Origin of the sequence: Blastococcus litoris (assembly GCF_003075095.1) — a bacterium.
Classification (GTDB): Bacteria; Actinomycetota; Actinomycetes; order Mycobacteriales; family Geodermatophilaceae; genus Blastococcus_B; species Blastococcus_B litoris.
In genome coordinates, this window is sequence record NZ_QCZF01000001.1 from 788,398 (window position 1) to 894,736 (window position 106,339).

Here is a 106,339-nt window from a genome sequence, read left to right on the forward strand (position 1 = left end):
CAGGGGTCCATCCCGCTGCCGGAGTCGTGCAGGGCGACGTTCGGCAGGGACGCGCGGGTGGTCCTGACCGTCCGCGGCCGGGCGGGGTTCCAGCGCCAGCGCCCGCCGGCGCAGGGTGACGTGGAGCTGACCGGAGGACCCCGCTGACCCGGAGGGATGCCATGGGGGACGACCTGGCGGCGCGTTCGACGCAGGCGGTCTACGAGGACCACCTGCGGCTGGCCGACGAGGGCGACATCGAGGGCGACCTGGCCCGCAACGTGGCCGAGGACGTCGTCGTCCTCACCGGACGCGGGATCTTCCGCGGGCACGAGGGCGTGCGGGAACTCGCGCGGCAGCTCATGTCGGAGATCCCGAGCGGGCGGTGGACCTACGTCACCGAGCTGTTCGAGGGCCCGATGGCCTTCCTCGAGTGGACCGTCGACGAGGGGCCGTTCCGCATCCGGGACGGCGCGGACTCCTACCTGGTGGAGCGCGGCAAGATCCGCATGCAGACCATCCACTACACCGTCGAGGACGACCGCGGCCGCGTGCTGATCCGGCCGGACGGGACGCGGACGACGCCTTCCTGAGTCGAGCGCCGTCCGCCCCGCTCAGTGCTTCTTGCCGTGGGTCAGGTTCTCCATCTGCGAACCGGAGTCGGCCTTGGCGGCCTTCTTGTCGTTCCGCTTCTCCTTGATGGACTTGCCGCTGGCCTTCTTCGTCATCGACTGTCGCGGGGACTTGTCACCCATGGTGTGCTCCCTCATCGGGAGCCTGGACGGCTCCGTGAGGCGACGCTACGCGTGGGCGGCCGTTTCCCGGCGTGTCCGGCGATCGAGGCGATCCGTGGTCAGCCCCGCTGCTTGCGCTCCGCGGTCAGCCGGGCCATCTGCGACTCGGTCATCTGCTCCTTCGCCTTGCGCTCCGCCCGCTTCTCCTTGATCGACTTCGCCGACTTCTGGGAGTGGTGCGAGTCGTGCGGTGACTTGTCGCCCATGGCGACCTCCGTCGAGGAGAGGACCGGCTCGATGGCAGCACCGTACGCCCGGCCGGGCGCCCGGCGAACCCGTTCGGGGGTGCACCCCGGACGGGGCTCGGGATCGGGGACGAAGGTCCCTACGATCCACGCGTGGTCGCCTCCCCGCCGACGTTCGCCGTGCTGCTGCGCTCGCTCCGCGAGCAGGCCGGGCTCACCCAGGAGGAGCTGGCCGAGCGCGCCGGGCTCACCCCGCACGCGATCAGCGCCCTCGAGCGCGGCGCGCGCACCCGCCCCTACCCGCACACGGTGCGCGCCCTGGCCGACGGGCTCGGCCTCGACGACGCCGCGCGGGCCCGGCTGCGCGCCGCTGTGCCCAGCCGGCAGGCCCCCGCCACCGACGAGCCGCAGGCACCGGTGCAGGCGGGCCTCCGGCCGACCCCGCTGCCGGTGCCGCCGACGGCGCTGCTGGGACGGGACGCCGAGGCGGCCGCGCTGGCCGGGCAGCTCACCGGGGACGGCGTCCGGCTGGTGACGCTCACCGGCGTCGGAGGTGTCGGGAAATCGCGTCTGGCGATCGAGGTGGCCGGCCGTGCCGCACCCTCCTTCCCGGACGGCGTCGCCTGGGTGCCGCTCGCGGCCGTCGCCGACCCCGCTCTCGTGGTACCGGCGATCGGCCGCGCGGTCGGCCTGTCCGGTGTCGAGGGCCTCGACGCCGCCGTCGTCGTGGCCGGGGCGCTCCGGGACGCGCGGATGCTGCTGGTGGTCGACAACCTCGAGCACGTGCTCGACGCGGTGGCCGGGCTCGGCGAGCTGCTCGAGCAGTGCCCCGGCCTGGTGCTGCTGGCCACGAGCCGGGCGGCGCTGCGCCTCCGGGCCGAGCACGAGCACCCGGTGCACCCGCTCGGGCTGCCGGAGCGCTCCGCGGGGGCCGAGGCGGTGGCGGCCTCGCCGGCCGGAGCCCTGTTCCTGGCACGGGCCCGGGCGGTGGCGCCAGGTTTCGAGGTGGACGACGGGAACGCCGGCGACGTCGCGAGGCTGTGCGCCCGGCTGGCCGGCATCCCGCTGGCGCTCGAGCTGGCGGCGGCGAAGGTGCGCGTGCTCACCCCCGAGCTCCTGATGACGCGGCTGGTCGCCGCGATGGCCAGCGGCGGCTCGCGGGACCTGCCCTCCCGGCAGCGCACGATCACCGCCACCCTCGACTGGAGCTACGACCTGCTGCCGCCCGGGGAGCAGGAGCTCTACCGCCGCCTCGGGGTGTTCACCGGCGGCTTCTCGCTGGACGCCGCGGAGGCGGTGGCCTCCGGGGGTGACGTCCTCGCCGGCCTGGAGAACCTGGTCGCCCAGTCGCTGGTGCAGGTGCACGCCGACGGCCGGTACGGCCAGCTCGAGCCGGTGCTCCACCACGCCAGGACCAGGCTCGGCGAGGGGGAGGAGGCGCACGCGGCCCGGCTGGCCCACGCGCGGTACTTCCTCGAGCTCGCCGAGCGGAACGTCCCCGCCTACCGGCGGGCCGAGGCCGTCGACGCCCTGGCGCAGACCGCCCAGGAGGCCGGCAACTTCGAGGCGGCGCTCGAGTCGGCGCTCGCGCTCGGCGAGGGTGAGCTGACCGGGCGGCTGTGCTGGGCGCTGTGGCTGGACTGGTGGCTGCACGGGCACCTGCGCACCGGACGTCGCTTCGCCGAGGCGGCGCTGCGCACCGAGCTGAGCCCGCACACGCGGGTGCGCGCGTTGCTCACGTTCTCCGCGATGGCCTTCGCGCAGGGGGACCTCGCGGCCAGCGCACCCACCTGGACCGAGGCGCTGCGGCTGGCGGAGAGCATCGGGGACGTCAACGGGCAGGCGCACGCGGCGTCGGGGGAGGGCCTCAACGCCCTCGCCACCGGGGACCACGACGGGGCCGAGCGGGCGTTCCGCGCGGGCATCGAGCTGTCGGCCGGCGGCATCGGCGACGACAGCTGGCTCTGGACGCTCTGCCACGTCTGGCTGGGCGCCGTGGCCGTGCTCCGCGGCTCGCCCGAGGAGGCGTTGTCGCTGGTCGGCACCGGTCTGGCGGCGGCGCGCGAGCGGGGGGACCGGCTGGCGATCTACATCGCGCTCTTCACCGCGGCGCAGGCGGCGATCGCGATGGGCGACATCGACCGCGCGCGCAGCCAGCTCGAGGAGGGCGTCCGCCTGTCCCAGGAGACCGGCGACCTGGCCAACCTCGCGTACGTCCTCGACGCGCTGGCCGTCGTCGAGTCGGGTGCGGGCAACGCCCGGAGGGTGGCACTGCTGCTCGGTGCGGCGCAGGCGCTCCGCCACGCGGTCGGCTCCACGGTGTACGGCTACTACCAGCCCGACGAGTCGCTGCGCGACGCCGCCGCGGCGACCGCCCGGGCCGTGCTCGGGCAGAGCGGCTACGACGAGGCGCTGGAGGCGGGGCGCCGGCTCGACCCGGACGAGGCTGCGGAGCTGGCCCTGTCGCCCGACGGCCCCCGGCTGCGCCTGGCCACCTGACGACGACGCGACGCGGCCCCCGGCACCTGTGGTGCCGGGGGCCGCGCCGCCGGTCCTGCTACCGGACGTCCACCACCGCGACCCCGCTCAGCGAGCGGCAACCGGACTGGCGGGCGTGGAGCAGCGTGTCCGCCGTCGCCTTGTAGGTGAACGTCGCCCGCCCGTCGGACCCGGCCTTCCCGGTGGCGACGACCTTCCACGGCCGGGCGTCGTCGGCCTTGCCGGTGAGCACCGCCCGCAGCCAGTCGACGACGCTGGGCGCGTTGAGCGCCCGCAGCTCCAGCGATGCGCCGGCCGGGGCCGTGACGGTCACCGTCACGGTGGTCCCCTTGGCGACCTGGCCGCCGGGGGAGACCGCGACCTTCACCGTGCCGCAGCTCGGCTCGCCGCCGGGACGGGTGGGAGCGGTCACGGTGCGGACCGCGTCGGCGCCCAGCGGGACCCCGCCGTGGTCGACCACGCCGCCCGGCACCGTGACCGTGAGCACCTGGCCGGAGCCGAAGGGTGCCGTCGGGACGAACCGGAAGGTGCGGGCCAGGGCGACGTCCGCCGGCGAGCGCTGCTCACCGACCGCGGTGACGGTGCCGGGCACCGGCTGGCTGCCGGCGCGCACGCCGAGGGCCGCGCGGACCGAGTCACTGCTCATCCACTGGTCGAACACCACCTCCACCGCACCGTCCGCGGTCGCGGTGACCCCGGTGAGGGCGGGGGCCGCCAGGCGGTGCAGGTCGACGTCGACGCCGTAGTGCTCGGGCAGCACCTGCAGCGGCTGGCTCTCCGCCGTCCGGTAGCCCTCCTTCTCGTACCGCACCTTCCACCAGCCCTGCGGGACGTCCCAGCCGTAGGTCCCCTCGACCGAGGTGGACTGCGGGTTGGTCTGCCCGAACGCCTCGGCGTCCCAGACGGTCCACGGGCCGTCGGGCGACGGGCCGCTGAGCACGGTGGCCGTCACGCCCTCGAGCCGCTGCGTGCCCAGGGCCTCGTACACGTAGCCGCTCGGGTCGAAGATCCACGTCGGCGAGCCCATCGGACGGGCGTCCCAGTCGTGGTCGCGCGGGATGTACTTCACCCGGGGGTCGCAGCTCTTCAGCCCCTGAGCCTCGACCCGCTCCACGGCGCGCTCCACGAAGTCGTCGCCGAGGGCGTTCACCCCGGTGGCGATGATCTTCTTGACCGTCGAGTTGATGAAGGACGCGGTCCGCGGGTTGGTCTCACCCATCGCGGCCGCCCAGCTGCCGCCTGCCACCGACATCCAGTCGAAGGCGTTGAGGGCGAGCTTGTGCATGACCAGCGTGCCCTTGGCGTCGTCGATGTAGGCGGTCAGCTCGTCGGCGATCTCCGGCTGGCAGGCGCGGATGTTGAGGTCCACGTGCTCCTGGAGGCCGTCGAGGATCTTGTTGTCGGCGCCGTTCTGTGCGATCTCGTACAGGTCGTAGAACGCCAGCCCGACCTTGACCGCCTTCTCCACCGGCTTCCACTTGGGCTCGTCCGCCGCGGCTGCGACACCCGCCGCGCCGCCGTCGAGCCAGCTGGCCGAGACGTCGGCGGAGATCACCAGCTCGGTGTCCTCGCCCTCGCCCCGCTTGGTCACCTCGACGTTGCGGACCGGCGCACCGACCCGCTCGGCGAACGCGAGCTCCGCGTCGGTCATCGGCGCCAGGTCGCGGGCCGCCCCGACCGTCGAGCGGGCCTGGAAGACCTGGCCCTGCACCGTCCAGCGGCCGGCGAACTCGTCGGGACCGCTGACCTGGAAGTCCGCGTCCTCCGGCGCGTTGAAGGGGTGCGCGACCGTGGACACGAGCTCCTCGAGCGTCGGCACCGGCGCCGAGCCGTTGGCGGTCGGCAGCGCGTCGACCGTGTAGCCGACGGCGATGTCACCGACGTCGGTGGGCCCGGCCGGCGGGAACGTCGCCGTGCACTCGGTGGCCGTGCACGTGCCGTCCACCGCCAGCGAGCCGATGTACCCGGTGAAACCGCGCACCCGGGAGGCGTCCTCGAAGCGGGCCGTGAGCACGATCGGGGCGCGCAGCACGTAGACCAGGGTCGGGGAGGCGTTGCCGGTCCGCGGGTCCCAGGTCACCGCCCGCCCCCGGGCGTCGGCCAGCGAGTTGTCGATGGTCAGGGACACCGGCTCGACGCCGGAGGTGGTGAAGCGGACCGCGAGCGGCTCGGAGAGCAGCTCGACCGTCCCGTCCGGGGTCGGTGCCGTCGTGACGGCGACCAGGCGGTAGGTCGTGCCCTCCAGGGGGGAGGGCAGGTCCACGCGGGCCGACCAGCGGCCCCCGGCGCCGGCGGTCGCCTCGGCGAGCACCGTGCCCGCCTCGTCCCGCACCGCCACCGGCGTGCCGGCGGGGGCGCGTCCGCGGACGGTGAAGGGGCCGGCCGTCTCGGTCGGGCCCTCCAGGCTGACCCGGCGGACCTGGGCCGCGAGCGGCGGCAGGTCCAGCACCGCGCCGTCGGCCATGCGCAGGGTCACCGGCGCCGACAGCTGCCCGTCGAGCACGTCGGTCCCCACCGTCAGGGGCACGCGCACCGTCGTCGCGCCCCGGCCGGTCATCGGGACGACGACGGTGCCGTCTCCCACGGTCGACGCGGTCCGGGAGCCGTCGATGGTCGCGGTCCCGTTCTCCGCCGAGGCGCCGTCGGGCAGCCGCACCCGCAGCTGGGACCGGGCGGTGTCGGAGGCCGGCAGGGCCACCCGCACGACGAGCAGACCGCCGGGCATGACCGGGTCGGGCAGCGCCTGCACGCTCGCGTCGGCCGGAGCCGCCGCAGCGGCGGAGAGGACGACCGTCCCGAGGTCCGTCGTCCCGCCGGCGTCGACCACGACGTCGCTGGTCGCCCGTCGCCCGGTGCCGTCGCTCCAGGTGATGGTGTGCAGGCCCTCGGCGCCGAAGCCGAGCACCGGGGACGAGCCCTGTCCGGTCCGCGTGCCGACGAACTGGGCGCGGCCACCGGTGACCGAGCGGTAGATCGTCGCCGACCAGTTCCCGACCGGGTTGCCGCTCTCGTCGACGAGGTCGGCGGTGGCGGCCCCGGCCTGCTCGAGCACGACGGTCACGTCGACGTCGCGGTCGTCGCCGAGCACCACGTCGGCGCAGCCCCTCGGCAGGTGCGCCTCGCGGCCGTCGACGCAGAGCTCGACGCGGTGACCGGGGGCGCCGGCGTACGCGACGTCCTGCGACATCGTGAGGCCGGTCGTCGTGGAACCGGTCCCGGCCCGCAGCGAGGCGCCGAAGTGCACCGCGGTGCGCCAGTCCAGCGGCTGCTCGACCCGGTTGCCGTCCGTGCCCACGACGATCAGGTGCGGGCGGATCCGGTAGGTGGGCGTGCGCGGCAGGTCGAGCGTGAAGGCGCCGCGCCGGTCGGCGGTCAGCTCGACGGGCTTGGCGGCGGCGACGTGGAAGTCGGCGGTCGCCGACAGCGTCCCCGGGCCGGCGAGGGCGGTGAGGACGGCGGCGCCGTCCGGACCCGTCGTGGCCGTCGTGGTGAAGGTGCGCCCGTCGGCGACCTGCACCAGCTTCACCGCCGCCGAGCCGACCGGCCGGCCGGCGCCGGTCACGGCGACGTCGCTGGTCGCGGCCGCGAGCGGCTCCAGGGCGAGGGCGACCGCGGTGCGGCCGGCTCCGGTGGCGACCTCCGTGCGCGGCTGCACGACCCGCGCGGTCTGGTCGTCGAACCGGTAGTCCAGCGCGAGCCGGCTGTGGCCGGGCAGCTGCTGGATGTTCGCCGTCGGCGCCGCCGGGCCCATCCGGCGGGTCGCCAGCACCTCGCCCTGCGCGTTCCGCACGGTGAGCGTGCCCGGGAGCAGGGAGCTGCCCGTCGGGGCGGTCAGCGAGACGTCGAGCTGGGCCGCCCGGACGGGCGTCAGCTCGAGCGGCACCACCGTGGCGGCGGCGACGGACAGCAGGGACCGGCGGGCCACGATCTCGCCGTCGGCGGCGACCAGCTGGACGCTCCAGGTGCCGGGCGTGAGCGGCACGGACACGGTGCCCGGGGCCGTCACCGCCTGCTCCTGGGTGCCGCGGGAACCGACCAGCCGGAGCGTGAGGGCACCGAGGTCGTCGGGGGACGCGGCGATCGCGAGGTCCAGGCGACCGCTGACCGGGGCGACCGTCACCGCGCGGGTGAGCCTGCGGGTGCCGTCGGTCAGGACCACCTCGGCGCGGCCGACGGCGGCCAGCGACCCGTCGAGGCGGTAGGGCTCGATCGCGTAGGTGCCGGCCGGCCCCTCGGTCATCGGGACGACGACCTGCGGCTCACCGCTGGGGGAGGAGGAGGTCCAGAGCCGGAGCTCGGCGTCGAGGCCGGGCTCGCCGGTGGCCGTCGCGGTGAGGTCGCTGCCGAGGACGAGTGCGCCGCCGTCGGCGGTCCGCGGTGCTTGGACGTCGAGCATCGTGACGCCCTCGCTGGCCGTGGTGGTCGTCGGCTCCGTGGTCGCCGGTCGCTCGGCCCAGCCGTGGCGGAGGACCGCGACGGCGCGGACGGCGTACGTGGTGCGCGGAGCCAGCCCGGTGACGGTGGTCAGCCGCTCCTCCGACGGGTCGACGGTGTCGACCTGGGTCCAGCCCGCCTGCGGGACCGGCGAGGTCTGGCGGTACTCCACCCGGTAGTGGTCCAGGGGGGTCGACGCCGGCAGGGCCGGCCAGGCCACCCGCACGGACGTCGCGCGCACGTCGTCCACGGTCGGCGCGGACGGCGCGGGCAGGTCGGTGAGCCCGCTGGTGCGCGTGGCCCAGGGGCGGGTGGAGCCGTCGTCCAGCACCAGGTCGACTCGGTAGTCGAACCACGTCAGGGCGGGCAGGTCGTCGTCGAGCAGCTCGGTGGTCCCGGCCGGTACGTCGGCGAGGTGGACCCATCCGGAGGTGCTGCCGAGCGAGCCGCCGGCCTGCTGCCCGCCGGCCGCGCGCAGGACGCGGTACCCGGTGAGACCGGCGTCGGCGGAGGCCTCCCAGGTCACCTGCAGGGCGTCGTGCCGGGGGCGGACGACCTCGATCCCGGCGCTGTTGCGCGCCCGGGCGGTGAGCGCCGGTGTGGCGTTGCCGCTGGTGTCGACGGCGCGTACGCCGTACTCGACGACGTAGGCGGCGGTGTCGTCGGCGTGCAGCGCGACGTCGTGGGTGAGGCGGTCGGCGGGCACGGTGGTCAGGACGACGCCGTCGGCGCTGATCTCGTAGCCGCGGATCTGGCGGTCGTCGGTGGCCGCCGGCCAGCTGAGCCGGACGTGCGTGCGGTCGAGCGGCTCCGCGGTGAGCCGGGCGTCGGCCGGCCAGACCGGGGCGATGGTGTCGGGGGCGTCACCGGTGGCGACGGCGGCCACGATCTTCGTGTCGAGCCAGGTGGCCACGACGGTCCCGTCGTGCGACGGGACCGGGTGGTAGGCCGTCTCGCCCAGCACGGAGGTCGGCTCCTCGCCGTCGTCGCCCTCGCTGCCGTCGCCTTCGCTGTCGTCGCCCTCGCCGTCGGAGGAGCCCTCCGACCGGCCCGCGACGAGGGCCGCGGTGCCGGTGGCGAGGTCGACCGACCACGCGGCGCTGGGCAGGGAGCCCTCGTCGTACATGCGCTCGTCGTAGACGACGGTGCTGCCGTCGCCGGACAGCCGCGGACGGTGCACCTCGCCCGAGCCGGCGGTCGGGACGGTCCGGCGGGGGGCGTCCTGGGCGGTCAGGTCGGCGACCAGCAGCGCACCCTCGGGTCCGACGTAGGCGACCTGCGAGCCCGAGGCGTCCAGCGACGGGGCGTCGGCCACGTGGTCGGCCAGCGAGGCGACGGGCTTCAGCGTCCCGGCGTCGGCGACGACCAGGACGCTGTCCCAGGTCGGGTTCTCCCACTCGTCGAGCGGGCCCTCGACGTCGTGCACCCATGCGACCGTCGACCCGTCGTCGCTGAGCTCGATCTCCTGGTGGGGAGCGGTGACCTCCCGGGCCGCGGTGACCGTGCCGGCGGACAGGTCGACGATCTCGACGCGGCCGGGCTCGGAGGACCACGGGTCGCCGATGAGGACCGCTGCCCGTCGCCCGTCGGCCGAGACGTCGACCGCGGTCGCCTCGGCGATGCCGGCCTCGGCCGATCGCGGGACGCGCGTCGTCGTGCCGGTTGCCAGGTCGGTGCGGAACGCCTCGCCGCTGACGTCGCTCGGCTCGGCCAGCACGTCGTCCCGCGTCGTCCAGACCACCGTCGAGCCGTCCGCGGAGAGCGCGGCCGCGTCGACGCCCGACCACGCGCCCGGTGTGCCGGGCTGCCCGGGGGCGGAGTCGACCACCTGGTTGGCGCCGGTGCCCCGGTCGTGGACCAGCAGCACCGGCTGGAAGTAGCGCTCGGGGGTGTTGACGTAGGTCTTGTAGAGCACCAGCTGCCCGTCGGCGCTGAGGTCCAGGACCTTCCCCTCGACGTAGCCGTCCTCGCCCGGGAACGTCCCGCTCACGGGGGACAGTGCGAAGGCAGGGGGCGTGGCGGCCGGGGGCGGCGGCGCGGCGGTGGCCACCGGCGGCGCGGCGAGGCTGATCAGGGCGGCGGTCAGGCTGAGGGCCGAGAGGGGCACCAGGCGGTTCACGCGGGTCTCCGGAGTCGGTCGGTGGGGACCGCGACTCCGTCGCGAGGCCCCGGCAGCGCACGGTCGTGCGGTGCCGCCGTCGAGGCTCGCGGGGGCGGTGCGCCCGGACCACGCGCACCGCCCGCACACTGCCCGCACAGTTGGCCGATCGTGCGGGTCGGGCGCCGGTGTCTCCAGCACGGGGCGCCGGTCCTCTGCCGGGTGACGACGGTCCGGCACCACGTCGGACCGCTCCCGTCTGGAGGGGGCTGTCATGGCCGACGACCGCGCGACCACCTACCAGCAGCTGCTCGACGAGGCGTGGGAGCTGGGCCGGCTCGACGGCCGGTTCGCCGCCGCCTTCGAGCGCGCCGGGGCGACGCCCTCCGGCCGCTGCCTCGGGCGGACACCGCAGGCGTTCGCCCGCCTCCTCTGGGAGGGGCGGCCCGGCAACCCGCCGAGCGGCCTCGAGGCGAACGCGCCGCTCTGGTACGCGACCGGCTTCCGCGAGGGCCTCGCCGCCGGCCCGGCGTCGACCCGGCGCGGCGTGCGCGGGCTGAGCCACCGCCGCGTGCTCGTCTAACGCCCGGCGCTCACGGCTCGGCGAGCTGCCGGCGGTAGAGGAGGTGGTCGCCGTCCTCGCCGTCGGGGGTGAAGCCGGCCGACTCGTAGAGGTGACGTGCGGGGTTCTCCCGGTGCACACCCAGGGCCAGCTCGCGATGACCCGCTCGGCGGACGTCGTCGGTCAGCAGATCGAGCAGCGCGCGGCCCAGCCCGTGCCGCCGGTGCGTGGGTCGCACGTGGAGCGTGACCACCGTGGCGGTGCCGTCGACCACCGCCCACATGGCGTAACCGGCCGCAGCCCCGTCCAGCTCGACGACGGTGGTCCGCGCGAGGTTGTCCGACCACAGCGCCCGGTTGCGGTCGACGGCCCGCAGCCAGGCCGCCTCCTGCTCCGGTTCGCGCTCCCGGATGTAGTCGAGCTCGGCGTCGTGGACGAGGGCGAGGTCGTCGCTGGTCGCCCCCCGGACACGCCGTCCGGGGCGGCTCAGCGGGCGACCGTCCCCGGCACGGGGCGGCGGTTCCACTGCAGCCCCACGACCCCGACGACCGCGACGACGGCGCCCACGACCGGCGGGATGAACCACTCGGCCTCGTTGCTCCACCACGCGGCGACGGCCGCCACCGCGTAGGCGGCCAGGTTGCGCCACTCGACGGCGGGCAGGGCGGAGGTGTCGGGCATGCCCCAGCGCCAGCGGGCCAGGAAGTCGCCGATGACGACGCCGCCCAGCGGCGGGATGAGGATGCCGAGCCAGACCAGGTACTCGATGAGGTTGTCGTAGATCCCGGTGATCGCCAGCAGGGTGCCGATGACGACCCCGCCGATGACGAAGGGCTTCTTCGACCGCGAATCGGCGATCTCGGCTCCGGCGACGCCGAAGTTGTAGGCGGTGTTGTCGTTGGTCGTCCACAGGTTGGCGACCAGGAAGACCAGGCCCCAGCCGACCAGCCCGAGCTGGTAGAGCACGAGCACGAAGTCGCCCTCGCCGAATGCCAGGGCACCGATGGCGCCGAAGCCGAGCATCAGCAGCTCGCCGACCATGAACGCCACGATGCAGGCCCAGAAGCCGGTCGAGGGGGTGCGGGCGAAGCGGGTCCAGTTGGGGGCCTGCGTCCCGCCTGACGCGAACGTGCCGACGATGATCGTCACGGCCGCGGCGAGGGGCAGGGTCTCGCTCGGCTCGATGGCGGTGAGCCCGCTCCAGCCGCCGACCTCGTCGAGCGAGCGCCAGGTGACCCAGCCCGCCAGCACGAGCAGCAGGGGGACGGAGACCACCGACAGGGCGTACATGCCCTTGTAGCCGTAGTAGGCGGTGACGCCCATGACCGCGCCGCCGGCGATCATCAGGGCGATCTCGGTGCCGCGGCCGGTCCAGTCCAGGGCGCTGGCGGTCAGCCCGGCGAGGGTGGCCACGGTGACGCCGTACCAGCCGACCTGCGTGCCCCCGAGCAGCAGCGAGGCGAACTTCGCGCCGACGCGGCCCAAGGTGTAGCGGCACATCATGACCGTGGTGAGGCGCGTGCGGGCGCCGATGCCCCCGATGACGCCCACGTAGACGCCGAGGACGGCGCTGCCGAGGAGCAGCACCCAGATCAGCGAGGTGACGTCGAAGGCGGCGCCGATCTGGGCACCGGCGAGCATCGTCGGCGTGAAGAAGGTGAACCCGAGCAGCACGATCGCCACCGAGAACAGCGACTTGCTGGCGTGCTGGGGGACCGGGTCGATGGGGTAGTCGGGGTCGACCTCGGCCGGTGCGACCGTCGCGTCGCCCCTGCTGCTCAGGCTGCTGCTCATCGGGTGACCTCCGCGTGCGCCGGGTCGGCGTCGTCCTCGCCGATGTCCTCGTTCCACAGCTGCGGGTGCTCGCGGATGAACTGCTCCATCATCGCGACGCACCCGGGGTCGTCGAGCACGAGCACCTCGACGCCGTTCTCGGCCAGCCAGTGGTGACCGCCGGAGAACGTCTGCGCCTCGCCGACGACCAGCCGCGAGATGCCGAACTGGCGCACCAGCCCGCTGCAGTACCAGCAGGGGGAGAGGGTGGTCACCATCGTCGTCCCGCGGTACGTGCGCTGCCGGCCGGCGTTGCGGAAGGCGTCGGTCTCGCCGTGCACGGAGGGGTCGTCGTCCTGGACGCGGCGGTTGTGCCCGCGGCCCAGCACACGGCCGTCGGGCCCGATGAGCGCGCCGCCGATGGGGATGCCGCCCTCCGCGAGCCCGGCGCGGGCCTCCTCGATCGCGACCGCCAGCCACGACCTCGCCGTCGCCTCGTCCAGTGGCACCGTCATCCGCCATACCTCCCGTGGGAGCTCGCACCGGCCGGTGCGCAGACCCTGGCAGACATCGTGGCGCGGCGTCGATGCCGGACGGGTCTCCGTCCGGTTACGAATGCCCGGAGGCGCGGGGTGACATCAGCCCGGCCCGCCAGGCCATCGCCACCAGCTGGGCGCGGTCGCGGGCACCCAGCTTGACCAGGATGCGGCCGACGTGGGTGCGCGCGGTCGCGGGGCTCATGTGCAGGTCCACCGCGACCTCGTCGTTGGACAGGCCGTCGCCGACGGCGGTGAGCACCTCCCGCTCCCGGTCGGTGAGCAGCCGCAGGAGTTCCGGGTCGGTCGGCTGCGGCGCCTCGAGGGCGGCGGCCAGCACGCTGCGGGTGACGGCCGGGTCGAGCACCGCCTCCCCGGCGGCCGCGGCCCGCACCGCGCGGCGCAGCGCATCCGGTTCGGCGTCCTTGAGCAGGAAGCCGCTGGCCCCCGCGCGCAGGGCGGCGAACACCAGCTCGTCGTCGTCAAAGGTGGTCAGCGCGAGCACCGCGACGGCCTCCAGGGCCGGGTCGGCCACGATGCGGCGGGTGGCCTCGATGCCGTCGAGCACGGGCATCCGCAGGTCCATGAGGACGACGTCGGCCGGTACCGACCGCAACCGCTCCACCGCGGCCCGCCCGTCGCCGACCTCCCCGGTGACGTCCAGCCCCTCCTCGCGCTCCAGCAGGGCGCGGATCCCGGCCCGGACCAGCGGCTGGTCGTCGACGACGAGGACACGGATCACGCCGGCACCCGCACGCGGTCGGCGGCCACGGGCAGGACAGCGCACACGCCGAACCCGCCGCCGGGACGGTTGCCGGCGAGCAGCCGGCCACCGAGCAGCCCGACCCGTTCCCGCATGCCGGACAGGCCGTGCCCGGTCCCGTCGGGAGCCGTGCTGCCGCGGCCGTCGTCCACGACGCTGATCGTCAGGTGGTCGGTGCCGTGGTCGACGGTGACGGTCACCTGCGTCGCCGTCGCGTGCCGGAGCACGTTGGTCAGCGCCTCCTGCACGACCCGGTGCGCGGTGGCCTCCACCGCGGCCGGCCACGGTCGCGGTATGCCCTCGACGACCAGCCGGGCGTCCAGTCCGGCGGTCGTGGTGGCCTCGACCAGGTCGGGCAGCTCGGCCAGCCCGTGCCGGCGTCGCGGGAGGTCGCCCGCCGGTTCGCGGAGCAGGCCGACGGTGTCGCGCAGGTCGCCGAGCACGTCGCGGCTGACCGAGCGGATCGTCTCGAGCGCCCGGCGGGCGGCCGCCGGGTCGTCGTCGTCGAGCGCCTCGGCGCCGACGGCGGCGTGCAGGGTGACGACGGCGACGGCGTGACCGAGGGAGTCGTGGACGTCGCGGGCGATGCGCAGCCGCTCCTCCTCGACGCGGCGGTGGGCGTCGGCCTCCCGCTCCTCGTCGGCCAGGCGGAGGCGGTGCGCGAGCTCGGCCGACCAGCCGCGCCGGGCGTGCACCGCGTCACCGAGCGCGAGCACCGCGCAGAGCAGCGCGAACTGGGTGGCGCCGTCGTAGCCGATGACCGTGCCGATGGGCTCGGCCTCGGTCGCGCTGACCACCCGGAACACGATCGACAGCGCCAGGAAGCCGCCTCCTAGCACGCCGGCGAAGCGCAGGTGGCCGGCCCGCGCGGCCACGAAGAGCGCCGGCGCCAGCGGCAGGATGAGGCCGATCGCGGGGAGCCCCAACGCGTAGTAGGCGTAGACGAGGACGCAGTTGGCCAGCAGCGCCCCGACCGGGTGCCGCTGCGCGACCAGGACCGGCACGGCGACGGCGGCCGCGCCGACGAGGGACAGGGCGGTCGCGGCCTGCTGGTCCGGCTCGAGGTGCGCGACCAGCGCTCCCCACGCCGCGGCCACCGCGACGAGGAACAGGACGAGGTCGACGCGTCCGGGACGCCAGGTCATGCCGGGAGGCTAGGACCTGGGACGCGTGCCCGTCGTCCCCTTCCCGACGTAGTCCTCCGTGCGGACGTACGTCGAGGTGAGTACCGGGTTCGGTCCGCGCAGCGGACGCGCCCCGGGGCCGCGGCGTCCCAGGCTGTGCGGCGTCCGTCCCATCCCCCTTCCTGGGAGGAAGCCGTGCTCGCCTCGCTCGCCCGCTCCGCCGTCCGGGCCCGGTGGCTCGTCACCGGTGCCTGGGTCGCCGCCGTCGTCGTCCTCTCGGTGCTCTCCGGTGCCTTCGCCGGCCCGACCAGCGACGACTTCGCGCTGCCCGGGTCGGAGAGCCAGCGCGCCTCCGACCTGCTCGCCGACGCCGGCTTCACCGCGAGCGCCGGGACGCAGGCGCAGGTGGTGCTGCACTCCGTCGACGGCGTGGACACCGCAGCGGTGCGCGCCGCGGTCGAGGACCTCTCGGCCCGCATCCAGGACGAGCTGCCCGGCGCCGAGGTCACCAGCCCCTTCGCCCCCGGCGGCGAGCGGCGGATCGCGCCCGGCGGGGAGATCGCCTACCTCCAGGTCGACCTACCCCAGCGGGACCCGACCGAGCTCGCCGAGGCCGCCGACCGGCTCGATGCCCTCCGGGGTGAGGTTGACGTGCCCGGCCTGCAGGTCGAGGTGGGCCTGCCGATGGACGAGGAGGCCGAGGGCGGGGTGCCGGCGGAGGTGATCGGCATCGCCGCCGCCGCGGTGATCCTGCTGATCGCGTTCGGCTCGGTCGTCGCGATGCTGCTGCCCCTGGTGATCGGGGTGCTGGGCGCCCTCTGCGGCGTCGCGGCGATCGGGCTGGCCGCCCACGTCATCGACGTCCCGAGCTTCGCGGGCGCGGCCGCGGGGATGATCGCCATCGGCGTCGGCATCGACTACGCGCTGCTGGTCGTGACCCGGTTCCGCGAGGCGCTGCGCAGCGGCCTCCCGGTGCCGGAGGCGGTCGCGCTGGCGCAGCACACCGCGGGCCGGTCGGTGCTGTTCGCGGGCACCACCGTGGTCATCGCCTCGCTGGGCCTGGTCTTCATGGGCATGGAGCTGATCACCGGTGTCGCGATCGGGATCGCCGCGTCGGTGCTGGTGACGATGCTCGCCGCGGTCACGCTCCTGCCGGCGCTCCTCGGCATCGTCGGCCCGCGCCTGCAGCGCGCCCAGGAGCGGCCCCGCCGTCGCCGTCGGGGGGACCGGACCGGGGTGGCCGCTGAGCGGTGGTCGCGCTCGGTGCAGCGCCGACCCGTCGTCTGGCTGACCGCCGCGCTCGGCGCGCTCCTCGTGTTGGCCGTCCCGGTGCTTGACCTGCGGCTGGGCTTCAGCGACGCCGGCACGCTGTCGGAGGACAGCAGTGCCCGCACGGCCTACGACCTGGTCGCCGAGGGGTTCGGTCCGGGCGTCAACGGGCCGTTCGTCGTCGCCGTCGACGGGCCCGCGGGCGACCTGCAGCCGGTGGCCGAGGAGCTCGCCGGCGCGTTCGCCGACGACTCCGGAGTCGCCGCCGTCAGCCCGCCGGTGCTCGCCGAGGACGGCGGGACGGCCCTGCTGCAGGTGACCCCGGCGTCGGCGCCGCGCGACGAGGCGACCGACGACCTCGTGCACCGGCTGCGCGACGACGTCGCCCCCGCGGTCGTCGACGGCACGGGCGTCGAGGTGGCGATCGGGGGAGCGCAGCCGGCCGCCGTCGACTTCGCCGACTACACCGCGCAGCGGCTGCCGCTGTTCCTGGCCGTCGTCCTGGGCCTGTCGTTCCTGCTGCTGACCGTCGTGTTCCGCGGTCTGCTGGTGGCGCTCAAGGCCGTCGTGGTCAACCTGCTGTCCATCGGGGCGGCGTTCGGCGCGCTGGTCGCCGTCTTCCAGTGGGGCTGGCTGACCGGCCCCCTGGGCATCGAGGGCGTGGGACCGATCGAGGCGTGGGTGCCGATGATGCTCATCGCCATCGTGTTCGGGCTGTCGATGGACTACGAGGTCTTCCTGCTCTCCCGCATCCGCGAGGAGTACGACCGGACCGGCGACAACGCCTCCGCGGTGGCGACCGGCCTCGCCCGCACCGCGTGGGTGATCACGGCCGCCGCGGCGATCATGGTGTGCGTCTTCGGCAGCTTCGTCCTGGGCTCGGCGCGCGAGCTGCAGCTGTTCGGCTTCGGGCTGGCCGTGGCCGTGCTCATCGACGCGACGCTGGTCCGGCTGGTGCTGGTGCCGGCCACGATGGAGCTGCTCGGCACGGCGAACTGGTGGCTGCCGCGGTGGCTGGACCGGCGACTGCCGCACCTGACGGTCGAGGGCGCGGTGACGGTGCCCCGGGAGCCGGCGCCGGTGCCGGCCGCGGTCCGGTGACGGGGGTGCGGTGACGGGTCAGGGTCACCCCGCGATGCGGGCGCACTCCCCGCAGCGGCCGGCGCCGGCCCCGGCGGTCCAGTCCTGCTCCGCCCGGACGCTGACCAGCAGCCCGCAGACCGACTGGTCGAGGCCGTCGACGACCGGTCGTGCGACGGCATGGGTGAGGTTCCCGGCACCCGGGAGGTGGGCCGCCGAGGCGGCGTAGGTGCTCGTCGCGTGCAGGGTGGCGGTCATGGGCAGAGCGTGGCGGAGCCGTATGACGATCCGACTACGGCGATGCGCCGATCCCGCGATGATCCGTCCCGCCTACGAGCCCGGGAGCGCTCCGGTCGCCCGGGCCAGCGCGGTCCCGCGCGCGAGCAGCCCGTCGACGTCGCCCAGGTGCAGGGCCTGGCGGCGCAGCACCCACACCGCGAAGACGCCGTCGCGCACCGCGTAGCGCATGGGATCGCTCGGCGAGGTGATCGGGATCCCTCCGGGCGGCGTCGGCGCAGCGTCCCCGGCGGGCAGCAGCAGCGCCGTCCGGCCGGTGATGCTGCGCGCCAGCGGGGCCTCGCTGTGCAGCGCGAGCCGGGCGGTCCCCGGCAGCCCCGGCAGCCCTCCGCGCAGCACCGCCCACGGCGTGCCCGGCACCGGGTTGGTGGGGAACGCCGCCGCGTAGGCCTGTGGGTCCTCCAGTACCAGCCCGTACGAGCGGGCCAGGCCGTGCACCGTCTCGAGGAGCGAGGACGGGGCCCGAGCACGTTCACCTGACCGGGTGGACCTGCGTGCCCGCGGCGTCGCTTTGTCCACAGAACGGCTGATCGGAGCCCCGCGGACTGGTCCGTTTCCTTACAGTCCGGCTGTTTCGTCATGATCGACAAGGCTCGACGGGGGTGCCGTGCCGACCGCTCTGGATGTCGTGGACGGCGAGGTCCGGGAGCTGATCCGGCGTCGCGGCCTCGACCCGTTCACCGACCCCGGTCCCGTGCGGGTGCTGGTGCGCGACGTCGTCGCCGACTACTCCGAGCGCTCGCTCACCTCGGCGCTGCCGCCGATCGTCGACGCCGAGTCGGTGGTGCGCGACGTCCTCGACCGGGTGGCCGGGTTCGGCCCGCTGCAGCGCTACCTCGACGACCCGGAGGTCGAGGAGATCTGGGTCAACGAGCCGGGCCGGGTGTTCGTGGCCCGCCACGGGCGCAGCGAGCTGACGACGACGATCCTGGCGCCCGGCGAGCTGGCCGACCTCGTCGAGCGGATGCTGCGCACCTCCGGCCGGCGCATCGACATGTCGACCCCGTTCGTCGACGCCACGATGCCCGACGGCTCGCGGCTGCACGTCGTCATCCCCGACATCACCCGCCGCCACATGGCGGTCAACATCCGGAAGTTCGTCCTGCAGGCGCACAGCCTCGACGAGCTGATCGCGCTCGGGACGATCACGCCGCAGGCCGCCCGGTTCCTCGAGGCCGCGGTCGCCTCCGGGCTCAACGTCCTCGTCTCCGGCGGCACCCAGGCGGGCAAGACGACGCTGCTCAACTGCCTCTGCGCGGCCATCCCGGCGCGCGAGCGGGTCATCACCTGCGAGGAGGTCTTCGAGCTGCGCGTGCCGCTGCCCGACGTGGTGTCCATGCAGACGCGGCAGGCGAACCTCGAGGGCGCCGGGGAGATCCCGCTGCGCCGGCTGGTCAAGGAGGCGCTGCGCATGCGGCCCTCGCGGATCGTGGTCGGCGAGGTGCGGCAGGAGGAGTGCCTCGATCTCCTCATCGCGCTGAACTCCGGCCTGCCGGGCATGTGCACGCTGCACGCGAACAGCGCCCGCGAGGCCGTGGTGAAGATGTGCACCCTGCCGCTGCTGGCCGGCGAGAACATCGGCACGGCGTTCGTCGTCCCGACCGTGGCGGCCAGCGTCGACCTCGTCGTGCACGTCGGCACGGACGCCTCCGGTCACCGCCGGGTGCGGGAGATCGTGGCGCTGCCCGGACGGGCGGAGAACGGCGTCATCGAGACCGCCGACGTCTTCACCACCCGCGACGGTCGGCTGGTGCGGGCCGACGGCTACCCGCCGCACGCCGACCGGTTCGCCGCCGCCGGCTTCGACCTCCCCGCGCTGCTCGGGGACCGGGCATGACGGAGTCCGGCGCGCTGCTGGGGCTCCTGCTCGGCGTCGGGCTGCTGCTGATCTGGCGCAGCGGACCGCGTGCGCCCCAGCCGAGGACCGGGCCCCGGCGTCCCGGCCGGCGGCAGCTCCTCCTGGCCGAGGCCGGCCTGACCGGCATCAACGCCGCGCAGCTGCTGGCCCTGCAGGTGGGGCTGGGCCTGCTCGTCCTCGTCGTCGTCCTGCTGACCACGAGCACCGTCACGGTCAGCCTGGTGTTCGGGCTGTTCGGCTTCGCCCTGCCCTACGCCCAGGTGCGCCGGCTGGCTGCCCGCCGCAAGTCCGATCTGCGCGAGGTGTGGCCCGAGGTCGTCGACAACCTGGCCTCCGCGGTGCGTGCGGGGATGTCGCTGCCCGAGGCGCTGGCGGCGCTCTCCAGCCGCGGGCCGGAGGTGCTGCGACCGCCCTTCGCCCGGTTCGCCGCCGAGTACCGGTCCACCGGCCGGTTCAGCGCCTGCCTCGACCGGCTCAAGGACGACCTCGCCGACCCGGTCGGCGACCGGATCGTCGAGACGCTCCGGGTGGCGCGCGAGGTCGGTGGCACCGACCTCGGCCGGGTCCTGCGCACCCTGGCCACGTTCCTGCGCGAGGACGCCCGGGCCCGCGCGGAACTGGAGACGCGGCAGGGGTGGGTGGTCTCCGCGGCCCGGCTCGCGGTGGCCGCCCCGTGGGTGGTCCTCCTCCTGCTGGCCACGCAGTCGACGACGCTGGCCGCCTACGACTCGACGCTCGGGACGGCGATCCTGCTGATCGGCGGGAGCGTCTGCGTCGTCGCCTACCGGTTGATGCTGCGGATCGGGCGACTGCCCGAGGACGTGCGGGTGCTCCAGTGAACGCCGGGCTGACGGGCTTGCTGCTCGGGCTGTCGGCGGCGGTCGGGCTGGTGCTCGTGGTGAGCTTCGCGCCGCCGTTCCGCTCCGTCCGGCTGGTGGACCGGCTGGCTCCCTACGTGCACGACACCCCGCCGCCGTCGCGGCTGCTGGGCACCGCGACCGAGCCCGGGCTGCTCACCGCCGTCCGGCGGGTGTTCGGCCCGGTCGTGGGCGACGGCGCGCGCCTGGTGGACCGGCTGCTCGGCGGTCGTGCGGCGGTCCGCCGTCGGCTGGACGCGCTGGCCGGCGAGACGACGGTCGAGGACTTCCGCGTCGAGCAGGTCGTCTGGGGTGGGCTGGGTCTGCTGGGCGCGGCGGTCGCCGCCGCGGTCGGTTCGGTCGCCGCCGGTGGGCTCAACGTGCTGTCCGCCGGCCTGCTCTGCGTGGCCGGCCTGCTGTGCGGGGTGCTCGGCCGGGACTGGTGGCTGACCCAGCAGGTGCAGCGGCGCGAGGAGCTGCTGCTGGCCGAGTTCCCGGTGGTCGCGGAGCTGCTGGCGCTGGCGGTGACGGCGGGGGAGAGCCCCACCGCAGCCATCGCCCGCGTCACCCGCCTCTCGGGTGGGGAGCTGGCACGGGAGCTCGGCGCGGCGCTGGGGCGGGCCCGCTCCGGCGTGCCGCTGGTCGACGCGCTGCAGGAGGTCGCCGACCGCACCTCGCTCGACCCGCTCGCCCGTTTCATCGACGGGCTGCTCGTCGCGATCGAGCGCGGCACCCCGCTGGCCGAGGTGCTGCGCGCCCAGGCGGCGGACGTCCGCGAGGCCGGCAAGCGCCGCCTGCTCGAGGCCGGCGGCCGGAAGGAGATCGCCATGATGGTGCCGGTCGTCTTCCTGGTGCTGCCGGTCACCGTTCTCTTCGCCCTGTTCCCGGGGCTGATCAGCATCGTCTCGCTGGCGCGGTGAGCCCGTGGGACACGAGGAAAGGACGACCATGCGCGTTCTCGCGTACCTGACCGCCGCGACGGCGGCCTTCGCCGCGCGCGTGCGCGGCGACGATCCCGAGCGGGGCGACGTCCCGGGCTGGGTGATGATCACCGTGATGACGGCGGCCCTCGTGCTGGCCATCCTCATCCCGTTCCGCGAGGCGATCGTGGACGCGGTCACCAACGCCCTCACCTCCGTCACGAGCGGATGAAGGACCGCCCTTCCCCCCACGCCTCGCAGGCTCGGCGCGGGACCCCGGAGGGCGGCCGTTCCAGCACGTCACCCAGGGAACGCGGGAGCGCCGTCGTCGACTTCGTGATGGTCTCGATGCTGATCGTCGCCCTGCTGCTGGCGGTGCTGCAGGTCGCCGTCTACGTGCACGTGCGCAACGTCGTGACCGCCAGCGCGCAGGCCGGCGCCCGCTACGCCGCGAACGCCGACGTGGACTCCGCCGCGGGCGCTCCGCGCACCGTCGAGGTGGTCGCCCGGGCGACCTCCGAGCAGACCGCGCAAGGGCTGGACTGCACCTCGAATGAGGAGACCGACCCCACCGGCCTGACGCTGGTGGTCGTCCGCTGCACCGGCGCGGTGCCCTCGCTGCTCTCGACCCTGGGGAACCTGCTTCCCCTGGAGGTCACCGGGCGCGCGGTCAAGGAGGCCGCGTGACGTGGCTGCGCAGTCGGGTGGCCGGCGAGGAGGGCTCGGCGCTGGTCGAGTTCGTCTTCATCGCGCTCGTGGTCTTCGTGCCGCTCATCTACGTCGTCGCCGGGTTCTCCGCGGTGCAGCGCGGTGTCTTCGCCTCCACGGCGGCGGCGCGCGAAGCCGGGCGGGCGATCGCCACGTCCCCGGACCCGGTCAGCGGGCAGGAGCGGGCGCTGCGGGCGGCCCAGCTCGCCGTGGAGGACCAGTCGGTGGACGCGACCGACGTGCGCCTGGCTTTCGCGCCGGCCGGCGCGGATTGCGCGGCGGCGGGGAGCTACGCGCCGACGCTCGCGCCGGGGGAGGAGTTCTCCGTCTGCGTCACCGTGACCGTGCGGATCCCGTTGCTGCCGGAGTTCGTCGACGCCAACACGGCCACCGGCCAGTTCGTCGTCGAGCGCGACCGCTACGTCGACGGCTGAGCCGACGTCCGGCTGCGAGAATGCGGCGATGGGCAGGTGGAGCTCGAGCCGCCGCACCGGCGGGGTGCTGCTCGGCCTGCTCGTGGTCGCCGTCCTCGCCGTCGCGCTCGTCGTGGCGCAGCCGTCCGGCGGGGCGTCGGACCGGCGGTCCGAGGCGGCCGACGTCGCCACCCGGGACGACAGCGGTGCCCTGCCCGGCCTCCCGCAGATCGGATCCCCCTCGGCCACCGAGCCCCCGCCCGAGGTAGCTGCCGCATCGCCGTACGCGGGCGTCGGTACCTGGCTCTCCCGCTACCGGATCACCCGTGAGTTCGCCGGGGGCGCCCCACCCGTGACGCCCGCGGACGTCGACGCGATGGCCGACGCCGGGGTCGAGACGATCTACCTCCAGCCGGCCGCCGACGACCCCCGCCACCCGGGCCTGCTCAGCGAGGACCTGCTGGCCGAGTGGCTCGCGCGGGCGCACGCGCGGGACATGCAGGTGGTCGCCTGGTACCTGCCGCGTTTCGGCGACATCGAGGGCGACCTGCGCCGGCTCCAGCAGATCTCCGACTTCCGGGCCGGCGACCGGGGCTTCGACGCCGTCGCGATCGACATCGAGTTCACCGATGCGGTCGAGCTGGCTCCCCGGAACGCTGCGTTGGTCGAGCTCTCGCAGCGGCTGCGATCTGCGCTGCCCGACGTCGAGCTCGGGGCGGTCGTCCTGCCACCCGTCGTCACCGACGTGCTGAACAAGGCCTACTGGCCCGACTTCCCGTGGGCGGAGCTGGCCGGCCTCTACGACGTGTGGCTGCCGATGGCCTACTGGTCGAACCGCTCGGAGGAGGGGTTCACCGACCCGTACCAGTACGTCGGCCAGAACATCGAGCGGGTGCGCGACCACCTCGGCGACCCGTGCGCCGTCGTCTCGGTCGCGGGTGGCTACGACGCGCAGGAGACGGCCGAGGACTACGCGGCGATGGTGCGCGCGGCGACCGAGCAGCGCGCGATCGGCGTCTCCGTCTGGGACTGGCCGACCACCCCGCGGGAGGTCTGGCCGGCGATGCAGGGGTACGACGTCGAGGGCTGCTGAACCGGCACCGTCCCCGCTACCTTCGCCTCCTCACCACCGGCACGAAGGAGGCCCCGTGTCCTCTCGTCTCAACCCCTACCTCGCCTTCTCCGGCAACGCCCGGCAGGCCATGGAGTTCTACCGCGAGGTGTTCGGCGGCGAGCTGGCCGTCGACACCTACGGGGCGAGCGGTATGGCCGCGCCCGGCGACGAGGACAAGGTCATGCACGCCCAGCTCGAGACCCCCGCCGGCTACACGCTGATGGCATCGGACGCCCCGGCCGGGATGGAGGCGCGTGGCGGCAGCGACATCTCCATCAGCCTCAGCGGCGACGACGCCGACCTGCGCGGCCACTTCGAGAAGCTCGCGTCGGGCGGCGAGGTCACCATGCCGCTGGACAGGCAGCCGTGGGGTGACGAGTTCGGCATGCTCGTCGACCGGTTCGGCGTCCAGTGGATGGTCGACATCAGCACCCGCTGATGAACCCGGACGTCGCCGCGCTGGTCGCCGCCGGCGAGCCGGGGCCGGAGAACCCGGTTACCGTCGCGGCGGTCTTCTGGACGGCGGTGACCGAGCCGGGCGGACCGGACCTCGACATCCTCGGCCTCGTCGTCACGCCGGAGAGCTGGCGCTGGTGGGGCGGCTTCGACCGCGCAGCCGCGCTCCTGCCCGCCTGCGGCATGGCCGGCGAGGCGCTTCCGGCGCTCGACGATCCCGAGGTCGCCTACCTCGGCTTCCGCTCCGAGTCGGACGACGTCGTCGCGACGCTGGTTCGCCGTCCGCGGCTCGGCGGCTGGCGGGTGCACGCCCTGGGGGCGCCCGTCCGACCGGCGCACGTCCCGCACGACAGCTGATCCGCTGCGAGGTCCGGGTTCACCCGAACGTGGTTGAACAAGCGGATTGTGCACAACCAGGTAACGCTCCACGTGGTTGGGCGAACCGTCAGGGGGACGGCGGACGAACACCCGACGTGCAGGACTCCGACGGCGCTCACACCTGGTGACGCCGCGGGGACATCCCACGGGAGACACCTTGAGAAGCATCACGCGCACCGTCGTCGCTGCGCCGGTCCTCGGATTCGCCGCCCTGATGGCCTTCGCCGGCCCCGCCTCGGCGGCAGAGGGGACCGTGATGGCTGAGCTCTCGCCGGTCCCCGTCAACCCGGTGGACGCCACCGGGCAGGCCATGGCCACGATCAACGGCACCACGATGTCCTTCGAGCTGGCGGCACAGGGGCTGCTCGCCGGCGCACCCCACGCGGCGCACATCCACTTCGGGGCAGAGGCCCGGCAGATGTGCCCGGCGGCCTCGGACAACAACGCCGCACCGCTGTCCGGTGAGATGCACCCCGAGGAGCACCTCACCACCACCGAGGGCGCCCCGGCCTACGGGGAGATCGTCGTGTCGCTGACGACCAGCGGCGACGCCACGCCCAGCTCCGGGCTGGCCGTGGACCGCTTCGCCACCGGCGAGGACATCGAGTACTCCCGCGGTGACGTGCAGGTCAGCGAGGAGGTCGCCCGCGCCGTCCTCGCCGGCGAGGGCGTCGTCGTCGTCCACGGCGTCGACTACGACGGGGACGGCACCTACGGCCCCGGCGACCGCGGCGTCTCCGACCTCGACCCGGCCCTGCCGGGCGAGGCCACCGACCCGGCCATCTGCGGCGTCCTGAACGCCTCGCAGATGGGCGGCGTCCCGGCGGGCGGCGTCGAGACCGGCGCCGGCTCCACCACGGGAACCGAGAACCTCGGCCTGATCGGTGCGGGTGTCGGCGCCGTCGCCGCCGCGGGTGGCGTCGCGCTGTACGCGCGCCGTCGCTCCTCGACCGACAGCTGATGACCGGCGACGCCGGGTCCGGGGAGATCGCTCCCCGGACCCGGCGTCCTGGGCGCGCGGTCCTCATCGCCGTCGCGGTCCTGCTGCTCCTCGGCGGCGGGACGGCGGTGGCGGTGGGGATCGCCGACCAGGACGCCGACCCGCCCACCCCCGCCGTCGCGGCGACGAGCGAGCCCGGCGCGGCGACGACACCGGGCCCGGAAGCGGAGGCCACCGGCGGTGTCCGCCCGGAGGCCGCCCCGCCCGCGGCGACGCCGTCCGGCTCGCCCTCCCCGACGCCCGTCGCGCCGCCGGTGTCGATCAGCATCCCGGCCATCGGTGTGGCGTCCGAGCTGATCACCCTCGGTCTGAACCCGGACGGGACCCTCGCGGTGCCGCAGCCGGGCCCCGACTACGACAAGGCGGCGTGGTTCGACGGCTCGCCGCGACCCGGGGCCGTCGGCCCCGCCGTCATCGAGGGGCACGTGGACAGCGCGGCGAACGGGCCGTCGGTCTTCTACTCGCTCGGTGAGCTGGTCGCCGGCGACCGCGTGGAGGTCGCCCGCGCCGACGGCACCGTGGTGGCCTTCGTCGTCGACGAGGTCCGCGTCGTGCCCAAGGACGACTTCCCCACCCTGGACGTCTACGGCAACACCGAGGGCGCGGAGCTCCGGCTGATCACGTGCGGCGGGCCGTTCGACAGCTCCGTCCGCAGCTACGTGGACAACGTGGTCGTCTTCGCATCCGCGGTGGCCTGACCCCCGTGCCCGGGTGACCGGGACGGGCACAACCATCGGCCGCGGCACTCGTTGAGGGTGCAACGGCGCGCGAGGAGACGTGCCCGGTCGCGAGGAGTGCCGCGTGCGCAGTGCCCGGACCCCGATGGTGACGGTGGCGACCGCCCTGGCGGTGGTGGCCGACCGCGGGAACCACCCGAACCAGGAACGCACGGGTCAGTAACGGGCAGTCATGGTCACGAGCTCTCGTTCGCCCGGTCGGGTGACCGGCGTTGGGGCCCACCTCACAGCCCCTTACCGTCCGCTCATGCTCCCTGGCCGGCTCCGCGTCGTGGGCCTGCTGGTGGTCATGACGGGCGCCCTCGCGGGTTGCACCGGCTTCGCCGAGGCCGGGTCGGAGGCGCAGCCCGCCGACGTCGCGGTGCCCTCGTACGAGCAGGCGGACGGCGCTCCCGGCTTCTGCGACTCCCTGGCCGGGAGCAGGCACCTCACCGCGGTCGCGCCGGCGATGGGCGTCCTGGCCGCCGAGCGGGGCAACGTGGAGGCCGAGCTGGAACTGGCGACGGCGATCGACGAGCTCCGCGACGTCCTCGAGCAGGTCGAGGACGAGGGCGGGTCGGCGCGTCTGGAGGCGGCGATCGGCGACCTGGTGGACGCCCTGGCCGCGGCCCGCGACGACGGCGTCACGACCGCCGTGCGCGACGACGTCGCCGCCGCCCTCGACGACGTCGGACGGCTCGTCCAGCCGGTCTGCAGGTTCCCGACGTGAGGCGGCCGGCCCTGCTCCTCTGCGCGCTGCTCGCGCTCGGGACCGTCCAGTCGGCCGCACCGGCCACCGCCGGACCTGCAGCGGAGCTGTGCGCCTACGACGCCACCCGCGGTGGGGTGCCGACCGGTTTCGTGCTCGACGCCTGCACCGACGAGACCGGAGTGACCCTGCGCAACGGGCTGGACTTCCCGGTCGTCGTGACGGCCACCGGCGACCTCGGGGCGCCGGGCACGGTGCGGGCCGACGGGTCGTCGATCGCCGCCGTCCTCCGGCTGACGGCCGGCACCGGCATGCTGCTCATGCCGGGGGACGTGTACCGCTGGCCGCTCGGTCCGGGGACCGCGCAGCTGGTCGTTGACGTGCTGCCCGGCGGCGCGGAGCCGGCCATCACCAGCTCGCTCCGTCGGTTCCTCCCCGAGCCGGGCGACGAGGGCGCCGCCCGGTCCTACGCGTCGTTCGCCGAGGTGATCGGCACGATCGCCCGGGGCGTCGGCGACCGGGCCGAGTGCGTCCGGGGGCGGAACTTCCTGCGGGTCGCGGCGTGCGACGTCCTCGTCTCGACGACCATCGGCCGCGCCGTCTCGCGGCACCTGCCGCGGAGCACCGCGCGCGACGTCCGTCCCCTCCTCGACGACGCCGACCGCTGGGTGGACTGGTACGCCGTCTCGTCCGCCGACGCCCAGCTCCTGGAAGGCCGGGAGCTGCGCCTGACGCAGACCGCGGTCGCCGAGCTGCCGCCGGTCCCCGGATCCGACCCACGGACGGCGGCCGCGTCCTCGACGGGGGCGGGCTCCGCGTCCACGCGCGCAGCGGCGGGTACGGCGGGTGCCTCGTCGTCGGCGGCCCCGGCGCACCCGGCCGGCACCGCGGCCGCCCCCTCGGTGCCTGCCGCGCCGGGCTCGACGGCCAGGCCCCCGAACACCCCCGCCCAGCCGGCCACGGGGAAGCCGACGCCGACCCCGGCGAAGCCGACGCCGACCCCCGCGAAGCCGACGCCGACCCCGGCGAAGCCGACGCCGACCCCGGCGAAGCCGACGCCGGCGAAGCCGACGCCGACCCCGGCGAAGCCGACGCCGACCCCGGCGAAGCCGACGCCGACCCCGGCGAAGCCGACGCCGACCCCGGCCAAGCCCACGCCGACCCCGGCCAAGCCCACGCCGACCCCGGCCAAGCCCACCCCGGCCAAGCCGACACCGCCGCGGGACGACGACCGCGGGAACGGGCACGGGAACGGCGCCAACGGGCACGGGAACGGCAACGGGCAGGGGAACGGCAACGGGAACGGCAACGGGAACGGCAACGGCGGGCGCGGTCACCGCTAGGCGCGTCAGCGCGCCAGCTGCTGCCACTCCCGCGGCGAGATGCCGTAGGCGGCCCGGAACCGCCGTGCGAAGTGGCTCGGGTCGGCGAACCCGCACGCGTGCGCGGTGGTCGCGATCGGCCGGCGCCGCCCGGCGGCCGAGGCCAGCTCCGCGCGGGCCAGCTCCAGGCGCTCCGAGATCAGCCACTGCTCGAGGCTGATGCCGGCCTCGGCGCAGGCCTTGTACAGCTGCCGGACCGACACGGCGTGCACCGCGGCGATGCGCTCGGGTCCCAGGTCGGTCTCGGCGAGGTGCTCGCGAGCCCAGGCGAGCGCGCGGGTCAGGAGCGTCTCCGCGCGCACCTCGGCGGTCAGCCGTGCGTCGTCGGCGGCCGAGACGAACAGGGCGCGGACGAGCTCGATCGTCGCCCCACCCAGCGCGGTCGCGCCGGGGTCGGCCGCCAGGCGGTCGGCGTCCCCGGCCAGCCGCACCAGGTGGTCGCGGACCAGGTCGTGCAGCGGGCTGGTGCGCAGCCGCGGGGCGGCTCTCCGGACGACGTCCCGGGGGAGCGCCAGCCGCCCGTACGGGATCTGGAAGGCGCGGGAGCCGCCGCTGTCGACCCAGGAGAACTCGTACGGCGCGGTCAGGTCGTTGGCCATGAGCGTCCCCGCGGGGACCAGCCTCTCCGAGTCGAACTGGCGGAAGCGGCCCACCCCCCTGGACTGGACCGCCAGCGCCACCACCTCGGGGGCCTCGATCCGCAGGTGGCGGGGGGTCCGCACCAGGCGGAAGCCGGAGGCGTCGGTGGTGAAGAGGTTCGCCTGGCCGAAGTGCCACAGGTGCATGCGCGAGTGCACCCGGTCGTCGGGCCCCAGGTGCTCGATGCGGCAGGGGACCGAGGCCTGGTCGAAGGCGGCGCGGAAGGCGTCGACGCGGTGCTCGGGCGCGACGCTCGCGGTGTCGAGCAGTTGCATCGGCATCTCCCGCGGGGAGGCGGACGTGAGGCGACCGCCTTACCGGCCGGCGCGCGGCACAGCGTCGCAGAACGGCCTGGCGCTGGGGAACCGCCCGCCGCGCGACCAGGTCGTGCACCGAGGGGCCGGAGGTGTGCGCGCACAGCCGATGCGGGCGCACCGCGCGGTGCCAGGGTCGGCGAATCGGTTGGCCCGGCAACTAATCCACCAGGGGGAGCGCATGGCCACGGTCACCACCACCGACGGCACCGAGATCTTCTACAAGGACTGGGGCGCCGGTCAGCCGGTCGTCTTCAGCCACGGCTGGCCGCTCAGCGGCGACGCATGGGCCGGCCAGATGGTCTTCATGGCGAGCAACGGATTCCGCGCCATCGCGCACGACCGACGAGGCCACGGCCGGTCGAGCCAGCCCTCGGAGGGCAACGACATGGACACCTACGCCGACGACCTGGCGCAGGTGATCGAGCACCTCGACCTGCACGACGTGATCCTCGTCGGGCACTCCACCGGCGGCGGCGAGGTGACCCGGTACATGGGCCGCCACGGGACCGGGCGGGTCGCCAAGGCGGTGCTGCTGGGTGCCATCCCGCCGCTGATGCTCAAGACCGACGCCAACCCCGAGGGGCTGCCCATCGAGGTGTTCGACGGGCTGCGGGCCGATCTGCTCCGGGGGCCGTCGGAGTTCTACCGGCAGCTGGCCGAGCCCTTCTACGGCGCCAACCGGCCCGGCAGCGAGGTGTCCCAGGGCCAGAAGGACGACTTCTGGCGGATGAGCATGATGGCCGGCCTCAAGGGCGCCTACGAGTGCATCGCCCAGTTCAGCGAGACCGACTTCACCCAGGACCTGCACCAGATCGAGGTGCCCGTCCTGGTCGCGCACGGCGACGACGACCAGATCGTCCCGTTCGCCGACGCGGCTCCCAAGACCGCCGACCTGCTGAAGAACGCCGACCTCAAGGTCTACCCCGGTCAGCCGCACGGCCTGACCGGGGCGCACGAACAGGAGTTCAACGCCGACCTGCTCGCCTTTGCGCGGGCCTGAAGGGAACGAGATGACCGACATCCCCACCCCGCGACCGGCCGACGCGTCCGCTCCCGGGAGCCCCGACACGATCGTCCTGGTCCACGGCTTCTGGGTCACGCCGCGCAGCTGGGAGGAGTGGAAGGCGCACTACGAGGCGAAGGGCTACCGCGTCCTGACGCCGGGGTACCCCGGCTTCGAGGTCGAGGTGGAAGCGCTCAACGCCGACCCGACCGTCATCGCGGAGCTCACGCTCCCGACGATCATGGAGCACCTCGAGTCCGTGGTGGGCGCCCTGGAGAAGCCGCCGATCCTCATCGGTCACTCCGCTGGCGGCACGCTCGTGCAGCTGCTGCTGGACCGCGGCTTCGGCGCCGTCGGCGTGGTGCTCAACTCCGCCCCGACCGAGGGGGTCCGGGTCCTGCCGCTCTCGCAGCTGAAGTCGACGTTCGTGGCGTTCAAGAACCCCGCCAACCACCACCGCGCCGTGGGCCTGTCGGCCGAGCAGTGGCACTACGCGTTCACGAACACGTTCAGCGACGAGGAGTCCCGCCGGCTCTACGAGCGGTACCACGTGCCGGCGTCGGGGCGGATCCTCTGGGACTCGGTGCTGGCGAACTTCATGCCCGGCCCGCAGGACGCCGCCGTCGACTACGCCAAGCCCGATCGCGCCCCGCTGCTGTTCGTCTCCGGCGGCGAGGACCACATCATGCCGCCGAGCGTGCAGCGTTCGAACGTCAAGCACTACAGGTCGGGGATCGTCGAGCACCGCGAGTACCCGGGGTACGCACACCTCCTGCCGGCCCAGGAGGGGTGGCAGGAGATCGCCGACTCCGCCCTCGCGTGGGCGGTGGAGCACGCCGTCGCGCCGCGGGAGCCGGCCGGGCGGCAGTGAGGGGCGTCCGGCTCACCCACGTCGGCGGCCCGACCGTGCTCCTCGAGGTCGGGGAGTGGCGGATCCTGGTCGACCCCACGTTCGACGCCCCCGGCCGGAGGTACGCCTTCGGCTGGGGGACGTCGTCCCGCAAGGTCACCGGGCCCGCGGTCCCGGCCGACGACGTGCTGCCGGTGGACGTCGTCCTGCTCAGCCACGACCACCACGCCGACAACCTCGACGACGCCGGCCGCGCGCTGCTGCCGGCGGCGGGTGCGGTGGTCACGACCGCCGTCGGCGCCCGGCGGCTCGGCGGCGCCGCCCGGGGGCTGCACGCCTGGGAGACCACGGAGCTCAGCGCGCCCGGGAAGCCGACCATCGAGGTGACCGCCACACCCGCCCGGCACGGTCCGCCGCTGAGCCGGCCGGTCGCCGGGCACGTCGTCGGCTTCGCGCTGCGCTGGGAAGGCCAGGACGACGGGGTGCTCTGGATCTCCGGGGACACGGTGCTCTTCGGTGGTCTCCGCGAGGTGGCCGACCGGCTGGACGTCGACACCGCGCTGCTGCACCTGGGCGGCGTGCGGTTCCCGGTCACCGGGCCGCTGCGCTACTCGATGACCGCCCGCCAGGCGGTCGAGGTCTGCCGGCTGGTGCGGCCGCGCACCGCGATCCCGGTCCACTACGAGGGCTGGTCGCACTTCCGCCAGGGCCGCGACGCCATCGAGCGGGAGTTCGCGCGGGCCCCGGCCGACGTCCGCGAGCGGTTGCGCTGGCTGCCGCTGGGGGCGCCCGTGGAACTGGCCGCCTGACGGGGTGGGCGCGCCGACCGGCGCACCCACCGCCGTCGGTCAGGCGCCGCGCTCGATCTCGGCCTGCGTCACCCCGCGCAGCGCGGTCAGCAGGGCCTCGTCGGAGGTGTCCCCGCGGTCGAGCGCCTCGCGGGCCGGCGCGGGCAGCAGGTCGAGGTCCACCGTCTCGAGCCAGACGACGTCCCCGCCGTTGTGCCGGCCCACCTGCAGGCCCTCGCCGTCCCGGCGGAGGACGTACTGCTCGCTGTCGATCCGGATCGTCATGTCGTCGCTCATGCCCGGCCCCTACCCGCCGCGGCGGCGCTTGCACGCCCCGGTCCAGCAGGATGAGGACGTGGACGAGGAGTGCTGCGAGGTCGTGGTCACCGCCGGCGACCCCGAGTGGCTGGCCGGCTTCACCCGGACGCTGGTCGAGGAACGGCTGGCCGCCTGCGGGCACCTGCTGGGAGCGATCCGGTCGGTCTACCGCTGGGAGGGCGCGGTCCACGACGAGCCCGAGGCCCGCGTCGCCCTGCACACGCGCCGGTCGCTCGTCGACGCCGTTGTCGCCCGGACGACCGAGGTGCACCCCTACGACGTGCCGTGCGTGATCGCCCTCCCGCTGGTCGGGGGGAGCGCTGCCTACCGGGAGTGGGTGCTCGACCAGACGCGGCCCGTCTGACCGCCTCCTCCCCCGAAGGGGGCGGGGAGCCGGGTCCCGGCTGTGGTGCGGGTCTCGCCTGCCGATGGGTAGATGGACAGGGACGTCGACGGGGTCGTCCCGCAGCGGAGGGGGGGTGACGTGCACCCGGAACCGGAACGCACCGTGCCGTCCGCCCACACGCCCGCGGGGCGCGACGCCGAGGTGGACGCCGTCCTCGTGCACGCGGTGCTCGACGCGCTGCCGTCCCCGACCGTCCTGCTGGACCCGGACGGCGTCATCGTCTTGACCAACGACGAGTGGACGCGCGCCGGCGAGCAGCACGGGAACCACATCCCGCCGGGCGCCGACTACTACGCGGCGGCGACGGCGGTGCACGGCGACGCCGAGGGGCGGGCCCTCGTCCGTTCGCTGCGCGCCCTGGCCCGCGGCGAGTGCACCTCCGTGACGGTGGACCGCCAGGTGCCCAGTCCCAGGGACTCGCGGCCGCGCTGGTACCACGTCCAGGCCTCGCGGGTGGGCGGCCGCGGCCACGTCGTCGTCACCCACACGGACGTGACGGCGCGGGTGCTCGCCGAGCGGACCTCGGCCTGGCGCGCGCGCCACGACCACCTGACCGACCTGCCCAACCGGGCCTACCTGCACGAGCTCATCGACGCCGAGCTGCAGCGGCCCGACGGCACCCCGGTGTCGGTCCTCTTCCTCGACGTCGACGGCTTCAAGGACGTCAACGACTCCCTCGGTCACGACGTCGGCGACGACCTGCTGCGCGAGCTGGCGACGCGGCTGTCGGCCTGCACCCGTACCGGCGACACGGTCGGCCGGCTCGGCGGCGACGAGTTCGTCGTGATCGGGCGCGACTGCGACGCCGAGGGTGCGCAGGCGCTGGCCCAGCGGTTCCGCGACACGTTCGACAAGCCCTTCGAGCTCGCCGGCGGCACGGCGCGGCTGACCGCCAGCATCGGCGTCGCCACCACCGCGGGTCCCGACCCGCACGTGCGCTCGACCGACCTCGTCCGCGACGCCGACCTGGCGATGTACGCGGCCAAGGAGGCCGGCCGCAACCGCATCGAGGTGTTCACGTCCGAGCTGCGCGACGCGGCGGAGCAGCGGGCGACGCTGGCGGCCGAGTTCGTCCGCGCCCTGGAGCAGGACGAGCTCGTCCTGCACTACCAGCCGGTCATGTCACTGCCCTCGCGCCGGTGCACGGGGGTCGAGGCGCTGGTCCGCTGGCAGCACCCCCAGCGCGGGCTGCTGTACCCGGGCGACTTCCTGCCGACGGCGCGGCAACACGACCTGATGACACCGCTGGCCCACTGGGTCCTCGGTGCGGCGGCCCGCCAGACGGCCGCGTGGCGGGACGCCGGCCTGGTGCTCGTGACCGGCGTCAACATCAACGCCACCCACTTCTCGACCGGCACGCTGGTCGACGACGTCATGGGCGCGCTCGCGGACGCCGGCCTCGACCCCGCCCAGCTGGTGGTGGAGCTGACCGAGACCTCCGTGGCCGACGACCCCGAGCGGGCGGCGGCGCAGTTCGCCGAGCTGCGGGCGCGGGGGGTCGAGGTCTCGATCGACGACTTCGGCAGCGGCTACTCCTCGATCGGCCAGCTGGTGAACATCCCGGCGGGGATCCTGAAGATCGACCGGAGCCTGGTGGCCTTCGCCGACGGACGGCGGGAGCAGACGGCCGCCGCCATCGCCGCCGTCGTCGCCCTGGGCCAGGCCTGCGGGATCCGCAGCCTCGCCGAAGGCGTGGAGACGGCGGAGCAGCTGGAGCTGGCGATCTCGCTGGGCTGCAGCTTCGCCCAGGGCTACCACATCGCGCGCCCCATGCCGGCCGGCGACGTCCAGCCGTGGATGACCGCTCAGCGGTCCGCGGCGGCTGCCCCGGCCTGACCTCTCAACCCGGCTCGCCGCGCGCCTTGCGCCGCAGGATGACCACGACGTCGACCACCGCGACCAGCCCCAGGACGAGCAGCACCACGCCCGGCCAGGCCGGCAGGTCGGTCGCCAGCCACCCGAGGCCGCCGCCGGCGCAGACCACCACCCCGAAGAGCGCGAGGACCAGCCGGAGGGTGAGGGCGGAGCGGGCCGGTGCCGCCCCGCCGAGGCCCGCGGTGGGGTCGTGGTAGCCGGGCAGCCCCTGCTCGTACTCCTCCCGGCTGCGCTTCCGGTGCTGTTCGGTCATGCGGTCGGGCTACCCGCGGCGGGGGCGCACTACCCTGGCTAGACGTGGCTGCCGACTTCTCCGTCGTACTCGACGAGCTCAACACGACCCTGAAGTCGATCGAGGCCGTGCTGCGCGTCGACGACATGCGCAACGAGATCGCGGACCTGGAGCAGCAGGCCGCCGCGCCCGACCTCTGGAACGACGTCGAGGCCGCGCAGGCGCTCACCTCCCGGCTGTCCTTCCTGCAGGGCACCCTGCGCCGCGTCGAGGAGCTGCGCAGCCGGCTCGACGACGTCGCCGTCCTGCACGAGCTGGCCGCCGAGGAGAGCGACGACGCCACCACCGCGGAGGCGGAGAAGGAGCTGGAGAGCATCCGCGCCGTCATCGACGAGCTCGAGGTCCGCACGCTGCTCAACGGCGAGTACGACTCCCGCGAGGCGCTGGTGACCATCCGTTCGGAGGCCGGTGGCGTCGACGCGGCCGACTTCGCCGAGATGCTCATGCGCATGTACCTGCGCTGGGCGGAGCGGCACAAGTACCCGACCGAGGTCTACGACGTCAGCTACGCGGAGGAGGCGGGCATCAAGTCCGCGACCTTCGCGGTCAAGGTGCCCTACGCCTACGGGACCCTGTCGGTGGAGCAGGGCACGCACCGGCTGGTCCGCATCTCGCCGTTCGACAACCAGGGCCGCCGGCAGACGTCGTTCGCCGGCGTCGAGGTGCTGCCGGTCGTCGAGCAGACCGACCACGTGGACATCCCCGAGAACGAGATCCGGGTCGACGTCTTCCGCTCCTCGGGTCCCGGTGGGCAGAGCGTGAACACCACCGACTCGGCCGTCCGGATGACCCACATCCCGACCGGCATCGTGGTGTCCTGCCAGAACGAGAAGAGCCAGATCCAGAACCGCGCCGCCGCGCTGCGGGTGCTCCAGGCCCGGCTGCTCGTCGTCCGCCAGCAGGAGCAGAAGGCGGAGATGGACGCGCTCAAGGGCGAGGGCAGCAGCTGGGGCAACCAGATGCGCTCCTACGTCCTGCACCCGTACCAGATGGTCAAGGACCTGCGGACCGAGCAGGAGAGCGGCAACCCCGGAGACGTGCTGGACGGCGGGATCGACGCCTTCATCGAGGCGGGCATCCGGTGGCGCCGCCAGCAGGAGACCGTCGACGCGAACTAGGCCCGCGCGGGGCCGGTCGAACGAGTCCCGCGAGTTCCGTGGCGAACCGGCCATGGGCACAGCCAGGGCAGGTACCGTGGCGCCTCGTGATCGAATTGCAACACGTCACCAAGCTCTACCCGGCCAGCGGCCGGCCGGCCCTCGACGACGTGTCCACCGAGATCGACAAGGGCGAGTTCGTCTTCCTGATCGGTTCCTCCGGTTCGGGGAAGTCGACGTTCCTCCGGCTGCTGCTCAAGGAGGACACCCCGACCACGGGCACGATCAGCGTGAACGGCAAGGTCCTGAACACGATGAGCAAGTGGCAGGTGCCCAAGCTGCGCCGGACCATGGGCTGCGTCTTCCAGGACTTCCGGCTGCTCCGCGACCGCACCGTGGCGCAGAACGTGGCCTTCGCGCTGGAGGTCATCAACAAGCCCCAGCGCACCATCAAGCGGGTCGTGCCCGAGGTGCTGGAGATGGTCGGCCTCGAGGGCAAGGCCAACCGGCTGCCCAACGAGCTCTCCGGTGGTGAGCAGCAGCGGGTGGCGATCGCCCGCGCGTTCGTCAACCGGCCGCTGGTGCTGCTGGCCGACGAGCCGACCGGCAACCTCGACCCCGAGACCAGCGAGGGCATCATGCTGCTCCTCGAGCGGATCAACCGGACCGGCACCACGGTGATCATGGCGACGCACGACTACCACATCGTCGACTCGATGCGCCGCCGCGTCATCGAGCTCAACGGGGGAGTCCTCACCCGCGACCAGTCGCGTGGCGTGTACGGGGTCGGCCGCTAGCCCCGCGGCCCACCTGCGAACCGCCCCACTGCTGAACTCCACGACAGGGAATCCATGCGCGTCAACTTCGTCCTCTCCGAGGTGGCCACCGGGCTCCGTCGCAACCTGACCATGACGGTCGCGATGATCCTGACGACCGCCATCTCCCTCGGACTCATGGGCACCGGGCTGCTGATCGCCGGGATGATCTCCGACATGAAGGAGATCTACTACGACAAGGTGCAGGTCTCCATCTTCCTGGCCGACGACGTCACCGAGGAGCAGCGCGCGGCCATCGAGTCGGAGCTGGACTCATCGCCCGAGGTGAAGAGCTTCATCTACGAGTCCAAGGAAGAGGCCTTCGAGCGCTTCCAGCAGCAGTTCAGCCAGCAGCCGGAGCTGGTGGAGAACACCCCGGCCGACGCGCTGCCGGAGAGCTTCCGGGTCGAGCTGGTGAACCCCGAGCGCTACTCGGTCATCGCCGCCGAGTTCCCCAGCGGTGAGAACGGCGTGGACCAGGTGCGCGACGAGGGCGACTTCCTCGACCGCCTGTTCAGCCTGCTCAACGGGGCCCGCAACGCGACGATCGCCGTGGCGGTGGTCCAGGCGCTGGCGGCGCTGCTGCTGATCTCCAACACCATCCAGCTGGCCGCGTTCAACCGCCGCAACGAGACGAACATCATGCGGCTGGTGGGTGCCTCGCGCTGGTACACCCAGCTGCCGTTCATCCTGGAGGCCGCGATCGCGGGCCTCATCGGTGGTCTGCTCGCCGCCGGCGGGCTGATCCTCACCAAGGTGCTCTTCATCGACAAGACGCTGTCCGGGCCGATCAAGGCCGGGATCATCCCGCAGGTCGAGTGGAGCGCGATCATCTCCAACAGCCTGATCATCTCCGGGGTCGGCGTCGGCCTGGCCGCGGTCGCCGCGTACGTCACGCTGCGCCTCTACGTCCGGCTGTAGCCGCACCCACCCCCGTGCGGGCAGAGTCTCCGGCGTAGGGCCCGGGCCGACGAGGGGAGAGCCGCCGTGGCCGCAGGGACGAGCGACATCCGCACCCAGATCCTCGCCGGCGCGGCCGACGTGGACGCCGGCCGGGCCGACGTCCGTCCCGTGCTCCGCGCCCTCGGCGTGACCGGCCTCCTCGCCGACGACGACGGCGAGGCGGACGGCGGCCTGCTCGCCGCGGTCCGCATGGTGCGCCGGATCGCCGCCGGCAGCCTGGCCGCGGCGTTCGCCGTCTGGTCGCAGCGGATGGTGCTCGAGTACCTGCGCAGCTGCCCTCCCTCGGCGGACGTCCGGGCGCTCCAGGACGCCCTGCGCTCGGGTGAGGTCACCGGTGCGACCGCGCTCGCACCGGCGATCGCCGACCTGGCCGGCCGCGGCGAGCTGCCCGTCGTCGCCGAGCCCGACGGGGACGGCTGGCTGCTCTCCGGCTGCGTCTCGTGGGCGTCGAACCTCTTCGACGACGCCGTGGTGGTGACTCCCGCCCGGACGCCGCAGGAGGGGCGCGTGGTGGTCTCCTTCCGGCTCACCGACGACGGCGTCGCCCCTCGCCCGGCTCCGGAGCTGCTCGGCCTGAACGGCACCGGCACGCGCAGTCTCGAGCTGCACCGGGTCGCGGTCCCGCGGGCGGCGGTCCTCAGCGACGACCTCGCGGGCTTCATGTCCCTGTGCCGGCCCCCGATGCTGCTGATGCAGGCCGCGCTCGCCGTCGGGCTCGCCGACGCGGCCCTCGACGCGTCGGGCGCGCACCTGACCGGCGTGAACTCCGCCCTCCGCCGCGACCACGAGGACCTCGCCCGCCGGCGTGACGACGTCGTCATCGCCATGGAGGACCAGGCCGGGTCCCTGACCGGCGCCGGCCGTGCGCAGCTCGCCCGGACCCGCCTCGACGCCATCGCCGTCGCCACCGCCGCCGTCGCCCTGGAGACGGCCGTCTGCGGGGGGACGGGCTACCGGGCGGACAGCCCGACCGCCCGGCGCGTGCGGGAAGCGGCGTTCCTGCCCGTGCAGGCCCCGACGCTCGGCCAGCTGCGTCACGACGCCGCCGGCTGACCGGGTCATGCGCCGGGGATGACCCCGCGCAGTGGCCGGCGGGTCCACGCTGCACGGCATGGACGGACATGGGGTGCGGCACCACCCGGTCGCCGAGGTGGGGCTGCCGGAGGTGGTCGGCTTCGTGCTCGGCGCCGGGGCGATGGCGACGGCGATGGCGGCGCTGGAGGCGAGCCTGTCGGGCAGCGACACGGCGCGGCGGATCGCCCGGGACGGCATCCGCGCCGAGCTCGCCCGGATGGCCGCGGAACGTGCGGCGGCCTCGGCGTCGGGGTCGCGGACGGGCCCGACGGTAACCTGGAGGCATGCCGCGTGAGACCGGGCGAAAGCTGATCGCCCAGAACAAGAAGGCGCGGCACGACTACTCGATCCTCGACACCTACGAGGTCGGCCTCTCGCTGACCGGTACCGAGGTGAAGAGCCTCCGTGCCGGCCGTGCCTCGCTCGTCGACGGGTTCGCCTCGATCGACGACGGCGAGGTGTGGCTGCAGCACGTGCACATCCCCGAGTACGTGCAGGGCACGTGGACCAACCACGCCCCGCGCCGCAAGCGCAAGGTGCTGATGCACCGCGCCGAGATCGACAAGCTGCTCGGCAAGATCAAGGAGGGCGGCCTGACCCTCGTCCCCCTCGACCTGTACTTCAAGGACGGCAAGGTCAAGGCCACCCTCGCGCTGGCCAAGGGCAAGAAGTCCTACGACAAGCGCCAGGACCTCGCCGAGCGCGACTCCCGCCGCGAGATGCAGAAGGCCTTCGGCCGGTACGTCAAGGGCCGCCGCTGACCGGAGCGGGCAGGCGCCCGGCCACCCGCATACGGTGGCGGTCATGCGCGGCATGGCCTACGACCGGTTCGGCGACGACGACGTCCTGTCCCTCCGGGACGATCTCCCCGACCCGCCGGTGGGACCCGACACGGTGCTCGTGCGGGTGCACGCCGCGGGCGTGAACCCGGTCGACCTCGGCATCCGCGCCGGCAACCTGCGCAGCTTCTACCCGCACCACTTCCCGATCGTCCCCGGCTGGGACGTCGCGGGGGTCGTCGAGGCGGTCGGGCCGGCCGTGGTCGCCTTCGTGCCCGGCGACGAGGTGTTCGGCTACGTCCGCCGGGACGACGTCCAGTGGGGGACGGCGGCCGAGCTGGTGCCCGCACCGCAGCGCTGCCTCTGGCACAAGCCGAGCTCGCTCTCGTTCGCCGAGGCCGGTGCCCTCCCGCTGGCCGGGCTGACCGCCTACCAGGCGCTGACCGAGGCCCTCGACGTGGGCGAGGGCGACCGCGTGCTCGTGCACCGGGCTGCCGGGGGCGTCGGCTTCAACGCGGTGCAGATCGCCGTGGCGCTCGGCGCGCACGTGATCGGGACGGCGAGCCCGCGCAACCACGGCTTCCTGCGCGACGCCGGGGCGGCCGAGGTGCTCGACTACTCGGCCGGCCCGATCAGCGAGCAGCTGTCCGAGCCGGTGGACGCCGTCCTGGACCTGGTCGGCGGGGACACGCTCGCCGACGCCCCGAAGCAGGTCCGCGACGTCTCCCGCATCGCGTCGGTGGTCGACCCGTCGGTCAACGGCATGGGCGGGCGCTACGTGTTCGTCCGGCCCGAGCAGCACGACCTCGAGGAACTCGGGCGCATGGCCGACGCCGGCCAGCTGCGGGTGCCGATCGCGAAGGCGTTCCCGCTGGCGGACCTGGTGGCGGCGCACCGGATGGTCGGCGAGGGCCACGTCCGCGGCAAGGTCGTCGTCACGCTGCCCTGAGCGGGGCCTCCCGACGGCGCCGCGCGACAGCCCGCGCGGCGGGGAGCACGGTCACGGCCCCGCTGACGACCCGCACGGCGGCGGACGCGGCGAGCTGCCACAGCGGGTGCCCGCGCCCGATCACCGTCGCCCGGACGGCGCCGGCGGACAGGGGCAGCACCGGCACCGCCGCCAGCAGCCCCAGTCGGGCCGCGACCCCCGCCGGCCCTCGGGCGCGCAGCGCCCTGCGGCCCCACGCGGGCGCCACGGCGGCCAGAGCCAGCGTGGCCGCCGTCGGCCCGAGCTGGATCCCCCGCTCGCGTCGGGCGGACCGCACCAGAGCGACGGCGAGGTCCGGGACGGCGCCCAGCACCATCACCGCCTGGAAGGCGAGCGCGTCCTTCTCCCGCGCGGTCAGCTCCGCGCGCAGGGCGGAGGGCCGGGCGTCGTCGGTCATCCCGCCAGCATCGCAGCGGGGCGGCCGGCGCGCCGTCGTCCTAGGGTCGGGACCGTGGTGCAGCCCCCCGACGACGACGCCGACGTCCCCCGGTACTGGCGGGAGCTGGGCCTGCCCGGGCTGGTGGACGTGCACGTCCACTTCCTGCCCGATCGCGTGCAGGCCAAGGTGTGGGAGTACTTCGAGGCGGCCGGGACGCACTACGGCGCCGAGTGGCCGGTGGCCTACGCGCTGCCCGTGGAGGAGCGGCTGGCGATCCTCGACGGCCTGGGCGTGCGGGCCTTCCCGACGTTGCCGTACCCGCACAAGCCGGGCATGGCCGCCTGGCTGAACGAGTGGTCGGCCGGGTTCGCCGCCGGGCACCCACAGGTCCTGCAGTCGGCGACCTTCTACCCGGAGCCGGGGGCGACCGCGTACGTGGAGGCCGCCCTCGCGGCCGGTGCGCGGGTGTTCAAGGTGCACGTGCAGGTCGGCTCGTTCGACCCGCGCGACCCGCTGCTGGACGGGGTGTGGCAGCGGCTGGAGGAGACCGGCACGCCGGTCGTGATCCACTGCGGGTCCGGTCCGCTGGTCGGGGAGCACACCGGGCCGGAGCCGATGAGCGGGCTGCTCGAGCGGTTCCCCCGGCTGCAGCTGGTGATCGCCCACCTCGGCATGCCGGAGTACCGCGAGTTCCTCGACCTCGCCGAGCGCTACGAGCGGGTGCACCTGGACACCACGATGTTCGCCACCGACTTCACCGAGCGCCTGATGCCGTTCGACCCGGCCGACCGGCCGCGGCTGGCAGCGCTGCGCGACAAGGTCCTGCTGGGCAGCGACTTCCCGTCGATCCCGTACGCCTACGCCCACCAGCTCCAGGCGCTGCACCGCCTGGAGCTGGGGGAGGGGTGGCTGCGCGCCGTCCTCTGGGAGAACGGGGCCCGCCTGTTCGGGCTCAGTCGTCGTTGACGATCGTGCCGACCGCGGTGCCGTCGCCGATCAGGGCGCCGGACGGCCGGGCGAGCCGGACCGAGTAGGTCTCGGTGGCCTCCCGGCGGCGGTCGCCCAGCACCGGGACGGCGACGGTCCTGGTGGTCTGGCCGGGGGCGAAGGTGACCGTGCCGCCCACGGGCACGTAGTCGCTGAGCGCCGTGGCGGTGCCGTTGGCCGTGACCCACCGCACCGTCACGCGGCCGGTCGCCGGGGCGGACAGGGTGATCCGGAAGGTCTCCAGGCGGGCGAGCCGGTCGCCCTCGGTCACCGACGCGTCCCCGATGGAGAGCTCGGGCGACGCCGTGGGTTCCGGCAGCGCGGCCACGCTCAGCCGGACCGGCAGGGCCGCCTGCTCCAGCCCGTTGCCGGCGACGACGGTGAACGAGAACTCCCCGCCGCGGGTGGGCGTGCCCGACAGGACGCCGGCCGGGCTCAGGGTGAGGCCGTCGGGCAGCTGCCCGGTGGAGTGCACCGTGGGCGCAGGAGAGCCGGCCGCCGTGAACGCGAAGGAGTAGGCGCGACCGACCGTCGCCTGCCCGGGGGTGCCGGTGAGCGTCACGGGGGCGGTGACCACGATCGTGGAGGTCGTCGCGACGTCGGCGACGACGCCGCCGGCGGTGGCCGTGACGGTGAAGGTGTAGCTGCCCGGCGTCCGGGCGAAGCCGGTCAGCCGGCCGTCGGGGGACAGCGCCAGCCCGTCGGGCAGCGAGCCCGCGGTCACCGACGTGGTCGGGTGCGGAGCGCCCGCCACGGTGTAGGAGAAGTCGTACTCGGTGCCCACCGCGACCGGCGAGAGCGGTGTGCCGGTGAGGGTGATCGGCACCCCGTCCACCGGGATCGTGAACTGGAGTCCTGCGTCGACGCCCGATCCGTTGGAGGCGCGCACCGCCACCTCGGATCCTTCGCCGATCGTGGTCGGCGTGCCGGAGATGACGCCGTCGGGGGACAGGGTCAGGCCGTCGGGCAGGGCGCCCGATTCGAGGTGGAAGGTCGGGGCCGGGTCGCTACCGGTGGTGTCGAACGCGAAGCGGTACGGCTGGCCGAGCGTCGCCGGGGGCGGGGTGCCGGTGACCCGCAGCGACCCGGCCGGCGGGAGGACCTCGAGGTAGTAGAACTGGCTCTCCAGCGATCCGTCGGGGTACCGGACGTGGAACACGACCGAGTACGTCCCCGCGGGACCGGTGGGCGTGCCGGAGACGAGCCCGTCGGCGCTCAGCTGGAGCCCGTCCGGCAGGCCGGAGGTGGAGAAGCTCGGGGACTGCCGCGCCACGAGGATCTGGAAGCTGTAGGGCACGCCGACGGTGGCGGCCGGTGGCTGCCCGGTGACGACCGGCGCCGCGATGTCGAGGCAGACCTCGACGAGCCGCCCCGTGTACCCGCTCTCCCCGATCACCCGGTAGGTGCGGCAGCTCTGGGTGGGTTCGGTCGGCGTGCCGTGCAGGAGCCCGTCCGGCTCGAGCGTCAACCCGTCGAACGATGCGCCGAAGCCCACGTCCAGGGACAACCCCGTATCGGGGACGAGGGGGAACGGCACCTGGACGCTCAGCGGCTGACCCACGGTGCCGCTCACGGACACGGTGGAGGCGATCTCGTCGCCCGCCCGCGCGCCGGTGGCGGAGGTGAGCACGGCTGCCGCGACGAGCGCGGTCACGGAGACGATCAGCGCGAGGGCGCGACGGGTGCGGTGGCGGGCTGGGGCGGGGTGCGACGCGACGTCCATGGGGCTCTCCGAATCTGGTCGTGCGGCCCGGTTCGGCCGACGGGACCAGGTTCGTGCTGAGGAGACCCACTCCGGATCCGGCAGCAGGCGTATCTCCGGCCGCCGTTCGACCGCGGGCCCGGGCCGCGGCTGAGGCGACGTCCTACGCGGCGGAGGCGGGTACCTCAGCCAGCCGTGGGCGCGTCCTCCGGCGAGAGCAGGCCCAGCCGGTGCGCGACGGCCGCGGCCTCGATGCGCCCGGCGACGCCGAGCTTCGCGAGGATCCGGGACACGTGCACGCTGGCGGTCTTGGGGCTGATGAACAGGGCCGCCGCGATCTGCCCGTTCGAGCGACCTGCGGCGATCAGCTCGAGGATCTCCCGCTCCCGCGGGGTCAGCCCGAACCGGGCCAAGGGATCGTCGGGTTCCGGGGACGGCGGACCGGAGTCGGTTGCCGGGGCCAGCTCCACCCGCGCCCGCCGGGCGAGCGCCGTCCCCTCGTCGACGAGCGGGTGCGCGCCGATGCGCCGGGCCAGCTCCACGGACTCCCGCAACGCCTCCGCACCGAGGTCGCGGTCCGCTGCGGACACCGCCTCCGCCGCCACGCGCAGCAGCGCGTAGGACAGCAGCAGCGGCTCGCCCCGTTCGCGGCAGCTCGCGACCGCCGCCGACCACACGGCCAGCGCGGGTCCGCCGTCCAGACGGGCCAGCTCCGCCCGCACCAGCTCCCGGTAGACCGCCACGGACGACGTCCCGGTCGGCAGCCCCTCGGCGATCGCCGACAGCGCCGCGGCACCGGCACGGACCTCGTCGGGCACGGGAACGCGCAGGTCCCGGGCCCGGGTGGCGGCGTCAGCCTCCGTGCGCATGCCGAGCCAGACCAGCGGCCAGGCGTACCGGCCGAGCAACGTGCTGCCACCGGTGAGGGCGTCCGCGACGACCGCGCGGGCGGTGGCGAGGTCACCGCGCGCCCGGGCCGACTCGGCCCCGACGTAAGCCAGCGGCTGCAGGAACTGGTCGTCGGTCACGTCTCCGAGCAGCGTGCGGACCTGCTCGGCGAACGCGGCGGCCTCGGGGTACCGCCCCGCGCCGACGGCGATCTCGGCGCGCACCTCCAGCAGCGTCGCGGCGAAGATCCCTTCCGGAGCCCCCGCCAGCGCCTCGGCGGCCGCGCGGTCCGCCTCGTCCCACCGCCCCAGGTGGAACAGCGACTCGACGCGGTTGCCCGTGAGGTAGGCACCGTAGGTGCGGCTCATCCCGACCCGCCCGGCGAGCGCGATGCCCTGCTCGGCGGCGGCCACCGCCGCCGCGGGGTGGCCGGCCAGCTCCAGCACGTCGGACTGGTTGATGTAGCCGCGGAGCGCGGTCTCGGCGATGCCCAGCTGCTCCGCCCGTTCCAGCCCCGCCCGCAGGGCCTCCAGCGCGGGGCCGACGTCGCCGACGTAGGCCTGCGCGGTGCCGAGGGTGATCAGCGCGTTGGCCTCCAGCGCCCCCGCGTCGGCCTGCCGGGCGGCGTCCACAGCGGCCTGCGCCGCCTCCCGCGCGGCCCCCAGGTCCCGCACGTGCGTGAGGCTCGTGGCGCGGCCGGTGAGCAGGGCCGCGCGGATGTGGCTGGGCCCCTCCGCGGGCAGCGCCCGCAGCGCCGCGTCGACGACGGCGAGCGCGTCGGCGTCCCGGCCGAGGGAGCGCAGCATGAAGGCCCGCCGGTCCAGCAGCTCGGGCAGCCGCTCCCGCTGGTCACCGTCCCCCAGCAGCTCCACGGCGCGGTCGACGAGGGCCAGCGCGCGCGTCGGCGAGCCCGCCTGGAGCGCGGCCTCGCAGGCCAGCCGGAGGACGCCGATCTGGTCGGTCCCCGCCCGCTGCTCGGCGTCCTCCACCCGGGGCCAGACCTCCAGCGCCCGTTCGAAGTGGCGTTGCGCCTCCGCGGGGGCGTAGGCCGCGGCGGCCTGGCGTCCCGCGTCGACCGAGGCGCTCAGCGCCCGGGGCAGGTCCAGCGCGGCGTACCAGTGCAGGGCCAGCTGCGCGGCCGGCGAGGCGTCCCCGGCCAGGTCCGGCTCGGTCGAGAGCCGCTCGGCGTAGCGGGAGTGCAACCGCAGCTTCTCCCCGGGCAGCAGGTCGTCGTAGACCGCCTGCCGCAGCAGCGCGTGCCGGTAGGCGTAGCCGGTCCCGGAGTCGTCGACGACCAGGAACTGCCGGTCCACGACCTCGCGCAGGGCGGCGATCAGCACGGGCTCGTCGAGCCCGGCCACGGCGGCCAGCAGGCGGTCGGAGACGGAGCGCCCGGCGGCCGACGCCGCGCGCAGCAGCTGCTGCGCGGGGTCGGACAGGGCGTCGACCCGGGAGAGCAGCACGTCGCGCAGCGACTCGGGTACCTCGCTGAGGGGCTCGCCCACGCGCACGGCGGCAGTGATCTCCTCCACCAGGAAGGGGTTGCCCTCCGACCGGTCGGTGACCAGGGCCAGCAGCCCCGGGTCCGGCGCGCTGCCGAGGATGGCGCGCAGCAGTGCGGCGACCTCGGGTCCGGTGAAGCCGCGCAACTGGAGGGTGCGCACCGACGGATCCCGCTCCCAGGCGCGCAGGAACGGGCGCAGCGGGTGCCGCCGGTGCAGCTCGTCGGACCGGAAGGTCATGAGCAGGCACACCCGAGCGGTGCGCAGCGTGCGCACCAGGAAGGCGAGCAGTTCCGTCGTCGACTGGTCGGCCCAGTGGACGTCCTCGACGACGAGCAGCAGCGGGGCCCGGCCCGCCACCCGCTCGAGGACGCCGAGCACCAGTTCGAGCAGCTGGCCCGTGCTCGCACCCGCGGTGTGCGAGGACTGCCAGCTGCCGGGGTCGAGGTCGGGCAGCAGCCGGGACAGCTCGGCGCGCGCGGGGCCCAGCAGCGGTTCCAGGTCGACCGGGCGCGTGGTCCTGGCCAGCGTGCGGAGGGCCTCGACGAGCGGGACCAGGGGCATGCCGTCGGCGCCGAGCTCCACGCACTGCCCGCGCAGCACGCGGAACCCCTCCCGCTCGGCGGTGGCAGTGGCCTCGGCGACCAGCCGGCTCTTGCCCATGCCCGCCTCGCCACCGACCAGGACGCACCGCGACGTCCCGCCGGCGACGTCCCCGAGCGTCTCGGTGAGCGCGGCCAGCTCCTCGTCGCGACCGACGAACACCGGGCTCGTCACCCCGCCGACGACCATCGCCCACCCGCCTCGGTCCCGAGCCCCCGAACGGACTCGGCCGCAGTGTCCAGCGCGTCGGAGCCGGGCCGCAACGCCCTGGTCCGCGCCGCGTGACCCCGGTCGGTGGGGTGGCAGGACCGGGTGCCCCTGCCCAGGATCGGTCTCGTGACCCCCCGCATCCGGCTGACCGCGCCCGTCCTCGGCACGCCGGACCCACAGGAGCTGGCCCGCTTCTACCAGCGGCTGCTGGACTGGCCGCTCCGGGACGACGGGCCGGAGTGGGCCACCCTCCGGCCGGAGGACGGCAGCACCGGGCTGTCGTTCCAGCGCGAGCCCGGCCACGTGCCGCCGGTGTGGCCGCCGGAGCCCGGGACCCAGCAGATGCAGCAGCACCTCGACCTCGAGGTCGACGACCTCGATGCCGCGTCGGCCCTGGCCGAGGCCGCCGGCGCCCGGCTGCTGAACACCTACACCGAGCCGCACGAGCAGGTGCGCACCTACGCCGACCCGGCCGGCCACCCGTTCTGCCTGTTCGTCCGCACCTGACCGAGGAGCCCGTCGATGGCCCGCTTCACCCTCACCGGCACCGTGCTCGACAGCCCCGACCCGAAGGGCCTGGCGCTCTTCTACCAGCAGCTGCTGGGCTGGCCGTTCGGCACCGAGGAGCCCGAGTGGGTGACCCTGCGGCCCGCGGACGGGAGCGCCGGGCTCGCGTTCCAGCTGGAGGAGGAGCACGTGCCGCCGGTCTGGCCGGCCGGGGACGGCGACCCCCGCATGCAGCTGCACCTCGACATCGAGGTCGACGACCTGGAGTCCGCCGTCGACGCTGCCGTGGCCGCCGGTGCCACGGTGGCCGGGTTCCAGCCGCAGGACGACGTCCGGGTGTGCCTGGATCCCGCCGGCCACCCGTTCTGCCTCTGGGTGGACGCCTGAAATCGGTGGCCCGTCCCGACCGGGCCACCTAACCTCCGACGACGTGGCCGACCTCCCCGCTCTCCCCGACGGCCTGACCGTCCGCCCCCTCACCGCCGACGACGTGGTGCAGGCCGCGGCGATGCTGGAGGAGGCGGAGAAGTCCGACGACACCGGCGAGCACTGGAGTCCGGACGACCTCACCGAGTGGTGGGTGAACGACCTCTTCGACCTCGAGCGCGACAGCCTGGCCGTGACCTCGCCCGACGGCGAGCTCGTGGCCTGGGCCACGGTGCTCGCGCTGCCGGACTTCCGCGACGCCTTCCGCATCACCCTCGAGGCGCGGGTGCACCCCGCCTGGCGCGAGCGCGGCATCGGCCGGGCGCTGCTGGCCTGGCAGCTCCAGCGCGGACGCGAGGTGCACGCCGAGCGGCACCCGGAGGCCCCCGCCGTGCTGGCGGTCGAGGTCTACACGTCGATGCCCGCCCTGGAGGGCCTGGCACGGCGCGCAGGGCTCACCGAGGAGCGCTGGTACTTCGTCATGGAGCGACCGCTGACCGACCTGCCCGCCGTCCCGGCGGTGCCGGGGGTCGAGCTCGTCCCGTTCGGCTGGGACCGCGACGAGGAGGTCCGCCGGGCGCACAACGCCGCGTTCACCGAGCACCACGGGTCCGCGGAGCGGGACCGGGCCACCTGGCAGACGTTGTTCACCGGCCAGCGCGGGTTCCGCCCCGAGCTGTCCTCGCTCGCCGTGGCCGACGGCGCCGTCGTCGCCTACTCGCTGGCCTACGTGTTCGAGGCCGACACCGCGGCCAACGGCTACGAGACGGTCGACCTCGGCCAGATCGGCGTCCTGCCGTCGGCCCGGGGCCGCGGTCTGGCCAAGGCCACGATCGCGTCGGTGCTCCACGCCGCGGCCGGCCGCGGTTTCCGCGCGGCCGCCCTCTCCGTCGACAGCGAGAACGTGACCGGCGCGCTGGCGCTCTACGAGGGCCTGGGCTTCGCGAGGCGCCGGACGCAGATCCAGTGGGCGCTGGAACTCCCTCCGCTGGGGGCCGACGGCGCTGCGTAGGGTGCGGCCCATGGTCAGCGCCGATCACTTCGACCCCGCCCTCGTGGGCCGCGCCCACCGCGCGGTCGACCCCCTGCACTCGCAGCTGTACTTCGCGCCCGAGCACGACGAGCACTTCAGCGCGATCGGCCTGCGGCCGGGGCGGATGTCGTACTTCGCCGGCCGGGCCGCGCCCATGGGTGCGGTCGGCGCGGGCGTGGTGACGGCGACCTTCTTCAACTTCTCGCCGTCCCTGGTCGCGCACATGATCCCGCGCGCCTGGACCCTCGCCTCTCCCGAGCAGGTGCTCGCCGCCCGGCTGGACGCCGCCCGCGCGTCGCTCACCCGGATGCTCGGCGACGCGGCCGGCTCCGACGAGGTCGTCGAGCTCGGCGGGCTGCTGCGCGAGGCGTGCGCCGGCCTCACCACCGAGGGGCGTCCGCTCTTCGCCGGGCACGCGGACCTGCCGTGGCCCGAGGAGCCGCTGCTGGCGGTGTGGCACGGCGCGACCCTGCTGCGGGAGCACCGCGGCGACGGGCACGTCGCCGTCCTGCTGCACGCCGGGCTCACCGGCCTCGAGGCGCTGATCACCCACTCGGCCACCGGCCGAGGCTTCACCGAGCCGGCCGCCAAGGCCACCCGTGGCTGGAAGGACGAGGAGTGGGCGGCCGCCTGCTCGGCCCTGGCCGGACGCGGGCTCCTCGACGACGCAGGGCTGACCGCCGACGGCGAGCAGCTGCGCGCGCACATCGAGGTGCAGACCGACGCCCTGGCCGCCGACCCGTGGTTGTCGCTCGGTGCGGAGCGGACGGCACGGGTGGTCGAGCTGGGCAAGGGGCTGTCGCGGCGGCTGGTCGAGGCGGGCGCCTTCGGGCAGGGGATCTTCGGTCGCTGACCGGTCCGCTGCTGCATAGGGTCTGGCCAGGTCCCAGCACGGGAGGCGCCATGACCGCGACGGAGCGGCAGCAGGGCCAGGTACAGCGCACCGACGTCGAGGCCGCTTTCCGCGGCAGCGCGACCTACCGGAGCCTGGGGGAGCAGACCCTCAGCCCCGCCGAGGAGCGCTTCGAGAAGGGCCGTCGCACCGTCGGGCTGTTCCTCGCCCCGGTGGTGACGATCGTGTTCGCGCTGCTGCCGATCGACCTGCCGCGCGACCAGCACCTGCTCGCGGCGATCCTGCTCGGCGTCATCGTCCTGTGGATCACCGAGCCGGTGCCGATCCCCGTCGGCGGCCTGATCGGCATCGGGGCGATCGTGGTCCTCGGTGTGGTGCCGGCCGACGACGCGCTCGCGCCGTTCGGGTCGACGACGGTCTTCACCTTCATCGGTGCGTTCATCCTCGCCATGGCCATGCTGAAGCACGGCCTCGCGCGGCGGTTCGCGATGTTCGTGCTGTCGCTGACGTGGGTCGGCGCCTCGACGTACCGGGTGGTCATCGCGTTCGGCGCCATCACGGCGCTGCTGTCGGCCTTCGTGTCCAACACGGCCACCGTCGCGATGCTGCTGCCGACGGCGCTGGGCATCATCGCCGTGATCGCCAAGCTCCTGCAGGACAAGGAACTGGTGAAGCCCGACTTCGACCCGCTGCGCCTGCGGGTCGGCGTGGCCGTGATGCTGATGCTCGCCTACGGCGCCAGTGTCGGCGGGCTGCTCACCCCCGTCGGCACACCGCCCAACCTGATCGGCCGCGGGCTGATCGAGGAGGCGACGGGGGAGCGGATCGGCTTCCTCGACTGGATGCTGATGGCCGCGCCCATCTGCGCGCTGATGTTCGTCGCGCTGGCCGCCGTCCTGCTGCTGCTCAACAAGCCGGAGATCCGGCGCATCGAGGGCGTCAGCGAGTACGTGCAGGCCGAGCGGGCCGAGCTCGGGAAGTTCTCCCAGGCCGAGAAGAACACCCTGATCGCCTTCACGGTGACCGTCGCGTGCTGGATCTTCCCCGGTGTCATCGCGCTCACCGCCGGCACCGAGTCCGACCTGTACGCGACGATCAGCGACCGGATGGACGAGGGCGTCATCGCCGTCCTCGGCGCCTCGTTGCTGTTCCTGCTGCCCACCGACTGGAAGGCGCGGGAGTTCACGCTCAACTGGAGCGACGCCGCCAAGATCGACTGGGGCACGATCCTGCTCTTCGGGACCGGCATCATCTTCGGCTCGCTGCTGGCCAGCACGGGCCTGGCCGAGACGATCGGCGAGGCGTCGGCGGACTCCCTCGGCCTGACCAGCACCTTCGCCATCACGATCTTCGCGGTGATCCTGGCGATCATCATCAGCGAGACGACGAGCAACACCGCGTCGGCGGCCGTCGTCGTGCCGATCATCATCCCGGTGGCGATGGCGGCCGGCATCAACCCGTTCGTGCCGGCGCTGGCGGCGACGTTCGCCGCGTCGTTCGGCTTCATGCTGCCGGTCTCCACGCCGCAGAACGCCATCGCCTACGGCTCGGGCGTCGTGCCCATCACCAAGATGATCAGGTCCGGCTTCTCGTTCGACGTCCTCGGCGCCCTGCTCATCGTGGTGCTGCTGCCCGTCATGGTCGACCTGGTGCTCGGTTCGGTCGGCTGACCGCCGTCGGCCGTTCACCCGCTGGGGCGACGCGCGCTGGACACGCCGTGACACCATGGACGACGGCCTCCGGACGGACGGAGGCGCCGACAGGGAGGGGTGAGCGCATGCGCAGCGAACCTCCCAGTACCGCTCTCGAGGTCCTCCCCGCCTGATCGGCGGCGCGCGAGGACCTCCCGGTGTCCCTCGTCGCCCTGCAGTCCTCCCGGGAGTCCGTCATGACCGAGCGCCGGCTCGCGCCCCTGAGCGCCCTGACCACGCTGACCCGCCGACCCGTGCGGGTCGACCAGCGCGCCCCCGCGCCGCTGGAGGCCGCGCCGGAGCGGCGGTCGCGGATCGTGGACAACGCCGTCTACTCCGAGGGACGGCGCGTGGCGACGCCGGCGAGCGCGGCCGAGAGCCGGGAGGAGCTCGCGGCGGGGGAGGACCGCCTGGTGTGGCTGGGGCTCTACCGGCCCGAGCCCCAGGAGCTCGGTGAGCTGGCGGAGCTGTACGACCTCCCCGAGCTGGCGGTCGAGGATGCGATCAAGGCCCACCAGCGCCCGAAGTTCGAGCGCTACGGCGGCACGCTGTTCGTCGTCCTCAAGGCCGCCCGGTACGTGGACGCCGCCGAGGAGGTCGAGTTCGGCGAGCTGCACCTGTTCCTCGGCGCGGACTTCGCGATCACCGTGCGGCACAGCGAGTCGCCGGACCTCTCGCGGGTACGGCGCCGGCTGGAGAGCGAGCCGGCGCTGCTGGCCAAGGGCAGCGAGGCGGTGCTGTACGCGACCCTGGACGCCGTCGTCGACGGGTACCGCCCGGTGGTCGACGGGCTGGCCACCGACATCGACGAGATCGAGACCGAGGTCTTCCGCGGTGACCCCGGGGTCTCCCGGCGCATCTACGAGCTCTCGCAGGAGGTGCTCGAGTTCCAGCGGGCCGCCGCCCCGCTGACCGGGATCCTCGCCGCCATCACCGCCGGTTTCGACAAGTACGGCGTGGACGAGGAGCTGCGCGGCTACCTGCGCGACGTGGCCGACCACGTCACCCAGGTGATCGAGCGGGTGGAGGCCTTCCGGCTGCAGCTGCGCGACATCCTCACCGTCAACGCCACCCTGGTGGCGCAGCGGCAGAACGAGGAGATCCGCGAGCTGACCGAGGCGTCGATCGCGCAGGGCGAGGAGGTCAAGAAGATCTCCGCGTGGGCGGCCATCCTGTTCGCCCCGACGCTGGTCGGGACCGTCTACGGCATGAACTTCGACGCCATGCCCGAGCTGCACTGGTCGTGGGGCTATCCGCTCGCGCTGCTGCTGATGGCCGGCGTGAGCCTGACGCTCTACGTGGTCTTCAAGCGCCGCGACTGGATCTGAGCGGCAGGGAGGGGCGGCCCCCCGCAGGGTGCCGCCCCTCCACCGTCCGTCAGACCGCCATGGCGGCCTCGGCGGGCAGGTCGTCCTTGCGCGCCGAGATCAGCACGGCCCCGATGAGCAGGGCGAGGGCGAGGAAACCGGCGCCCCACACGAAGGCCACGTGGTATCCGTGCACGAGGGCCGCGCCCGGTCCCGCGGCCGGCTCGTCGGCCAGCCGGCCGGTGACCGCGGAGGCGAAGAAGGTGTTCAGCAGCGCCAGCCCCAGCGACCCGCCGACCTGCTGGGCGGTGTTGAGCGTCGCCGAGGCGATGCCCGCGTCGTGGGCCTCGACGCCGACCAGGGCGGTGCTCGAGGCCGGCACGAACACCATCGCCATGCCGAAGCTGAGGGCGAGCTCGGCCGGCAGCACGTCGGCGAGGTAGGCGCTCGACTCGCCGATCCTGGTCAGCCACAGCATCCCGAAGACGGCGAGGACCAGGCCACCGACGATCAGCGGACGGGGCCCGACCCGGGGCAGCAGCTGGGAGACCAGCACGGCGCCCAGGATGATCCCCCCGCTGAACGGCAGGAACGCGAAGCCCGACTCCAGCGGGGTGTACCCGAGGGTGTCCTGGAAGTAGAAGGTCAGGAACAGGAACATCGCGAACAGCCCCGCACCCACCAGCAGGAACGTCAGGTAGGACCCGCCGCGGTTGCGGTCGAGGACGACGCGCAGCGGCAGGAGCGGGGAGCCGGCCCGGCGCTCCGACAGGACGAACCCGACCAGCAGGACGGCGGCCGCGGCGAGCAGCGTCAGCGTGACCGGGTCGCTCCACCCGACGCCGGCCTCGGCGGCCTTGCTGAAGCCGTAGACGAGGCTGACGAGGCCGGCGGTCGAGAGCAGCACACCGGGGATGTCGTACCGCCGGTCGCCCGCGGCCCGGCTCTCGGTGATCAGTGCGACGGCGAACCCGGCCGCCACGACCGCGATGGGGACGTTGACGCCGAGCGTCCACCGCCACGAGGCGTACTCGGTGAGGACGCCGCCGAGGATGAGCCCGATGGCTGCGCCACCGCCGGAGATGGCACCGAAGACCCCGAAGGCGCGGGCGCGCTCCTTCGGGTCGGTGAACGTCACGGCCAGCAGGGACAACGCCGCCGGCGCGAGCAGGGCCGCGAACCCACCCTGCAGGGCGCGGGCGGCGAACAGCAGCTCCTGGTTCGGCGCGAGGCCGCCGAGGGCGGAGGCGCCCGCGAAGCCCAGCAGCCCGACCAGGAAGGTGCGCTTGCGGCCCATGAAGTCGGCGATGCGCCCGCCCAGGAGCAGGAGGCCGCCGAAGGCGAGCGTGTAGGCGGTGACCACCCACTGGATGTCGGCGGTGCTGATGCCGAGGTCCGCTCCGGCCTCGGGGATGGCGATGTTCACGATGGACACGTCGAGCACGACCATCAGCTGGGCGACGGCGATGACCGCCAGCGCCAGCCAGCGTCTCGGGTCGGGCCCGGACGGAGGTGCCTCGGGTTCGGCGTCGGGTGGGGTGGCCAGGCTGTTCGAGGGCATGGCGGAGCCGTCCTTCCTGCGCAGCGCGCAGCGGATGAGGGGATCGGGCGTGCGGGACCACGCGGCCGGCGGCGGTGCGCGGTCGCGGGAGCGGTGCGGAGGGTCGGCGGGTCAGTGCCGACGAGGAGGAACTGTCAGGTCACCGGATGGGCGAGTCCTGCGCCGGCCCAGCGCAGGCAGTCGCGCACGAGCTGCTGGAAGTGCTCGAAGGGGTCATCGGGGTCCCAGGCCTCGATGGCCGTGGTGAAGGCGGCGAAGGCGGTGTTGAGCACCAGCGCCGTCCGCAGGGGGTCGCCGTCCTGGGCGCGGCGGCTCACCCACTCCTCGAGATCGGGTCCGTAGCCGTCACAGGTGTCCCGCGACGAGTCGCAGAGCTCCGGTGACTGCTCGAACAGCCGCTTCTGCAGCGGCAGCCGCTCGGCGAGCAGCTGCGTGAGGGCGAGGGCGACGTCGGTCAACGCCTCCCACAGCGGCTGGCCGTCCCGGGGGTCGGCCAGGATGTCGCGCCACCGCTGCCGCTCCTCCGGGTCGAGGTCGAAGATCACGGCCTCTTTGCTGGCGAAGTAGCTGAAGAAGGTGGTGCGCGAGACGCCGGCTCCTGCGGCGATGTCCTCGACGCTCACGGCGTCGAAACCGCGCTCGCTGATCAGTCGCAGCGCGGTGGAGCGGATGGTGCGCCAGGCCTCGAGCTTCTTCCGCTCCCGGAGCCCCATGACCGCGCCCACGGGACAGCTGGAGAGGCCTGCTGCCGCCGCGGACTTGATCACGGGATGAAGGTAGACCCAAACCTGTACCCAGTACAAGTTCTTACTGCGACAAGTTTTCCTGTTCCTCCGGAGGGCTGAACGCCCCGGGCGGCGGTGGTCCAGGATCGGTCCGTGACCGAGCGCTGGGAGGGATCCCCCGGCGTCGTCCGGCTGCCCGGTGGCGCCTTCGTCCGCGGACGCCGGCTCGGCGGTGCACCGACGCCCGCGGACTTCGCGCTCGTGCTGGGGGAGGGGCCGGCTCCGGTGTGGTCGTTCCGCAGGATCGTCTGGCCGGACTTCCGGCTGCCCGGCGACACGGGCGACGCGCTCGACGCGTTGCACGAGGTCAGGACACGTGCGCAGGCGGGGGAGCGGGTCGAGGTCTCCTGCCGCGGAGGTGTCGGCCGCACCGGGACGGCGCTGGCCGCGCTCGCGGTGCTCGACGGGATGTCCGCGTCCGACGCCGTCCACTGGGTGCGTGCGACATACCACCGCCGGGCGGTCGAGACCCCCTGGCAGCGGCGCTGGCTGCGGCACGTGCACTGAGGACACCCCCGTCCGGGGGAACACCCGGGGCCCGCCTGCCGTTAGGCTGTCTGCACAACTACACAGGGGGTGAATGGTCTCGACTTCGGTCGGGTGACCAGGGGAAGCGAGCCGAGGAAGCCAACGATGAGCTCGTTAACCATCCGTTGGAAAACACACAAGCGCCGATTCCAATCAGCGCGACTTCGCTCTCGCTGCCTGATAGCAGCTAGACGAGTCTGTCAGCCCGGGTTCGTCATCGGCCCGGATCCTGGCATCAGCTAGATGACTCACCGCACGTGCCGGTCGCGGGCGCGCGTGGGACACCCAACAGCGACTGGGCCCGTCACGTCGACTTGTCCGCATGATCGACGGGGTCGAGCAGAGGCAACGCGGACTGCGCTCGGAGAAGCCCTGGTGATGCGTCGAAGGACGCGGGTTCGATTCCCGCCACCTCCACTCCTGTGTTCCGGCGAGAGGCCGGGACCGCCCGCCACGCGTGGGCGGTCCCGGCCTCTCGTCGTTCCAGGAACGCCGCGGCGCCCGCCGTGTCCGGCCACCGCCGCAGCAGCAACCCCTCGCTCCGGAGCCGGCCGACCCGTGACGTCGGCCAGTCGCGACGCCGCGACCATGATCACAGCGCACCGTAGCGAGGCGGATCAGGCGGGATCCAGGTCCAGCACTCCCGAGCGCAGGGTGTCCAGCGAGCGATGCATCCCGACCGTCACCGCTCCCAGGGCGAAGAAGCCCTCGTCGTCGGCGACGTCGGAGGTGCGCAGCAGCGTCGTCAGCCGCGAGAGCGCCTCCTCGGCTTCGCCGAGGGCCGACTCCCGCCGGTCGCTGCCGTCCTCGGCCACCGCCGGGTACGGGGTGCAGACGACGCGGGAGAGGCTGTCGAGCGCGTCCGCCAGCACCCACCCGGTCCCGCCGTCGATGCGGTCGATGCCACGGCGGTGCGGCTGGAACTCGACCACCAGCGTGGTGAGGTCGTCGACCAGGACGGCGACCCGGTCCAGTGCACGGGACTGCTCGCGGATGCTCGCCGCGGTCTCACCCCAGCGCCGGGCACGGGGATTGGCCCGGCGGGCGCGCTCGACCACGGCTTCGGCCGCCCGCATCCTGTCCAGCGCGATCTCCAGGTCGCGGCCGCGCCGGGCCCACTCCCCGGCGGTGGGCAGCTCGCCCCGCCGCAGCCCGGACGCGATGTCGTGGAGGTGCCCGGCGAGGGCGGCCCGCGCGGTGTCGATCCGGCGCTGCGCGGAGGTCAGCTGCAGCGGGGGGAACAGCAGGGTGGTGACCAGGACGCCGATCGCCGCGCCCAGCAGGGTGAGACCCGCGTAGGCCACTGCGTACCGGGCGGGGTCCTCGGCCCCGACGGTGAGCATCAGGACCGCCGCGAAGCTCACCCAGCTGGCGTGCTCCTTGAGGACCGGCCACTGCTCGACGCCGACGGCCAGGGCGACGATCAGCGCGATGGTGAGGGCGCCGGGGAGCCACAGGGTCAGCTGGTGGACCGCCACGGCCAGGCCGAACCCCAGGAGGATGGCCACGACGGTCCGCCAGGCCGCCGCCGCGGAGTCGGCGACCGTGGGGTGCACGGCGATCACCGCGCCGAGCGGGGCGTAGTACGCGTACCCCGCGAGCGGGGCCGGCAGGGCGATCGCGACCTGCCACGCCAGAGCCGCCGCCACCGCGGCCCGCACGCCGCGCTGCACCCACGGCTCCTGCAGCAGTTCCCTCGTCGCCCTCACCCCTCCGAGCATGCGGCGGACCCGCGCGACGACGTCACGCGGGTCCGCCCACGGTCACTGCTGCGGGGAGCGCGGCCGGGATCCGTCGTCGTCCGGGGCGGCCTCCACCACGAGCACGAAGTCGTCGCCGTGCTTGGTGATGCCCTCGACGACGGCCTGCTCGACCGCCTCGACGGCGACCGTGCGGCGCAGCACCATCGGGTCCGAGCGGACGTCCTTGGCCAGGGAGACGGCCAGCCCGACCATCACGAGGGCGAACGGCAGAGCGGCGATGATCGTCAGGTTCTGCAGCCCGCTGAGGGCCTCGTCACCACCCACCAGCAGCATCACGGCCGCGACGGCGCCCATGACGACACCCCAGAAGATCACCGTGCGGCGGCTCGGCGACAGCGTCCCGCGCTCGGACAGCGAGCCCATGACGATGGACGCCGCGTCCGCGCCGGAGACGAAGAAGATCGCCACGAGCACCATGACCAGCACCGTCATGACGGTCGCCAGCGGGTACTGGTCGAGCACCCCGAACAGCTGGCCCTCGGACGTCGCCTGCCCGGCGACGTCCGCGCCGTCGCGCTGGGCGGCGATGCCGGCCCCGCCGAAGATCGCGAACCACATGAGGGTGACCACGCTGGGCACCAGCAGCACGCCGGTCACGAACTGGCGGATGGTGCGGCCCCGGCTGATGCGGGCGATGAAGACGCCGACGAACGGCGTCCAGGAGATCCACCAGGCCCAGTAGAAGACCGTCCACCCGCGCAGCCACTCGGCCATCGGGTCGCCGCCGCTGGCCTCGGTCCGGGCGGCCATCGACGCGAGGTCGGAGAAGTAGCCACCGATCGCGCCCGGCACCAGGTTGAGGATCAGCACGGTCGGGCCGAGGACGAAGACGAACAGGGCGAGCACGACGGCGAGCACCATGTTGATGGTGGACAGCCACTGGATGCCCTTGGCGATGCCGGACACCGCCGACGCGACGAACGCGGCGGTGAGCACCGCGATGATGCCGACCAGGACGCCGTTGCCGACGTCCCCTGCCCAGCCCAGGATCTCGATCCCGCTGCCGATCTGCAGCGCGCCCAGCCCGAGGGAGGCGGCGGAGCCGAAGAGCGTGGCGAAGATGGCCAGGACGTCGATGACCTTCCCGGCCGGTCCCTCCGTCCGGCGCCGGCCGAACAGGGGCTCGAACGCCGAGCTGATCAGCTGCTTGCGTCCCCGGCGGAAGGTGCCGTAGGCGATCGCCAGGCCGACCACCGCGTAGATGGCCCAGGGGTGCAGCGTCCAGTGGAACAGGGTGGTGGCCATCGCCGTCTGCATGGCCTCGGGCGTCTCCGCCGCGACGCTGCGCGGCGGCGGCGACACGTAGTGGGTGAGCGGCTCGGCGACGCCGTAGAACATCAGGCCGATGCCCATCCCGGCGCTGAACATCATCGCGATCCACGAGACCGTGCGGAACTCGGGTTCCTCGTCGTCGCGGCCCAGCGGGATGCGCCCGTACCGGCTGGCCGCCAGCCACAGCACGTAGACGACGAACGCCGAGGCCAGGGTCACGAACAGCCAGCCGAGGTTCTCCTCGATCCAGGTGAGCGCGCTGCCGCTGGCCGAGCCGAGGCCACCGGGGGTCACGAAGCCCCAGGCGAGGAACGCCAGGGCGAGCACGGCCGACACGGCGAAGACGCCGCGGTCGAGCAGCGCCTTCTGGTCGGCGGCCGGTTCCGGTGGGGCCGCGATGGCCGGGTGCTGGCCGGAGGTGGTGGAGCCCGACGTGCCCGCCGGGTCCGGGGCGCTCGAGGGCGCCGTGGGTGTCATCGTCACAAGCGGGTACCGGCGTCCCCGAGGAGACGCCCCTCCGTTCCGTGTGCAGGAGGACGCGTCGTCCTCGGATCAGGTCAGGCCGTGAGCGCGCGCAGCGGGCACTCCAACGACCCGTCCAGGATCACCAGCCGCTGCGGCCGGTGCAAACCGCGCCGGCCCCGACCGCGGGATCGTCACGGCATCGTCACGTGCCACGGGGAACCGTGGGCCCGTCGGCGGCGTGTCGGCGCTGGTCAGGGCGCAGCGCCGACGGGGTCCGCATGTGTCGGGCGTCTCGGTGTGACGCTCGTTGCCGGAGGAGCCGCGCACCCGGCGACGCATGGTCATGCATGAACATGCATAATCGTTCTCGTGTCCAAGGTTCTCACGTCCCTGCCCGTCGGCGAACGCGTCGGCATCGCCTTCTCCGGCGGTCTCGACACCTCCGTAGCGGTCGCCTGGATGCGCGACAAGGGCGCAGTGCCCTGCACGTACACCGCGGACATCGGCCAGTACGACGAGCCCGACATCGGCTCGGTACCGGGCCGGGCCAGCGCCTACGGCGCCGAGATCGCCCGGCTCGTCGACTGCCGTGCCGCGCTCGTCGAGGAGGGGCTGGCCGCGCTGACCTGCGGCGCCTTCCACATCCGGTCCGGCGGCCGCAGCTACTTCAACACCACCCCGCTGGGGCGCGCGGTGACCGGCACGCTGCTGGTCCGCGCCATGCTCGAGGACGACGTCCAGATCTGGGGCGACGGCTCGACGTTCAAGGGCAACGACATCGAGCGCTTCTACCGGTACGGCCTCCTGGCCAACCCCTCGCTGCGCATCTACAAGCCGTGGCTGGACGCCGACTTCGTCGAGGAGCTGGGCGGGCGCAAGGAGATGTCCGAGTGGCTGCTCGCGCACGGCCTGCCCTACCGCGACAGCACGGAGAAGGCGTACTCGACCGACGCGAACATCTGGGGCGCCACCCACGAGGCCAAGACCCTCGAGCACCTCGACACCGGCATCGAGACCGTCGACCCGATCATGGGCGTCCGGTTCTGGGACCCCGAGGTGGCCATCGCCCCCGAGGACGTGACGATCGGCTTCGCCCAGGGGCGGCCGGTGACGATCAACGGCAAGGAGTTCGCCTCCGCCGTCGACCTGGTGCTCGAGGCGAACGCGATCGGCGGCCGGCACGGGCTCGGCATGTCCGACCAGATCGAGAACCGCATCATCGAGGCCAAGAGCCGGGGCATCTACGAGGCCCCGGGCATGGCGCTGCTGCACGCGGCCTACGAGCGGCTGGTCAACGCCATCCACAACGAGGACACCCTGGCGACCTACCACGCCGAGGGCCGGCGCCTGGGCCGGCTGATGTACGAGGGCCGGTGGCTCGACCCCCAGGCGCTCATGCTCCGGGAGTCGCTGCAGCGCTGGGTCGGCATGGCCGTCACCGGCGAGGTCACGCTCCGGCTGCGGCGCGGTGAGGACTACTCGATCCTCGACACCTCCGGGCCGGCGTTCAGCTACCACCCGGACAAGCTCTCCATGGAGCGGACGGAGGACTCGGCCTTCGGCCCGGTCGACCGCATCGGCCAGCTGACCATGCGCAACCTCGACATCGCCGACTCGCGGGCCAAGCTCGAGCAGTACGCCGGGCTCGGCATGGTCGGCGGGGCCACCCCGGCCGCGATCGGCGCCGCCCAGGCGGCGGCGACCGGGCTCATCGGCGCGATGGCCGAGGGCGGCGCCGACGTCATCGCCTCCCGAGGTGCGGTCTCCGACGAGGACGAGCTGCTCGACCGCGCGGCGATGGAGTTCGGCACCGACTGAACGACGGCACGCCCGAGGGTTGCAGTGACGCTCCGGTGACGGGGGACCTAGGACCGTGTCCGGTCGACGGACGTCGTCCTAGGTTCGGCGCCGCCATCTGCGCGCGTGCTCGACCCGCGGGTGCGGGCGCTCCGATGTGAGGAGCAGACATGACACAGGCACTGGGAGCGCTGGCCGACCGAGTTGCCGGCCCCGTGATCCGTCCCGGCGACGAGCGGTACGAGGAGGCCCGTCGGGTCTACAACGGGATGATCGACGCACGGCCGGCCGCGATCGTCCGCTGCGCCACCGTCGACGACGTCGTCGCGGTGGTACGTCTCGCGGCCGACAAGGGGATGGAGCTCGCCGTCCGTGGCGGGGGGCACAGCGTGCCGGGCTTCGGCACCGCTGACGGTGCGGTCGTGGCCGATCTGTCCGGGCTGCAGTCCGTCGAGGTGGACGACGGACTGCGCACCGCGGCTGCCGGGGGCGGCACCACGTGGGGCAGGTTCAACGACGTCACCGCGGCACACGGCCTCGCCACCACCGGCGGGATCATCGCCAGCACGGGCATCGGCGGCCTCACCCTCGGGGGCGGCGTCGGCTACCTGAGCAGGGCCCACGGCCTCTCCTGCGACAACCTCCTGTCGGCGCGCGTGGTCACCGCCGACGGCGAGCAGCTCGTCGCGAGCGCCGACGACGACGCCGACCTGTTCTGGGCGCTGCGCGGAGGCGGGGGCAACTTCGGCGTCGTCACGGAGTTCACGTACCGCGTGCACCCGATCGCCGACGTGCTCGTCGGGCTGATGTTCTTCGAGCTCTCCGACGGCGCGGCGGTCTTCCGGTTCTTCGACGACATGCTCGACGAGGCGCCGCGGGAGTACGGCGGCTACCCGGCGATGCACCTGGCCCCGCCGCTGCCGTTCGTCCCCGAAGCCCGCGTCGGGCAGCCGTTCGCCGTCGTCGTCTCGAGCTGGACCGGCGACCTCGACGAGGGACAGCGGTTCCTCGACCGGTTCCGCCAGGTCGCCCCACCGGCGGCGGAGATGGTCGCGCCCATGCCCTACCCGGCGCTGAACGCCCTCTTCGACCCGCTCCTGCCGCCCGGCCTGCAGCACTACTGGAAGAACGCCTTCGTCACGGAGCTCTCCGGTGAGGCGATCGCGGCGCACATGGAGCAGGGCGCCAGAATGCCGGCCGTCACCTGCGCCATGCACATGTACCCGATGACCGGCGCGGTGCAGGACGTGCCCTCCGACGCGACGGCGTTCGGCCACCGCGACGCCCGGTACGTGGCCAACATCGCCGGCATGTGGCCCGAGCCGGCCGACAACGAGCGCAACATCGCCTGGGTCCGCGACTACTACGCCGCGATCGCGCCGCTCTCCGAGGCCGGCGGCTACACCAACTTCGCCTCGGCCGACGACGAGCAGAAGGCGCCGGAGAACTACGGTTCCAACTACCGCCGGCTGACCGAGCTCAAGCGGCGCTACGACCCCGGCAACCTGTTCCACCTGAACCAGAACATCCGGCCGGTGCCCGTGCCGGAGCCGCGCGGCAGCACCGCCTGAGCGGGGTCGGCGCCGCGGGGCGGACACGACCGGGCGACGTCCGCCGCGTCGCGCGGCGCGCGGTGCGGCGAGCCGCGATCATGACCGGGTGATCACGATCGGGTGCGGGGCCGTGTCCCGGCGACCGCACCCGTCGTTGCGCCCGGCATGACCACCGGCCGCGAGGACGCCCCCGTGCGCCGCGAGGGCGACTGGGCGAACTGGGCGCCCAGCGGCAGGGCCGCCGTGCCGGCCATCGTGCTGCTGGTGATCGTGGCCAACCTGGTCGGGGTGGCCACGGTGCTCCTGCTGCTGATCGGCGTCGAGGACCGCGACGCCGACAGCGGCCGCGCGACGGTGTTGTGGGCGGTCGCCGCCTACCTGGTGGTCGCCTTCCCCGTCGGCACCGTCGCCGGCTTCCGGCGGCAGCGGGTCACCAACGGCTGGCTGATGGCGCGGCGGGAGCCGACCACCGAGGAGGCCGGCCACGCCCTGCGGCTGCCGGTCGACACCGCCCTGATCGCCGGCTCGATCTGGCTCCTCGGGGCGGTGCTCGTGGCCGGGGTGTCCGCGGCCGCCTTCCCCGAGCCGCTCGTCGGGCTGCGGACGGGCGTCGCCACGCTGCTCGGCGGGATGGCGACGGCCGGCGTCACCTACCTGCTCGTCGCGCGCGCCGCCCGCACCGTCACGGCCATCGCGCTGGCCGCCCACCCGCCGGCCGGCGCCCTCACCCTGGGCGTCCGCCCGCGCCTGCTGCTGATGTGGGGCCTCACCAGCGGCGTCCCCATGCTCGGCGTCGTCCTGCTGTTCCTCGACCCCAGCAACCCGGACGGCCCCGGCACGGGTGCGGTGGTCTTCCTCGTCGTCGTCGCGCTGCTCGTGGGGGCGCTCGCGACGCTGCTGACCGCCCGTGCCGTCGGCCAGCCGCTGCGCGACCTGCGCCGGGCGGTGCAGGAGATCGGGGGCGGCGACTACGAGGTGCGCGTCGTCGTGGACGACGCGGGGGAGATCGGGCTGCTCCAGGAGGGCGTCAACTCGATGGCCGCCGGGCTGGCCGAGCGCGAGCGGCTGCGCGACCTGTTCGGCAGGCACGTGGGGACGACCGTCGCCCAGGAGGCGCTGCGCACCGGCGTGAGCCTGGGTGGTGAGGAGCGCACGGTGGCCGCGCTGTTCGTCGACATCGCCGGCTCCACCTCGCTGGTGCGGCGCACCGGCCCGGAGGAGATGGTCGGCCTGCTGAACCGGTTCTTCGGCGTCGTGGTCGACACCGTCGAGGGCGAGGGCGGGCTGGTCAACAAGTTCGAGGGCGATGCCGCGCTGTGCGTCTTCGGCGCCCCGACGGACCACCCCGATGCGGCGGGGGCGGCCCTGCGCGCGGCCCGCCGCATCTGCGACGCCGTCGCGGAGGCGGGTGAGGTCGACGTCGGCGTGGGCGTCGCGTGCGGGCGGGTGTGGGCCGGGCAGGTCGGCGCGGCCAGCCGGCTCGAGTACACGGTCATCGGCGACCCGGTGAACGAGGCGGCGCGGCTGACGGAGCTGGCGAAGGACCACGCCGGCCGGGTGATCGCGAGCGAGAGCACGGTGCAGGCGGCGGAGCCCGGCGAGCGGGAGCACTGGGTGCGCGACGGCGAGGTGGAGCTGCGCGGGCGGGACGTCGAGACCCGCACGTGGGTCCGCCGGGCGGGCTGACCCGGGCTCAGGACGGCTGGGTCGGTGGCCGCATCGGTCGATTGGGGTCGTGGGCCTTGACCACGACGAGGACGTCCTCCGGCTGGAGGGTGCCGATCAGCGGGTCGTCGAAACGCAGCGTCCGGCCGCCCCGGGTGACCGACAGGACGATGTCCCGCAGCGAGCGCGGGCCGAGACCGACCTCGCCCGAGTTGACCGTCCGCTGGTGCAGGTCCAGACCCTGGCCACCGGTGACGAGGTCCTCGACGACGGCGACCACCCGGGGGGCGTCGGTCGAGAGCCCGAGCAGCCGCCCGGAGGTGGCGGAGGTGGTGATGACGGTGTCGGCACCGGACTGGCGGAGGAGGTTGGCGTTCTCCTCCTCCCGGACGCTGGTGGTGATCGGCACGCTGGGGTTGATCTGCCGCACGGTCAGCGTGATGAGCACCGACGCGTCGTCCCGGTTGGCCGCGACGATCACCGCACGGGCGCGTTCGACCGAGGCCCGGCGCAGCACCTCGGTGCGGCTGGCGTCGCCGACGATGCCGGTCAGCCCGAGGGAGTTCGCCTCCTCGATCGCCCGGGGCTCGGGGTCGACGACGACGATCCGGTCCGGCGTCGTGCCGTTGGCGATGAGCGAGCGGATCGCGCTGCGGCCCTTGGTGCCGTAGCCGCACACGATGACGTGCTGGCGCACGCGGTTCCTCCAGCGTCGGATGCGGAACTCCTCCCGCGAGCGCGCGGTGAGGGCTTCGAGCGTCGTCCCGATCAGGACGATCAGGAACATGATCCGCAGAGGCGTGATCAGCAGGATGTTGATGAGCCGGGCCTCGGGGGTCACCGGCGTGATGTCGCCGTAACCGGTCGTGGAGAGGGTGACCGTCGCGTAGTACGTGGCGTCGAGCAGGGAGATCTCGCCGCCCTTGCTGTCCTCGTAGCCGTCCCGGTCCACGTACACGATCAGGACGACGACGACGAGGACGAACGCGGCGATCAGGACGCGGCGCAGCACCTGCCGCACCGGTGAGATCTCCTCGTGGGCGATCTGCACACCGGTGTGCTCGGTCTCCGTCCCGACCGGCTCGAACTTCACCCGCCGGACAGTAGTGAGCCCCGCTCCGCGGTGCGCGGCGCCGCACCCGTTCGGGTCAGATGATCCCGACGGGGCGGCGCCGCTCCGGCGCGGCCGGTCAGCCGCCCACCTTCTCCCGTTCCTTGGCGGCCAGCTCGCGCTTGAGCACCTTGCCCGCGGCCGACACCGGGATGGCGTCGATGAACACGACGTCCCGCAGCCGCTTGTACGGGGTGACCTTGTCGTTGACCGCAGCCATCACCGACTCCGCGGTCAGCGCGGCGCCGTCGTCGTCGCCCTTGCGGACGACGTAGGCCACCGGGAGCTCGCCGACCTGCTCGTCGGGACGGCCGACGACGGCGGCGCCGGCCACGCCCGGGACCCCGAAGAGGATCTCCTCCAGCTCGCGCGGGAACACGTTGTAGCCGTTGTAGAGCAGCATGTCCTTGGTGCGGTCGACGATCGACAGGTAGCCGTCCGCGTCGAGGATCCCGACGTCGCCGGTGTGGAACCAGCCGTCGGGATCGATCGACTCGGCGGTGGCGTCGGGGCGGTGGGCGTAGCCGCGCATCACCTGCGGGCCGCGGATGCAGACCTCGCCGCGCTCGCCCACCGGCAGCGGGTCGCCCCCGCCCAGCGGCCGGATGCTGATCTCGGTGTCGAACACCGGGACGCCCACGGTGCCGGCCTTGCGGACGCCGGACCGGAACGAGGGGTTCCCGGTCGCCTGCATCGTCACCTCGGTCAGGCCGTAGCCCTCGCCGATGACCGCGTTGGGCAGCAGCGCCTGCAGCTTCTCGATCAGCGTGACCGGCAGGGGAGCGGCGCCGCTGGACACCCCGCGCACGCGCGACCAGTCGTGGTCGGCGAAGCCGGGCACCTGGAGCAGGGCGACGAAGACCGGAGGTGCCCCGCCGATCGCGGTGACGTCGTAGCGCTCCATGTCCTCGACGTACTTCACCGGGTCGAAGCGCATGTGGATCACGGTCGTGGTGCCGCCCATGACCATGCCGTTGAGGTAGCCGATGGCGCCCATGGCGTGGAACCAGGGGGTGAGGTTGATGATGCGGGCGGTGCCGAGCCGCGTGGGGTACTCGTCCTCGCCGAGGACCTGGCGGACGGTCACGTCGCCGGCCTCGTCCAGCTCGGGCAGCGAGCCCGACGTCCAGCACGCGGACTGCAGCACGTTGGTGACGACGTTGCGGTGCGGCAGCTCCACGCCCTTGCTCACACCGGTCGTGCCGCCGGTGTAGGCCAGGTGCGCGAGGTCGCCGGCCAGGTCGAGGTCGGCGTCGAGGTGCCGGTCGGCCGGGTCCCCGGCCAGCAGGTCGGCCAGGTCGACGTCGCCGTCCTCGAGCGGGAGGCGGGCCGCGAAGTCGGTGATGTGCGCCTCGCCGGTGACGACGACGGTCTGCACCGGCGTCTGGGCGAGGGCGCCGCGGACGAAGGGCAGCACCTGGTCCCAGGTGACCAGCAGCTTCGCGCCGGCGTCGGTGAGCTGGGCGGCCAGGTCGGCCGCCGGCAGCAGCGGGTTGGTGGGCGAGAAGGTGGCCCCGGCCAGCATGATCCCGTAGTAGAGGGGCGGGTACTGGCGGCAGTTCGGGATGTGCACGGCGACGACGTCGCCCCGGCCGATGCCGTGGTCGGCCAGCCAGCCGGCGACCGCGTGGGCCCGGGCGCCCAGCTCCGTGAACGTCAGCTCGACGTCGTGGTCGACGAACGCCGGGCGGTCGCCCCACCGGCGGACGGCCGCGCGCAGGATCGAGCCGACCGGCACCGCCGGGTAGTCCAGCGAGCGCGGGAGTCCCGGGGGCCAGCTGGCGGCGGTGGTCTCCCCGGACTGCGTGGCGGTCATGCGCTTCCTCTCGTCGTGATCGTCGGCACACAGCGTGGCTCAGCTCACACGCCCTGTCGAGGTCCCGTCCGCGGTCTGTGAGGATGGCGCCCATGAGCGACCAGCGGACCGCCCTCGTCCTCGGTGGCGGCGGCATCACCGGCATCGCCTGGGAGATCGGCCTGCTCGCCGGCCTGGCCGACGCCGGCGTCGACCTCACCGGGGCCGACCTGGTCGTCGGCACCTCGGCGGGCTCGGTCGTCGGCGCGCAGGTCGCCTGCGGGGTGGACGTCGAGGAGATGTACGGCCGCCAGCTGGCGCCGGCGACGGGCGAGAAGGTGGCCCGGCTCAACCGCGCCACCCTGGCGCAGTTCGGCTGGGCGCTGCTGCGCAGCCGCGGCCGGGACGTGGAGTTCCGGCGCCGCATCGGTGCCCTCGCCCTGGCCGCGGAGAAGGCCGGCCTGACGCCGTCCGAGCAGGAGCGCCTCGACGTCATCGGGGCCCGGCTCGGGGGCAAGGAGTGGCCCGAGCGCCCCCTCACGATCACCGCCGTCGACGCGGAGACCGGCGAGTTCACGCCGTTCGACCGCTCCTCCGGCGTTCCCCTCCTGCACGCGGTGGCCGCCAGCTGCGCCGTCCCCGGCGTCTACCCGCCGGTGACGATCGACGGGCGCCGGTACGTCGACGGCGGCATGCGGTCCGCGGCGAACGCCGACCTGGCCCAGGGCTACGACCGGCTGGTCGTCCTCGCCCCCATCCCGCGGGGCATCGGCCCGATGGCCAGCGTCGACGCGCAGGTCACCGGGATGGTGTCGCGCGTCGCCGTCGTCTCCCCGGACAAGGGCAGCCGGACGGCGATCGGCCGCAACGTGCTCGACCCGGCCGCCCGGGCGCCCTCGGCGGAGGCCGGGCGCGCCCAGGCGGCGTCGGTGGCGGCGAAGGTCGCCGACGTCTGGAACGGCTGAGCTCAGCTCCGCCGCCACAGCCAGATGCCGACGCCGGCGAACCACAGCGGCATCAGGTAGGTGACCGCCCAGCCGACCGGCGGCAGCGCGAGACCCAGGGCGAAGGTGACGCTGAGGGCCATCAGCGCCCGGGACCTCCGGCCGGCGATCGCGACGGCGACCAGGAAGGCGACGCCCACCCACGCCGACATGGGGTGGGCGACGTTCATCAGGACCAGCGCGGTCTCGGCCCCCGTCGGCGACACCCCGCCCTCGAGCACCAGGTCGCCCACCGTCACGGCGGCGGCCGGAGCCGTGAACGCGGCGGTCAGCAGGAGCAGGTGCCCGGCGCCCAGCAACGGGAGCAGCCGGACCGAGGCCTGGTCGCCCGCGCGGCCCAGGTGGGCGGCCAGCCGGCCGGCGACGGCGATGCCCAGCAGGGCGTAACCGGCCACCAGGAGGGCGGTGAGCCCGACCGGTGCGCCGGTCAGGGCCTCGGCCGCCTCCTCGGCCGTCGTCGCGCCGCTCACCGGGTCGTCGAAGACGACGACGCTCCCGGCGAAGGCGAGCAGCCCGCCGAGTCCGGCGAGCGCAGGCAGGACCGCACTCGCCGGGCGGGTGCGGACGGGGGTGTCGGGCAGCGCTGCAGTGGTCATGACGGGACCTCCTCGGGTCGGCGCGACGGCCGCGCCGGACGCATCCACGCTCTCGCCGACGGCCGCCGTCCCCGTCCCCCGCGAGGCCGATGCCGCGGTGAGGTCGGCCGCCCGCCGTCTGCCGTCCGGCAGACGGGTGATCGGCCGCCGGAGGGAGGTGCGGCGGCCTCCGCCGGTCCTACGCTCCCCGGCATGTCGGGCGTCGGGGCCAGGTGGCGAGGGCTGTCGGTGTGGGTGCGCGACAGCCTGCTCGCGGCGGTCCTGTCCCTCGCCGCCCAGGTCGAGCTCGTCGTGCTGGCCGAGGACATCGCGCCGCAGCTGCCGCTGCAGGTCGTGGCGTTCGCCGCGATGACCGGCAGCCTCGTCCTCCGGCGGACCCGTCCGCTCGCCGCCGCCTGCGCGGTCGCCGCCGGGCTCGCCCTCCAGACGGTCCTCGGCGACGCGCCCGTGCTGTCGGGGTACGTCGCGGTGCTGATCGCGACGTACTCGGTGGCCCAGTACGCCCGGCGACGGCGGGACGCCGTGCTCGGCCTGGTGGCGATCGTCGCGGCGGTCGAGGTCTACCCCGTCGTCCGTCCCGGCGTCAGCGTCGTCGACGAGATCGCGAACGTCGCCATCCCCGTCGTCGTCTGGGTCTTCGCCCGGCTGGCCCGCGAACGCCTGGACCGCGCCCTGGCCGCGGAGCGCGACGCGACGGCCGCCCGCGCCCGGGCACGCGAGGAGGAGCTCGCCCGCGAGGCGGCGCTGGCGGCCGAACGCCGGCGGATCGCCCGCGAGATGCACGACGTCGTCGGCCACGGCGTGACCCTCATGCTCCTGCACGCCGATGCCGCGCAGGCCCGGCTCGGACGCCGGGAACCCGAGGCGACGGCCGCGCTGGACGTCGTCCTGGCGGCCGGCCGGACGGCGCTGGAGGACCTGCACCGGCTGCTCCGGGTGCTGCGCGAGACACCCGGTCCGGATGACGGGGGACCCCGCGGCCTCGCCGACGTCGACGTCCTGGCGGGGGCGGCCGGTGCGGTGGTGACCCGGGAGGGGGAGGTCCGCGCGCTGCCGGCGGCCGTCGAGGCGACGGCCTTCCGCGTCGTCCAGGAGTCGCTGACCAACGCGGTGAAGCACGCGCCCGGCGCCCGGACCGTGGTGCGGCTGCACTACGGGGAGCAGGACCTGACCGTCGAGGTGGACGACGACGGGCCGGGGACGGCGGCGGTCCCCGGCGCACCGGGCTTCGGGCTCGCCGGGATGCGGGAGCGGGTCGCGCTCTTCGACGGCCGGGTCAGCGCCGGCCCGCGCCCCGGTGGTGCCGGCTGGCGCACCTCGGCCGTCCTGCCGGTCCCCGCGCCGCAGCACGTCCGGACATGAGCGTGCGCGTCGTGCTGGCCGACGACGAGGCCCTCGTCCGGGCCGGCCTGCGGATGATCCTGGAGGCCGAGGACGGCATCGAGGTCGTGGGCGAGGCCGCCGACGGGGCCGAGGCGGTGTCGGCCTGCCGGGAGCTGCGTCCGGACGTCGCCCTGGTCGACATCCGCATGCCCCGCGTCGACGGCATCCAGGCGGCCCGGAGGATCAGCGCCGACCCCGACCTGACCACCGCGGTCGTCATGCTCACGACGTTCGACGCCGACGCGCACGTGGTGGAGGCGCTGCGGGCCGGGGCCACCGGCTTCCTGCTCAAGTCGATGCCCCGCGAGCAGCTGGTGGCGGCCGTCCGCACCGCCGTCGGCGGGGAGGCGCTCCTCGCGCCGTCGCTCCTGCGCCGGCTGCTCGACGACCACGTCCGGCGCGCCGACCTGGCCCCGGCACCGGCGCCCGGCCTCGAGCAGCTCACCCGGCGGGAGGAGGAGGTGCTCCGGCTCGTCGCCCGCGGGCTCTCCAACGCCGAGATCGCCGGCCGCCTGGTGCTGGGTGAGGGCACGGTGAAGACCCACGTGGCGCGGGTGCTGGCCAAGCTCGGCGTCCGGGACCGCGTCCAGGCGGTCGTGGTGGCCTACGAGTCGGGGCTCGTCCGGCCCGGCGGCTGAGTCACACGGCCGGCTCGGCGACCAGCGAGCCGGCCGAGTGCTCCTGGCGCAACGAGGTCTTGAGCACCTTGCCGCTGGGGTTGCGGGGGAGCGCGCCCACGATCGAGTACTCGCGCGGGTTCTTGTAGCGCGCCAGCTTCTCCCGGCACCACGCCGCCAGCTCCTCCGCCGTGGGCGGGTCGTCCGCGTCCCGCGGGGCGACGACGGCCAGCGGCGCCTCGCCGTACCTGACGTCCGGGACGCCGATCAGCGCGACCTCGCCGACCTTGGGGTGCGCGGCGAGGACGTCCTCCACCTCGGCGCAGTAGATGTTCTCCCCACCCGAGATGATCATGTCCTTCTTGCGGTCGACGACGAAGAAGTAGCCGTCCTCGTCCTGGCGCACGAGGTCGCCGGAGTGGAACCAGCCACCGTCGAAGGCGATCGCGGTCTCGTCCGGTCTGCCCCAGTACTCCTTCATCACCATCGGGCTGCGGTAGACGATCTCGCCCACCTCGCCCTGCGGCACGTCCTGCATCGCCTCGTCGACCACCCGCACCTCGACGTTGAGCATCGGGGTGCCGACCGAGCCGATCTTGCGCACGGAGTCCTCGCCGCGGAGGAAGCAAGTGACCGGGCTGCACTCGGTCTGCCCGAACGCCGTCACGACCTCCGCCTGCGGGAACGTGTCGATGAGCGTGCGCAGCAGCGTCGTCGACGCCGGGGCCGCACCCCAGGACACCCGGCGCAGGCAGGAGAGGTCGCGCTCGGCGATGCCCGGGACGGCGACCACGGCGGCCCACATGGCCGGCACGAGGAAGATGCTGGAGATCCGCTCGCGCTCGATCATGTCGAGGGTGTTGACCGGGGAGAAGGCGCCGGACCTCATGATCACGTTCGTCCCGCCGACCAGCAGCGGCGGCAGCCCACCGGCGAGGCCGGCGATGTGGAACAGCGGCGCGCCCGGAGCGGCGACCCGGTCGGCGGGGTCCCAGCCGAGGTGGGTCATCTGGCTGAACACGTGCATGAGCAGGTTGCGATGGGTCAGCACGGCGCCCTTGGGCCGGCCGGTCGTGCCGGAGGTGTACATGACGAAGGCCGGCTCTGCCTCGTCGACGACGATGCCCAGCGGCTCGGTTCCTGCTGCCGCGAGCGCTTCCTCGTAGTCGCCGCCGATGGTCAGCGTCGTGGCGACCGGCGCCTGCTCGCACGCCTTCGCCCCGACCTCGGCCAGCGCGGTGTCGACGACCAGCGCGACGGCGCCCGAGTCGGACAGCACGTAGGCGACCTCGTCGGCGACCAGCCGGAAGTTCACCGGGACGACGATCGCGCCCAGCCGCACGCCGGCGAGGTAGGCCTCCCACGTCTCCATGCCGTTGAGGGCCAGGACGGCGATGCGGTCGCCGGTGCCGACGCCGCGCTGCTGGAGGGCGCGGGCCAGCCGGGTCACCCGCTCGTCGAGCTCGCCGTAGCTGCGGCCCGTCCCCTCGAAGCGGAGCGCCGTCGCGTCCGGCGTCTTCCGGGCGTGGCGGGCGAGCTGATCGCTCATGGTCATGCCCCGGCCCTCGAGGGCGGGGATGGGGACGGTCACGGGTGCTCCTCGGCGCCGACGCGGGTGTGACCCGCGTCATGCTGGCGGCGCGAGGAGTGAGCGGTCAACCGTGACCGTCGAGGTCCAGCATCCGCGCGGCGAGCCGCTTCCAGAGCGCGAGGTGCGGATCGGTCGCCGCCGGCCGGTCCTCGAAGGCGTACACCAGCGCGACGCCGCGCATGCTGGTGAACAGCAGCTCGGTGAGGTCGCCGTACAGCGGTGCCCGGGCGATCTCCGCGCCCCAGATGCCGTCGGCGACGGCGGCGATCGCCGCCCGCAGCCGGCGCTCCTCCCCGCGCAGCGCCCCGCGCAGGGCCGGGTCGGTGCGGGCCGCCGTCCACAGCTCCATCGCCGCCCAGAACGGCGGCTCCTGGAAGGTCGCCCACATCAGGTCGATGGCGCGGTCGACGCGCTCGCGACCGGCCGGTCCGTCGTCCATGAGCCCGGCGGCGCGCTGCCGGACCTCCTCGAGCCGGGTGGTGGCCACGTGCTCGGCGGCCGCGACGAGGAGCTCGGCCCGCGAGGGGAAGTGGTGCAGCAGGCGGCCGCGCGACACCCCGGCCCGCGCCTGGACCGCCAGGGTCGAGGCGCCGGCGTAGCCGTCCTCGACCAGGCAGGCGACCGCGGCGTCGAGGATCAGCAGCCGGCTGTCGGCGGTCCGCTCGGAGCGCGACCGCGGCACCGGCGCGAGGTCGGGGTGCAGCGGCTCGGCGGTCATCGGGCGAAGCGTAGGCCCCGGCCCGCGCGCCCGACAGTCACCGTTGACCGTTCCGGGTGACGGCTGCCACGCTGCGGCCGACCCCGCTCACCGACCGAGAGGTGCCCGCCCGTGGACTTCGACGACAGCCCCGACGAGGCGGCCTACCGGGTGCGGGTCCGCGAGCTGCTGGCCGAGCACGCCGACGAGCTGCTCACGCTGGCGCCGGGCCAGGAGGGCATCGACGCGCGGACCCACGAGGCCGAGATGCGGCGGACGCAGCGCGTCCTCGCCGAGGCGGGCCTGGTCGGCGTCACCTGGCCGAGGGAGTACGGCGGGCAGGGCGGGACGCTCGTCCAGCAGTCGATCGTCGTCGAGGAGCTGGCCCGGGCGCGCGTCCCGGCGCTGATCAACCACATCGGCATCGGGATGTGCGGCCCGACCGTCATCGCCCACGGCAGCCAGGACCAGCGCGACCGCTACCTCGCCCGTCTGCTGCGCGCCGACGACGTCTGGTGCCAGCTGTTCAGCGAGCCGGCGTCCGGCTCCGACCTCGCTGCCCTGCGCACCACCGCGGTGCGCGACGGCGACGAGTGGGTGGTCAACGGCCAGAAGGTCTGGACGACGCTCGCGCACGTCTCCGACCACGGCATCCTGCTCACCCGCACCGACCCCGACCGGCCCAAGCACGCGGGCCTGACGATGTTCGTCGTCGACATGCACGCCCCCGGCGTCACGGTGCGCCCGCTGCGCCAGATGGGCGGGCAGTCGGACTTCAACGAGGTCTTCTTCGACGACGTGCGGATCCCCGACAGCGAGCGGCTGGGGGAGCCCGGCGAGGGCTGGCGGGTCGCGCTCACCACCCTGATGAACGAGCGGGTGGCCATCGGCGGGGCCGGCGGCAGCATCGGCCAGTCGGTGGAGACCTTCGTGCAGCACGCGCGCGACCGGTTGCCGGCCCTCGACCCCGAGCGCCAGGTGCTGGCCCGCCAGGCCGTCGGCCGGGCGGTGGTCGCGGCGCTGGGCGCCCGGTACACCGGCTACCGGCGGCTGACGGTGCTCAGCCAGGGTGGCATCCCGGGCCCCGAGGCGAGCGCCGGGAAGCTGGCCGGCACCGAGGCCGCCCGCCTCATCGCCGACGCCGGCGTCCGGCTGCTCGGCGACGACGCGGTCTACGCGGCCACGGCCGACGGCGACGACCGCTGGCAGCGCACGCAGTCGTGGATCCCCGGCATCGCGATCGCCGGCGGCACCGACCAGGTGCTGCGCAACATCCTCGGCGAGCGGGTGCTGGGCCTGCCGCCGGAACCCCGCAACGACAAGACGGCTCCCTTCTCGGGCGGTGCACGGTGAACTTCGACCTCGACGACGACCAGCGCGACATCGCCGCGGGCGCCGCGGACTTCTTCCGCGGCTCCGTCTCGCCCGCCGCGGCGCGCGCCGCGCTGGAGGGCGGCCGCCTCGAGCCGGGGCGCAAGGCGCTGGCCGACATCGGCTTCCTGGGGATCACCGTGCCCGAGCCGGCCGGGGGCGCCGGCCGCACGCTGCTGGACCTCGCCGTGGTGGCCGAGCAGGCCGGGGCGGTCCTCGCCGGGCCCTCGCTCGTGACGGCGGCGCGGGCTGCCGTGCTGCTGCAGGGGGAGCCGGAGCTCGCCGCGCAGCTGGCCGACGGCTCGACCGCCTTCGCCGTGGTGGACGGCGCGGCGCCCTCGATCGACGCCGCCGACGCGACCGCCTTCCTGGCGCTGGTGGACGGCGACCTCGTGCTGGGCGAGGGCGAGGCGGTGCCCGGGCGGCCGCTGGACGCGACCCGGGGGCTGGCCTCGGTCCGGCTGACGTCGCGCCGGGTGCTGGTCCCGGACGCCGCGGAGCTCTGGTCGCGCGCCCGGCAGGTGGCCGCGGTCGCGATGGCGGCCGAGGACCTCGGCGGCGCCGACCGGTGCGTGCAGCTCGGTGTCGCCTACGCGCAGGACCGCGAGGCCTTCGGTCGGCGGATCGGCTCGTACCAGGCGGTCAAGCACATGCTCGTCGACGCCTGGGTCGGCGTGGAGCAGCTGCGCTCGCTGGTCTGGTGGGCCGCCTGGGCCGCCGATGCGAACCCCGCCGAGCTCCCGTTGGCCGCGTCCGCCGCCAAGGCCTGCGCCGCCTCGGTGTTCGACCAGGCCGCGGGAACGCTGATCCAGGTGCACGGCGGCATCGGCTTCACCTGGGAGCACGACGCGCACCTGTACTGGCGGCGGGCCAAGGTCGACCGGCTGCTGCTCGGCGACGAGGCCGAGCACCTCGACGCCGTGGCCCGGCTCGCCGTCGCCGGGGCGCTCGCCGGGTGAGCACGGACTTCTCGGAGCTGCGCTACGAGGTCGCCGACGGAGTGGCGACCGTGACGCTGCACCGGCCCGACCGGCTCAACGCCTTCACCCTGACCATGGCCGACGAGCTGGTCGCCGCAGCGGCCGCGGCCGACGCCGACGACGAGGTCCGGGTCGTGGTGGTGACCGGTTCGGGACGGGCGTTCTGCGCCGGCGCCGACCTCGGTGGTGGGCCGGGCACGTTCTCCGACCGCCGGACGAGGACGCGGCCGCCCGGCGAGCTGAGCCAGGACGTCGGCGGCCACCCCCGCGACGCCGGCGGGGTCGCCTCGCTGGCGTTCGCCGCCCTGCGCAAACCGGTGATCGCGGCGGTCAACGGCCCGGCGGTCGGCATCGGGGCGACGCTCACCCTGCCGATGGACATCCGCGTCGCCGCGGAGTCCGCCCGGTTCGGGTTCGTGTTCGGCCGGGTCGGCATCGTGCCCGAAGCCGCGTCGTCCTGGTTCCTGCCGCGGGTGGTCGGCATCAGCCAGGCGATGGAGTGGGTCGCCACCGGCCGGGTCTTCGACGCCGCCGAGGCGCTGCGCGGCGGGCTGGTCTCCCGCGTCGTGCCTGGTGCGGAGCTGCTGCCGACGGCCTACGCGCTGGCCCGCGAGATCGTGGACAACACCAGCGGGGTCGCCGTCGCCGCGGCCCGCCGCCTGCTCTGGTCGATGCTGGGTGCGGCCTCGCCCTGGGACGCCCACCGCGCGGAGTCCCGCGCGCTGGTCGAGCTGGGGGAGGGCCCCGACCCGGCGGAGGGTGTCGCCGCGTTCCTGGAGAAGCGGGCCCCGCGGTTCCCCGCTCGCCTGACCGACGGCGACGTCGCCGGCGTCCCGCCGTGGCCCGCGCCCCCGGACGACGTCACCGGCGGCTGAACGGTTGCGCGGCGCATCGTTTGCCCGCGACCGTCACGGGGGAGGACCGCGCCGTGGACACCCCGATCACGCTGCGGGTGGACGGGGCGGCGCACCCGCTGACCGTCGACACCTGGACGACGCTCCTCGACGCGCTCCGCGAGCGGCTGCGCAACACCAGCCCGAAGAAGGGCTGCGACCACGGCCAGTGCGGTGCCTGCACCGTGCTCCTCGACGGCCGGCGGGTGAACAGCTGCCTCGTCCTCGCCGTCACCGTCGGGGACGCCGAGGTCACCACCTCCGACGGCCTCGCGTCGGGGGACGAACCGCACGCCCTGCACCGCGCGTTCGTCGAGCACGACGCGTTCCAGTGCGGCTACTGCACTCCGGGGCAGGTCTGCTCGGCCGCGGGGGTGCTCGCCGAGGCGCGGGCCGGCTGGCCGTCCGCGGTCACCGAGGAGCTCACCGCCGACGACGTCCCGCTCAGCGACGCGGAGATCCGCGAGCGGATGAGCGGCAACCTGTGCCGGTGCGCCGCCTACGCCAACATCGTCCCGGCGGTGGCCGCGGTCGCCGAGGCCGAGGGGGTCCGGCGGTGAGGGAGTTCCGCTACGAGCGGGCCGCGGACGCGCCGGCGGCCGTCGCCCTGCTGGCCGCCTCGCCGGACGGCGCGTTCCTCGGGGGCGGCACCAACCTCGTGGACCTGATGAAGCTCGGGGTCGCCACCCCCGACGTGCTCGTCGACGTGCGCGAGCTGACCTCGCGCGAGGTCACCGAGCTGCCCGACGGCGGGCTGCGCATCGGTGCCGGGGTCCCGAACGCCGACCTCGCCGCCGACCGCCGGGTGCGCGAGCGGTTCCCGGTGCTCGCGCAGGCGCTCCTGGCCGGCGCCTCCGGCCAGCTCCGCAACCGCGCGACCACCGGCGGGAACCTGCTGCAGCGCACGCGCTGCGGCTACTTCACCGACGTCACCAAGCCGTGCAACAAGCGCTCCCCGGGCAGCGGCTGCGGCGCGCTGGAGGGCGTGCACCGCAACCACGCGATCCTCGGCCAGACGACCGAGGGGCCCGGCACCTGCGTGGCCACCCACCCCTCGGACATGGCGGTGGCCATGGTCGCGCTGGACTCAGTCGTGCAGGTGGTCGGGCCGGACGGCGAGCGGGCGGTCCCGATCGCCGAGCTGCACCGGCTGCCCGGCGACGACCCGTCGCGCGACACCACACTGCGCCACGGCGAGCTGATCACCGCCCTCGAGCTCCCGCCGCTCGGGATGCCCTCGCGCTACCGCAAGGTCCGCGACCGGGCGTCGTTCGCCTTCGCGCTGGTCAGCGTCGCCGCCGCCCTCCGGGTCCAGGACGGCGTGGTCAGCGACGTGCGCCTGGCGCTCGGCGGGGTGGCGCACGCACCCTGGCGCGCGACCGCGGCCGAGCAGGCCCTCGTCGGGCGCCCGGCGACCGAGCAGTCGTTCACGGAAGCGGCCGACGCCGAGCTCGCCGGCGCCGCCCCGCTCCGGGACAACGGGTTCAAGGTGCCGCTGGCCCGCAACCTCGTCGTCCGGACCCTCCTCGACCTCACCGGAGCCGCCGCGTGACCACCGTCGACCGCCTCGTCGGAGCCGGCATCAACCGCATCGACGGGCCCGCCAAGGTCCGCGGGACCGCCCCCTACGCCTACGAGCAGGACCCGGGGGAGCCGATCGCGCACCTCGCGGTCGTGCAGAGCACCGTCAACCGGGGCCGGATCACCCGGCTGGACCCCAGCGGTGCCGAGGGCATGCCCGGGGTGGTCGCGGTGCTCACGCCGGCCAACGCCCCGCGGCTGTCCGGCGACCTCGCCTCCGACCTGCCGGTCCTGCAGTCGCTCGACGTCCACTACCAGGGGCAGGTGGTGGCCGCCGTCGTCGCGGAGACGTCGGAGATCGCCAAGGCCGCGGTCGGCGCCGTGGTGGTGGAGTACGCGGCCGAGGCGCCGGACGTCGGGCTGCGCACCGACCGGCCCGACCTCTACGCGCCGGAGAAGCTCATGGCCGGGTTCGACACCGACTCGGTGATCGGGGACGTCGACGGGGCGCTGGCCGCCGCGGCGGTGAGCATCGACGCCACCTACGAGACGCCCACCCAGCACAACAACCCCATCGAGATGCACACCTCGATGGCCCGCTGGGACGGCGACTCGCTGACGATGTGGGACGCCAACCAGGGGCCGCACACCATCCTGCGAGACCTCCGGACCGGGTTCGACCTCGATGCCGACCAGGTCCGGGTCATCTCGCCCTACGTCGGCGGGGCGTTCGGCTCGAAGGCGTTCACGCACCCCAACCAGATGCTCGCCGCCATGGCCGCCCGCGTGACCGGCCGGACGGTGGTCTTCGAGCTGAGCCGGCAGCAGATGTTCTCCCTCGTCGGCCACCGCACGCCGACGATCCAGCGGATGCGGCTGGGTGCCGACCCCGAGGGCCGGCTGTCGGCGATCAGCCACGAGGTGGTCGAGCACACGTCGCGGATCAGCGAGTTCGCCGAGCAGACGGCCACCCCGACCCGCGTGCTCTACGCCGCGCCCCACCGCCGGACGACGCACCGGCTGGCGCGGCTGGACGTCCCGCCGCCGACGATCATGCGGGCGCCGGGGGAGACACCCGGCATGTTCGCCCTCGAGTCGGCGATGGACGAGCTCGCCGTGGCACTGGGCATCGATCCGGTCGAGCTGCGCATCCGCAACGAGCCCGAGCGCGACCCGGAGCGGGACGTCCCCTTCGGCGAACGGCACCTGGTCGAGTGCCTGCGCACGGGGGCGGAGCGGTTCGGCTGGGCCGGGCGCGACCTGCGCCCGCGCATGCGCACCGAGGGACGCTGGCTGGTCGGCACCGGCGTCGCCGCCGCGACGTACCCGACGCGCCGGCGCAGGGCCCAGTGCCGGATCGCCGCGGAGGCGTCCGGCCGGTACGTCGTCGAGATCGACGGCTCCGACATCGGCACCGGCGCCTGGACGGCGCTGACGCAGATCGCGGCCGACGCGCTGAGGACGGACCTCGGCTCGGTCGAACTGCGCATCGGCGACAGCCGGTTGCCCTTCGCCGGCGGTGCCGGTGGCTCGACCGGGCTGGCGTCGTGGGGGACGGCGATCGTGTTCACCGCGCGCGACCTGCGCCGGCAGCTGGACGAGCGGTACGGCGGGCAGGTGCCCGACCACGGGCTGACCGTCGACGGCGAGATGCCGGGGGAGTCACCCGCGGCGAAGACCCACTCGCTGCACGCCTACGGCGCCCACTTCGTGGAGGTGCGGGTCGATGCCGACACGGGCGAGGTCCGCGTGCCCCGGGCGACCAGCGTCTACGACGCCGGGACGATCGTGAACGCCAAGACGGCGCGGTCGCAGCTGCTGGGCGGCTTCTGCATGGGGGTCTCGATGGCCCTGCACGAGGAGTCGGTGATCGACGAGCGCTACGGCCACTACGTCAACCACGACCTGGCCGAGTACCACGTCGCCACCAACGCCGACATCGGCGAGATCGACATCGCCTGGCTCGACGTCGACGAGCAGCGCGCCAACCCCATCGGCCTGAAGGGCATCGGGGAGATCGGCATCACCGGCGCCGCCGCCGCGGTGGCGAACGCCTACTGGCACGCGACCGGGCTGCGCATCCGCGACCTGCCGATCACCCCCGACAAGTACTTCCGGGCAGAGCCGGCCCTGCCGGCCGGATGAGCGTCAGCCCTGCGGGTCGAGGTGCCGCAGCAGCGTCTCGCCGAGGTCGCGCATGTTCTCGACCTGCTGGGGCGTCAGCTGGTCGAACAGGTGCGTGCGCACGCCCTCGACGTGGATGGGAGCGGCGGCCTCGAGGGCGGCGAAGCCCTCGTCGGTGAGGACGGCGAGCTGACCGCGGCCGTCGTCGGGGCACACCTGCCGGCGCACCCACCCGCGCTCCTCGAGCCGGGAGACCGCGTGCGAGAGGCGGCTGCGGGAGGACAGGCAGCGGTCGGCGAGCTGGCTCATGCGCAGCATCCGGCCCTCGGTCTCCGACAGCTGGACGAGGATCTCGTAGTAGGCGTGCGAGATCCCGGTCTCGTGGGTGAGCTCGCGATCGAGCCGGTCCTGGAGCAGCAGGGAGCTGTACAGCCAGGCCCGCCAGGCGCGCTGTTCGTCGGCGTCGAGCCAGCGCGGCTCACCGGGGACGGGTGCGTCGGACGCGGCGGGGGATGCGGACGACACGTGCGCGGTCATGTGCACAGCGTACTAGCGGAATAGTTGAGGCATCAACTACGCTACGGTCGGGCAGAAGGTCAAGCGCTCAACAATCGGAGGCACGAAGTGACCAGCTCCACCAGCGTCCAGATCCCCGGCTACGTCGTCGGCACCTGGGACATCGACGCGTCGCACTCGACCGTCGGCTTCTCGGTCCGCCACATGATGGTCAGCAAGGTCCGCGGCTACTTCCGCGACTTCTCCGGCGAGATCGTCACCGCCGAGGACCCCGCGCAGTCCACCGTGACCGCGCGCATCAACATGGACTCGATCGACACCCGGCAGGAGCAGCGCGACGCGCACATCCGCTCCGCCGACTTCTTCGACGTGGGCAACCACACCGAGATGACCTTCCGCTCGACCGCCGTCGCCACCGACGGGGCCGACTGGACCGTCACCGGTGACCTCACCATCAAGGGCATCACCAAGCCCGTCACCCTGGAGCTGGAGCTCAACGGCTTCGGCCCGGACGCCTACGGCGGCACGCGCGCCGGCTTCTCCGCCAAGACGGAGATCTCCCGCAAGGCGTACGGCGTCGACATCGACATGCCGATGGACGGCGGCGGCGTCGTCGTCGGCGACAAGATCTCGGTCGAGCTCGAGATCGAGGCCGTGCTCCGCACCGCCTGATCCGCAGACACCACGAGGGGCCCCGGGCGATCCGCCCGGGGCCCCTCGTCGTCGATCAGCGCAGGCGCACCGGACCGGCGTCGATGGGCGTCCGGAACAGCGCGTAGGGCTTGCGCCGCAGGTCCTGCCCGCCCTGGTACTTCGCCTGCCGGTACAGCTGGTTCGCGGTGACGTACAGGTGCCCGTCCGCCGCCACGGACATGGTGTCGGGCCAGAGCAGCCGGTCGTCGTGCAGCACGGTCTCCCAGGTGCCGTCCGGCAGCCGGCGGTGGACGGCGTCGTGCTCTCCGTCGGTGACGTACAGCCGCCCGGCGTCGTCGGTCTCCAGGCCGTCGCCCGAGGACCCCTTGTCGCCCTCGTCGACGACCGTGGCAGCCACGTCGTCGTCGCCCACCGAGCGGTCGGCGAGCGCATCTGTCGACACGCTGTACCAGCGCCGCGAGGCCAAGGGGCAGTAGAAGAGGCGGGCACCGTCGGCCGAGATGGCGATGCCGTCGGCGCCCATGGTCACCGGCGAGACGTTCCCGTCCTCGTCCCGCTCCGAGAACTCCCGTCCCTCGACGACGATCCGCAGGTCCGGGGGCGTGAGCGCCTTGGTCGACGGGTGCTCGTGCAGCCGCCGCCACGACTCCCCGGTGGCCAGGTCCACGACGATGATCCCGTTCGGCCCCTCGTCCGCCGAGTCGGTGATGAAGGCGACCCCGGCGTCGCCGCGGCGCAGGTCGAACCGCACGTCGTTCAGGTACGTCGTCTCCAGTGCCACCGACGGGTCGAAGGTGATGACCTGGCCGACGGTGTCGGTGTCCAGGTCGATCCGCACCAGCTTCGGACCGCCCGGCACGGTGGGCTCGAACAGCGGGCTCCCGGTGTCGAGCACCCACAGCCGGTCGGCGGGGTCGACCACGATGCTCTGGACGGACACGAACGAGCCGGCGTCGTCCTTCCCCGACGGCGAGTTCCACGCCTCGTCGGGGAACGGCACCTCCTCCCCGTCGCGGAGCTCGACCACGGTCGCCGGCGGGTCGTCGCCCCACTGCGGGAAGTTCACGAAGACCCGCCCCGTGTGCGAGACGCTCACCCCGGTCGGCATCGGACCGGTGAACAGGTGCACCACCTCGAGCTCGCCGACGGGCTCGTCCCGGGCCAGGTCGGGGCTCATCGGGGCGACGTCTCGGCGAGCAGTGGCACGGGTTCTCCTCGGGATCGGGGGCGCCGGTCACCGGGTCGGACCTGGCGCGAGCTAGCAGGGCCTACCCGGTGGTGCGCCGGGCAACCGGTGAGGACGGCGGCCCAGGAGGAGGGATGCGGATCTCGGGAACTCCGGGCGCCTCCCGGACGACCAATACGTCGTGCGCTCGGTTGCGGGAACGGTGGCTCCCTGGTCGGCGACGGTGGCCCGGCTGGTGCTGGGCGTCGTCCTCGTGGTCGCCGGGGTGCTGAAGATCCCCGACCCGGCGGCCGCCGAGCGCGCGGTGCGGGCCTACCGCCTGCTCCCCGAGGGCCTGGTGGCGCCGGTCGCCTTCGGGCTGCCGGTGCTCGAGATCGCGGCCGGGCTCGCCCTGCTCGCCGGGGTGTTCGTCCGGACGGCGGCGCTCGCCTCGGCCGTGCTCATGGCGGTGTTCCTCGTCGGCGTCGGCTCGGCCTGGGCGCGTGGTCTGCAGATCGACTGCGGGTGCTTCGGCGGCGGCGGGGAGGTGGCACCGGGGGAGACCGCGTACCCCGCCGAGATCGCCCGCGACACGGCTCTGCTGCTGGCTGCCCTGGCCCTCGCGCGGTGGCCACGATCCCGCCTGGCGCTCGGCGGCCGCGACGACAGCCACGTCGTCGCCGCCTCGCGGGGATCGGAGCTCACCGATGCCCGCTAGCGGTTCGCGGTCCACCGGCGGGACCGCCCGGCAGCGGCGGGACGCGAGGCGCGCCGCCGAGGAGGCGGCCCGAGCGGCCGACCGGCGACGCAGGCGCAGGGTGCTCGGCGGGGTGGCGGCCGCCGTGGCGCTGGTGGTGGCGCTGGTCGTCGTCATCGCGGTGCAGAGCCGGCGCACGGACACCCCGGACACCGTCGCCGCCCCCTCGGGTGCGGTCGACGACGGGACCGCCTTCCGCGTCGGGCCGGCCGACGCCGCGGTGACCGTCGACCTCTACGAGGACTTCCAGTGCCCCACCTGCAGGGCCTTCGAGGACCTCAGCGGGGACACCCTGGCCTCCCTCGCCGCCGACGGCACGATCGCCCTGCGCTACCGGCCGGTCGCGATCCTCGACCGCGCCTCCACCGACCGGTACTCCACGCGGGCGCTGAACGCGGCCGCCGTCGTCGCGGACACCGCCGGCGTCGAGGCGTTCGTCGAGTTCCACGGCCTGCTCTTCGACCGGCAGCCGGCCGAGGGGGGACCGGGGCTGACCGACGACGAGCTGATCGAGCTCGCCGGACAGGCGGGTGCCACCGGGCCGGAGGTCGAACGGGGCATCCGCGACCTGGTGTTCGAGGACTGGACGACGTCCGTCACCGATGCGGCCAGCCGGGCAGGCCTGCAGGGAACGCCGACGATCATGGTCGACGGGACGCCGCTCGACCTCCGCCAGGCCACACCCGAGGGCATCACGGCGGCGGTGCAGGCGGCGGGCGGCTGACCGGGGACGTCGACGTCGCGACAGGGAGACTGGACGACATGTCGACAGCCACCCTCGTCCGCACCCGCTTCCCGTCCGCCGTCCTCGTCGCGGTGGGGCTCGCCGCCGGCTTCGGCATCGCGCAGGGCACCGGGATCCGCGCCCTGGGTGGCGCCGTCTTCGCCGCGGCCGGTGTGGCCGCCGGCGTCCTCTGGCTGCGGCGCCGCGGAGCGCGCACCGCCGTCGCGCTGGCCGCCCTCTACGTCGGCGCCTTCGTGCTGGCCCACGTGCTTGCGATCGGCGTAGGTCTGCCGGCCTGGCTGGCCGTGAGTCTGGTCACCCTGACCGCCGCAGGGGTGACGTTCGGGGTGGCCGACGCCTCGCGGGAGCAGGAGCCGGCCGCCTGAGCGACTACAGTGGGAAGGTCGCCGGGCCGGCGGCCGTTACCTGATATGCCGCGTGCCCATGCCGCGGGATCCCCGAAACCCCCTTGAGGTGCCGTTCCGCATGCCCACCCGCGACGACCTGCGCAACGTGGCGATCATCGCCCACGTCGACCACGGCAAGACCACCCTGGTCGACGCCCTCCTCCGTCAGGCGGGCGCTCTCGGGCGCGCCAAGGGCGAGGGCACGGACGCCGACACGACGCAGGACCGCGTCATGGACTCGATGGACCTCGAGCGCGAGCGCGGGATCACCATCCTCGCGAAGAACACCGCGATCCGGCTGGCCGACGAGGCCGGCAACCCCGTCACGGTGAACATCGTCGACACCCCCGGCCACGCCGACTTCGGCGGCGAGGTCGAGCGCGGCCTGTCGATGGTCGACGGCGTCGTCCTGCTGGTCGACTCCTCCGAGGGCCCGCTGCCGCAGACCCGGTTCGTGCTCCGCAAGGCCCTGGCCAAGCAGATGCCGGTCATCCTCGTGGTCAACAAGACCGACCGCTCCGACGCCCGCATCGCCGAGGTCGTCGACGAGACCTACGAGCTGTTCATGGAGCTGCTCGAGGACTCCGGCCTCGACGTCGACAGCCTCGACTTCCCGATCGTCTACAGCAACGGCAAGACCGGTCAGGCCTCCCTGACCCGGCCGAACGACGGCGAGTCGCCCGACAGCCCCGACCTCGGCCCGCTGGTGAAGACCCTGCTCGACACGATCCCGGCGCCGGCCTACGACGCCGAGGAGCCGCTGCGCGCGCAGGTCACCAACCTCGACGCCTCGCCCTACCTCGGCCGGCTCGCGCTGCTGCGCATCCACTCCGGGACCATGAAGAACGGCCAGCAGGTGGCCTGGTGCCGCACCGACGGCACGATCAAGAACGTCAAGATCACCGAGCTGCTGGTGACCGAGGGCCTCACCCGCACCCCGGCCGACAGCGCCGGCCCGGGGGAGCTCGTCGCCATCGCCGGCATCGAGGACATCATGATCGGCGACACCCTCGCCGACCCGAACGACCCGCGCCCCCTGCCGCCGCTGACCGTCGACGAGCCCTCCATCTCGATCACCATCGGCATCAACACCTCGCCGCTGTCGGGCAAGTCGGGCAAGAAGCTCACCGCCCGCCTCATCAAGAACCGCCTCGACCAGGAGCTGGTCGGCAACGTCTCGGTGCGGATGCTGCCCACCGAGCGCCCCGACACCTGGGAGATGCAGGGCCGCGGCGAGCTGGCCCTGGCGATCCTGGTCGAGCAGCTGCGGCGCGAGGAGTTCGAGCTCACCGTCGGCCGGCCGACCGTCGTCACCAAGACCATCGACGGCAAGCTGCACGAGCCGGTCGAGCGGGTCACCATCGACACCCCGGGCGAGTACGTCGGCACGCTCACCCAGGCGCTGGCCGTGCGGCGCGGGCGGCTGGAGAACCTGGTGCACCACGACACCGGCTGGGCGCGGATGGAGTACATCGTCCCGTCCCGCGGCCTGATCGGGTTCCGCACCGAGTTCCTCACCGAGACCCGCGGCACCGGCGTCCTCAACCACAACCTCGAGGGCTACGAGCCGTGGCTGGGCGACATGCGCGCCCGGCCGACCGGCTCGCTGGTCGCCGACCGCCAGGGCGTGGCGACGACGTACTCGATGTTCTCGCTGCAGGAGCGCGGCCAGCTGATGGTGCAGCCGGGCACCGACGTCTACGAGGGCATGATCGTCGGTGAGAACTCCCGTCCGGACGACATGGACGTGAACATCACCAAGGAGAAGAAGCTCACCAACATGCGCAAGTCCACCTCCGAGGAGCTGGAGCGGCTGATCCCGCCGCGCATCCTGAACCTGGAGCAGGCGCTGGAGTTCTGCGCCGAGGACGAGTGCGTCGAGGTCACCCCGGCCACGGTGCGCATCCGCAAGGTGGTGCTCGACCAGACCGAGCGCGGCAAGGCCAAGAACCGCAAGCCCAAGCCGGTCTGAGTCCTGTCCCGATAATGCGCGCAGCCGGGCCGTCACCGGCGGTGACGACGGGCCGGGCGGGGGCGACCCGCCCGCCCCGTCCGTCCCGGGCGACCCGCTGACCTCTCCGTACGTTGGTCTCGGGTCCGTGTGCGCGGGCCGGTCGAGCGAGGAGAGGCGGCCGAGCGCTGATGACGACGATCACCCGAGCGGTTCCGGAGACGGGTTTCCGGGGCGGGATCGATGTCCGGGTGAGTCTTCGCGACAACGCCGGTGACGGGGCGTCGGCCTTCGACGGAGCGTGGTTCCCGCGCGGTCGGGACCTCGCCGTCGAGCTGCCCGAGCTGATCGCGGAGCTCGACCGTCGCGGCCTGCGGGTCGAACGCTTCACCTACGCGCTCGACGCGTGGGCGCCGGTCGCGCGCAAGGTCGTCGTCCAGGGCCGGCTGGTGCGGACGGGCGGTTTTCGCAGCATGGACCCGGGCGTCGTCTGCCTGACCTGGGACGGCGGCACCCGGCGCGCCGACCTCCTGGTGGTGCCCCCGGAGACCGACGTGCTGACCGGTGCCCGCGCGCTGCGCCTGTGCACCCGGCGCGGGCTGCCCCGGTCGCCCCAGATGGTGCTCGCCGCGGCCCGCTCGACACCCCTCCCGCAGGTCCCGGAGTACCGCCGGGCGGTCTAGCAGGCCTTACGCCTCCCGCGAACCGGCTGGACGGCGGGGAACGGCTCGGCTGGAGTGGGCGCATGCGACTCCTCGTCCTGGGCGGCACCCACTTCCTCGGCCGGCACGTGGTCACGGCGGCGCTCGAGCGCGGCCACGAGGTGGCCACCTTCACCCGCGGTGTGTCGGGCGAGCCGCCCGCGGGCGTGCGGGCCCTGCACGGCGACCGGGACGACCCGGCCGCCCTGCCGACGGCGCTCGACGGCTGGGCGGCGGAGCTCGTCGTCGACACGTCCTGCCAGACCCGCGCCGCGGCGGGCAACGCGGCCGCCGCGCTGGCGGACGTGCACGGCTACGCCTTCGTCAGCAGCCTCAACGCCTACGCGAACTGGCCCCCGGGCCCGCTCGCGCGCGAGGACGACGAGCCGACCTGGACCAGCGACGAGGACACGTACGGCCCGATCAAGGCCTTCGCCGAGCGGGAGATCGGTGCGGCGGTCGGCGCCGGCTTCCTCACCGCGCGCGCCGGCCTGATCGTCGGTCCGTACGACAACATCCACCGGCTGGGCTGGTGGCTCGAGCGCATCGGCCGGGGCGGCCGCGTCGTCGTCCCCGCCGAGGGGCTCGACCAGCCGATCGGGCTGGTCGACGCCCGCGACCTGGCCGGCTGGCTGGTCGGCATGGCCGAGCGGGGGCGGGGCGGTGCGGTCAGCGCGACCGGTCCGACCGGGATGACCACGCTGGGCGGTCTCCTGGAGCTGTGCCGGGACGTCACCGGTTCCGACGCGGAGTGGACCCCGGTGCCCGAGGCCGACCTGCTCGCCGCCGGCGTCGAGGAGTGGGTCCACCTGCCGCTCTGGCTGCGCGCCGAGGAGGCGCGGACGACGTGGGACGTGGACACCACGCGGGCCCGGGAGACGGGCCTGCGCACGCGGCCGCTCGAGGAGACCGTCACCGACACGTGGGCGTGGCTGCGGGCCGAGGGCCGCCCGCCGCTGCCCCCCGGCGGCCACCGCCGCGAACCGGGTCTGCCACCCGAGCTCGAGGCGCAGCTCCTCGCCGGCCACTGACAGCTTTCCGTGCAGAAGCGCGGGAGGCCCCGCCCGGCGGCTGCCGGACGGGGCCTCCCGACGCGTCGGTGACCTAGTCGCGCGGGGCGCTGGGCCGGCCGGCCGGGACCTGCTCCTCCGCGGGCAGGTCCTGCACCACGTTGGCCTCGGCCTTGCGGGCCGCCTCGGCAGCGACCGCGTCGGCGGACTCCAGCGCGCGGTCCTTGCGGTACTCGAGGAAGGACCAGACGACCGCCGCGGCCCAGAGCACGTAGATGACGGTGTAGATCGCGTAGCGCGTGCCGTCCCCGGCGGCGATCCAGTCGCTCTTCAGCAGGGTCCGGCTGTTGGTCAGGACGATGACGCCGCCGACCAGCGAGCCGAGCATCCGCGGCGGGATGTGCCGGACCAGCCAGGCCGCGATCGGCGCGGCGATCAGGCCACCGGCGAGCAGGACGCCGACCCACGCGAAGTCGATGCCCTGCGAGCCCAGCGCGAACAGGAAGCCGAGGCTGGCGGCCAGGGCGACGAGGAACTCCGACGTGTCGATCGAGCCGATGACCTTGCGGGGCTCCATGCGGCCGCTGGCGAGGATGGCGGGCGTGCCCACCGGGCCCCAGCCGCCGCCACCGGTCGCGTCGACGAAGCCGGCCACCAGACCCAGCGGGCCGAGGAAGCGCTTGCGCATCGGCTTGCCCAGGTTGCGCCGATCGACGCCGCGCAGCGTGAAGCGGACGAGGATGTAGGCGCCGAGGGTCAGCAGGATCAGCGACATCACGGGGGCGGCCACCTCGGTGGAGAGGCTGGCCAGGAACGTCGCGCCGGCGAACGCGCCGACCGCGCCGGGCAGGCCGATCTTCGCGACGACCTTCCAGTCGACGTTGCCGAACTTCCAGTGCGAGAGGCCCGACGCGAGCGTCGTGCCGATCTCGGCGAGGTGCACGGTGGCCGAGGCGGCCGCCGGGTTGGTGCCGATCGCGAGCAGCAGGGTGGTCGACGTGACGCCGTAGGCCATGCCGAGGCTGCCGTCGACCAGTTGCGCACCCAGGCCGACGAGGGCGAGCAGGACGAGGGTCTTCACGGGGGGTGACTCCGAGTCGTGAGGTACCGCGGGCGCGCGCGCGGGCGCGGCCGGGCGGGATCGAGCAGGGGAGGGGTGGAACGAGGACGTACGCCGTCAGGGGCGGGAGTCAGCAGCCCGGACAGGTCGCAGTGCAGACGCGGAGCAGGTCGACGTGGATCCGCCCCACGAGGAGCACCGCCGTCGCCGCCACGGCGCTATGTCTACCAGATCGATCGACATACGCAACGCGGTGTCCCAGAGGGCGGGATCAGGGCTCCAGCACGTCGTTGCGGATGGTCGCCCACGACACCGCGCCGCCGATGGCGAACAGCGCGGCGCAGATCATCAGCGCCATGCGGTAGCCGTCGGTGAACGCGGCCGGATCGGCGTAGTCGTCGCCCCCGAGGCCGACGGCGACCGGCAGCGCGGCCACGGCCAGCAGCTGCGCCGCCCGGGCGACCGCGTTGTTGACCCCGCTCGCCACCCCCGCCATGGTGTCGGGCGCGGCGCCCAGCACGGTGGCCGTCAGCGGCGCCACGGTGAGCGCCATCCCGAGGCCCTGCAGGACCGACCCGGGCAGGATCTCGACGACGTACGGGGCGCTCCCGTCGACGAAGGCCAGCAGGAAGGTCCCGGCGGCGACGACGAGCGGCCCGACCGTCATCGGCAGCCGGGGACCGATCCGCTGGGCGAGCGCGCCGCCGCGGGGGGACAGCAGCGTGATCAGCAGGATCGAGGGCAGCATCGCCGCCCCCGCCGCGGTGGCCCCGTAGCCCAGCACGTTCTGCAGCTGGAGGACGACGAACAGCCCACCGCCGCCGAGCGCGCCGTAGACGGCGAGCGTGGCGACGTTGGCCCCGCTGAACTGGCGGTCGGCGAAGACGCCCAGCGGCAGCATCGGGTCCGACGCCCGCCGCTCGCGGACGACGAACCCGACGGCCGACACCACGCCGATCCCCGCAGCCACCAGCACGTCGGTGCTCGCGAAGGTGTCCTCCGCGGCGATCAGCGCGTAGGTGATCCCGCCCAGGGCCAGCGCCCCCAGCACCGCCCCGGCCACGTCGAACCGCCCGTGGTGCCGGTCGTCCCGGCTCTCGGGCACGTGCCGCCCGGCCACGGCCACGATGACGAGGGCGAACGGCACGTTGATGAGGAACACCAGCCGCCAGCTCGCCGCGTCGACGAGCAGACCGCCGAGGAAGGGCCCGATCAGGCCCGCGATGCCCGACAGCGACGACCACAGGCCGATGGCCCGCCCGCGGTCACCGTGCCGGAACGACGACTGGATCAGCGCCAGGCTGCCCGGGGTCAGCAGCGCACCGCCGATGCCCTGCAGGGCGCGCGCGGCCACCAGCTGCCCGGTCGTCTGGGCGATCCCGCAGAGCAGCGACGCGGCGGCGAACCACACGACGCCCAGCACGAAGATGCGGCGGCGTCCGTAGCGGTCGCCCAGCGAGCCGCCCAGGAGGATCAGGCCGGCCAGCGTCAGCGTGTAGCTGTTGACGGTCCACTGCAGGCCCGCCAGCGGGGCGTCCAGCTCCTCGCCGATGGCCGGCAGCGCCACCTGCACGGCGGTCGAGTCGAGGAACGCCATGCCCGAGGCGAGCACGGTGACGACGACCAGCCAGCGGCCGGGCGCCGTCCCCAGGGCGACCGGCGAACTCCCTCGGTCGCCGGTCATGCGGTCAGCCGACCGCGAGGTCGGTCAGGAAGTAGGCGATCGCGGCCACGGCGCCCGCGGCCGGCAACGTCACGATCCACGCCACCACGATGTTGCCCGCGACGCCCCAGCGGACGGCGGAGAGCCGGCGGGTCGCCCCGACGCCCATGATCGAGGTCGTCGTGATGTGCGTCGTCGACACGGGCACGGCGAACACCGTCGCGGTCGTGATCATGACGCCGGAGGCGACGGTCTGCGCCGAGAAGCCACCGGCCGGCGTCAGCTGGATGATGCGGCGGCCCAGGGTGCGCATGATGCGGAAGCCGCCGGCGTACGTGCCGGCGCTGATCGCCCCGGCAGCGGCCAGGACCACCCAGAACGGGACCTCGAAGCTGTCGATCTCGCCGGCCGTGAACAGCGCCAGCGTGATGATGCCCATCGTCTTCTGGGCATCCTGCATGCCGTGGCCCAGCGCCATGGTCCCGGAGCTGACGATCTGCGCGTACCGGAAACCCCGGTTGGCCCGCGAGACGTTGGCGCCGCGGAAGGCCCACAGGATGCCCAGCATGAACAGGTAGCCGAGCCCGAACCCGACGAGCGGCGACAGGATCATCGGGATCACGACCTTGTCGAGGATCCCCATCCACTTGACGGAGTGTGCCGCAGCGAGGGCCGCTCCGACGAGGCCGCCGATCAGCGCGTGCGACGAGGACGAGGGCAGCCCGAAGTACCAGGTGATGAGGTTCCAGGTGATCGCGCCGATGAGGGCGGCGAACACGATCTCCAGACCCTCGCTGCCCTGCGGGGCGTCGATGATGCCCTCACCGACGGTCTTGGCCACGCTGGTGGAGATCAGCGCCCCGACCAGGTTCATCACCGCCGCGAGCGCGAGCGCGACGCGCGGCGTGAGCGCCTTGGTCGAGACCGCGACGGCGATGGCGTTGGCCGCGTCGTGGAAGCCGTTGGTGTAGTCGAACGCCAGGGCCACCAGGACGATGACGACCAGTGCGACGAAGGCCGCATCCATCAGAGGAGGTCCATCCGGGTCAGGACTCCTTGACGGCGATCGTCTCGACGACGTTCGCGAGGTGCTCGAACGCGTCGGCCGCCTCCTCCAGCTGGTCGGCGACCTCCTTGAGCTTGAGGATCTCGAGCGCGTCGAACTCGCCGCTGTAGAGCCGGGAGAGCAGCCGGCGGTAGAGCTTGTCCGCCTCGTTCTCGATCCGGTTGACCTCGATCCAGTAGTCGGAGAGGTCCTTGAGCGTGCGCAGCCGCGGCATGGCCTCGGCGGTCGTCTGCGCACAGCGCTGCAGCAGGGCGACCTGCTGGCTCATCTCGGCCGGGAGGGTGCCCAGACCGGTGAGGATGACCAGGTCGGCGGCGGCCTCGACGAAGTCCATGACGTCGTCGAGGTTGCTGGCCAGGTTGTAGATGTCCTCGCGGTCGAACGGCGTCACGAAGCTGGTGTTGAGCTGCCGGAAGATCGCGTGCGTCGTCTGGTCCCCGGCGTGCTCGAGGTCGCGCAGCTTGTCCGCCAGCTCGCTGCGGCGCGCGTGGTCGTGGATGAACTCACTGAGGACGTCGGTGGCCGCCACGAGGTTCTCCGCGGAGGCGGTGAACAGCGGGTAGAAGCTCGAGTCCTTGGGGGTGAGGCTGAAGGGCACGCGTCGGCTCCGTATCGGGAGGGGAAACGGCCGGCGTCGTCCACGTGACGACGCATGGCCGGAGGAGAGCTTAGGTGCCGTCGCAGTAGCGGTCGCGGCGGACGGGTCAGGCGTGAGCCGCGTCGCTCTCCGCCGCGTCGTCGTCCACCCGGTCGAGGGAACCGATCAGGTCCGCCCGGGCCCGCGCGACCCGCGAGCGGATGGTGCCCACCGGGCAGCCGGCCACCTCGGCGGCCTGGGCGTAGGGCAGGCCGAGCAGCTGGGTGAGGACGAACGCCTCGCGGCGGTCGGGGTCGAGGCGGGCGAGCAGGTCGTCGACCGCCGCGCCCTCGGCGACCGGGTCGCCGCCCCGGGCGGGGGAGAGGTCCTCGAGGTCGCCGGCGTCGCGGACGAGGGTCAGGCGCCGCCGGCGGCGGGAGCGGACCGCATCGGCGCACACCCGCCGGGCGATGGCCAGCAGCCAGGTGCGGACCGACGAGCGGTTCTCGAAGCGGTGCAGCGAGGCGAAGGCCCGCAGGTAGGTCTCCTGCGTGAGGTCGTCGGCGTTCTGGCCGTCACCGAGGGCCGCGCACAGCCGCCACACGTCGGACTGGGTGGCGCGCACGAGCGCCGCCGCCGCGAGGGGGTCGCCCTCGGCCGCGTCGGCCGTGATGCGTTCCAGGTCGTCCATGTCCCGATCTTCGTCGCGCGGGGTGCTCCGGGATGTGCCGCGGAGAACATTCACCCGCCCGGGAACCGTACGCGGTCCGGGGACGACCAATGGGGCATGACGTGCTCTTCCTACCGTGAGGCCATCTCCGCCCGCCTCGACGGTGAAGCGCTCGGGATGCCGTCCCGCGAGCTCGATGACCACCTCACCAGCTGCCCCGGGTGCGCGGGCTGGGCGGGTGAGGCAGCCGTGGTCACCCGCCGCGCCCGCCTGGCCGCGGCGCCCGCCGTGCCGGACCTGACCGCCGCGGTGCTCGGTGCCCTGCCCCGCGAGCTGCCCGGCGTCGCCGCGGCGGCCCGTACGCGCCTGGCCGACTCCGCCCTCCGGCTGGCGCTGCTGGCCGTGGGGGTGGCCCAGGCGGCCTTCGTCCTGCCGGTCCTGCTGACCGGTGCCGGCGCCATGAGCGCTCCCGTGCACATGGCCCACGAGACCGGGGCGTGGAACCTCGCCGTGGCGGCGGCGTTCCTGGCCGTGGCGGCGGCTCCCCGCCTGGCCGCCGGAGCGCTCCCGGTCCTGCTCTCCTTCACCGCACTGCTCCTGCCCGTGACCCTCGCCGACCTCGGTGCCGGGCACGTGCACGTCGAGCGGGCCGTGGCCCACCTCCTGCTCCTGGCCGGTGTCTTCCTCGTCTGCACCGTGGCCTGGCGTGGGCGCCGCCGGCGCACCGTGCGCGCGCTCGCCGGCCGGCAGGTCGCGGCGTGAGGCGCTCCTGGCTCGTCGTCGTCGCGCTGCTGGCCGGCTGGCTCGCCGGCGGCGTGGTGACCGCACTGCCCGCCGCCGCGCACGCGACCCTCGTGTCGACCGACCCGGGGGAGGGCGCCCGCGTGGAGTCGGTCCCCGCCGAGGTCACCCTCGAGTTCAGCGAGGGGGTCTCGTTGGGCGCCGGGTACGCGCGGGTGCTCGGCGCCGACGGCGAACGGGTGGACACCGGTGCCGCCGCGGTCGAGGGCCGGGTGCTGACCATCCCGCTGCGAGACGGCCTGCCCGACGACGGCTACCTGGTCACCTACCGGGTCGTCTCGGCCGACTCGCACCCGATCTCCGGCGCCTACTCCTTCGTCGTGGGCGACGGCGAGCTGGTGCCGACCGCCGGGGCGGGCGCCGACGACCCCACCGATCCCGTCGTCGCCGCCGCGCTGCCGATCAGCCGCTGGGTCGGTTTCGCGGGACTCGCCCTGGCGGTCGGGGTGCCCGTGCTCGCGCTCTGCTGCTGGCCGGGCGGGTGGAGCTCGGACCGGCTGCGCCGCCTGGCGACGTGGGGGGCGGTCGCGGTGGCCGGCTCGGCGCTGCTGTCGTTCCTCCTGCAGGGCCCGTACGCGGCGGCTGCCGGTGTGGGCTCGGCGTTCGATCCGTCGCTCCTCTCGGCGACGCTCGAGTCCGAGGCCGGCTGGACGCTGCTGGCGCGGGCCGTGCTGGCCGTCGGCCTCGCGCTGGTGCTGCGCCCGGTGTGGCGCCGCGGCCGCCCGCCGTCGACCGCGCTCACGGCGGTCGCGGGGGTGCTCGCCCTCGGTCTGGTGGTCGCCACGGCGGCGATCGGGCACCCGGTGGCCGGGCCCTGGCCGGGCCTGGCGGTGGTCGTGGCGTCCGTGCACGCCGCGGGCATGGCCGTGTGGCTGGGCGGCCTGGCCGGGCTGCTCGCCGTCGTGCTGCGGCCCACGACCTCCGGCGAGGACCTGGCCTTGGTGCTCACCCCCTGGTCGCGGCTGGCGTTCGGCGCCGTCGCCGCCCTGGTGGTGACCGGAACGGTGCAGGCCGTCCGCGAGGTGGAGTCGCCGACCGCGCTGTTCGCCACGACCTACGGCTGGGTGCTGGTCGCCAAGCTCGTGCTGGTCGCGGTGCTGCTGGCCGCCGCGGGCGTCTCCCGGGTGTGGGTGCAGCAGCGCCTGGGCGTCCGGCACCCGCGGCCGGGTGGGCGCCGGACGCTGACCGCGCACGCCTTCGCCGCCGTCGGGGGCGGCGGCCCGACGGCGGCCGAGCCGGCCGTCGAGGAGCCGGCCGTCGAGGAGGTCGCGGACCTGCGCGGCCGGCTGCAGTCCGAGTCGGCCGTCGAGCACATCCCCGCCCTGCGGCGGTCGGTGCTCGTGGAGTTCGCGATCGCCGCCGTGGTGCTGGCCCTCTCCGCCGTTCTCGTCGGCACGCCGCCGGCACGGTCCGCCGTCGCCGAGCCGGTCGACGTCCTGCTCCCCCTGCAGGCCAGCAGCGGCCCGTCGGGCAGCGTCCAGCTCTCCGTCGACCCGGCCCGGCCGGGGCCCAACACCCTGCACGTCTACCTCTTCGACGACGAGGGGCGGCCCACCCAGCCGGCCGGGATCACGGTGAGCCTCAGGGAGCCGTCCCAGGAGATCGGCCCGCTGGACGTCGAGCTCGCCGCCGCCGGGCCGGGCCACTACGTCAGCGACGGGATGGACATCCCCGGCGCCGGCACCTGGACGCTCGCCGTCAGCGTCCGGCTCGACGAGTTCACCGCCACGACCGCCCGTACCGAGTTCCCGGTCCGCTGACCCGTACCTGCGGCGCCGGACCACCCAGACCCCCGATGAACAGGAGATCCATGTCCCCGCGTGCGGCCACCCGGCCCCGTCCCCTCGCCCGCGCCGTCGTCGTCCTGACGGCGCTCCTCACCGCACTCGCCGCCTCGGTCGTCGTGGCGTCGGGGGCCTCGGCCCACGTCACCGTGGCCAGCCAGGACGCCGCCCCCGGCGGGTACGGGAAGATCACCTTCCGCGTGCCGAACGAGAGCGACACCGCCAGCACCGTCGGACTGCGCATCCAGATCCCGGAGGACGCCGCGCTGGCCTCCCTGCGCACCCAGCCGATGCCCGGCTGGACGGCGACCCTGACCACCGCCGACCTCGACGAGCCCCTCGACAACCACGGGCAGGAGATCAGCTCCTACGTCTCGGTCGTGGAGTTCCGCGCCGACGAGGGCGCCGGCATCGGGCCGGGGCAGTTCCAGGAGTTCGCGCTGTCCGGCGGTCCGTTCCCGGACGCCGACCAGCTGTCCTTCCCGGTCGTCCAGCTCTACAGCGACGGCAGCGAGGCGGCCTGGATCGAGCCGACCGTGGACGGCCAGGAGGAGCCGGAGAGCCCGGCGCCCGTGCTCAGCCTCACCTCGGCCGCGTCGGGCGAGACCGCCGACGCCCCAGCCACGACAGAGGAGGACCACGATCACGCGGCCGCCGTCGAGGAGTCCCCGGGGGCGCTCGCGCTCTTCCTCGCCATCCTGGCGCTGCTGACCGGCATCGCCGGTGTCGTCCTCGGCTGGCGGGCGACGCGTCGTACCGTGTCCTCGTGAGCTCCGCCCTCGGCGGCCGCCTGCGTCCCGCGCTGACGGCCCTGTCCCTGGCCGCCGTCGTCCTCCTCAGCGGCTGCGGTGACGAGGCGACCGCCGGGGACGGACCGCACGCCGGCGGGCACGAGCACTCCGACGCCCCGGCCGCGGTGGAGGGGCCCGACGACGTGTACGCCGGGCTGGACCTCGCCGAGCCCTACCGGCGGCCGCAGTTCACGCTGACCGACACGACCGGGGCGCCGTTCGACTTCACTGCCCTCACCGCGGGCAAGCCGACGCTGCTGTTCTTCGGCTACACCAACTGCCCCGACGTCTGCCCGACCACGATGGCCGACGTCGCGGTCGCCCTGCGCGGCCTGGACGCGGCAACGCTCCAGGACCTGCAGGTCGTCTTCGTCACCACCGATCCCGCGACCGACACCCCCGAGGTCCTGGGGGAGTACCTCGACCGCTTCGACGCCGACCTGCCCGTCGCCTTCACCGGGCTGACCGGCGACCAGGAGGCGATCGACCAGGCGCAGCTGTCCACCGGCGTGCCGCTGGCCGAGGACCAGGGCCGGCTGCACTCCTCGCTGCTGCTGCTGTACGGCGCCGACGACGAGGCCCACGTCGCCTTCGACGCCGGCAACACCTCGCGCGATATCGCCACCGACCTGCGACTGGTCGCGGAGGGGACGTGAGCCGGGTCGCGGCCCGGCTGCTCGTCGTCCTCGCGGGCCTGCTCGCGGCCCTCGCGGTGGCGGGCCCGGCCGCGGCGCACGTCGGGGGCGGGGCCGCCGGCAGCAACTACGACGCCCGGGTGCTGGCGGTGACGCCGGAGGTCCCCGGACTCACCGTGCGCGTGCTGCAGTTCGGGGACGAGCTGGAGCTGGTCAACGAGACTGGCAGCGAGGTCGCCGTCCCTGGTTACGACGGCGAGCCCTACCTGCGGATCGGGCCGGACGGCGTCTGGCGCAACGCCAACAGCCCGGCGACCTACATCAATCTCGACCGGTATGCCCAGGTCGACCTGCCGGACAACGCCGAGCGCGGGGCGGAGCCCGACTGGGTGCAGGTCTCCACCGAGCCGTCCTACGCGTGGCACGACCACCGCACGCACTGGATGAGCGCGAACGTGCTCCCGCCGGCGGTCGCGGCCGACCCCTCCGAGGCGCACACGGTCTTCGAGTGGACCGTGCCGCTGGAGCACGACGGCACCGACATCCAGGTCGCCGGAGAGCTGACCTGGACGCCGCCGCCCTCGCCCTGGCTGGTCTGGCCCGCCTACGCCGCGCTGGCGCTGCTGGCGGTCGCGGCCGGCCTGCTGGTCCGGGGCCCGCGTCCGCTGGGCGCGCTGCTGCTGGTGGGGGCCGGCGCCGGGCTCTGGCACGCGGCCGCCACGCCCGAGCCGCCGGTCAGCATCTCCTCGCACGCCGGCGCGATCGTCTCGGCGCTGCTGCCCGCGCTCACCGCCGTGCTGGTCGGCGTGCTGGGCTTCCGCGCCTCCCGGCGCGGGCGGGGCGCGATGACCGGGCTGTTCGCTGTCGTCCTGGGCTGGCTGATGCTGGTGCAGGGGCTGCCCGACCTCGACGTGCTGTGGACTGCGAACGTGCTGTCGAACGGCCCCCAGGTGCTGGCCCGGGTGGCCGTGGCGCTGCTGCTCGCGCTCGGCGCGGGCTTCGTGGTCGGGGGGATCGCGGCGGTCCGCCGCTTCCGGGAGACCGCGTCGCCGGACGGGCCGGAGCGCCCGGTCCCGGTCGGCTGACCGGGACCGGACGCCGAGCTCAGCCGACCTCGGCCACCGCGGGGACGTCGTCGACCACGTGGTTGAGCGGCCCCGGCAGCAGGCTGTTGGCGCGGTGCAGGTCGGTCTCGAAGTCGACCTCGACCGCGGCGAACTGCGAGATGTCGAGCGGCCGGAAGCGCAGGCCCCGCTGCTCGATCGCGGTCTCCATGCCGCGCTCGAAGTAGTCCTGCAGGTCGCAGGCGGCCAGGTGCTCGATCAGCGCCGGCTTGTCGGCGGCCGACACGAAGTTGATGCCCACCGCCTCACCGAGCCCGCCGACCACCGTCTTCGAGAGCTCGCGCACGAACCCGTCGCCGTCCAGGGTGTACTTGACCTCCTCGTCGGCCACGGTGTTCGTGTCGACGCAGACGAAGCTCTGGTCCGCCTTCAGCCACGGGAGCGCCAGCTCCAGCACCGCCGGGTCGAAGACGACGTCCCCGTTGAGCCAGAGGACGCCGCCCTCGTGCGAGTTGCGCAGACCGCGGAGCAGGCTCTTGGAGGTGTTCGTCGTGGCGAAGTCCGGGTTGTAGGCGAAGGTCAGGTCCGGCGCCGCCTGCATGATCATCTCGCAGCGGTAGCCCACGACCGCGGTGATCGGCACCTCGGCGCCGAGGACCGCCCGCAGGCCGTCGAGCTGGCGCTGCAGGATGCTGCGCCCGTCGTGCAGCGGCGTCAGCGGCTTCGGGTGGTCGCGGCCGAGGCGGGTGCCCATGCCGGCCGCGAGGACGACCACCTGCAGCGGCGTCTGGGCCGGCTGCAGCCGCGCAGATCGGGAGGTGGACCGCCCACGCAGGACGTTGCTCAGAACTCGGTCAGAGGTCCGCACGGTTCTCATCTCCCTCGGTTGTCCAGCCGGCGCCCCGTGCGCCGGGCGGGAAGAGCAGGTCGAGCACGCGCTGGGTCGCAGCGCCGTCCTCGAGGTGGGTGAACTCCTGGCGGAACCGGGCGTACCGGTCCGCCGTCCGTGTCGCGATGGAGTCGATGTCGGCGATCGCCGCCACGAGCTCCTCGCTGGTGTGCAGCAGCGGCGTCGGCGCGGCCTCGGCCAGGTCGAAGTAGAAGCCGCGCAGCTCGTCCCGGAAGTAGTCCAGGTCGTAGGTGAAGAAGAGCAGCGGCTTGCCGGTGATGGCGAAGTCGAACATGGTCGACGAGTAGTCGGTGACCATCAGGTCGGCGGCCAGGTAGAGGTCGCGGATGTCGGGGTGGCTGCACACGTCGCGCACGGCCGACCCCTCGGTGATGTCCAGCCGGTCCATGACCATGTTGTGCAGCCGCAGGAGCAGCACGTGGTCGTCGCCGAGGCGCTTGCCGAAGTCGTCGAGATCGATGGCGAACTCGAAGTCCTGCGGCCCGGTCTTGTTGAACACCAGGTCGTCGCGCCAGGTCGGGGTGTAGAGGACGACCTTCTGGTCGTCCCCGATGCCCAGGTCGGCGCGGACCGCGGCGCGCACCTCACCGGCCTGCGAGGAGCTCAGCAGGTCGTTGCGCGGGAGCCCCGTCTCGTGGATCGGCCCGGTGAAGCCGAACGCCTTGCGCAGGCGCTCGGTGGACACCGCGTTGGGGGAGAGCAGCAGGTCCCAGCGGGCGATGTCCTGCTCCAGGTAGGACAGCCGGCCCTCGGGCGCCCACAGCACGTCGTTGTGGATGCGCTTGAGCATCGTGCCGTGCCAGGTCTGCAGGTACGTCGTCCCCGGGCGCTTGTCCCAGTCCAGCGGGATGTGGTCGTTGGAGACGACGACGTCGGCGGCCTCGAGCGCCGCGATGCACTCCGGGCTCCCGAACTCGACGGTCGTGACGTCGGCCGGGAAGGTGCCCCTCAGGTGGGGCGCGGCCAGCCAGGTGTGCGCGGCGCCGGCGGCCGGGCCGTCGGACCCCTGGGCGAGCAGCGCCTCGTAGATCGCCCGCGGGCTGTCGGAGAAGTGCCCGCGGAACGCGCTGTAGACGATGTTCACCGGGCCGCTCCCGTCGCCAGCACGTCGTCGTCGCGACGGGCGAGCAGCAGGTCTGCGATCTCCTGCCAGGAGGAGACGACGGCGAGGACGCCGGCCGCCTCGAGGGCCGCGGCGCGGTCGGCCCGCTCCTCCGGGGCGACGAACAGCAGGTTGCCGATGGTCGGGCAGCCGGCCGCCACGGCGGACTGCGCGCCGGGCAGGGAGTCCTCGACCGCCAGGCCCTCCTCCGGACGGATGCCCAGCTGCTCGCAGGCGTGCAGGTAGACGGCGGGGTCGGGCTTGCTGGTCGGCGTCGGGAGGGAGTCCTCGGCGCTGAAGCGGCGGGCCGGCGGGATCAGCTCGTCCAGGTCGGTGGCGGTGAAGCAGGCGGCGAGCCGGGCCAGGGCGCTCGAGCTCACCGCGGCGAGCTCCAGGTGCGCGGCCATGGTTTCGAGCGCGGCGGACGTCGCGGCGTGCGGGCGCAGCGTGCGGCCCAGGTGCTCGGTGACCGCCCGCTTCTCCTCCTGGACCCACGGCTCGACGTCGACGTCCGGGACACCGGCCTCGGCGGCCAGGCGCTGCGCGGTGGACCGGAAGTTCAGCCCGGTCGCCGCGAGGCGGAGCTCCGGGGCGGTGAACCGGCGGTCGCTGCCGATGGACGCGAGGAACGCGTTGGTGACCTCGACGGACGCGTCGAAGGCCGGCTCCTCGGACGGGAAGAGGTTGCCGTCGGCGTCGCAGAGCAGGAAGCGCACCTGCTCGAGCAGCGGCGTCGGGACGGGCGGCATGGGTGGGTTCTCCCTCGGGTCGTGGTGGCTCACGGGCGGAACCTGTCGGACGGGTGCAGCGCCGCGGCCACGGCGACGCGCACCCCGTCGTGCTCCAGGCGGTCCAGTGCGGCGGCGAGTTCCGCGACGAAGACGGGGTCCTCGCCCAGGTCGCCGAAGATCGACCGGACGCCGAGCAAGGGCCGCGGGTCCGTGCCGCCGGCGCGGGCGAGCGTCCGGAGCTCGTCGGCGCGCGGGTCGTCGATCGCGACCGGCCGACCCTCGAGGTCGGTCCCGCGCAGGTAGCGGAACCAGGCGGCGACGGCGACGGTGAGCAGGGCGTGCGGCCGGCCGGCGTCGAGCGCCTCCCGCAGCGAGGGCAGCAGGTGGTGCGGCATCTTCGTCGAGCCGCGCCGGCACAGGCGGTAGAGCTGGTCGGCGATGGCCGGGTTGGCGAACCGCTTGAGCAGGGTGGCCTTGTAGGCGGTCAGGTCGATGCCGTCCGGCGGGGGCAGGAGCGGCGTGACCTCGACGTCCATGAGCTGCGCGACGTACTCGGCCAGCAGCGGATCGGCCATGACGCGGTCGATGCTGCTGTGCCCGGCCAGGGAGCCGAGGTAGCCGAGGGCGCAGTGGCTCGCGTTGAGCAGCCGCGTCTTCATCAGCTCGTAGCCGGCCACGTCGTCGACGAAGCGCACGCCGACGACGTCCAGCGGGGGGCGGCCGTTGCAGAAGTCGTCCTCGATGACCCACTGCGAGAACGGCTCGGTGATGACCGGCCAGTTGTCGTCGACGCCGTAGCGCTGGGCCACCGCCTCGCGCTGCTCCGGGGTGGTGTGCGGGGTGATGCGGTCGACCATGCTGCTCGGGAAGGACACCCGGTCGGTGATCCAGCGGGCGAGCACCTCGTCGCGCAGCCGGGCGAAGCCGACGATGGCCGCCCGGGCGGCGTCCCCGTTGCGGTGCATGTTGTCGCAGGAGACGACGGTGAACGGGGGCAGGCCGGCGCGGCGGCGGCGGTCGAGCGCCTCGACGATGAAGCCGAAGACCGTGCGCGGCCGGTCGGTCTCCGTGAGGTCCCACCGGATGTCGGCGTCGTCGGCGTCGAAGGTGCCGGTGTCGGGGCAGAGCCGGTAGCCGCTCCCGGTGATGGTCAGCGAGACCATCCGGGTGCGGGGGTCGGTCAGGACGTCGAGGACCGTGCCGGGGGCGTCCGGCGCGAAGTGGTAGTCGAGCATCACGCCGACGACGCGGGCGCGCTCGCCGTCCGGGCTGCGCTCGACGACGGTGTAGAGGTGGTCCTGGGGAGCCAGGGCGTCCTTCATGTGCCGGCTGTGCAGGCCCACGCCGACGACACCCCAGCCGGTGCTGATGCCGCGCTCGGCCAGGTCGTCGAAGTACAGGAGCTGGTGCGCCCGGTGGAAGCCGCCGACGCTGAAGTGCACGACGGCGGGGGTCAGCGACGCCCGGTCATAGGTGGGGACGATCAGCTGCTCGTCGTGCTGGCCGAGGGTCCGGTCGGCCAGCGGCCGGATGGAGGTGGCCGAGGCGGCGACGTTGGGGAGGTGGGCGAGAGCGATCTCGGTGGCCGTCGGTGCGATGTGCGAGGTCGTGGTCGGGAGCTCTGCGGGTCCGAGGCCCTGGCTCTGGGGGAGGGAGAAGATCTCCGCTTGGGTCAAGGCATCCCTCCGTCTGGTCGTCTGTGGGCACGGCTCATCGCAGCCGTCCCAGTTTCGGGCCGACGGTGATCAGCAGTACACGGGTCCGGCGGTCTCCCGCGCAATGGCTCGGACGCCCATCCCGCTCACCGGACGCCGAATCGTTAGACGCGGGAGCGGCGCGGGTTTTCACGCCGGAGGTCCAGACTGCCCGCTGGGCGGGTCGGCCAAACGCCACCGCCACCCGCACGGGTGTACGCGGGCGGGGCCGTGTGGGGAGGAGCACAGGCCGGCGTCCGCATCGCCGCCGAATGACATCGGTGTCAGTAACGCCTGTGACTCACGAGGCGTGTGAGGCAGCTCGCACGGCGTGTCCTGACGGACGCGCCGCACGCCGGGTTACGAGCGGATCACGGAATGTTTGGATGGGCGGTAGCCGAACTTCCCCTCCGGCTTCTCCTCCGCACACGATCGGGCAGGTGCATGCGCGCACGTTCCGAGGCCCCCACGGACCTCCTGACCGCGGTCCGTCCGGCCGCTCGTCACGGCGCTCCCACGCGCAGCCGCACCGCCCCGAGGGTCACCCGCCGGCCGGCGTTGCTGCTGAGCGCGCTCCTGGCCGGGGGTGTCGCGGCCGCGGGCCTCGGGCTGCACAGCGCCCCGGCTGCATCCGCCGAGGCGACCTCGGTGCTGGAGGCCCAGCAGGAACTGCTCGGCAGCGAGGAGGGCCTCGAGGTCAAGCCGCAGGCGTCGGTCACCGTGGCGGAGGCCCAGGCCCGGCTGGAGGAGGTGGCCGCCTCCCGCGCGGCCCGCGCCGAGGCCGAGGCGCAGGCCCGCGAGGCCGCGCGGCCCAAGTTCGTGCTGCCGATCAACGGCGCCCGCCTGACGAGTGGCTTCGCCAGCCGGTGGGGCACCTTCCACTACGGCATCGACCTGGCGGCGCCGATGCGCACGCCGGAGTACGCGGCCGGTGACGGCGTCGTCCTGCGGGCCGGTGCGGCCAGCGGCTTCGGCCTGGCGGTCTACATCCTCCACGAGAACGGCGACGTCACCGTCTACGGCCACATGGACTCGATCCTCGTGGAGCCCGGTCAGTACGTGGAGGCCGGCGAGACGATCGCGCTGCTCGGCAACCGTGGCCAGTCGACCGGCCCGCACCTGCACTTCGAGGTGCACAAGGGCGGCGAGGACGGCGAGCGGATCAACCCGATCCCGTGGCTGGCGGAGCGCGGCGTCCGCGTCTGATCTGATCACCGCGTGAGCGGCGCCGTCGAGGACTCCAACCGGCGGATGCTCCGGGCACGCGACGCCATGGACGCGCGGTACGCCGAGCCGCTCGACGTCCCGACCCTGGCGTGGCTCGCGCACGTGTCGGAGGCGCACTTCATCCGCACGTTCCGGGCCACGTTCGGCGAGACGCCGAACCGGTACCTGCAGCGACGGCGCGTCGAGCGGGCGATGTTCCTGCTGCGCTCCGGCGACCGGAGCGTCACGGACATCTGCATGGACGTCGGGTTCAGCAGCCTGGGCACCTTCAGCCGGGTTTTCCGGGAGATCGTCGGGGAGCCGCCCTCGCTCTACCGGCAGCGCGGGCCGCTGCCGCCGGTGCCGACGTGCTTCGCCATGCGGTGGGCCAGACCGAGCAGTTTCGGAGAAGCGCCGGGGGGTGACGCTCCCTAGCGTTCTCCCCATGCTGACCTCGATCACCATCACCCAGATCTACGTGCCCGACCAGGACGCCGCGCTCGACTTCTACGTCGGGAAGCTCGGCTTCGAGGTCCAGGCCGACATGAACTTCGGCCCGATGCGCTGGCTCACCGTCAACCTGCCGGGCCAGCCCGACCGCGCGGTGCTCCTCGAGAAGCCCGGAGCGCCGTCCATGAGCGAGGAGACCGCCGCCCAGGTGCGCGAGGCCATCAGCAAGGGCGTCGCCGGGGGGCACCTGTTCTTCGCCTGCGACGACGCCTACAAGACCCACGCCGAGCTCAAGGCGAAGGGCGTCGAGATCACCGAGGAGCCGGTCGACCAGCCCTACGGCATCGACTTCGGCCTCCGCGACCCGTTCGGCAACCACATCCGCATCGCGCAGATGAAGCAGCCCTGAACCCGTCCTCCCGGTGGCGGCGCCGCCACCCCTGCGCGGGTCCACGCGGGCGGGCCTGTACAGTTGCTCCCGGCTCGGACACACCAGACCGGGCACGCAAGGGGCTGTGGCGCAGCTGGTAGCGCACCACACTGGCAGTGTGGGGGTCAGGGGTTCGAGTCCCCTCAGCTCCACCCCGATGACCAGGCCGTTCCCCTTCTGGGGAGCGGCCTGAGTCGTCTCTGGTGGCAGTTGTGGTGGCAGTTTGCCTACCCTTAGCTAGCAGCAGCAGGGCGCTCATCCGGTCGGCGGCTTCGCGCGCCAGGGCCGGCATGACGTGGCTGTAGATGTCCATCGTCGTGCGCATCTGGCTGTGGCCGAGCAGCTCCATGACCACCCGGGGGTGGACGTTCTCGCTCAGCAGGAGCGTCGCGGCGGTGTGCCGGCCGTCGTGCAGCCGGACGTGGCGGACGCCGGCCGCCTTGAGCAGCCGGGTCCAGTCGTCGTGGTCGGTCTTCTTGTCGATCGGCCGGCCGTTGGGCTGAGCGAAGACCAGGTCCTCGTCGTGCCACTCGGAGCCGGCCAGCATCTGCTCGCCGAGCTGCGCGGCCTTGTGACGGTGCAGCTCGTCGACGAGAGGCATCGGCAGCGCGAGCGTGCGCTGGCTGCGGCGGGTCTTGGGCTCCTCGTAGATCAGCCCGCCGCCGCGGACTCGGTGGATGCTCCGCCGGACCGTCAGCGTGCCCGTGAGCAGGTCGATGTCCTTCCACTGCAGCGCCAGGGCCTCGGACTGCCGCAGGCCGAGGGCGAGGGCGACGGTCCAGCGGGCGTAGTTGCGGACGTGAGCCGCTGCCGCGAGGACGGCGCGGGCCTCGCCGAGGTCGAGGGCGGTGGCGATGTCGCTCGGGCGCTGTGCGGGCGGGTCGACGAGGGCGGCGACGTTGCGTGGAACGTGCCCGCGCTGGACGGCGACGGTGAGCGCCCGGGACAGGATGCGGTGATGGCGCAGCACGGTGGCGGGGGAGTAGCCGGCGTCGAGGAGCGCGGTGTAGAGCTGGTCGAGGTGCTCGGGGCGCAGCCGGTCGAGGCGGTGCCGACCGAGGCCGGGGACCAGGTGCTTGCGGACGGCGGACTCGTAGCTCTCCAGCGTCCGCTGCCGCACCCGGCGCGGGGCGATGGTGGTGAGCCAGTGCTCCAGCCAGTCGGCCACGGTCGGGGTGGAGACGGCGCTGAGGGTGCCGGCGTCGCGCTTGCGCTCCAGGTCGCGGACTTTCGCGACGACCACGGCCCGGGTCTTGCCGGTGACGTGCCGGCGGTCTGGCTTGCCGGTGAGGGTGAAGCCGACGGAGACGTAGCCGTGCCACCGCCCGTCGGCGTCCTGGTAGATCGTCGACTCACCGTTCGCTGAGCGCCCTGCCATCGGTCACCCCTGGGTCGTGGGCTGGAGTGTCAGTTTGGCCGAGCGGTCCGACACCGGCGGAGCGGTTGTGGACTCACGCGGCATCGGGCGACGTCGGGTCCAGTTCGAAGAGTCCGCGCTGGTCCGTGGTGGTCACGGACCGGCGCAGCGCGCGAGGAGCGGTGCGGGGAGCTTCCAGGCCGCGAACGTAACGTTCGAGCTCGCTGCGGGAGAGACGGCAGCTCCGGCCGATGTGGACGGGGTGCAGGTCGCCCGCCTTCATCAACGCGTAGACCGTCGTGCGCCCGAGGCGGAGCACCGTGGCGGCCTCCTCGGGTGTGAGGAGCAGCGGGTCGCTGGAGACCGGCTCCCGAGGTCGCTGCGTGTCGCTCATGTCGCCCTCCTCGTCGCGTGGCACCGTGCGCCGGCGTCCGGCGCCGCACGCCCACCTGGAGAAGGCGCCATATCCGGCCGTTTGGTGACGGTGCCTGGCGAAGTTCCTGTTTTTCTCCAGTCCCTGCTGTCCGAGCTCCCGATCGCCTGGGTCCGACGTTCGTCGGCTTGCTGGGTCTCCTGACCTGCTCCGGCGCGTCTCCGGTTCTCCTCCAGGCCGGCTCGGCGTGCTGGGCGTAGATCATGCGCGCGGGCACCCATGGCGCACGAGTTCCCATCGCCTGTCCCTTGATCACCACCGATCCGGCCGTGCTGAGCGGCCAGGCGGTGATCGCCGGCACCGCGCGTGCCCGTCAGCGTGGTGCTCGACTGCTTAGCTGCCGGAATGAGTCCGCAGGAGATCGTTGCGGAGTTCCCGACACCCGTCCTCGGAAGGCGTCCAGACGGCCGCCGCGTACGGGGCGCTGCTGGCCCGCGAGGAACTGGTCCCGCTGGGCCCCGAGTGAAGGTCACGCTCGACGAGAACAGCCCTCGCTCAGTTCGCCAGGTGCTCATCGCTCGCGCCGCCCGCGACAGCACAGTCACACCTTCGCCTTGGCTGCGCGCTCGATCCTCGCCTGCGCCTCCTTGTCCGCGCCTCTCTCAGCTGCCCGACCGGACAAGATCACGAGCCGACACACCTCATGCATCTGCGGTAATGAGGTGCTCCGTCACCCCTGGCGGGGCGCTCGCGGGCGTCACCGGCGAGGCTCCACCTCATGCTGCTGTTCGGATGGCTTCCGCAATGACTGCCCGCCGGTGA

Annotated in this window: 102 protein-coding genes, 1 tRNA gene, 1 other RNA gene and 1 pseudogene (1 of these 105 cut by a window edge); 67 read left to right on the forward strand and 38 right to left on the reverse strand. The window is 74.0% G+C overall.

Going from position 1 to position 106,339, the window contains the following annotated elements:
- Positions 1–147 carry the 3' portion of an alpha/beta hydrolase gene (locus DCS98_RS03965; protein ID WP_116449974.1) on the forward strand. Its footprint begins 1,527 nt before the window's first position, so the window shows 147 of its 1,674 coding nt (coding positions 1,528–1,674); the start codon falls outside the window, past its left edge; it ends in the stop codon at positions 145–147.
- A 14-nt stretch (positions 148–161) separates the two neighbouring features.
- Positions 162–572 (forward strand): nuclear transport factor 2 family protein, encoded by a 411-nt coding sequence (locus DCS98_RS03970; RefSeq protein ID WP_116449975.1) that lies wholly within the window; start codon positions 162–164, stop codon positions 570–572.
- A gap of 21 nt (positions 573–593) precedes the next feature.
- On the opposite strand, the gene DCS98_RS22830 is transcribed toward DCS98_RS03970, so the two are convergent.
- Together DCS98_RS22830 and DCS98_RS22835 are read right to left on the reverse strand one after the other, a co-directional pair.
- Positions 594–734, reverse strand: a complete 141-nt coding sequence (locus tag DCS98_RS22830; protein WP_164704352.1) for a hypothetical protein — start codon at positions 732–734, stop codon at positions 594–596.
- Positions 735–832: 98 nt separating this feature from the next.
- Positions 833–979, reverse strand: a complete 147-nt coding sequence (locus DCS98_RS22835; protein WP_164704353.1) for a hypothetical protein — start codon at positions 977–979, stop codon at positions 833–835.
- 132 nt (positions 980–1,111) lie between these two features.
- Between DCS98_RS22835 and DCS98_RS03975 the strand changes: the two genes are divergently transcribed.
- Positions 1,112–3,457: an ATP-binding protein gene (locus DCS98_RS03975; RefSeq protein ID WP_116449976.1), complete on the forward strand. Its 2,346-nt coding sequence runs from the start codon at positions 1,112–1,114 to the stop codon at positions 3,455–3,457.
- 58 nt (positions 3,458–3,515) lie between these two features.
- Here the strand turns inward: DCS98_RS03975 and DCS98_RS03980 are convergent, their stop codons facing one another.
- Positions 3,516–10,010, reverse strand: coding sequence for a fibronectin type III domain-containing protein (locus DCS98_RS03980; RefSeq protein WP_116449977.1), 6,495 nt, complete (start codon positions 10,008–10,010; stop codon positions 3,516–3,518).
- Between the two features lie 253 nt (positions 10,011–10,263).
- Here DCS98_RS03980 and DCS98_RS03985 point away from each other — a divergent pair, with 253 nt between their 5' ends.
- Positions 10,264–10,572: a hypothetical protein gene (locus DCS98_RS03985; RefSeq protein WP_116449978.1), complete on the forward strand. Its 309-nt coding sequence runs from the start codon at positions 10,264–10,266 to the stop codon at positions 10,570–10,572.
- A gap of 10 nt (positions 10,573–10,582) precedes the next feature.
- On the opposite strand, the gene DCS98_RS03990 is transcribed toward DCS98_RS03985, so the two are convergent.
- The 5 genes from DCS98_RS03990 to DCS98_RS04010 form a co-directional block, all read right to left on the reverse strand.
- Positions 10,583–11,077 carry a GNAT family N-acetyltransferase gene (locus DCS98_RS03990; protein ID WP_164704354.1) on the reverse strand — a complete coding sequence of 165 codons (495 nt, stop codon included), beginning with the start codon at positions 11,075–11,077 and terminating at the stop codon, positions 10,583–10,585.
- Complete coding sequence (gene codB, locus DCS98_RS03995; RefSeq protein WP_116449980.1) at positions 11,038–12,345, reverse strand: cytosine permease; 1,308 nt, start codon at positions 12,343–12,345, stop codon at positions 11,038–11,040. The genes DCS98_RS03990 and codB overlap by 40 nt, the downstream gene beginning before the upstream one ends.
- Positions 12,342–12,839 (reverse strand): nucleoside deaminase, encoded by a 498-nt coding sequence (locus DCS98_RS04000; RefSeq protein WP_116449981.1) that lies wholly within the window; start codon positions 12,837–12,839, stop codon positions 12,342–12,344. Before DCS98_RS04000 ends, codB begins: the two co-directional genes overlap by 4 nt.
- 94 nt (positions 12,840–12,933) lie before the next feature.
- On the reverse strand, positions 12,934–13,602 hold the full coding sequence (locus DCS98_RS04005) for a response regulator transcription factor (protein WP_116449982.1): 669 nt from the start codon (positions 13,600–13,602) through the stop codon (positions 12,934–12,936).
- Positions 13,599–14,768, reverse strand: coding sequence for a sensor histidine kinase (locus DCS98_RS04010; protein WP_164704355.1), 1,170 nt, complete (start codon positions 14,766–14,768; stop codon positions 13,599–13,601). The genes DCS98_RS04005 and DCS98_RS04010 overlap by 4 nt, the downstream gene beginning before the upstream one ends.
- A gap of 174 nt (positions 14,769–14,942) precedes the next feature.
- Here DCS98_RS04010 and DCS98_RS04015 point away from each other — a divergent pair, with 174 nt between their 5' ends.
- Complete coding sequence (locus DCS98_RS04015; protein ID WP_164704356.1) at positions 14,943–17,117, forward strand: MMPL family transporter; 2,175 nt, start codon at positions 14,943–14,945, stop codon at positions 17,115–17,117.
- A 24-nt stretch (positions 17,118–17,141) separates the two neighbouring features.
- Here DCS98_RS04015 and DCS98_RS04020 read toward each other — a convergent pair whose 3' ends face one another.
- Together DCS98_RS04020 and DCS98_RS04025 are read right to left on the reverse strand one after the other, a co-directional pair.
- Positions 17,142–17,354, reverse strand: a complete 213-nt coding sequence (locus tag DCS98_RS04020) for a hypothetical protein (protein WP_116449985.1) — start codon at positions 17,352–17,354, stop codon at positions 17,142–17,144.
- A gap of 72 nt (positions 17,355–17,426) precedes the next feature.
- Positions 17,427–17,831 carry a hypothetical protein gene (locus DCS98_RS04025; protein WP_116449986.1) on the reverse strand — a complete coding sequence of 135 codons (405 nt, stop codon included), beginning with the start codon at positions 17,829–17,831 and terminating at the stop codon, positions 17,427–17,429.
- Positions 17,832–18,000: 169 nt separating this feature from the next.
- Between DCS98_RS04025 and DCS98_RS04030 the strand changes: the two genes are divergently transcribed.
- The 13 genes from DCS98_RS04030 (at position 18,001) to DCS98_RS23270 (ending at position 27,865) form a co-directional block, all read left to right on the forward strand.
- Entirely contained in the window at positions 18,001–19,230 is a 1,230-nt protein-coding gene (locus DCS98_RS04030; protein ID WP_241037132.1) for a TadA family conjugal transfer-associated ATPase, read from the forward strand.
- A complete protein-coding gene (locus DCS98_RS04035) occupies positions 19,227–20,090 on the forward strand; it encodes a type II secretion system F family protein (protein ID WP_116449988.1) in 864 nt (287 codons plus the stop codon). The genes DCS98_RS04030 and DCS98_RS04035 overlap by 4 nt, the downstream gene beginning before the upstream one ends.
- Positions 20,087–21,028, forward strand: coding sequence for a type II secretion system F family protein (locus tag DCS98_RS04040; protein ID WP_116449989.1), 942 nt, complete (start codon positions 20,087–20,089; stop codon positions 21,026–21,028). Before DCS98_RS04035 ends, DCS98_RS04040 begins: the two co-directional genes overlap by 4 nt.
- A gap of 28 nt (positions 21,029–21,056) precedes the next feature.
- Positions 21,057–21,260: a hypothetical protein gene (locus DCS98_RS04045; protein ID WP_116449990.1), complete on the forward strand. Its 204-nt coding sequence runs from the start codon at positions 21,057–21,059 to the stop codon at positions 21,258–21,260.
- A 107-nt stretch (positions 21,261–21,367) separates the two neighbouring features.
- Positions 21,368–21,715 carry a TadE/TadG family type IV pilus assembly protein gene (locus tag DCS98_RS04050; RefSeq protein WP_241037133.1) on the forward strand — a complete coding sequence of 116 codons (348 nt, stop codon included), beginning with the start codon at positions 21,368–21,370 and terminating at the stop codon, positions 21,713–21,715.
- Positions 21,712–22,170 carry a hypothetical protein gene (locus DCS98_RS04055; protein WP_116449992.1) on the forward strand — a complete coding sequence of 153 codons (459 nt, stop codon included), beginning with the start codon at positions 21,712–21,714 and terminating at the stop codon, positions 22,168–22,170. Before DCS98_RS04050 ends, DCS98_RS04055 begins: the two co-directional genes overlap by 4 nt.
- Before the next feature lie 28 nt (positions 22,171–22,198).
- Positions 22,199–23,242 (forward strand): hypothetical protein, encoded by a 1,044-nt coding sequence (locus DCS98_RS04060; RefSeq protein ID WP_116449993.1) that lies wholly within the window; start codon positions 22,199–22,201, stop codon positions 23,240–23,242.
- A 55-nt stretch (positions 23,243–23,297) separates the two neighbouring features.
- Positions 23,298–23,702 (forward strand): VOC family protein, encoded by a 405-nt coding sequence (locus DCS98_RS04065; RefSeq protein WP_116449994.1) that lies wholly within the window; start codon positions 23,298–23,300, stop codon positions 23,700–23,702.
- Positions 23,702–24,076 carry a hypothetical protein gene (locus DCS98_RS04070; RefSeq protein WP_116449995.1) on the forward strand — a complete coding sequence of 125 codons (375 nt, stop codon included), beginning with the start codon at positions 23,702–23,704 and terminating at the stop codon, positions 24,074–24,076. The genes DCS98_RS04065 and DCS98_RS04070 overlap by 1 nt, the downstream gene beginning before the upstream one ends.
- Before the next feature lie 178 nt (positions 24,077–24,254).
- On the forward strand, positions 24,255–25,058 hold the full coding sequence (locus DCS98_RS04075; protein WP_206340076.1) for a CHRD domain-containing protein: 804 nt from the start codon (positions 24,255–24,257) through the stop codon (positions 25,056–25,058).
- The gene (locus DCS98_RS04080; RefSeq protein WP_116449996.1) at positions 25,058–25,795 is read left to right on the forward strand and encodes a class F sortase; all 738 of its coding nucleotides are present in this window, start codon (positions 25,058–25,060) and stop codon (positions 25,793–25,795) included. Before DCS98_RS04075 ends, DCS98_RS04080 begins: the two co-directional genes overlap by 1 nt.
- 286 nt (positions 25,796–26,081) lie before the next feature.
- Positions 26,082–26,543, forward strand: a complete 462-nt coding sequence (locus tag DCS98_RS04085) for a hypothetical protein (protein ID WP_116449997.1) — start codon at positions 26,082–26,084, stop codon at positions 26,541–26,543.
- On the forward strand, positions 26,540–27,865 hold the full coding sequence (locus DCS98_RS23270) for a hypothetical protein (RefSeq protein WP_206340077.1): 1,326 nt from the start codon (positions 26,540–26,542) through the stop codon (positions 27,863–27,865). The genes DCS98_RS04085 and DCS98_RS23270 overlap by 4 nt, the downstream gene beginning before the upstream one ends.
- A gap of 5 nt (positions 27,866–27,870) precedes the next feature.
- Here DCS98_RS23270 and DCS98_RS04095 read toward each other — a convergent pair whose 3' ends face one another.
- Entirely contained in the window at positions 27,871–28,818 is a 948-nt protein-coding gene (locus tag DCS98_RS04095; protein ID WP_116450177.1) for a helix-turn-helix domain-containing protein, read from the reverse strand.
- A 220-nt stretch (positions 28,819–29,038) separates the two neighbouring features.
- On the opposite strand from DCS98_RS04095, the gene DCS98_RS04100 reads away from it, so the two are divergent.
- Genes DCS98_RS04100 through DCS98_RS04110 form a run of 3 tightly spaced genes read left to right on the forward strand, consistent with a single transcriptional unit; the run spans position 29,039 to position 31,522 of the window.
- On the forward strand, positions 29,039–29,860 hold the full coding sequence (locus tag DCS98_RS04100; RefSeq protein ID WP_116449998.1) for an alpha/beta fold hydrolase: 822 nt from the start codon (positions 29,039–29,041) through the stop codon (positions 29,858–29,860).
- Positions 29,861–29,870: 10 nt separating this feature from the next.
- Positions 29,871–30,734 carry an alpha/beta hydrolase gene (locus tag DCS98_RS04105; RefSeq protein ID WP_116449999.1) on the forward strand — a complete coding sequence of 288 codons (864 nt, stop codon included), beginning with the start codon at positions 29,871–29,873 and terminating at the stop codon, positions 30,732–30,734.
- Positions 30,731–31,522 carry an MBL fold metallo-hydrolase gene (locus DCS98_RS04110; protein WP_116450178.1) on the forward strand — a complete coding sequence of 264 codons (792 nt, stop codon included), beginning with the start codon at positions 30,731–30,733 and terminating at the stop codon, positions 31,520–31,522. Before DCS98_RS04105 ends, DCS98_RS04110 begins: the two co-directional genes overlap by 4 nt.
- 39 nt (positions 31,523–31,561) lie before the next feature.
- Here the strand turns inward: DCS98_RS04110 and DCS98_RS04115 are convergent, their stop codons facing one another.
- Complete coding sequence (locus DCS98_RS04115; protein ID WP_164704357.1) at positions 31,562–31,798, reverse strand: hypothetical protein; 237 nt, start codon at positions 31,796–31,798, stop codon at positions 31,562–31,564.
- A gap of 58 nt (positions 31,799–31,856) precedes the next feature.
- On the opposite strand from DCS98_RS04115, the gene cutA reads away from it, so the two are divergent.
- Together cutA and DCS98_RS04125 are read left to right on the forward strand one after the other, a co-directional pair.
- Positions 31,857–32,183 (forward strand): divalent-cation tolerance protein CutA, encoded by a 327-nt coding sequence (cutA, locus tag DCS98_RS04120; RefSeq protein ID WP_116450179.1) that lies wholly within the window; start codon positions 31,857–31,859, stop codon positions 32,181–32,183.
- Between the two features lie 144 nt (positions 32,184–32,327).
- Positions 32,328–34,061 (forward strand): putative bifunctional diguanylate cyclase/phosphodiesterase, encoded by a 1,734-nt coding sequence (locus DCS98_RS04125; protein ID WP_241037134.1) that lies wholly within the window; start codon positions 32,328–32,330, stop codon positions 34,059–34,061.
- Positions 34,062–34,065: 4 nt separating this feature from the next.
- On the opposite strand, the gene DCS98_RS04130 is transcribed toward DCS98_RS04125, so the two are convergent.
- Entirely contained in the window at positions 34,066–34,353 is a 288-nt protein-coding gene (locus DCS98_RS04130) for a DUF6343 family protein (RefSeq protein WP_116450002.1), read from the reverse strand.
- A 44-nt stretch (positions 34,354–34,397) separates the two neighbouring features.
- Between DCS98_RS04130 and prfB the strand changes: the two genes are divergently transcribed.
- From prfB to DCS98_RS04165, 7 genes are all read left to right on the forward strand, one after another.
- Entirely contained in the window at positions 34,398–35,510 is a 1,113-nt protein-coding gene (gene prfB, locus DCS98_RS04135) for a peptide chain release factor 2 (protein WP_116450003.1), read from the forward strand.
- A gap of 86 nt (positions 35,511–35,596) precedes the next feature.
- The gene (gene ftsE / locus DCS98_RS04140) at positions 35,597–36,286 is read left to right on the forward strand and encodes a cell division ATP-binding protein FtsE (protein WP_116450004.1); all 690 of its coding nucleotides are present in this window, start codon (positions 35,597–35,599) and stop codon (positions 36,284–36,286) included.
- A gap of 54 nt (positions 36,287–36,340) precedes the next feature.
- Positions 36,341–37,225: a permease-like cell division protein FtsX gene (ftsX, locus tag DCS98_RS04145; protein ID WP_116450005.1), complete on the forward strand. Its 885-nt coding sequence runs from the start codon at positions 36,341–36,343 to the stop codon at positions 37,223–37,225.
- Positions 37,226–37,291: 66 nt separating this feature from the next.
- A complete protein-coding gene (locus DCS98_RS04150; RefSeq protein WP_116450006.1) occupies positions 37,292–38,320 on the forward strand; it encodes an acyl-CoA dehydrogenase family protein in 1,029 nt (342 codons plus the stop codon).
- A gap of 58 nt (positions 38,321–38,378) precedes the next feature.
- Positions 38,379–38,636, forward strand: a complete 258-nt coding sequence (locus DCS98_RS04155; protein WP_164704358.1) for a hypothetical protein — start codon at positions 38,379–38,381, stop codon at positions 38,634–38,636.
- A complete protein-coding gene (gene smpB, locus DCS98_RS04160) occupies positions 38,626–39,102 on the forward strand; it encodes an SsrA-binding protein SmpB (protein WP_116450008.1) in 477 nt (158 codons plus the stop codon). The genes DCS98_RS04155 and smpB overlap by 11 nt, the downstream gene beginning before the upstream one ends.
- A 43-nt stretch (positions 39,103–39,145) precedes the next feature.
- Entirely contained in the window at positions 39,146–40,069 is a 924-nt protein-coding gene (locus DCS98_RS04165; protein ID WP_116450180.1) for an NADP-dependent oxidoreductase, read from the forward strand.
- Here the strand turns inward: DCS98_RS04165 and DCS98_RS04170 are convergent.
- A complete protein-coding gene (locus DCS98_RS04170) occupies positions 40,056–40,505 on the reverse strand; it encodes a hypothetical protein (protein ID WP_116450009.1) in 450 nt (149 codons plus the stop codon). The two genes, DCS98_RS04165 and DCS98_RS04170, sit on opposite strands and share 14 nt — an antisense overlap.
- 54 nt (positions 40,506–40,559) lie before the next feature.
- On the opposite strand from DCS98_RS04170, the gene DCS98_RS04175 reads away from it, so the two are divergent.
- On the forward strand, positions 40,560–41,453 hold the full coding sequence (locus DCS98_RS04175; protein ID WP_116450010.1) for an amidohydrolase family protein: 894 nt from the start codon (positions 40,560–40,562) through the stop codon (positions 41,451–41,453).
- On the opposite strand, the gene DCS98_RS04180 is transcribed toward DCS98_RS04175, so the two are convergent.
- Together DCS98_RS04180 and DCS98_RS04185 are read right to left on the reverse strand one after the other, a co-directional pair.
- The gene (locus DCS98_RS04180; RefSeq protein ID WP_116450011.1) at positions 41,440–43,197 is read right to left on the reverse strand and encodes a putative Ig domain-containing protein; all 1,758 of its coding nucleotides are present in this window, start codon (positions 43,195–43,197) and stop codon (positions 41,440–41,442) included. The genes DCS98_RS04175 and DCS98_RS04180 overlap by 14 nt on opposite strands.
- A gap of 164 nt (positions 43,198–43,361) precedes the next feature.
- Positions 43,362–46,343: a helix-turn-helix transcriptional regulator gene (locus DCS98_RS04185; RefSeq protein WP_164704359.1), complete on the reverse strand. Its 2,982-nt coding sequence runs from the start codon at positions 46,341–46,343 to the stop codon at positions 43,362–43,364.
- A 162-nt stretch (positions 46,344–46,505) separates the two neighbouring features.
- Between DCS98_RS04185 and DCS98_RS04195 the strand changes: the two genes are divergently transcribed.
- The 6 genes from DCS98_RS04195 to DCS98_RS04220 all read left to right on the forward strand — a co-directional run bounded on the left by DCS98_RS04195 (position 46,506) and on the right by DCS98_RS04220 (position 52,217).
- A complete protein-coding gene (locus tag DCS98_RS04195; protein ID WP_206340078.1) occupies positions 46,506–46,886 on the forward strand; it encodes a VOC family protein in 381 nt (126 codons plus the stop codon).
- Between the two features lie 15 nt (positions 46,887–46,901).
- Positions 46,902–47,273, forward strand: coding sequence for a VOC family protein (locus DCS98_RS04200; RefSeq protein WP_116450014.1), 372 nt, complete (start codon positions 46,902–46,904; stop codon positions 47,271–47,273).
- Positions 47,274–47,316: 43 nt separating this feature from the next.
- Entirely contained in the window at positions 47,317–48,324 is a 1,008-nt protein-coding gene (locus DCS98_RS04205; protein WP_241037135.1) for a GNAT family N-acetyltransferase, read from the forward strand.
- A 10-nt stretch (positions 48,325–48,334) separates the two neighbouring features.
- Positions 48,335–49,198 carry an SCO6745 family protein gene (locus DCS98_RS04210; protein ID WP_116450183.1) on the forward strand — a complete coding sequence of 288 codons (864 nt, stop codon included), beginning with the start codon at positions 48,335–48,337 and terminating at the stop codon, positions 49,196–49,198.
- A gap of 50 nt (positions 49,199–49,248) precedes the next feature.
- The gene (locus DCS98_RS04215) at positions 49,249–50,868 is read left to right on the forward strand and encodes an SLC13 family permease (RefSeq protein ID WP_116450015.1); all 1,620 of its coding nucleotides are present in this window, start codon (positions 49,249–49,251) and stop codon (positions 50,866–50,868) included.
- A gap of 179 nt (positions 50,869–51,047) precedes the next feature.
- The gene (locus DCS98_RS04220; protein ID WP_241037137.1) at positions 51,048–52,217 is read left to right on the forward strand and encodes a magnesium and cobalt transport protein CorA; all 1,170 of its coding nucleotides are present in this window, start codon (positions 51,048–51,050) and stop codon (positions 52,215–52,217) included.
- Positions 52,218–52,266: 49 nt separating this feature from the next.
- Here the strand turns inward: DCS98_RS04220 and DCS98_RS04225 are convergent, their stop codons facing one another.
- Together DCS98_RS04225 and DCS98_RS04230 are read right to left on the reverse strand one after the other, a co-directional pair.
- Positions 52,267–53,757: an MFS transporter gene (locus tag DCS98_RS04225; protein WP_116450016.1), complete on the reverse strand. Its 1,491-nt coding sequence runs from the start codon at positions 53,755–53,757 to the stop codon at positions 52,267–52,269.
- A gap of 134 nt (positions 53,758–53,891) precedes the next feature.
- Positions 53,892–54,524, reverse strand: a complete 633-nt coding sequence (locus DCS98_RS04230; protein ID WP_241037139.1) for a TetR family transcriptional regulator — start codon at positions 54,522–54,524, stop codon at positions 53,892–53,894.
- 111 nt (positions 54,525–54,635) lie between these two features.
- Here DCS98_RS04230 and DCS98_RS04235 point away from each other — a divergent pair, with 111 nt between their 5' ends.
- Positions 54,636–55,049, forward strand: coding sequence for a protein-tyrosine phosphatase family protein (locus tag DCS98_RS04235; RefSeq protein ID WP_116450017.1), 414 nt, complete (start codon positions 54,636–54,638; stop codon positions 55,047–55,049).
- Between the two features lie 65 nt (positions 55,050–55,114).
- Positions 55,115–55,490: a transfer-messenger RNA gene (gene ssrA, locus DCS98_RS04240) on the forward strand.
- 197 nt (positions 55,491–55,687) lie between these two features.
- Here the strand turns inward: ssrA and DCS98_RS04245 are convergent.
- Positions 55,688–56,779 carry an FUSC family protein gene (locus DCS98_RS04245; RefSeq protein ID WP_164704360.1) on the reverse strand — a complete coding sequence of 364 codons (1,092 nt, stop codon included), beginning with the start codon at positions 56,777–56,779 and terminating at the stop codon, positions 55,688–55,690.
- 54 nt (positions 56,780–56,833) lie between these two features.
- Positions 56,834–58,582 (reverse strand): BCCT family transporter, encoded by a 1,749-nt coding sequence (locus tag DCS98_RS04250; RefSeq protein WP_116450186.1) that lies wholly within the window; start codon positions 58,580–58,582, stop codon positions 56,834–56,836.
- Positions 58,583–58,939: 357 nt separating this feature from the next.
- On the opposite strand from DCS98_RS04250, the gene argG reads away from it, so the two are divergent.
- The 3 genes from argG (at position 58,940) to DCS98_RS04265 (ending at position 63,606) form a co-directional block, all read left to right on the forward strand.
- Positions 58,940–60,388 (forward strand): argininosuccinate synthase, encoded by a 1,449-nt coding sequence (gene argG / locus DCS98_RS04255; protein WP_116450019.1) that lies wholly within the window; start codon positions 58,940–58,942, stop codon positions 60,386–60,388.
- Positions 60,389–60,537: 149 nt separating this feature from the next.
- Positions 60,538–61,938: an FAD-binding oxidoreductase gene (locus DCS98_RS04260; protein WP_116450020.1), complete on the forward strand. Its 1,401-nt coding sequence runs from the start codon at positions 60,538–60,540 to the stop codon at positions 61,936–61,938.
- Positions 61,939–62,085: 147 nt separating this feature from the next.
- Positions 62,086–63,606 carry an adenylate/guanylate cyclase domain-containing protein gene (locus DCS98_RS04265; RefSeq protein ID WP_116450021.1) on the forward strand — a complete coding sequence of 507 codons (1,521 nt, stop codon included), beginning with the start codon at positions 62,086–62,088 and terminating at the stop codon, positions 63,604–63,606.
- Between the two features lie 7 nt (positions 63,607–63,613).
- Here DCS98_RS04265 and DCS98_RS04270 read toward each other — a convergent pair whose 3' ends face one another.
- Together DCS98_RS04270 and DCS98_RS04275 are read right to left on the reverse strand one after the other, a co-directional pair.
- Positions 63,614–64,678 (reverse strand): potassium channel family protein, encoded by a 1,065-nt coding sequence (locus DCS98_RS04270; protein ID WP_116450022.1) that lies wholly within the window; start codon positions 64,676–64,678, stop codon positions 63,614–63,616.
- 97 nt (positions 64,679–64,775) lie between these two features.
- Positions 64,776–66,512 carry a class I adenylate-forming enzyme family protein gene (locus DCS98_RS04275; protein ID WP_116450023.1) on the reverse strand — a complete coding sequence of 579 codons (1,737 nt, stop codon included), beginning with the start codon at positions 66,510–66,512 and terminating at the stop codon, positions 64,776–64,778.
- 92 nt (positions 66,513–66,604) lie between these two features.
- On the opposite strand from DCS98_RS04275, the gene DCS98_RS04280 reads away from it, so the two are divergent.
- On the forward strand, positions 66,605–67,456 hold the full coding sequence (locus tag DCS98_RS04280) for a patatin-like phospholipase family protein (RefSeq protein ID WP_116450024.1): 852 nt from the start codon (positions 66,605–66,607) through the stop codon (positions 67,454–67,456).
- A 2-nt stretch (positions 67,457–67,458) separates the two neighbouring features.
- On the opposite strand, the gene DCS98_RS04285 is transcribed toward DCS98_RS04280, so the two are convergent.
- Positions 67,459–68,091, reverse strand: a complete 633-nt coding sequence (locus DCS98_RS04285) for a hypothetical protein (protein ID WP_116450025.1) — start codon at positions 68,089–68,091, stop codon at positions 67,459–67,461.
- Positions 68,092–68,283: 192 nt separating this feature from the next.
- Here DCS98_RS04285 and DCS98_RS04290 point away from each other — a divergent pair, with 192 nt between their 5' ends.
- Entirely contained in the window at positions 68,284–69,453 is a 1,170-nt protein-coding gene (locus DCS98_RS04290; RefSeq protein ID WP_116450026.1) for a sensor histidine kinase, read from the forward strand.
- On the forward strand, positions 69,450–70,112 hold the full coding sequence (locus DCS98_RS04295; RefSeq protein ID WP_116450027.1) for a response regulator: 663 nt from the start codon (positions 69,450–69,452) through the stop codon (positions 70,110–70,112). The genes DCS98_RS04290 and DCS98_RS04295 overlap by 4 nt, the downstream gene beginning before the upstream one ends.
- A gap of 1 nt (position 70,113) precedes the next feature.
- On the opposite strand, the gene DCS98_RS04300 is transcribed toward DCS98_RS04295, so the two are convergent.
- Both DCS98_RS04300 and DCS98_RS04305 read right to left on the reverse strand, forming a co-directional pair.
- Positions 70,114–71,682 (reverse strand): long-chain-fatty-acid--CoA ligase, encoded by a 1,569-nt coding sequence (locus tag DCS98_RS04300; protein ID WP_206340079.1) that lies wholly within the window; start codon positions 71,680–71,682, stop codon positions 70,114–70,116.
- 64 nt (positions 71,683–71,746) lie between these two features.
- On the reverse strand, positions 71,747–72,400 hold the full coding sequence (locus DCS98_RS04305; RefSeq protein ID WP_116450028.1) for a TetR/AcrR family transcriptional regulator: 654 nt from the start codon (positions 72,398–72,400) through the stop codon (positions 71,747–71,749).
- A gap of 111 nt (positions 72,401–72,511) precedes the next feature.
- Between DCS98_RS04305 and DCS98_RS04310 the strand changes: the two genes are divergently transcribed.
- From DCS98_RS04310 to DCS98_RS04335, 6 genes are read left to right on the forward strand one after another with little or no spacing between them, the layout of a single operon-like run.
- Positions 72,512–73,732 carry an acyl-CoA dehydrogenase family protein gene (locus tag DCS98_RS04310; RefSeq protein ID WP_116450029.1) on the forward strand — a complete coding sequence of 407 codons (1,221 nt, stop codon included), beginning with the start codon at positions 72,512–72,514 and terminating at the stop codon, positions 73,730–73,732.
- A complete protein-coding gene (locus tag DCS98_RS04315) occupies positions 73,729–74,709 on the forward strand; it encodes an acyl-CoA dehydrogenase family protein (protein ID WP_116450030.1) in 981 nt (326 codons plus the stop codon). The genes DCS98_RS04310 and DCS98_RS04315 overlap by 4 nt, the downstream gene beginning before the upstream one ends.
- Positions 74,706–75,605 (forward strand): enoyl-CoA hydratase-related protein, encoded by a 900-nt coding sequence (locus DCS98_RS04320; RefSeq protein WP_116450031.1) that lies wholly within the window; start codon positions 74,706–74,708, stop codon positions 75,603–75,605. Before DCS98_RS04315 ends, DCS98_RS04320 begins: the two co-directional genes overlap by 4 nt.
- Positions 75,606–75,658: 53 nt before the next feature.
- Positions 75,659–76,183 (forward strand): (2Fe-2S)-binding protein, encoded by a 525-nt coding sequence (locus DCS98_RS04325; protein ID WP_116450032.1) that lies wholly within the window; start codon positions 75,659–75,661, stop codon positions 76,181–76,183.
- A complete protein-coding gene (locus DCS98_RS04330; protein ID WP_116450033.1) occupies positions 76,180–77,175 on the forward strand; it encodes an FAD binding domain-containing protein in 996 nt (331 codons plus the stop codon). Before DCS98_RS04325 ends, DCS98_RS04330 begins: the two co-directional genes overlap by 4 nt.
- Positions 77,172–79,289, forward strand: coding sequence for a xanthine dehydrogenase family protein molybdopterin-binding subunit (locus DCS98_RS04335; RefSeq protein WP_116450034.1), 2,118 nt, complete (start codon positions 77,172–77,174; stop codon positions 79,287–79,289). The genes DCS98_RS04330 and DCS98_RS04335 overlap by 4 nt, the downstream gene beginning before the upstream one ends.
- Before the next feature lie 3 nt (positions 79,290–79,292).
- Here the strand turns inward: DCS98_RS04335 and DCS98_RS04340 are convergent, their stop codons facing one another.
- A complete protein-coding gene (locus DCS98_RS04340; protein ID WP_116450035.1) occupies positions 79,293–79,805 on the reverse strand; it encodes a MarR family winged helix-turn-helix transcriptional regulator in 513 nt (170 codons plus the stop codon).
- Between the two features lie 87 nt (positions 79,806–79,892).
- On the opposite strand from DCS98_RS04340, the gene DCS98_RS04345 reads away from it, so the two are divergent.
- Positions 79,893–80,456 carry a YceI family protein gene (locus tag DCS98_RS04345; protein ID WP_116450036.1) on the forward strand — a complete coding sequence of 188 codons (564 nt, stop codon included), beginning with the start codon at positions 79,893–79,895 and terminating at the stop codon, positions 80,454–80,456.
- A 55-nt stretch (positions 80,457–80,511) separates the two neighbouring features.
- Here the strand turns inward: DCS98_RS04345 and DCS98_RS04350 are convergent, their stop codons facing one another.
- A complete protein-coding gene (locus tag DCS98_RS04350; protein ID WP_116450037.1) occupies positions 80,512–81,615 on the reverse strand; it encodes an L-dopachrome tautomerase-related protein in 1,104 nt (367 codons plus the stop codon).
- Positions 81,616–81,826: 211 nt separating this feature from the next.
- On the opposite strand from DCS98_RS04350, the gene DCS98_RS04355 reads away from it, so the two are divergent.
- From DCS98_RS04355 to DCS98_RS04380, 6 genes are all read left to right on the forward strand, one after another.
- Positions 81,827–82,321 carry a MauE/DoxX family redox-associated membrane protein gene (locus tag DCS98_RS04355; RefSeq protein WP_241037142.1) on the forward strand — a complete coding sequence of 165 codons (495 nt, stop codon included), beginning with the start codon at positions 81,827–81,829 and terminating at the stop codon, positions 82,319–82,321.
- Positions 82,311–83,084 carry a DsbA family protein gene (locus tag DCS98_RS04360; RefSeq protein WP_116450039.1) on the forward strand — a complete coding sequence of 258 codons (774 nt, stop codon included), beginning with the start codon at positions 82,311–82,313 and terminating at the stop codon, positions 83,082–83,084. Before DCS98_RS04355 ends, DCS98_RS04360 begins: the two co-directional genes overlap by 11 nt.
- 38 nt (positions 83,085–83,122) lie before the next feature.
- Positions 83,123–83,470, forward strand: coding sequence for a hypothetical protein (locus DCS98_RS22845; protein WP_164704361.1), 348 nt, complete (start codon positions 83,123–83,125; stop codon positions 83,468–83,470).
- A gap of 100 nt (positions 83,471–83,570) precedes the next feature.
- Positions 83,571–85,463: a translational GTPase TypA gene (typA, locus tag DCS98_RS04370; RefSeq protein ID WP_116450040.1), complete on the forward strand. Its 1,893-nt coding sequence runs from the start codon at positions 83,571–83,573 to the stop codon at positions 85,461–85,463.
- A 230-nt stretch (positions 85,464–85,693) separates the two neighbouring features.
- Positions 85,694–86,125 (forward strand): DUF5994 family protein, encoded by a 432-nt coding sequence (locus DCS98_RS04375; protein WP_241037143.1) that lies wholly within the window; start codon positions 85,694–85,696, stop codon positions 86,123–86,125.
- A 62-nt stretch (positions 86,126–86,187) separates the two neighbouring features.
- Positions 86,188–87,174 carry an NAD-dependent epimerase/dehydratase family protein gene (locus DCS98_RS04380; protein ID WP_116450042.1) on the forward strand — a complete coding sequence of 329 codons (987 nt, stop codon included), beginning with the start codon at positions 86,188–86,190 and terminating at the stop codon, positions 87,172–87,174.
- Positions 87,175–87,247: 73 nt separating this feature from the next.
- Here the strand turns inward: DCS98_RS04380 and DCS98_RS04385 are convergent, their stop codons facing one another.
- From DCS98_RS04385 to DCS98_RS04405, 5 genes are all read right to left on the reverse strand, one after another.
- A complete protein-coding gene (locus DCS98_RS04385; protein WP_116450043.1) occupies positions 87,248–88,234 on the reverse strand; it encodes a sulfite exporter TauE/SafE family protein in 987 nt (328 codons plus the stop codon).
- A gap of 250 nt (positions 88,235–88,484) precedes the next feature.
- Entirely contained in the window at positions 88,485–89,897 is a 1,413-nt protein-coding gene (locus DCS98_RS04390) for an MFS transporter (RefSeq protein ID WP_116450044.1), read from the reverse strand.
- Positions 89,898–89,901: 4 nt separating this feature from the next.
- Positions 89,902–90,903, reverse strand: coding sequence for an inorganic phosphate transporter (locus tag DCS98_RS04395; RefSeq protein ID WP_116450045.1), 1,002 nt, complete (start codon positions 90,901–90,903; stop codon positions 89,902–89,904).
- 19 nt (positions 90,904–90,922) lie between these two features.
- The gene (locus DCS98_RS04400; protein ID WP_116450046.1) at positions 90,923–91,540 is read right to left on the reverse strand and encodes a DUF47 domain-containing protein; all 618 of its coding nucleotides are present in this window, start codon (positions 91,538–91,540) and stop codon (positions 90,923–90,925) included.
- Positions 91,541–91,646: 106 nt separating this feature from the next.
- Complete coding sequence (locus DCS98_RS04405; RefSeq protein ID WP_116450047.1) at positions 91,647–92,210, reverse strand: sigma-70 family RNA polymerase sigma factor; 564 nt, start codon at positions 92,208–92,210, stop codon at positions 91,647–91,649.
- Between the two features lie 96 nt (positions 92,211–92,306).
- Between DCS98_RS04405 and DCS98_RS04410 the strand changes: the two genes are divergently transcribed.
- Genes DCS98_RS04410 through DCS98_RS04430 form a run of 5 tightly spaced genes read left to right on the forward strand, consistent with a single transcriptional unit; the run spans position 92,307 to position 97,285 of the window.
- Positions 92,307–92,951, forward strand: a complete 645-nt coding sequence (locus DCS98_RS04410) for a zf-HC2 domain-containing protein (RefSeq protein WP_116450048.1) — start codon at positions 92,307–92,309, stop codon at positions 92,949–92,951.
- Positions 92,948–94,750, forward strand: coding sequence for a copper resistance CopC/CopD family protein (locus tag DCS98_RS04415; protein WP_116450049.1), 1,803 nt, complete (start codon positions 92,948–92,950; stop codon positions 94,748–94,750). The genes DCS98_RS04410 and DCS98_RS04415 overlap by 4 nt, the downstream gene beginning before the upstream one ends.
- A gap of 50 nt (positions 94,751–94,800) precedes the next feature.
- Entirely contained in the window at positions 94,801–95,544 is a 744-nt protein-coding gene (locus tag DCS98_RS04420) for a YcnI family copper-binding membrane protein (RefSeq protein ID WP_116450050.1), read from the forward strand.
- Complete coding sequence (locus tag DCS98_RS04425) at positions 95,541–96,221, forward strand: SCO family protein (protein ID WP_241037146.1); 681 nt, start codon at positions 95,541–95,543, stop codon at positions 96,219–96,221. Before DCS98_RS04420 ends, DCS98_RS04425 begins: the two co-directional genes overlap by 4 nt.
- Complete coding sequence (locus DCS98_RS04430) at positions 96,218–97,285, forward strand: hypothetical protein (protein WP_116450051.1); 1,068 nt, start codon at positions 96,218–96,220, stop codon at positions 97,283–97,285. Before DCS98_RS04425 ends, DCS98_RS04430 begins: the two co-directional genes overlap by 4 nt.
- A gap of 19 nt (positions 97,286–97,304) precedes the next feature.
- Here DCS98_RS04430 and DCS98_RS04435 read toward each other — a convergent pair whose 3' ends face one another.
- From DCS98_RS04435 to DCS98_RS04450, 4 genes are read right to left on the reverse strand one after another with little or no spacing between them, the layout of a single operon-like run.
- Positions 97,305–98,132 carry a phosphocholine cytidylyltransferase family protein gene (locus tag DCS98_RS04435; protein ID WP_241037148.1) on the reverse strand — a complete coding sequence of 276 codons (828 nt, stop codon included), beginning with the start codon at positions 98,130–98,132 and terminating at the stop codon, positions 97,305–97,307.
- Positions 98,119–99,258: a CDP-glycerol glycerophosphotransferase family protein gene (locus DCS98_RS04440; protein WP_116450053.1), complete on the reverse strand. Its 1,140-nt coding sequence runs from the start codon at positions 99,256–99,258 to the stop codon at positions 98,119–98,121. Before DCS98_RS04440 ends, DCS98_RS04435 begins: the two co-directional genes overlap by 14 nt.
- A complete protein-coding gene (locus tag DCS98_RS04445) occupies positions 99,255–100,025 on the reverse strand; it encodes an HAD family hydrolase (RefSeq protein ID WP_116450054.1) in 771 nt (256 codons plus the stop codon). The genes DCS98_RS04440 and DCS98_RS04445 overlap by 4 nt, the downstream gene beginning before the upstream one ends.
- A gap of 29 nt (positions 100,026–100,054) precedes the next feature.
- Complete coding sequence (locus DCS98_RS04450; protein WP_241037150.1) at positions 100,055–101,683, reverse strand: mannitol dehydrogenase family protein; 1,629 nt, start codon at positions 101,681–101,683, stop codon at positions 100,055–100,057.
- Between the two features lie 462 nt (positions 101,684–102,145).
- On the opposite strand from DCS98_RS04450, the gene DCS98_RS04455 reads away from it, so the two are divergent.
- From DCS98_RS04455 to DCS98_RS04470, 4 genes are all read left to right on the forward strand, one after another.
- Positions 102,146–102,907 (forward strand): M23 family metallopeptidase, encoded by a 762-nt coding sequence (locus tag DCS98_RS04455; protein WP_116450055.1) that lies wholly within the window; start codon positions 102,146–102,148, stop codon positions 102,905–102,907.
- Between the two features lie 12 nt (positions 102,908–102,919).
- Positions 102,920–103,342, forward strand: a complete 423-nt coding sequence (locus DCS98_RS04460; protein ID WP_116450056.1) for a helix-turn-helix domain-containing protein — start codon at positions 102,920–102,922, stop codon at positions 103,340–103,342.
- Between the two features lie 10 nt (positions 103,343–103,352).
- Positions 103,353–103,766, forward strand: coding sequence for a VOC family protein (locus DCS98_RS04465; RefSeq protein ID WP_116450057.1), 414 nt, complete (start codon positions 103,353–103,355; stop codon positions 103,764–103,766).
- 100 nt (positions 103,767–103,866) lie between these two features.
- Positions 103,867–103,939: transfer RNA gene (locus tag DCS98_RS04470), tRNA-Ala, on the forward strand.
- Between the two features lie 200 nt (positions 103,940–104,139).
- Here DCS98_RS04470 and DCS98_RS24050 read toward each other — a convergent pair.
- Together DCS98_RS24050 and DCS98_RS04480 are read right to left on the reverse strand one after the other, a co-directional pair.
- Positions 104,140–105,165 (reverse strand): annotated as a pseudogene (locus DCS98_RS24050) (tyrosine-type recombinase/integrase); the annotation flags it as partial.
- A gap of 73 nt (positions 105,166–105,238) precedes the next feature.
- Positions 105,239–105,538, reverse strand: a complete 300-nt coding sequence (locus tag DCS98_RS04480; RefSeq protein ID WP_116450190.1) for a helix-turn-helix domain-containing protein — start codon at positions 105,536–105,538, stop codon at positions 105,239–105,241.
- Positions 105,539–106,339 lie beyond the last annotated feature (801 nt).

Excerpts from the sequence above, each read along its gene's own strand:
- DCS98_RS04250 (WP_116450186.1), bottom strand. The coding sequence starts at position 58,582 with ATGACACCCACGGCGCCCTCGAGCGCCCCGGACCCGGCGGGCACGTCG.
- DCS98_RS04360 (WP_116450039.1), top strand. The coding sequence starts at position 82,311 with ATGCCCGCTAGCGGTTCGCGGTCCACCGGCGGGACCGCCCGGCAGCGG.
- DCS98_RS04045 (WP_116449990.1), top strand. The coding sequence starts at position 21,057 with ATGCGCGTTCTCGCGTACCTGACCGCCGCGACGGCGGCCTTCGCCGCG.
- DCS98_RS04275 (WP_116450023.1), bottom strand. The coding sequence starts at position 66,512 with ATGACCGCCACGCAGTCCGGGGAGACCACCGCCGCCAGCTGGCCCCCG.
- DCS98_RS22845 (WP_164704361.1), top strand. The coding sequence starts at position 83,123 with ATGTCGACAGCCACCCTCGTCCGCACCCGCTTCCCGTCCGCCGTCCTC.
- DCS98_RS04225 (WP_116450016.1), bottom strand. The coding sequence starts at position 53,757 with ATGCCCTCGAACAGCCTGGCCACCCCACCCGACGCCGAACCCGAGGCA.
- DCS98_RS04280 (WP_116450024.1), top strand. The coding sequence starts at position 66,605 with ATGAGCGACCAGCGGACCGCCCTCGTCCTCGGTGGCGGCGGCATCACC.
- DCS98_RS03970 (WP_116449975.1), top strand. The coding sequence starts at position 162 with ATGGGGGACGACCTGGCGGCGCGTTCGACGCAGGCGGTCTACGAGGAC.
- DCS98_RS04165 (WP_116450180.1), top strand. The coding sequence starts at position 39,146 with ATGCGCGGCATGGCCTACGACCGGTTCGGCGACGACGACGTCCTGTCC.
- codB (WP_116449980.1), bottom strand. The coding sequence starts at position 12,345 with ATGAGCAGCAGCCTGAGCAGCAGGGGCGACGCGACGGTCGCACCGGCC.
- DCS98_RS04480 (WP_116450190.1), bottom strand. The coding sequence starts at position 105,538 with ATGAGCGACACGCAGCGACCTCGGGAGCCGGTCTCCAGCGACCCGCTG.
- DCS98_RS04000 (WP_116449981.1), bottom strand. The coding sequence starts at position 12,839 with ATGACGGTGCCACTGGACGAGGCGACGGCGAGGTCGTGGCTGGCGGTC.
- DCS98_RS04305 (WP_116450028.1), bottom strand. The coding sequence starts at position 72,400 with ATGACCGCCGAGCCGCTGCACCCCGACCTCGCGCCGGTGCCGCGGTCG.
- DCS98_RS04070 (WP_116449995.1), top strand. The coding sequence starts at position 23,702 with ATGAACCCGGACGTCGCCGCGCTGGTCGCCGCCGGCGAGCCGGGGCCG.
- DCS98_RS04260 (WP_116450020.1), top strand. The coding sequence starts at position 60,538 with ATGACACAGGCACTGGGAGCGCTGGCCGACCGAGTTGCCGGCCCCGTG.
- DCS98_RS04410 (WP_116450048.1), top strand. The coding sequence starts at position 92,307 with ATGACGTGCTCTTCCTACCGTGAGGCCATCTCCGCCCGCCTCGACGGT.
- DCS98_RS04380 (WP_116450042.1), top strand. The coding sequence starts at position 86,188 with ATGCGACTCCTCGTCCTGGGCGGCACCCACTTCCTCGGCCGGCACGTG.
- DCS98_RS04420 (WP_116450050.1), top strand. The coding sequence starts at position 94,801 with ATGTCCCCGCGTGCGGCCACCCGGCCCCGTCCCCTCGCCCGCGCCGTC.
- DCS98_RS04290 (WP_116450026.1), top strand. The coding sequence starts at position 68,284 with ATGTCGGGCGTCGGGGCCAGGTGGCGAGGGCTGTCGGTGTGGGTGCGC.
- DCS98_RS04095 (WP_116450177.1), bottom strand. The coding sequence starts at position 28,818 with ATGCAACTGCTCGACACCGCGAGCGTCGCGCCCGAGCACCGCGTCGAC.
- DCS98_RS04210 (WP_116450183.1), top strand. The coding sequence starts at position 48,335 with ATGGTCAGCGCCGATCACTTCGACCCCGCCCTCGTGGGCCGCGCCCAC.
- smpB (WP_116450008.1), top strand. The coding sequence starts at position 38,626 with ATGCCGCGTGAGACCGGGCGAAAGCTGATCGCCCAGAACAAGAAGGCG.
- DCS98_RS04395 (WP_116450045.1), bottom strand. The coding sequence starts at position 90,903 with ATGGATGCGGCCTTCGTCGCACTGGTCGTCATCGTCCTGGTGGCCCTG.
- DCS98_RS04010 (WP_164704355.1), bottom strand. The coding sequence starts at position 14,768 with ATGACCTGGCGTCCCGGACGCGTCGACCTCGTCCTGTTCCTCGTCGCG.
- DCS98_RS04295 (WP_116450027.1), top strand. The coding sequence starts at position 69,450 with ATGAGCGTGCGCGTCGTGCTGGCCGACGACGAGGCCCTCGTCCGGGCC.
- DCS98_RS04340 (WP_116450035.1), bottom strand. The coding sequence starts at position 79,805 with ATGACCGCGCACGTGTCGTCCGCATCCCCCGCCGCGTCCGACGCACCC.
- DCS98_RS04350 (WP_116450037.1), bottom strand. The coding sequence starts at position 81,615 with ATGAGCCCCGACCTGGCCCGGGACGAGCCCGTCGGCGAGCTCGAGGTG.
- DCS98_RS22835 (WP_164704353.1), bottom strand. The coding sequence starts at position 979 with ATGGGCGACAAGTCACCGCACGACTCGCACCACTCCCAGAAGTCGGCG.
- DCS98_RS22830 (WP_164704352.1), bottom strand. The coding sequence starts at position 734 with ATGGGTGACAAGTCCCCGCGACAGTCGATGACGAAGAAGGCCAGCGGC.
- DCS98_RS04445 (WP_116450054.1), bottom strand. The coding sequence starts at position 100,025 with ATGCCGCCCGTCCCGACGCCGCTGCTCGAGCAGGTGCGCTTCCTGCTC.
- DCS98_RS04200 (WP_116450014.1), top strand. The coding sequence starts at position 46,902 with ATGGCCCGCTTCACCCTCACCGGCACCGTGCTCGACAGCCCCGACCCG.
- DCS98_RS04465 (WP_116450057.1), top strand. The coding sequence starts at position 103,353 with ATGCTGACCTCGATCACCATCACCCAGATCTACGTGCCCGACCAGGAC.
- DCS98_RS04130 (WP_116450002.1), bottom strand. The coding sequence starts at position 34,353 with ATGACCGAACAGCACCGGAAGCGCAGCCGGGAGGAGTACGAGCAGGGG.
- DCS98_RS04215 (WP_116450015.1), top strand. The coding sequence starts at position 49,249 with ATGACCGCGACGGAGCGGCAGCAGGGCCAGGTACAGCGCACCGACGTC.
- DCS98_RS04180 (WP_116450011.1), bottom strand. The coding sequence starts at position 43,197 with ATGGACGTCGCGTCGCACCCCGCCCCAGCCCGCCACCGCACCCGTCGC.
- DCS98_RS04105 (WP_116449999.1), top strand. The coding sequence starts at position 29,871 with ATGACCGACATCCCCACCCCGCGACCGGCCGACGCGTCCGCTCCCGGG.
- ftsX (WP_116450005.1), top strand. The coding sequence starts at position 36,341 with ATGCGCGTCAACTTCGTCCTCTCCGAGGTGGCCACCGGGCTCCGTCGC.
- DCS98_RS04115 (WP_164704357.1), bottom strand. The coding sequence starts at position 31,798 with ATGAGCGACGACATGACGATCCGGATCGACAGCGAGCAGTACGTCCTC.
- DCS98_RS04080 (WP_116449996.1), top strand. The coding sequence starts at position 25,058 with ATGACCGGCGACGCCGGGTCCGGGGAGATCGCTCCCCGGACCCGGCGT.
- DCS98_RS04050 (WP_241037133.1), top strand. The coding sequence starts at position 21,368 with ATGGTCTCGATGCTGATCGTCGCCCTGCTGCTGGCGGTGCTGCAGGTC.
- DCS98_RS04060 (WP_116449993.1), top strand. The coding sequence starts at position 22,199 with ATGGGCAGGTGGAGCTCGAGCCGCCGCACCGGCGGGGTGCTGCTCGGC.
- DCS98_RS04155 (WP_164704358.1), top strand. The coding sequence starts at position 38,379 with ATGGACGGACATGGGGTGCGGCACCACCCGGTCGCCGAGGTGGGGCTG.
- DCS98_RS04265 (WP_116450021.1), top strand. The coding sequence starts at position 62,086 with ATGACCACCGGCCGCGAGGACGCCCCCGTGCGCCGCGAGGGCGACTGG.
- DCS98_RS04085 (WP_116449997.1), top strand. The coding sequence starts at position 26,082 with ATGCTCCCTGGCCGGCTCCGCGTCGTGGGCCTGCTGGTGGTCATGACG.
- DCS98_RS04170 (WP_116450009.1), bottom strand. The coding sequence starts at position 40,505 with ATGACCGACGACGCCCGGCCCTCCGCCCTGCGCGCGGAGCTGACCGCG.
- DCS98_RS04405 (WP_116450047.1), bottom strand. The coding sequence starts at position 92,210 with ATGGACGACCTGGAACGCATCACGGCCGACGCGGCCGAGGGCGACCCC.
- DCS98_RS04020 (WP_116449985.1), bottom strand. The coding sequence starts at position 17,354 with ATGACCGCCACCCTGCACGCGACGAGCACCTACGCCGCCTCGGCGGCC.
- DCS98_RS04100 (WP_116449998.1), top strand. The coding sequence starts at position 29,039 with ATGGCCACGGTCACCACCACCGACGGCACCGAGATCTTCTACAAGGAC.
- DCS98_RS04035 (WP_116449988.1), top strand. The coding sequence starts at position 19,227 with ATGACGGAGTCCGGCGCGCTGCTGGGGCTCCTGCTCGGCGTCGGGCTG.
- DCS98_RS04285 (WP_116450025.1), bottom strand. The coding sequence starts at position 68,091 with ATGACCACTGCAGCGCTGCCCGACACCCCCGTCCGCACCCGCCCGGCG.
- DCS98_RS04455 (WP_116450055.1), top strand. The coding sequence starts at position 102,146 with ATGCGCGCACGTTCCGAGGCCCCCACGGACCTCCTGACCGCGGTCCGT.
- DCS98_RS03985 (WP_116449978.1), top strand. The coding sequence starts at position 10,264 with ATGGCCGACGACCGCGCGACCACCTACCAGCAGCTGCTCGACGAGGCG.
- typA (WP_116450040.1), top strand. The coding sequence starts at position 83,571 with ATGCCCACCCGCGACGACCTGCGCAACGTGGCGATCATCGCCCACGTC.
- DCS98_RS04390 (WP_116450044.1), bottom strand. The coding sequence starts at position 89,897 with ATGACCGGCGACCGAGGGAGTTCGCCGGTCGCCCTGGGGACGGCGCCC.